Raw genomic sequence first — 115,343 nt, 5'->3', positions numbered from 1 at the left:
TTCGACTTCGATGTCCATCTTATCAGACAGGTATATGACACGATTGTTGTCTATGATTATGCTGCTGAAACAGCTGCGGGGAAGCTTTCCCACCATTGGGAATGTAACGAGGATCAAACAGAGTGGACATTTTTCCTAAAAAAAGGAGTCCTGTTTCACAACGGCAAGGAGCTCACCTCAGCAGACATCGATTACACATTTTCATTGCTTCTACAGCCGGATTTTAAACAATTCTGGCTTGTTGAGAATATTCGTCTCGTCGAGTGTTTGGACCCGTATACAGTCCGGTTCATTTTGCATAAACCGAATGCATTATTTTTGGCCTTCCTAAGCTTTCCAGCTCTCTCAATTATTCCTTCGGGGAGTGCAGGCTATATTGGAACTGGCCCTTTCATGGTTCATACCTTTGATAAAAACTACTGCGTCCTCAAGGCTAATCCCCATTATTATGAGGGTAGGCCATTCGTCGACCGTTTTGAAATTTTCAATGTACCAAAAGAATATGAGAAAGAATTACTGGAGGAGAAAAGCAGCATTTTTGTCAATACGGGCGAAGGCAATTATTTTGGCAGTTCATTAAAGGAACACATTGAAGGAATTTACGAAGGGAGCACCCTGTTTACCTTCAACCTAAGAAAAAAAACCGCCCCGCAGCAAAACATTCATTTCAGACAAGTTGTCAGCAAACTGATTGACCGAAAGAAATTAATTACGGAGCTTGGAGCGCCGAGGATGACTGCATCCTTTAGTTTTGAAATACAGCAATCGCTGAACACGACTTTTGAAACGGTGGCGGATGAGGAAATCAACACTTTGTTGCAGGCATCAGGTTATCTCGGGGAAACTCTTCATCTTTTCACCTACGACCGCCATCAGTCCGATGCCGAATGGATCAAACGTGAAGCGGCCCGGTACGGCATCCTGATGGAAGTAACGATTCTCGGCTGGAGCGAGATCCTGAATCAGGAACATATCGATCAAGCGGACTGCATTTTGTTTGAGGCTGTATGGGGCGAAAAGGAGTTGTCGAAAATCGAACTTTACCAATCAGGGTTTAGCTTTTTACGACAGCATCTCGACGAGGATACTGTGGAGTTTATTGATAGGACAATAGATGTCATCCTCTCGACAGCAAAGGCAAAGGACCGCTCGCGGCTTTTTGCAGAAATAGAGGCCCGGTTTATTGACGAAACTGCTGTCGTCTTTTTGGTCCATAAAAATTTGGCGTCGAGCTTCGACCCTTCCATTAAAGGTGTCCAGTTAAATGCCCATGGGCAGGTCGATTTTAAAAATATCTGGATTAAGCCGAAGTGCATGAAATAGTGAAAGAAGCAGAGTCGTCTGCTTCCTTCATTTTATTGCCTTTTTGTAATATTCGATAATTCTTCAACATACCTGGAGCTTTCTTCAAATTGCGGCATATGACCTGATTTTTCAAACCAGATTAATTCCTTGCTTGGCGCCTTTAATAGCTGGAAATATTCATGTGCTAGTGCATGTGGTGCAGAATAATCATGTTTTCCTAAGAAGAAATAGACAGGGATGTCGATGGAGGTAACGATTTCTTTTAAGTTGGTTTGAAGTAATTCTTGATGCAGGTGCTTTACGCTAAAAAATGAGCCTCGAAAGAACTTTAATTTATCAAGCAAACTATATTCCGGAGCTGAAAAAATCCCTTTAAATATTTCCGTTCCCTGGCTGTTGTACATTTTCCCGCCAAACTTAGCTAACCAGACCGAATACTTCCACAGCCCTTTACTAAAATTGTTAAATGGCGGTCTTCCGATTTGTTCTAACTCGTCTATTGCTTTTTGATTTCCTAGCTCCTTTGCCTTCTTCATCGTCCAATCGTAAGATGTAATAAGATTGTCTAACAAACCTACCACTTGGGCCGTTCCAATATAGGCATGAAAATATTCCGGGTATTTTTTCGCCATTAGCATCCCCAATATCGTCCCGAACGAATGACCGTGAAGATAAAACTTTTCTTGCGGTTTATTTAATTTATTCCTGACATATTGAATCACTTCTTCACCATCGGCATGTAATTGGGCCAGCGTCATATGCTCAGGCTTAACGTCCATGGAATAGGATTTTGCCGCTCCCCTTTGGTCCCAATTGACAATGGTGAAATGCTTTTCAAGCGGACCATTGAGCATATGGGAAAGATAGATTTCACTTTGGCCCGGTCCGCCATGAACCATGAGCAGAACCGGATTGTCCCGATTTTCTCCCCGAATCATAATCGACTGCTTTACCCCGCCAATCATTACTTTTTCCATAGTTACAATACTGTTTTCTCCAGTTATTTTTCTAGTTTTAGCTAATATATTCATTTTATTTCGCTCTCCTTTTATAGTTTAATTTGAATATCCAAATTTGGATATTCGTTTAAAAAAATTATATCAACTCAATTGCTTTTTCTAGTGTTTTTATATCGATATTCAAAATCTCTATGCTGCTTTCAAACGTTAATAACATCAGTGGATTGGACCCTTTCGACTCACTAGCAGCCTGTTTTCTTGCAACCCACTCGTCTCTAAGTTTGATGACATTCATGAGATTTTGTTTAAGAATCGAAATGGCCGTATTTTTATCGAGATGGTGAATCATGGACAACGCCAGCATAAAATCTGATTTCAAGGAATGGGGTTTCCCAGCCAGGTTTTCTTTTAACAGTTCAAAGTGCCGATCTTCTCCCTCCTTGGTGATTTTATAAATTACCCTTATCCTTGATCCCGTCCGTTCTTCTTTGAAAGGTTCAATTAATCCTTCTTTCTCCAATTTAGAGATGGAATAATAAATCGAACCGGATAACAGGTTTGCCCAGTCATCAATTTTGCTTTCCTGGATGATCGTCTGGATTTCATACCCATGCATCGGCTTTATTTTTAACAAGCCCAAAATAACCAATTCTGACATTAGATAACCTCCAATTTCGTATATCCAAATTTGGATATTTTTATTTTATGATTTTAACCAAATAATGTCAACTATTATTTATACATTTTTTTACTGAAAAGAATGGAGTATGCTATGAAGCAATATGACTATTCAGGCACTGTTTGGAAATAATAAGTTTGGATTTTAAATCACAACATAAGGAGCAGGATCAATATGGAATACCAAGCAGGAAATTCTACTGAGTCAGCGTTACACCATTATAAAGAAGGGTTAGGGTCCTTTACGAAAAAGATGCCTCATCTTGCCGAGAAATTTAATGCGTTCACTGAAGCTTGCTTTCAAGAAGGAGTTTTGTCCCAAAAGCAAAAGCAGTTAATTGCGTTAGGAATTAGCTTGTATTCTCAGGACGAATATTGCATCATCTATCACACAAAAGGCTGTTTGGATCAGGGGTGTTCCGAAGAGGAAATCCTGGAAACCGTTGGTGTAACCGCTGCGTTTGGCGGAGGGGCCGCCATGAGCCAGGGGGTCACTTTGGTTCAAGAATGCATGCATGAGTTAAATCAGCTTAAACAGTAATTTCTAATGGACACATGTGAACTATGCGGACGAACTGAGGTTGAAACCACTGTCCATCACTTGCTTCCAAAGGAAATGGGCGGGACCTTCGGGGCTACGGCCAACCTCTGCATCCCGTGTCACAAGCAAATTCATGCCCTGTATACGAATGAGGAAATTGCTGCAAGACTGACAACGATTAAAGACTTGCAGACGGATGATCAGCTTGCCCGTTTTATCAAATGGATCCGCAAGCAGCCTCCGACAAAACTAATGAAAATCAAAAAATCTAATGACCGGAAAGGCCGGAAAAGGTAAAAAAAAGAGGGATCACTCCCTCTAGATTGTCGAGAGAATGTATTTTTCTCGGCAATTCTTATATCAGCTTCTGAGACTCTGATACGTCATGGGCGGCAGTCTCATGTCGCGTTCGATAGGATTTTCCCCTCTGATGCGTCATGGAGATCAGTCCCATGACGCGGTCGACTAGATTTTTCCCTCTGATGCGTCATGGAGATCAGTCCCATGACACGGTCAACTGAATTTTCCCCTCTGACGCGTCATGGAGATCAGTCCCATGACGCGTTCAGCTGAATTTTCCCCTCTGTTGTGTCATGAAGATCAGTCCCATAACGCGTTCAGCTGAATTTTTCCCTCTGTTGCGTCATGGAGATCAGTCCCATGACGTGGTCAACTGAATTTTTCCCTCTGACGCGTCATGGAGATCAGTCCCATGACGCGGTCGACTGGATTTTCCCCTCTGATGCGTCATGGAGATCAGTCCCATGACGCGGTCGGCTGAATTTTTTCCTCTGACACGTCATGAGGCGGTCTTATGAAACATTTACAACTCATGACAGCTGTGTTTAGATACTTTCTTAATGTGTATAAACCCTATGATTTGTAGCAATTTTTAAAAATAGCCAAAAAAAAGCTACCGAATGTAATTCGGCAGCGCAAGAGGGATCACTCCCTCTTTTTTTGATGAATTAGAGCCGTTCTAAAAACGAACAAATCGTCAAGATGCCTTTATCAAAGTTCTCTAAATTAAAGTGTTCATTCGGAGCATGAAGGTTTTCATCCGGCAAACCGAAGCCCATTAACACAACTGGCGCATTCAACGCCTGGTTGAAATCAGATACAATCGGAATCGAGCCGCCTTCCCGTTTGTAAACTGGAGAACGTCCATATACTTCTTCATACGCTTCTGCCGCTTTTTGAATCATCGGGCTGTCTATTGGCGTCAAGAATGGATTACCAGTATCCTGAAGCGTCACTTCTAACTTACATCCTTTTGGCGCATGTTCTTCCAAGTGCTTCTTGATCAACTGCTGAATCTTTTCAGGATTTTGATTGTGCACGAGACGGCAGGTGATTTTGGCATGGGCTTCGTTTGGAATGACTGTTTTTGTCCCTTCGCCCTGGAATCCGCCCCATAAACCGTTAATTTCCAACGTTGGCCGAGAACTGATTTTTTCAGGATAAGGATAGTTGTTCTCTCCTCCTGTTAACTCAGTTAACCCTAGCTGTTTTTTTAATTTTTCTTCATCAAAGCCTAACGCTTTTATTTGTTCCTTTTCAAAATCTGTCAGTTCCTCAACATCATCGTAAAAATGAGCCACATTTACTTTTCCATTTTCATCATGCAAAGTGGAAAGCAGCTGTACTAAAAGGTGGTTGGCGTTCTGGACGCCACCGCCGAACATTCCGGAATGCAAATCAGAATTGGCTGTTTTAAGAGTAAATTCCAGTGCACACAGGCCTCTTAAAGAATAGGTAATGGCAGGAACTCCTCTGTCCCACATATCAGAATCGGAAATCACGACCACATCACAAGCCAGTTTTTCTTTATTCTCGGATAAGAACCCTGGTAAATGAGGGCTTCCGATTTCTTCTTCCCCTTCGATACAAAACTTGACGTTCACCGGCAGTTTTTCATTTAGTCCCAGCAATGTTTCTACTGCTTTGATATGTAAAAATGTTTGTCCTTTGTCGTCTGTCGCCCCTCTGGCGTAGATCTTTTCGTCGCGAATGGTTGGCTCAAACGGTGGGGTTTCCCATAAATGAACAGGGTCAACCGGTTGGACGTCATAATGCCCGTATACTAAAACAGTCGGGGCATTTTCCTGATGAAGCCAGTCGGCATAAATAATTGGATGGCCGTTTGTTTGGACGATTTCCACATGCTCCATGCCAATGCTTTCTAACTTATTGGCAATCCATGAAGCTGCCGTTTGAATATCCTGCTTATGCTCAGACAAGGAGCTGACGCTGGGAATTCGAAGTAACTCTTTTAATTCTTCGACATTTTGCTCATGATTTTTTGCTAAAATCTCAGATAATTGACTCATGTCCTCACCTTTTCTATTTTATTTTCTCTTTTATTTTATACAAAATCATGGAGAAAACCCAACAGCATGTTTTAATATCAAAACCATTTCTAATCAATAAATAATATTGTTATCTTTTTTTACTTGATATTCCACTTGAGCGCTAGTTATAATCCCTTGATCGATGAACAATCGAAAAATTAACCTTTTTTTCTGGTACACTTGTCTTCTATGATCTTTTTCTACTATTGTAAATCCCATATCTTTTAGAAGCTTTTGCGCTGTTGATATTTTTTGATTTGGTTTTATACTTAAGAGGTCATAGGTGGAATTGGTAATTTTAATGCTTTTGATATAGTGTTTGGTCTCAGAAAGCCGGGCAAATAAGCCCAATTTTTTATAATTCATATCTGGTCCACATCCCATACAATAGGATTCTTCCGGGTCCTCTTCCCCGAATAATTCAGTCACTTCTTTTTCTTTCATAAATAATTCCAATCCATTTACATTTATCTTTTTTGCTAGATAAAAATCATCAAATTGCTGGCCAACCACTCCAATTATAAACACAACTAATAATATGATCATGACATAGAGATTTCGCTTTCTCACATAACCACCACCAATTACCGATTTATATTTTTAGACGTTTTTATCAGACTTAATGTTACCTTGCGGCAAGGTACCTGTTTTACATCAGTCTGTATAAACTATGAAATAAATGACTATCCTGTAGGTATAAAGATAGATAGGTAGGGAGAGGAAATCTATGAGCGCGGAAGAATTATCAAAAGTGATGGCAGTAAAGCAAATGGATTTGGAAGAATGTGAACATGAGCTAAACAATCGGTACTATCCCTCAGTCGTCAGAATTGCCATGATGCGGTACATATCGGAGCTACGGCAGCAATTAGAGTTGTACAATAACGATGGTTTAAGCGCGGTTGAAAATGGATAATGTTGATTATAAAGGGCCCTCCTTAAATGTGAGAGCCCTTTTACATTGCAACATAAGATTAAGATTAAAACGGATTCGTCGCCAGCATGCTTGCAGTTTTCACATAAATACGTGGATGCAATTTTAATTGAGAAACGATGAATTCAGCAATGTCTTCCGGCTGCATGTATTTTTCATCATTGTTTTCAGCGATTAGATTTGTTTTTATCGCTAGTTCCGTCGCCACGGTGCTCGGGGTTAGGGCGGTGACCCGGATATTATTTCTTCTGACTTCCTGCGCCAATGATTCCGTTAAACCGATGACGCCAAATTTGGATGCACTATAGGCACTGGAGGTGGCAGCCCCGTTTAATCCATTTGTAGACGAAATATTAATAATGTCGCCGCGATTTTTTTCAATTAATTGCGGCAGAACCGCACGGGTTACATAATAGGTACCCATCAAGTTGACATCAATAATTCTCTTCCATTCTTGCGGATCCATTTCCAATAATTTAGCAAATCCTCCAATGCCGGCATTGTTAATCAGAATGTCGGCAGTTCCGATTGCTTCCGTCAGTTTTTTCACAGCTTGATCGACATCCTCTTGGGATGCAATATCCACTGCCGCATAAGCTACCTTTACCCCCAAACCTTCTACTTCGCTTGCCACTTTCTTTAAATCAGCCTCTGTTCTGGCAAGCAAACCGATGTTTACGCCTTCATTAGCTAACGCCAAGGCCGCTGCCTTGCCAATGCCTTTCCCAGCACCAGTGATAAACGCTACTTTTCCTTTTAATGATTGTGCCAATTTCAACAACTCCTTCCAAATCTCATTATATTATTTTGAGATAATGCTTCTAACGATATGCTCATGAAATTATAAATCGTTCATTTTCTTAGCTTTGGAAGGCCGTTGTTTTAGGCAGGCGCCAATGTAATTTCGAATAAATTGTGAAACATCTTGAGAAAGCAGGGAATCAAGATTTTATATAGTATACTATAGGAGAGTATAGTAAATAACAAAGAGGTGAATCCATACCATGAAGTTGAAACTCATTACAGCGCTATTGTTGGCTTCCAGTTTGCTGGCTGCATGCTCCGAAGATAGCTCTGACCAGACAACATCTGGAAATGAAACGAAGCCAGGTGATGTCAAGGAATTGGTTAGTGATTATAGTGTACGGAATTTAAAAGCCGAAAATGCTTCAATTACCTCGCAGCAGCTTATTGTAACGGATAAAGCAGGCAAAGAAACCATCTATGAGCTGCCGAAGGACGAATTTTTTGTATCGATTGCACCTTATGACAAACAAACCCATCCTTGAACGAATCATAGCTTGACAGGTTGTCAAGGAGAACTGGCAAATGAAGAGTTTGATATTTATATTGAAGATAATGATGGGAACGTGGTCGTAGACAAAACTGTTACATCACAAGCTAACGGATTTATCGATTTTTGGCTCCCACGTGACAAAACTTATCAGATTAAGATTACACATGATGATAAAAAAGCAGAATCAGAGATTTCTACTTTTAAAAATGACGCTACTTGTATCACGGATATACAGTTATTTTAGGAACTAAGTCATCCTGTTTTGTCTGTAGAACTGCTTCCTGCGGACATTTCAGCTGGGGTTTCATCCGTTTTGTCCGCAGAACTGCTTCCTGCGGACATTTTTGCTGCTTTTATTCCTGTTTTGTCCGCAGAACCCCTTCCTGCGGACATTTTCTCATCTTTTGCATCAATTTTGTCCGAAGATGGCACTTCTTCGGACATTTTCGCTTCAATGCTCGCCTGTTTTGTCCGAATTCCGCCCAAATTACCATTCCCAGTTTCCCCATGATAAAACTTCAACGCATCGCCAGGATTCATACAAATTAAATCTGTTTCATCAAGTATTCACACACTCTTCTGGAATTCACTCTGGCCGCGACATAAGGCGGTCGAACCCCTCTAGCTCCTTCGAGCGGAAGTCCAAGCCACAGCACCTTCTCGTCAAGCATCACAAACGGAAACGGCAAACACTCGTCCCGCCAAGCATCGGGGTTGCACCACTTCTTGTCTGAAATAACGGTTAATCTCACCCGCTCGCCTCTGTTCCGCAGCTGCTCCTGCCAAGCTTCAGGCAATTCGGTTTCCTCCGGCATGGAAATAACAATTGAAGACTTTGCCGATTGCAGGTCCTGAAATACCACATCCAATTTAAGCGCATGAATCCACTTTAATTTTAGGTGTTGGTTCACAATCCAGGAACCAATCTCTGCTGTGGTCACCTCTTGATTGTTCCTAACCTGATGACCAACGAGCTGCCTCAATGTTTTTTCTCGAAAAACTTGCTTCTCGATAAACTGTCTATCGCTGACATGAATGAACTTCCCTTTTGTCCTCGTAATCGCCACATTAATTAGACGTTCACTGTCCCTGCCGGTTAACAGCATGCCGGCGCGGGCTTGCGGGGAACTGTCAACCGTATCAAAAATCATCACATCCCGCTCGCTCCCCTGGAATCGGTGGACAGTGGCCGCAATAATATCCGCTGAACTGCACTCCTCGGCATAAATTTCCTCAAGCAGCAGCTCCATCAAATTCGCCTGAGCCCGATACGGCGTCACATACCCAATCGATTTCGCGCCGCCCAAGCAGGCTTCATGTATCAATTGAAACGACAGTAGCAGCTGCCATAGGTTGAATCTTGAATTGGTTGCTTTGTCATTCACACAATGCTGGCCGGTGAAACTTGTATCCACTAGCACCGCTGCATGATTTTTAAACGGTGCCTGGCTGACAATCACATTTCGGTTCTTGTAGACACTTTCGTGGTCTCCCACCAGTGAATGATAGATATACCGATTAGTGAAAGCGGAAATATCCGGGTGCATTCGCCGTTGTTCTTTTAATAAAAACAACTGGGGGTGCAGCTTCCCTTCATTCAGCAGGGCCGCCACTCCAGACTGATGGAACACATCCTCCTTCAGCCATTTGGTCACAAGCGCCTCGCGGCTGGAGGCAATTGGTGGCAATTGTTTGAAGTCCCCACAAATAATTACCCGTTTCCCTAACGAAGCAGCAAACGCCGCCTGCGGGACATAGGCCATACTGGCTTCATCGAGAATCACGATGTCATATTCTTGTTCAAAAATGGCGCTGTCACTGGCCGCCTTGGCCAACGTCGTCCCGACAATAAAGGACTCTCTTACTAATTGGACTTCTTTCTTGCGCACCCTTTCCAGCAACCTGGCAATCTGCTTTTCCAGCTCCAGTAGTTGGTCCGAATTCCGTTTGCTGAAGGAATGGGCCAAATCCTGCTTCAAGTTCCGCCGTTCTTCTACCAACCGCTCCCGGTCCCGGGCAAGGAGCGGGTCTTGTTTTTCAATCAGCAGACCTGAAGTAATTTCGGCATATCCTCCCAGACCCCCATTGTTCCCACCATAACGAAGTACATCCCCTTCCCGGAAACGGTTTTTCCTTTTTATAAAATCGGTCAGTTCCGTCATTAAGACATCCACAGCCTGGTTGCTGTGTGAGAGAATTAACACTTTTTTCTGCTGAAAATATTTGTTGGCGGCCGTTCTAGCCAAGGTGTATGTTTTCCCCGTGCCCGGCGGCCCCCAGACGAATGTGACCGGATTGTATTTCGAGCGCAACACCAATTCGTGGACATTACTCTTGATTTTTTCAACAGGATGCTTGGTTTCCATGGGAGGATTCATCAATCGCTTCACTCTCAGTCGCTTTTGCTTGTTCTTTTTGATTTCATCCAGGCGTTGTATTAATTGTTCCAGCAGTTCCCAGGGGTCATGCAGCAAATACGCATCCGGGATCAGGTCGCCCAAGCTTTGCTCCAAGGCAACAATGACGCCCTTACCTTCGGAGGAAAGCACTTTCCCGACGCTTGCCATCCTACCCCATTCCAATTTGACGGTGGAACCGACTGGGATTCGTAACGAAATGGCCGTGTCAAAGTAATAGCTGTACGGGCCCTCGTTTGATAACAACCTGCCATTTGTGACGATATAACGGCTTCCACCAAACTTTTTCAAATGCTGAATCTCTTGCTCCAGTGCTTGCTGCCACTCATTTATATAGGTTTTGGTAGTTGTCATTGGGTTCCCCTTATATCTACTTTATAAATAGGTGAAAATAGAAATTATCGATAATATGAATTGAACAATCATCCAGTAAATGCAAAAATTGATTTAAAAGATATCATAAAAGTGCCTTGGATTTTTCCAGGCATTTTTATTATGTTTTAAGCCTTAGTTTACCATTAAAAAATGAACAGGGGGAATGACAGAACCATGAAGCTTTATCAAAAAATCTTCAAAGAATATTGGAATCCCTATGTCGCCATTAGTATTGCCGGACTGGTAAGCGCCTTGTACTTTGGCATTACCGCTACGGTTTGGGCCGTTACCGGCGAATTCACCAGATTGGGAGGACATATGCTGGGCTGGTTCGGGGTCGATGTTTCCGATTGGGCCTATTTTCAGTTGGTCGGCCTTGAGGGAACGCCCGTCAGCAGAACGGACGGCTGGATTGTCATCGGCATGCTTGTTGGCGCACTGATTACAATTTTATTGAGCAACAGTTTCAAAATCCGTGTTCCCAAACAAAAACGTCGTTTGGTGCAGGGATTTGCTGGCGGCATTATTGCCGGATTCGGTGCCCGTCTTGCCCTTGGCTGTAATTTGGCCGCCTTTTTCACCGGCGTTCCGCAGTTCTCGTTTCATTCTTGGATCTTTATGGTGGCCACGGCGATTGGGACCTATTTTGGTGTGAAGGTCGTGAATACCAAATGGTGGCGGGGCAAACCGACTTTAATGAAAGGGTCGTTGAATCCTGTCGTGACCGAGCATGTGCAAAAAAGGAATATCCAGCCAATCCTCGGATTCGTTTTTGCCCTACTTTATCTTGGACTTATTCTTTACTTTTTCGCAGTAGGCAAAACGCTCCTGGCAGTCGCTTGTATCGCGGGGGCATTGTTCGGGATTTTGATTGAACGCGGACAAATCTGTTTTACCTCCGCTTTCCGCGATTTATGGATCAGCGGGCGTGCGGTCATGTCAAAGGCCATTGCTGTCGGAATGATGATTAGTGTCGTGATTACCTTTATCTACATTCAAAACGGCTCTGTCGCCCTTATTAAAGTGGCAGCTCCTAGCACGCTAATTGGCGGTCTATTATTCGGCTTCGGGATTGTATTGGCCGGCGGCTGTGAAACCGGGATGATGTACCGGGCCATGGAAGGTCAATTGCTATTCTGGGTGGTCGGTGCCGGCAATATCGTCGGAGCGACGTTCCTAGCATATGGGTGGGATCATCTCGGCATCTACCATGCCCTTACCGAAAATTGGCCGAAAGTGAACTTAATCGAACTATGGGGACCAACAGGAGCCCTTCTCGGTACGATGGCCATGCTCCTTGCTTGGTTTTTACTATCAAACTGGTGGGAAAAGCGATTCCGTTACGGGAAGGGAATCAAACTGGAAAAGAAACAACGCATTTCTCATGTTACAAAGGAGGCTTAAAATATGTCACAGGTGATTGATGTTAACTACACGTTGGACATTCGCGGTGAGCCTTGACCGTACCCAGTTATCTACGCGCTGGATGCGCTTAAAACAATGAAAATGGGAGAAGTCCTGCAAGTCATCGCCGACTGCCCGCAATCGTTTCGCAGTGTTCCGGAGGAAGCCGTCAAGCATGGCTATCAGCTGTTGACAGAACCGAAAAAGGTCGCACAGGATATCTATTTTTATATTAAAGTCGTAAAATAACTTCCGCTTAAACAAGGATGTCGATCTGACATCCTTTTTCCTTATCCTCAGATACAGGTGTGTTACAATCAGGTTAGAACTAATTTTAATGGATGCATACCGAAAAGGGAGGGCAAGATGTTTGAACATTGATATCGATGGGAAATTAAAAGAGTGGATAGAAGCGAAAGGCAATCAGTTAACGGTAAAAACGCTTGAAGTTAAGGCTTGCTGTGTTCCAGGGGTTCAAGAACTGGTTGCTGTGCCAGGAAAGCCAAAATCTTTAAACCATTATCAGGAATATGTCATTGATAATCTCTCAATCTATGTGCAAAATACGATTAGCTGCAAGGAAAAACTCACCCTAAGCTTATCTGGATTTAGCTTCCTAAAATCCATTTCCGCAAAACTTCAATAAGAATTTCATAACTTATAAAACAGACAGCACCCATTCAAGTGAATGGGTGCTGTTTGTTTTGTTTACGCTACTTCTTTTGCGGAATTTTCCACTAATACATTCTGAGGAATTTTCCATAGTTTTGTCCATTTCATAATGGAGGTAACCAGGATGACCACCCCAAGGATCAGCATGATAATCGATAGTACACCGTTTAGTACGTTGAAACCAGGGTTAGCTGAGTTGAAGTAAACGTTTTTCACCATCCAATAGCCTGCTGTCATGACTGTCACGAACAGGTAGGCAAGCGGAATGAGACATGTCAGCATGTACCAACGTTTTTCTGCGATTTTCAACACTACTGTTGCCCCAACAATTAACCCGATGGATGCCATCAACTGGTTGGATACACCGAACAGAGCCCAAACGGAACTGATATCACCGGAGAATAGAAGATATCCCCAGACGAAGCAGGCTAATGCACTGGCAAAAATATTCGCACCTAATGAATCCGTACGTTTTAATGGTTTAATAAAGTCGCCTAAGAAATCTTGAATAAGATAACGGGCAACCCGTGTTCCTGAGTCAATGGCCGTTAAGATAAACACAGCCTCAAATAGAATGACAAATTGATAGAAATAAGCAGCCAGTTTTGCGAAAAACGGAACGGCTGTAAAAATATAGGTCATCCCGACAGCTAATGTAACAGCGCCACCGGTTCTTCCCTCAAGATCCATTCCAACCTCTTTACTCAATTCATCTAAATGAACGGTTTCCATTCCCAATGTTGCATATTTCTCTGGTGAAGAGTTGATGGCAAAATAATCGCCAGGCTGCAACGATACAGCGGCAATCAATGCCATAATCGCTACTAAACATTCAACAAGCATAGCGCCAAAGGCAACACCTTTTATATCGCTCCAGCGGTTGACCATTTTTGGAGTCGTACCAGAACCAACGAAAGCATGGAATCCAGAAATCGCTCCACAAGCAATCGTAATCGAGATAAATGGCCATACAGGACCCGCCACAACTGGGCCGCCGCCATTAAGGAACTCTGTAAATGCCGGGAATTGCACATCTGGGTTAACAATGAATACCCCAATGATTAGTGCAGCAAATACGCCGATTTTCATAAATGTACTTAAGTAATCGCGCGGTGCCAGCAATAGCCAGACTGGCAAGGCTGCCGCAAAAAATGCATAAATTGGTAAAATAAGTGCTAATGTACTTTTTTCAAGCGTTAATAAATCTCCCAACCATGTACCTTGAAGATTGTGCCCAAAGAGGATGGCCAGCATGATTAAGGCAAAACCGACAATCGTTGCCAGTTTCAAGTTTCCAGTTTTCTTATGGTACAAACCGACTCCCATTGCAATTGGAATGGTGATTCCGACTGCAAATGTTCCCCATGGGTTTCGTTCAAGCGCCCCAAGGACAACCAATGACAACCCGGCCATGGTGATGGTGATAATAAATAACATCGCCAAGCCTGCACAAAATCCTGCAACAGGACCAAGTTCTTCCTTCGCCACTTCCGATAAAGACTTTCCATCCCGTCGCATTGATGCAAAAAGAACAACCATGTCGTGGACAGCCCCGCCAATAACCGCACCGACCAGAAGCCAGATCAATCCAGGCAAATAACCAAATTGCGCTGCCAGAATCGGACCGACCAGCGGGCCTGCTGCGGCAATTGCCGCAAAGTGGTGACCAAAAACAACCCACTTGTTCGTTGGGACATAATCCCGTCCATCATTTAATTTTTGAGCAGGAGTCTGCTTTGCATCATCAAGCTTCAAGACTTTTGCTGCCATAAAAGTTCCGTATAATCGATAAACAATTAGCAGGATACAAATAGAACCAATGACAATTGTAATCGCATTCATTATTATTTATTCCCCCTCCATTTTTGAAACTAAAGTTATTTTACAAAATGAAAGCGAATTATCTGTATTTTCATGATAAAACGCCAAAAAAGAGGGATAAATTGCAAAGTTCGACAAATGAATTACAAAATTGTCAAAAACCTAGAAGCTGTTTTAACTCCTTGACATAGGTCCGGCTGACAGGAACCTTGGAGCCGTCGTTCAACAACAAGTTATAGGTTGAGTTGAACCAAGGTTCAATTTCGATAATATGATCCAGGTTGACGATGAAACTGCGATGTACCCGGAAAAATTTAGCGCCTTGTAACTTTTTCTCCATAACGACCAAGGGGTCGGCTACTTTATAAGTCTGACTCAAGGTTACGATGTTGCACTTACCTTCAGTTGATTCTAAATAGACAATATCCGGAATCGCCAGTAAAACAATTCGCTCGTCTATCATGACAGGCAGCTTTCCATTCCTGTGATGGTTCAACGAGGATTGGACAGGAGCCTGCTTATTCCCCAGCTTTTGCATTTTCTTTATTTTTCCCAGTGATTTTTGAATCCGCTCCTCATCAAATGGTTTTAAAATATAATCGACTGCATTCAATTCAAATGCCTGTAGGGCATATTCGTCATAAGCCGTCGCAAAGACAATGGCCGGTGCTGGCTCAAGAGTTTCTAACTGTCTTGCTAAACTTAAGCCGTTGTCTTCAGCGAGTTCGATATCCAAGAAAACCAAATCGGGTTTTAACTCGCGGATAGCTGCAACAGCATCATCGATACAATCGCTCTCTCCTAAAATTTGCACTTGCTCGCTCCGGATTAACAGGTATTTTAGCTCATCTCTTGCTAATGGCTCATCATCCACTATATAGGCTTTCAACATTGACCTCGTAACCTCCTTTTCGATCAAGTGGAAGGGATATGGTGATCGTAGTCCCTTGATTGATTTTGCTTGTTAAGTTTAAATTGGCTTGGCCATTGTAAATGCCTTTTAAGCGTTCCGTTATATTAAAAATAGCTGTGCCATTTCCCTTTTTTGAATCGATCACTTGTTTACCAAGCACTGCCATCTGTTCTTCGGATATGCCTTTGCCATTATCAGCCACCATGATTTGCAGTTGATGGTCTTTCGTAAAGACCGTTATCGTGATTTTTCCTTCCGATTTACTGCGGGGAAACCCATAATGAATCGCATTTTCGACTAATGGCTGTAAAGTAAACGGTGGAATCGGAACTTTTTCAATACCAGGTTCTATTTTAAAATCAATGGTGAACTTGTTCGGGAAACGCGTCTGTACCAAGGAAAGATAGGCTTTGACATTCGCTATCTCTTTTTCCAGCGGAATGAGCATTTGCCTGGCCCCTTGGAGATTGCCGCGGAAAAAGGAGCTTAACTCCAATAATAGTTTACGAGCTTTATTGGCATCTGTCCGGCAGAGTGCTGAAATCGTGTTTAGGCTGTTAAATAGGAAGTGTGGATGAATCTGGGCATGCAATGCCTTAATTTCTGCATCCTTTAATAGCTTTGCCTGTCTCTCTGCCTCCACAAGCTCCAGCTGTGTCGAAAAGAGATTGGCCAGCCCTTCAGCTAATTCCTGCTGCACTTTATCCAGTTTTTCAGGCTTCGTATAGTACATTTTTAAGGTACCGAACGTTTCATTTTTTACTTTTAGCGGCAGTACAATCGCTGCCTCTAATGAACATTGAGGATGAAAGCAGGAGATTTCCTCCCTTGATCTTGCAATAGAAATCAGTCCTTCTTCGAGAACCTTTTTCGTCAAGCCCGTTTCAGGCTTACGCCCAGGGATATGATGATCAGAGGCCGCTCCGACATGGGATAAAACTTGATGGTTATCCGTGATGGATACAGCATCTGCATTTGTCAGCTTCAACATAATTTCTGAAATGCCCCTGCATGATTGTTCGTTTAGTCCCTGGCGAAAGAAAGGCAGGGTTTGATCAGCAATCAGAAAGGCCAGGTTCGTTTGATTAACACGTGCCCGCTCTTCATCACGTTTAATAATTTGAATTATAAATATGAACAGGAGTGTGCCCAAACCGTTGCCGAATATCATCGGGAGGCCAATAAGTTGAACGAGTTCCCAAGCATCGTTAAACGGTTTTGCCGCCACAAGAATAATCATCATCTGTACAGTCTCCAAGGCCATTCCCATTATGACCGCGAACGAGGAATTGATAGGCTTCCCCTTTTGTTTTCGCCGCTTTCCAAAGAATCCCGCTGCAATGCCAGCTAGAATAGTAGATAGTGAACATGCAATGGCGGTGAATCCCCCAAGTGTATAACGATGGATCCCAGCAAGCAAACCGGCCCCAATCCCGACCGCGGGTCCCCCCAGTAACCCACCAATCACGATCCCCATTACCCTTGTGTTGGCCAATGCGCTCTCGTTATGCATTTCGGTGGTCCAATCAGGTCTTGCGATGGTCTGATGCTGCACTTCAATTCCTGTATAATTACTGATAATGCCAAAGGCTCCAAACAGTAAAATAAGCATCATTTTTTCTTTTATGGTGTGCTCGTTTTGAATAACCTGGCGAAAAGAACGCATTTTTGATAGCAAAAAAGCGACAATGACAATAATTCCAACCTTTTCAAGCATTAATGGAGCTAAATTGAGCATGTTCCATCTCCTTTGCTGACAATAAACAATCAAGAAATTTCGACAAGATTTTTTACTTTCCTACTCTATTATAAAAAAAGATTGATTTTTCCGAAAGCCATATAAATTTCCAGGTTTAGTGGCGAGTGTTATTATAATTTAAAATGTTAACCTAGACGCATTTTAGTTAACTCTAGTTAGAATGGGAGAGAGATTATATGTACAAGCTGCGTGGCCATCACCTTTTTTGCCTGCTGGGGTATCGGGGAATGGGATATTCCGAGGAATACGTGAAAAATATGACACTACTGCACCAGACTTTAAGGGTAAACCCCGAAACGCTGATTGAGCTTGTGGATGGGCCCGATCAGTTGTGTGAGAAATTTCCCAACACGGGAAAATACCACTGCCAAGAGGAAAATATTTATATAAGGGATGCTGCGATTTTAGAAAAAATAGGGCTTAGAATCGGACAAATTCTAAGTTGGGCGGAAATTGAGTCGTGCATCAGAAATTCTGTTGTCCCTACCGATATCCAAACCGTTTGTGAAACCTGTTCGTGGCGTTCGTACGGAGTCTGCGAGGAAGGCATTCGAGAGATTCATGAAGGGAAGGGCCTGCGAAAGGTACAATAAGTCACTATAAGTCACAGCTAGAAGCCCACTAGCTGTGACTTATACGCGTAAAACACCAAATTGACCTTTGCAAGGAACGTATATATGATTTCACTCCCCCTCCTGGCTTAAGTCATCCTCTGTATTTAATGGACAGACCTTTCAAGAAATTCCTGGCGAATTTATCTCCGCACTCCTTATAATTCTTATGCCCTTCCCTCCTTAATAAGGCCCCTAGTTCTCCTTTTGTTACCGTGATTCCTGCTTTGTCGAATATATCGAGCATATCCTCAGTTGTTAATGATAGTGCTATTTTCACTTTCTTTAACAGGAGATTATTAACGTTTGCCCCATTCTTTAAGGGGGGTTCTGGCGTATCAGGCTGTCCAGGTTTTGGCTCTTGTTTCCCCCGTTTATAAACAATCAGCCCATTTAAAAATGAATTGAGCATGCTGTTATTGCATTTTATTTGAAAGTCATCTTCATCCTCTTCTGTTTTGGTGAGGATCTGGATTACTTCTGGCACGGTTACGTCCATCCCGCCAAGTTTAAATATTTCCGCCATTTCTTTATTTTTTATTTCCAGTGCATATCGCAATCGAATTAAAATATCGTTATTATCCATGAATAGACCTCCGACTTATAATCCTGTCCCTACAGGTTTTTCCAAAAATTAATGTGTTTTCACAATCAATTCTAACTATAGTTAAGCTCATTAAAATATGCAAATTTGTATCATTACCGGCTGCTTTGAAACCAAAATGGGCATTAATTCTTCCCCGCAGGAGACCTAATCCCGACCCATTCGACGGAATGAACATATAGATATAGGAAGGAATTCAAACAATAGAAAAGAGGAAAATATATGCCAAGCGGAATGCATCAGGTTGAGGTAAATGTGCCAATCAGTCGAGTTTGGAATTTTGTTCAAAATATGGATAACTGGGCTCCACTTATTCCGGGATATATTCAACACCGGAAATATACGAACCGCCAGTCCAGTTGGGATTTTTACAGCAAGATTGGCTTCATCAAGAAAAAGGTCAGTCTGATGATCACGATTAAGGAATGGGTACAACCGACAAAGGTTACGTTTACTTTAACAGGGACTAATGAAAAGCTTTCGGGCGGGGGCTATTTCATAGCAGAAGCCATCGATAAAAATAATACGAGAATAACAGGCTTTCTTGAAATGACGGGCGCCGGCGCCATGGGACCTATGGTTAATGCATTGCTAAAGTCGCAGCTTCCTAAAGTCATAGAACAAATGGTAACAGCCATCCCCGCTAAACTGGAGGAGCAAAATAGAAATATCCTATCTAAAGTGTAAACGTCAAAAATGGTCGGGACGCCTTTGTTTAAGCATCGGAGGGCCGGCCATTTTTGATTGTCCTACATACGAATTGGAACCGCTAAAATATAAAATTTATTATTCTAACGAATTTTTATTCTAAAAAAAAATAGGAGAAATATATCATAAATGAGGGCTTATTTTAAAAGGGGGGACACGCTTGAAAAACTTTTTAAGGGCGATACCGTTGTCATTGCAGCATTTGTTTGCCATGTTTGGTGCAACTGTGCTGGTGCCGGCACTAACCGGTCTTGATCCGGGAAGTGCGCTTATTGCCAGTGGTGTAGGAACCTTGATTTTCCATCTTATCACCCGTGGAAAAGTTCCTACGTATCTAGGATCATCCTTTGCCTTTATTGCTCCGCTCGCGTTATATGTAGGAGAGTTGAAATCACCAGGCCAAGCGGTTGCCGGTCTTATCAGTGTTTCCATTGTTTATGCCATTGTTTCTATTATCATTTCATTAGTCGGCTTTGAGAAAGTCCGGAAAGTTATTCCCCCCGTTGTCGTCGGGCCGGTTGTCAGTATCATCGGTCTTGCGCTGGCAACCACGGCGGTAACAAGCATGGCTTCGACCCATTGGGATGTCGCGATTGTCAGCCTGCTTGCCGCGATTATCGCAACGCTTGCAGGCACAAAGGTAATCCGCCTTTTGCCAATCATCATTGGTCTTGCAGTCGGATATGTGTACGCCGCCGTGCGAGGATTTGTTGATTTTGATACGATCGCCGCCGCACCAGCTATTGCTTTTCCGCATTTCATCATGCCGGAATTCACGTGGGTCGTCATCTTTGGAATGGCGCCGATTGCCCTGGTTACCATCATCGAAGACCTTGGACATATGTTTGTGTTAAATGAGATTACTGGAAAAGATGTGACCAAGGATCCTGGATTTTCAAGCATCCTTTGGGGGAATGGCTTTGCTACATTAATCTCTGGCTTTATCGGCGGACCTGCGCAAACCACTTATGCGGAAAACCTCGGGGTGCTGGCCATCACACGCCAGTTTTCTAGCAGGATTATTCAAGGCGCCGCTGTGATTGCGATTCTTCTCGGCTTGTTCGGCAAAGTTGGAGCGGCAATCCAATCCATTCCAGTGGCCGTCATGGGCGGCATCTGCATCCTATTGTTCGGCATGATCGCTGCAATGGGAATCCGCCACATGGTTGAAGAAAAAGTGAATTTGGCGAATATGAAAAATTTAGTCATCGTTGCCATCATCTTCATCATTGGAATTGGCTATGCCCATAGTGGCATCGCCTACGCCACCATTGCCGGATTGCTCATCTATTGGCTCGTCCCTGATTTTACAACAAAGAACGAAGGTTAAAATAATATGGCCATTCCACATCACTTGCTGCGGAATGGCCTTTTATTTATTAAACCACTCCCCTTTCCTTTCCATTTTGCTCTTCCTTAACCAAAATCACCCCTATCAAGCCAAGCATCGAGAACACAACCGGAATGATAAAGCCATAATAGTAACCATCCTCGATATTCCCTGGCGAAGCTTGAAAATAATCCAATACCCTCCCAAATATGCTTGGCAGCAGGACGGCACTAAGAAATCCGCCCGTATTGGCAAACCCGGAAGCAAGGCCTGATTCGGCGACCGGAAAAGACTGACGGACAGCAGCAAAGGTTAAGGCATTAGCCCCATAGGCAAGCCCTATAACAAAGAAAAGCAAGGTCAGCATTAAAACTGGCGGATTTCCTCTAAACAAAAGAAAGGCCGCCCAACTTAATACAATAATGACATGCACAACAATATAAGGCCGTTTTATCATATTCAGCCGGCTAGCAAGCCAGCCCGCCAGCGGAGCGCCGATTAACGCCCCAACCAGTCCAAGCAAAACAAGCTGGCCCGCTTCCGACCGTGTCATTCCATACATTGTCATCCCGTAAGGCACAGCCCACGAACCGATAAATCCTACGTACGTTCCAACAAGTCCAAAGTGACAAAGGAATAGCGCCCAGGCCTGCCGATTCGAAACGATTCTTCGCAGCATTCCCCATGTATTTTCACGCTGTGCTTTGTTTTTTACAAATACCGGTTGCTCCGTTTTTTTAACAAGGACAACATATAAAAGTATGCTGCACAAACATAATAAGAATCCCGTCGAAAAAAATGCCGCCCTCCAGCCAAGCAGCTCAATCCACGCTGCAAAAGGAACTGTCGCCACAAGAAAACCAAGGCTCCCGGTCATGGCGGTTATCCCGATTAAACGGCTGAATTCCTTCGCATTAAACCATTGGCCCAAAATTATCACCAAATTGACCCAGATCGTCGCATCTCCGATTCCCGTCAGGATTCTCGCAAAAAACAGGACGACTTCATACTCGCCGAGACTATAAATGATGGTCCCCGCCCCTGTAAGCAATGCCCCGATTATGAGGAAAAAATTAGGACCATACCGGTCTGCCAGAATCCCCATCGGAATTTGCAAGCCGGTGTAAACCAAAAATTGAATACTTGCCAGCAGCCCAATCGTTGTTGCGGTTACATGAAAATCACTCATAATTTGGTCCGTGATCAATCCCGGAGCCGTTCGCTGGCTTGACATGAGCAAATACGTAAAAAGTACAGTACTAAAAACAACCCATCGGAATTTGCTGGTTTGTTTGTCCATGGCTTTCGACTCCTGTTGTTTTTACTTATATATATGAAGCAGGAGACGGTTCTTAAGCTTCTCCATTTAAAAAGAAGCAGAGAACTGTCTCGTCAATTGTCAGAAGTTCGATTCCAACTAATGAAACACGGGCCCAGAGGTCAATAACAACACCCTTATCAAGGATGCGGTCAATTACTTCTGCAAGGCTTGAAGAATCAACACTTTTTTGAATTGAAGCCATCTAATTCCCTCCCTCCACTGCCGCCAAAAAGGGATTCCTACTATAAACTATTCCCAGTTCACTTTAGAGTGAAAAAATCTTCCCCTTCCAACAGCCACTATTCCATCGTATATAACGTTGGTACTACAATATATGGGAAATTACACGAATTTATTTGGACATGCCTTTTGCCATGGGGACAGTTGTAATGAATTTTTTCGTTATTTCACACGCTAAAAAACCTGCAGTACTGTTTCAAAGCGAACAAAATTTAATAATGGATGTCCAAGTGCTGTCTGCCATCATACTAATATAGTAACTTTACGAGGAAAGGGGGGAATGGATCATGGCTCATGACAAAAACTGCTCTTCCTGTATACCTCCTGAATGTTCAACACCAATTTTTACAGTAAGCATACCGGGTGGATTAGCTATTAGTCTATTTGGCATTCAAGCCGAAGTCGGCCCGATTTATATCGCTGTTTATGCTGGATGCACAGGATCAAATGATACCTGTACACCAGAGGCTGTCTCCTTCCCTGTTGGCACAAAACCAGATACTGGGAGCGAGAAAGGGGTCTTTAGTGATACCGCTTGTCAGTTTGAAATAAAATGTCTGCCTGAAAGACTCTGCAACAGTGACAACGGAGAACCAAAGCCGTCAGAGCCGCGGAAATGCTCAAAACATCCGAAGCCACTGAAACCGCCAAAATGCTCAAAACATGCGAAGCTATCGAAACCGTCAAAGTGCTCAAAACATGCGAAGCCACCGAAACCGCCAAAGTGCTCAAAACATCCGAAGCCACCGAAACCGCCAAAGTGTTCAAAACATCCGAAGCCGCCGAAACCGCCAAAGTGTTCAAAACACCCTAAGCCGACAAAGATCCCCAAACATCCAGGGCTTCCGAAACCGCCTAACGCCCCAAAACATACTAAATGACATTTTAATAGTCGGAGTAATCATTTTATTAGAAAAATTTTTAAGAACTTGTCCAATTACCCATACCCCCGTTCATTTGATGCATAAACATGTACTAGCTTAATAAAGAAAGGGGGTGTGACCAATGGCGATACCGACAAATTGTCAGACATGTACTCCTCCTGCAGGCTCGACACCAATCCTTACTGTGAGCATTCCAGGTGGACTAGCCATTAACTTATTGGGTATTCACGTGGATGTTTGCCCAGTCTGTGTCACTGTCTATACTGGCGGCACAGGTGCACTAACAGCCGAACAAACAGCTACGGCTAACGGCCTTCTCCAAGCCGTTCGTGGTTTAATTCCGAGCCTTCCGAGTGCTTAAAGGGAACAATAACAGAGTGTCCAGATTCTTTTTAAGGCCATGGGGTCAGTTTTCCCCATGGCTTTTTAAAAGGGCGTTCTGTACTCATTTAAATAAATTTTGGGCGCAACAAACGAACCCCGCCTCATCTGATATAATTTAACTGAATACATATTAGCGGGGTTTTCTATGGAACAATTAACCATGCTTCAACAAATCATTGACTATATTGACGACCATATAAAAGAGGAGATTGCGCCTGAGAGGCTGGCAAAGCTGGCTGGGTACTCCCCTTATCATTTTTATCGTCTTTTTCAAAAACACATTGGCTATACGCTGATGGATTATGTTTTAAAAAGAAAACTTCAATTTGCTTTGTACGAGTTGATTAACGGCAGGAAAATCGTAGATATTGCCATGGATTATGGCTTTGAAACCCATGCTGGGTTTACAAAGGCGTTCAAAAAATGCTTTGGAAGCCCGCCGAGCTTATATAAGCTTCACTGCCCCCATTCCTTGCCGCAAAAACCTGACCTAATGAGTCTCCGCCAGAAAAACCTCGGCGGCATCGTCATGCAGCCGAAGATTGTGACCCGGCCGGCCTTTTGGGTCGCGGGCAAAACCTTTGAGGGCTTTATTAAGAATGTTTCCTATACAAGGGATGTACCTGCCTATTGGAATCAACGGGGATTAACCGATGGGTCTGTGGAAGACATGTTGTATGAACAGCTTAAGCCCAGGAACCACGGGGAGTATTGCATCAACTTAAGCAGTACTGAAACCGATGGCAGCTTTAACTACTTATTTTCTGTGGAGTTTGACGAGGGCAAGGAGCTTCCCGATAGACTGATGAGTTTACAAATTCCTACAGCGACCTATGCAGTTTTTAAAACTCCATTAGGATCGGTCGAACAGTTTGTTCCCGCGATTAAAGGAACCTGGCAATATATTTTGGAGGATTGGCTCCCGCTCTCGTCTTATGAAGTCGATGAGACCGCCTTTGACTTTGAATATTACGATGAACACTGCCATTACTGGGAGCATGAAAAAATATATATGGAGATTCATATTCCAATAAGAGAAAAAGATAGAAAGTGACAGCTCACTTTCTATCTTTTTTCAACACCAAATAATATAAAAACAGAACCGGCGACAGCAACAATGCACTTACCACAAGAGCGGTTTTAACCATGAAATTCGCCGCTACAAGGCCAATTACCGGCCCGCCAGCAATTTGCCCGATGGCATCCACCTGCCCTTTGACCGAAAAAAAGGTCGCCCGCGTTTTAGAATCAACAATGAGTTTGTTCAGCCATACATCCATTAACGGATACATCGACTCCCTGCTTACTTGAATGATGATATAAAAGACAAGTAGGCTAGCGGTAAATGTAGTCAAGGCAAAGCCTAATAAAGAACCAATTATCAATACACTGCCGATAAACAAGGCAAAATAAATATACCTTTGTTGCTTGTAAATGGATCCCTTGCCAATGTAATGAAGTGCCGCAAATGACAGCAGCACGACAACGAATTTTATCGCTCCCATAAATAATACCAATTCGGAATCTGTGAACTCCGAGAAATTGGCAGCGTCAATGAAATGGGTGATCCATAGTCGGTCAAACCCTTCACTATATAGCCCGAACAATAAGGCAATCAGGAGAAGGATCCTCAAGATAAAACTCGTCCTTGAGTAACAAACGACTTTTTTAACATTATCCTTCATATGATGCCATCCTGAGACTCTTTCCTCTTTGCCGACAGGTTTAAAGTGTTCTTCTTTCATTAGGAAGATTAATAGGAATGCCAGCGCCACCATACAGACACCACCGATGATGATCGGCAAATTCACCATAAAATAGCCTGTTAACATACTAAATGGAATCGCAATGATTTTAGTGAAGTTGGCTGCTTTTGCCCCTCCTATAAAGGCTGCCGAGGCTCGTTCTTCGCCAATTTCATCGGCAATCCATGCCTGCGTGGCACCGCTGGTAAATGTGTAACCAAGTCCCCAAAGAATTTGCGAAAAAATAACAGCCATAAAAACGGGAAATAACCCCTCAATCAAAAAGCCTGCCCCTATCAAAAAATACCCGATAATAATCGAAAGTTTCCTGCTTTTTATGTCCGCAACCAATCCAGTCGGGATCTCAAACAAAAACACCGTCAGTTCCAAAACGGTCCCCACCAGCACAAGCTGCAAAGGGTCAAGCTTTACGACTTGAACATGGTAAAGCAAATTGACCGTAAATATAAACGTAAAAATAAATGCTGACAAACCACAAGTATAAATGTAGACCGTATAGGGATCCTTTGCCTGTAATAATTTCATCCTTCATCCACCTCTGCTTCATTATAAAGAGGGAGAGAGTTCATTTCTTTTCCAAATTTGCGATTTTTATTACTTTACAGCCCCTCGGTCCCCAAATAGAATAATTTTATTTTCTTTATATTATTATTCTAATTTAAATAGGAATTCCCTAATTATGGGTATTTTGGTACATTATTTGATATTATTCGCTTATATTCGACATGAAATCGCTATCATTTTATGAAAAAATAAAATTTATAAAATATTTTGATATTATACTAGACGAATGAAAAAAATTGTTTTAATATACTAACTATTAAATCACTTTTTACCTTTATATCCCGATAGTCCATTTCGGGTCATATTATCAGAAAATTGGAACAAATACAGAGGAGGATCTTAAGACATGAAAAAGAAATGGAGTAAAGTATTTATGGCATCGGCTTTAGCTGCCGGAATCCTTGCCGGCTGTGGCACAGGAAATCAAGGTGCCAGTGGCGGAGGCGGCAATTCAGATGTCTTTAAACTTGGAGTAAACATGGAGCTTTCCGGGAACGTTGCTTCCTACGGTGAATCCATGACAAAAGGAATTGAAATGGCCGTAGCGGAAATTAACAAAGCTGGCGGTGTTGATGGCAAGCAAATTGAAGTGATTAAAAATGACAATAAGTCGGAAGCAGCGGAAGCAACGAATGGAATTATTAAGCTGACAAGCCAAGACAAAGTAAATGCAGTCATTGGTGCAGCAACAAGCGGAAATACCGTAGCCCAGGCACAAATTGCAAATGACACGAAAACTGTTTTGATGGCTCCGGGGGGAACGAGCCCAACTGTAACAGTCGATGAAAAAGGAAAAGTAAGAGACTTTGTTTTCCGTACATCGTTCATTGATCCATTCCAAGGTACAGTGGCTGCCAACTTTGCCTTAGATAAATTAAAAGTAAAAGATGCAGCGATCTTTTCAGACAACTCGAGTGACTATGCAAAAGGATTAACCACTGCTTTCAAGGAAACATTTGAAAAAGCAGGCGGTAAAATCGTTGGAGAAGAGTCTTATGTAGCAAAGGATACAGACTTCCGTGCCACCTTGACTCGTATCAAGGCAAAGAATCCATCATTTATTTTCATTCCTGGCTACTATGAGGAAGTTGGCTTGATTGTTAAGCAGGCACGCGAACTAGGCATTACGGCTCCATTAATGGGCGCTGACGGCTGGGATTCGCCAAAATTAGTTGATTTAGCCGGTGCAGATGCATTAAATAACACCTACTTAATCAACCACTATTCTAATGAAGACCCGGATAAAAAGGTCCAGGATTTTGTGACTGCCTTCAAAGACAAGAATAAGGGTGAGGCACCTAACGCGTTCAACGCTCTTGGTTATGACACCGTTTATTTCTTGGCTGACGCCATTAAGCGTGCAGGAAGCACAGATTCCGTCAAAATTCAGGAAGAATTAGCTAAAACCAAAGATTTATCACTTGTTACCGGTGTATTATCACTGGATAAAAATCACCATCCAATCAAATCAGCCATCGTTTTAGAGTACAAGGATGGTAAGCAAGTGTTTAACACGAAAATTAATCCTTAATAAACAAACCAGTAAAATGGAAGGATTATCCCCTTCCATTTTGCTTTTTTAAAAAAGAAGGAGCGAGAGCGCATGGATTGGTTACAGCAACTCATAAACGGCATTTCACTTGGAAGCATCTATGCCTTAATCGCATTAGGATACACAATGGTGTACGGGATCATTAAATTGATCAACTTTGCACATGGTGATGTATTTATGGTAGGTGCCTTTATCGGTTTCTACGCGATTACGGGATGGGGATTGGGCTTCTTTCCGGCACTGATTATTTCAATGGCTTTTTGTGCCGTATTTGGAGTTTTAATTGAACGAATTGCCTATAAACGGCTTCGTAATGCTACGAGAATTGCCGCTTTGATTACAGCCATCGGAATGTCCCTACTGATTGAATACGGAATGATTTTTATTCGCGGGGCGCAGCCGGAAGCCTATCCTGATGACGTTGTACCAAACAAAGCCATTAGTTTGTTTGGTGTACAAATCAATAGCCAGTCATTATTTATCCTATTAACTTCTATCGTCTTAATGATTATTTTACAATTTATTGTTCACCGTACAAAAATGGGAAAAGCGATGCGCGCGGTATCCCTTGACATGGACGCAGCCCGTTTAATGGGAATTAACGTCGACAAAACGATTTCCTTCACCTTCGCCATCGGTTCGGCATTAGCAGGAGCCGCTGGGGTCGTGTTCGGGGTCTACTATACAAAAATTGAACCGTTGATGGGAGTCATCCCTGGGTTAAAAGCGTTTGTTGCAGCCGTATTAGGCGGCATCGGCAGTATTCCGGGCGCAATGGTTGGCGGAATTATCCTTGGGGTCGTCGAAGCGATTGTCAGCGCTGCAGGATTTTCATTATGGCGAGATGCAGCCGCCTTTATCATTTTGATTCTCATACTAATCTTAAAACCTTCAGGCATCTTTGGCAAAAATACAAAAGAGAAAGTTTAGGTGAAAAATAATGAAGAAATCAAAACCATTTTGGGCATTTGTGATTCTGGCGGCAGTTGTGTATGGAGTCGTCCAATTTTTCACCGTCTCAGGATTACTAAATATATACTATAGTAACTTGATCCTTACAATCTCGATTAATATTATTTTGGCGGTCAGTCTTCATTTGGTCATTGGCATCACCGGTCAATTCTCCATTGGCCATGCCGGGTTCTTGGCTGTTGGCGCTTATATTTCAGCGATTGCCACAATGAAATTTGAATTGCCATTTGTTCTGGCCATCGTGATTGGCGGAGTGGTTGCTGCTCTTGCAGGCCTCATTGTCGGGATTCCCACTTTAAGACTGCGAGGAGACTATTTGGCGATTGCCACCCTTGGTTTTGCCGAAATCATTCGGATTATGCTATTCAATATTGACTATGTTGGCGGAGCCGCGGGCATGCAGGTAACGCACTTTACCACTTGGACGACAACATTTGTTTGTTTATTTATTACAATACTAGTCATCTCAAACTTTACTAATTCCAGACATGGCCGGGCTTGTATTTCAATTAGAGAAAATGAAATTGCCGCTGATGCGATGGGGATTAATACCACTTTTTATAAAGTCGCCGCTTTTGCGATCGGGTCCTTTTTTGCAGGGGTTGCCGGAGCCTTATACTCCCATAACTTTTATATCATCCAGCCGGGGAATTTTGGTTTCTTAAAATCCTTTGATATCCTGATCTTTGTTGTGCTGGGTGGTCTTGGCAGCCTTTCTGGATCCGTCATTTCTGCGATTCTGTTAACCATCATTTCAGCGTTCTTACAGCAATATCCGGAAACACGGATGATTATCTATAGCTTAGTATTGGTGATTGTCATGCTTTACCGTCCTCAGGGCTTATTAGGCACACGGGAAATCACCGATTTATTCAAGTGGAAACCGGCGAAAGGAGGCCATTAAGATGGCATTACTTGAGGTAAAAAATGCCGGCATTCAGTTTGGCGGATTAAAGGCTGTTTCCGGCTTTAATATGGAACTGCGACAAGGCGAACTGGTCGGATTAATCGGGCCGAACGGTGCCGGAAAAACGACTAGTTTTAACTTGTTAACAGGCGTTTACGTACCGACGGAAGGTGAGATTATCTTTAACGGAAAGCGGCTGAACGGACTGCCTCCCTACAAGGTAACACAAAGCGGCATCAGCAGAACCTTTCAAAACATTCGTCTTTTCAGCGAATTATCTGTGTTGGACAATGTAAAGGTTGCCTATCATTCATTAGCGAAAAATTCGATTTTTAGCTCGATTTTCCGTCTGCCTTCCCACTTTTCCGAGGAAAAAAATATGGAGAACAAGGCGCTTGAGTTTTTAAAAATTTTTAACTTAGACGGTTTAAAAGATGAAAAGGCCAAAAATTTGCCCTACGGACAGCAGCGCAGATTGGAAATCGCCCGCGCATTAGCCGCCGGTCCGAAGCTGCTCTTGCTGGATGAACCTGCAGCCGGGATGAATCCCCAAGAGACCCACGAATTAATGGAACTGATTGCATTTATCCGGAAACAGTTTGATTTGACAATCCTGTTAATTGAACATGACATGAACTTGGTCATGGGGATCTGTGAACGAATTTATGTCCTTGACCACGGCCAGCTCATTGCAGCAGGAACCCCTGAGGAGATTCGCACGAATCCGAAGGTAATCGAAGCCTATTTAGGAGAGGAGGTTACGAGCGAGCATGCTTAAAGTCAATAATATTAATGTGTTTTATGGAAACATTCAGGCTCTCAAAGGAATTTCATTAGAGGTAAAAGAAGGCGAAATTGTTACCTTAATTGGCGCGAACGGAGCTGGAAAAAGTACGCTGCTCAAAACCTTATCCGGACTGCTTAAACCAAAATCGGGAACGATCGAATACTTAGGTGGAACAATTTCTGCATTGGCGCCGCAAGCCATTGTCAAGGCAGGGATTTCCCATGTGCCAGAAGGACGCCGTGTTTTTTCCAATATGTCTGTAGAGGAAAATTTGGAGCTAGGCGCCTATACTAGAAAGGATACCAGCGGGATTCGCAAAGATATGGAAAAGGTGTATGAACTGTTCCCACGATTGCTCGAACGCCGCAAGCAATTATCCGGCACGCTATCCGGCGGTGAGCAACAGATGCTGGCCATGGGACGCGCGATTATGGCCAAGCCAAAGCTGCTCCTGCTGGACGAGCCTTCCATGGGATTGGCACCGCTTATGGTTAAACAAATTTTTAACATTATCGAGCAGATCAATCAGACCGGAACGACCGTCCTGCTCGTTGAACAAAACGCCAATATGGCGCTATCCGTCGCCGACCGTGCCTACGTCATCGAAACCGGACGCATCGAAATCGCAGGCTCAGCGGCAGAACTTCAAGCAAGCGAAGACATCAAAAAAGCCTACCTAGGGGGATTATAAGTGCTAGGGAGCCATGGGGGATTTACTCCATGGCTTTTTTATTGAAATTCTAGCAAATCCAACGAGCAGCGTTTCATTTTCCCCAAATTTGCGGTTATCTTCAAAAAGAAAGACAGATTCACGAGGAATCTGCCCTTCTAAGCTATCAGACTATTATTTGTAAATCACAATCGAGCCAACTGATTTATCTTTGGCTTGTCCGTTTACACGAACTTTAAGTCCGAAGTTAGGTAGATTTCTGCCGGCATCTGGCATAAAGATATTGTTGAAAGACTTGCTATCTTCAAACAGGGACACACCTGGCTGGCTAGGAGCTGTTAACGTTTGGACACCAGGATAATCAACGTTTAATCCTGAAGTTGGATTTAATCCAAAGGCCGCATCCGCGATATGAAAACGAGTGCTAGCTTCAGCAGTCGTTCCATTGCTTAAGCTCCATTGCAAGTCATTGCCAAGGTGAGCATCGACTACACCAAGGAAACCGTCACCAGGGTGTACGCCTGTCCAGTTGTCGGTGAAGCTGTCATCCACATACCAAACAACAAGGCCGCCGTCATAGCTCATCAGCGATTGACCGCGTTTAATATTTGCTAAACCTTGGTCAACGCCCTTGTGATTACGCCATTCAAGCAGGTAATAGTGGTCGGTTAATTTATTTCCATCCATCTTTGTAAAACCGTTTAAAGCAAAGGCAGAGGGTTCCTTTTCAGCACCATCGTCGACTAATGTTTGTCCATCAGCCACCACCTTGATGTTGTCAGCAAAGAAGCCGATGTAAGAGCTGCCCCAGTCTGTTGCATAACGAAGGCGGAGCTTAATTTTTTGTCCTTTGTATTCTGATAAATCAAAGGATTGTGCTTGCCATCCGTTTGAATTTCCTGAGAAGCCAGGCATTGAATTTAATATGGTTGGATATCCTTCAGGAACAACGTCTGAGCGAGTATTGTTGTTGCCTAAGGATTTCCAAGTGGCGCCACTGTCAGTTGAAACTTGAACAAAAGCAAAATCCCATTGTGGTTCAATGTCATACCAAGCATCAAATGTTAATGTCGCAGAAGCTCTTCCTGTCAAATCAACATCAGTGACCATATTGGTATCCATTTCATCTTTTTGGCCGCCCCAGTATTCATAGGAACCAGTTGGCGTGTTTACTGGAGTTTTCTTTTGTGGCAAGTTTACCCGAACCGCTTGATTGTTTTTCCCAAGCGGAGAGTTTGCCTGGTCAAGCAGGAATTGTGTTCCCTTTGTTGACACTTCATCCCACTCTACGACAGTTGGGCTTGTCCATTTGCCGCCAAGAGTGGATTGGAAATATTGCTTTGCAAATGGAGAGAATCCAGTTGGCTCTGCACCAGGGATTTTTCCGGCCCAAGAACCGCTGGCCATAATGGACCAGTAGCCAACCGCTTCACCTGTACCGGTATATTGAGTATCGTATTCATCCGGCAGACCTAAGTCATGACCGTACTCATGTGCGAATACTCCAGTTGCCCCGTCTTCAGGCATAACCGTATAATCATAGAATCCAGGTAGCCCTTTCCCAAGACCGTCCGGGTCAAAGAACACTGCGGAACGGTGGGACCAAATCGCATTGTCACCAAGCGAGCCGCCGCCAGCTTCTTGTCCCATGCCAGAGTGAATAATTTGCAGGTGGTCAACTAAACCATCCGGCTCCCAGAAGTTTCCGTCTCCATCCAAATCATGCGGATCCTCTAAATCATAATCTTGCAAAGGAACGCCCGCCGCTATTGCAGCTACTAAAGTATCCTTTACTAATTGTTTTGAGCCGCCCGGATTGACGTTATCATGGCCTCCACCAGGTCTGTCACCGCCATAATATGCAGCAGTGCCAGGCACCTTTAACCAGCCATAGGCTTTACCTTCAATTGTATAAGTACCGCCCGACTGCTCTTCATAAAATTGCTTTTGAGAAACTTGTTCTTCGCCATTCGGGCCTTTGAATTCACCTTTATTTCCGAAAATCATCTTTTCATAGTGGTCAGTATTATAATCCTTATAATAGTTGTCAGTTTCACCAGGCTTGAGGTTATTGTGTTCGAAATCGGAGTATTCAACCATTAAGGTTAATAGTTTTCCCTTTTTCTGAATGCCAGGTGATGTACCTTCTTGTACAGGATCCGGATTCCCCTTCAACTGTCCATATTTGTTGCCTTTACCTTTTAATAGGCCATTATTGAAGTCCTTAAATTTCTTTTGCTTTTCCGATTCAGCCGCTTTAACCTTTGCCGCTAACGGATCGGATTCCTTTACTTTTCCTTGTTCCCCCTTTAATTCCAAGTACTTGCTTAAAGCCTTTTGCTTCTCGGCCGTGGTTGCATCCTTCGCGATGATACCGCGTTTAACGAGTGATTCTAGTAATTTGTCCTCATTTACGATAGCCAAATCTAGTGAACTATGAGACTGAGTGGCATAATTTGGGCTTTTATGGAGAGATTCCCCACTTGCCGTACTCGCATTGTTTGCTGGAAATCCAGAAAACAAAGTCCCAGCAATCACTGCAGTAGTTAGGCCTGTTTTTAAAAACTTCTTCAATATAACTCCCCCTTCATCATTCTATTTGCAAGATAAATAATATTCCGAAAAATTAAATTATACAATTTATTTTTTTCGATACACTTCGACAAAAAGCTGACAAAAACGAAAAGAAAGTAAGTAAATATTCCTAGTTTTTATACAAATAATGGAAAATATTAGTTTGTATATAGACAAATAGATATAGTATTTTGTAGAAATTTCACAGTAAAAAGTTTAATTTTCTATTTGCCAATATACAAACTTTGCTTTTTTTCCCGAGGCTGTTTCTAAAAAATACTCCCTTACCATATAACTTGCTCTGGGAAACAATTAATATAGTGTTACATCTACTAGCATTTCCTTTAAAATTGCAGCGTTCTTTTTATAAAATTCCTCTGACATATAGCCACCAAGTTGGAAGATCATGGTCCCGTCTGTCACCACACCGTTGAAATCAATCATTGACCCATCTTTATTAATTGATAAATAGGCGTCCTTGCCGGAATGAGTCGTTAATTTTTCGTAGGAAGACAGGTCAGGATTGGTTTCCTCCATAAAATAAGAAGCAAACACGGTGATTTCGGTATTATTGTCATGATAAAGAGAGCGACCGTCACCATTGGTTGGCTCTGGACCCAAAACCCAACCCTTCGGATATTTGACTGTATAACCAAATCTCTCATTATGATACGTTTCCCAATTTGTCTGGTTCTTCTTTTGTTCTTCTTTCGCTTGTACCTGTGTAGTCACAGCTGCTGTCGTTTTTTCTTCATTAGTGCCTTTTTGTTGTTTCTTTAGCCCATCATTTACCGCCAGCTCTAATTTATTCACTTCTTCTGAAAACCAAGCAAAAGCGGGTTCCTGCTTTAGGCTGCTAATCAATTTTTGTGCTTCGGCATAATTTTCATCCTTTATAAGAGCTTTAATTGTTTCTACTCTTTCCAGAATAGCTTGATTCCGCTCGTTGCCGGTTTTCGCTGTTTTGATAGATTCTTTTAACTTGCTTTTAATACTGTCAGGTAAAGACTGATCCTTAAGCAATTTATTGGCCTTCGTCATGGCCTCGTCCCAATTTTCCTTCTTGATTGCCTGTTCCACTTCCAATAATGCCTCTACAGTTTCATATGCTCGCTTTGCCGCTTTGTCTTTCGGATTCTCATCTAAGGCGGACTCGTAGAAGCCGATCGCTTTATTCAGATCACCCGATGCCAGCGCCTGTTTCCCTTGTTTCATTGCCTGATCATATGCATCATCCCCGCAGCCGGCTAAAACAAAAATCGTAAAAATAATTATCAATAATTTCTTCAACCTGTTCACCCCAAGTAGATAAAAGTCAAAGCTATTATAATATTTTCATAACTAATTTACTATATGATATCTTTGTCTCAATAAACGAAAATAAGGCAAGAGAATCATCCCTTGCCTCATTTTATTTCATAGAGCTTGCATTTATCGTATAAGCTTGTCTTCCCTATTTCTAGTAGCTTGGCCGCTTCCTGCTTATTGCCGTTCGCTACTGTCAACGCATGTTGGATTGCATGTTTTTCAGCCTGTGCCACCGTGTCCTTCAACGGTTTAACCATCATGGGGTCCGTTAATGGTCCATATGTTGGATAAATCGTTTGGTTAGAAGGATCGTCACTCTGGCGCCTGCCCTTTATATCAAGGTCACGTAAATACAACGGTAGGTGAGCTAAGCGGACCGTCTGGCCGTCGAGCACATTAATCGACCGCTCCAAGACATTCTCAAGTTCCCGGATATTGCCCGGCCAAGAATGCTGCATTAATCTTTCGGTTACTTCTGATGATAATTCAAGGCCGTTGCGGTAAAATCTCGCCTCCAATTTTTTTAGGAGCCGCTTTGCTACCGCAGAGATATCTTCCTTTCTGCTCCTCAATGGAGGAATATCGATTTTGATGACATTCAAACGATAATATAAATCCTGCCGAAATTCCCCTTTTTCCACCATTTTTTCCAAATTCCGGTGAGTGGCCGCGATGATCCTCACATCGACAGCAACAGATTTATGCCCCCCGACACGGACCACTTCTTTCTCCTGCAGCACCCGTAATAGCTTGCTTTGCATCGACAGGGGCATGTCCCCGATTTCATCCAGAAACAGCGTCCCGCCGCTTGCTAATTCAAACTGCCCTTTTTTTCCGCCTTTTTTCGCGCCGGTAAATGCCCCATCCTCATAGCCAAACAATTCGGATTCCAGCAGATGCTCAGGGATCGACGAACAGTTAATCGCCACAAAAGGAGCGGAAGCCCGAGGGCTAATGCGGTGAATCGCATGAGCAAACAATTCCTTCCCCGTGCCTGACTCCCCGATTAACAAAACCGATGAATCACCCCCGGACACCCGTTTTGCTAATGTTTTTGCCGCCAGAAAAACAGGACTGCTGCCAATTAGGTCCTCAAAGCCGTACTTACTCTGCAAATCCCGCTGCGCCTTTGCCTGATAATAGTTTAACTCTTCGACAAGGTTTTGAATTTTTGTTTTATACATCCGCCATTCCTCTGGATTGCGGAACATCACATTTCCCACGGCACCAACGGTCTTCCCGTTCTCTAATATCGGAAAGCGGTTGGCAATCATCTCACTGCCATTAATTTTTTGGGTGGATGCCAATTCCTTCTCCCCCGTTTTGGCAACAATATGCATTCGCGAGTTCTCAATCACATCCTGTACCGGCCTACCTATTGCCTCGTCTACTGTTGTACCAATAAACTCACAATATCCCTCGTTAATATAAAGAATAATCCCGCTTTCATCGACAATGACCACACGTTCGGCCAATAGATTAATAATTTGCTCGTGCCAGCTGCTTGGCACCCGCTCAAATGCAGGCATCATGTGGATCCCCCTTGTTCCTCGCTCAATATATACATTATAGCAAATACTGGTATTCTGCGAATATTGCAAAAAAGAGAATCCAGCTCGGATTCTCTTTTTCTAACAGACTTTTGATTATTGCGCCGTGTATCCGCCATCAAGAACCACTGCCTGACCGGTGATGCCTCTGCCTTTATCACTTGCCAAAAAGACAGCGTAGTCAGCGATTTCAGCCACGGATAACAAGCGTTTTTGCGGTACAAGTGGATAGATGACCTCATCTAGGACACTTTCCAGACTAACATTTCTTGTCTTGGCCAAGTCTGCCAGCTGGCCGCGGACTAACGGAGTGTCTACATAACCCGGGCATAGGGCGTTGACCGTAATCCCGTGAGGCGCACCCTCCAACGCAGCTACTTTTGTCAAGCCGATTACCCCGTGCTTTGCGCTATTGTAGGCCGCTTTACCAGCAAAACCGACAAGGCCGTTAATCGATGCCATATTAATGACCCGGCCAAAACCCTGATCCTTCATATAAGGGAATACCTGCTTAATCCCAATGAACGGGGCGGTCAGCATGACCTTAATCATCAGTTCAAATTTTTCTGTCGGGAACTCCTCTATTGGAGAGACATACTGCAACCCGGCATTATTGACTAAAATATCTATTGTTCCGAACTTGCCCCGTGCCAATTCCAGGCTATTCTTAAACGCCTCCTCATCGGTGACATCGCAGGGGGCAGAGATTGCTTCAAACCCCTGACTTTTTAGCTCCAGCGCCACTTGTTCGCTTTTTTCGGCATTTAAATCGGAGATGACAATATTGGCCCCTTCCAAGGCAAAGGCCATGGCGATTTCCAATCCTATTCCGCTTGCCGACCCTGTTACAAAGGCTGTTTTTCCTGCTAAAACTTTACTCATGGTTATGCCTCCTAATCTATTAAACGATTCCTAAGAATGTATAAAGTGCGATAATCACAAATACCGCCAAGGTTTTAATAACGGTAATTGCAAAAATATCACGGTACGATTGTTTATGGGTCAATCCTGTTACCGCCAGCAAGGTAATGACCGCCCCGTTGTGCGGAAGGGTGTCCATACCGCCGGATGCCATCGCTACCACGCGGTGCATAACTTCAGGCGGGATATTGGCGGCAGCAATCGCTTGGTTATATTTATCAGCCATCGCCCCCAAGGCAATCCCCATCCCACCGGACGCAGACCCTGTCATCCCCGCAAGTGTCGTCGTTGTAACGGCGCCGTTTACTAGCGGATTGGTGAACGTGGTTGAGATTCCATCACTGATTTTTGCAAATCCAGGCAGCGCGGCAATGACGCCGCCGAATCCGTACTCAGCACCAGTATTCATCGTAGCCAGCAGCGACCCGCCAATCGCAGTATTGACTCCCTCTTTAAAGCCGTTAAATACTCGTTTATAATCATAGGCAATCGATGTCACAATCCCGACAATCAGCGCCATCATGATCGCCCAGATGGCGGCAGAGGCGGCAACATCGACTTTGTAAGCATCCAGGCCGAGTGCGGCAAAATCAAAACCGTTCGGGTACCATTTTGGAATATTTGTAACAAACAGTTTATTTGTGACCCCGACCAAAACCAGCGGAACAAAGGCAAGAATTTGTCGTGCTAATGATTGCTGTGTCGTTAGGTCAGGCAGGGCCGGTTCATCATGAACAGGTTTTTCTTTTTCCACAGCAGCCGCTGTTTCTGTGCCAAACCCGTAATAGCCCTCACCGGCTTTTTCAGCCTTCTTCCTTCTTGCTTCCAGATAAAACAAGCCTGCTGATAGAACAACGATGGCGCCGATGATTCCAAGAATCGGGGCTGCGTAAATATCGGTCTTGAAAAAGGAAATCGGAATGACGTTCTGTATTTGCGGTGTTCCCGGCAGTGCATCCATCGTAAAAGTAAACGCACCGAGCGCAATGGTACCCGGAATCAGCCGCTTCGGGATATCCGCCTGCTTAAACATTTGAGCTGCAAATGGATATATGGCAAACACGGCAACGAATAAGCTGACGCCGCTGTATGTTAAGATGGCTCCAAGCAAGACGATTGTCAGAATCGCGCGTTTCGCACCAAGCCAACCCACAATCGTTTTAGCTATCGACTCAGCAATACCCGACATTTCAACTACCTTACCAAAAATAGCTCCCAATAAGAAAACGGCAAAATAAGATTTAATAAATCCGACCATTTTTTCCATGAACACACCTGAGAAAAATGGCAGTACGTGGTGTGGTGCTATTAACACCACCGCCAACAGGGCGCAGATTGGGGCAAACAAAATAACTGAATAACCGCGGTACGCCACAAACATTAATAACCCCAGTGCCAATAAAATGACCAATAATTCCATATAAATCCCCCTTGAACTAAAATCTATAAAGAGCAGCTTCCAAAGTAAACGTTTTCAAAAATAATAAAGCTGATCTTTACATTAATCTCTTATTGCAACTATTGTGCCAAATATTTTAGAAAATTTGAAATACTGTGATTTAAGGGGTTTCTACTTTTCTACATTTGTTAATAAGGAAAACAAGCTCAACTATTTTCCGAAAACCCGGAAGATATAGGTCCGCAAATTCGGAACTTTCCGGGTTTGCGGAACCATTTCTTAAATAACATTCTCGCCTACCCGAAAGGAGGCTTCTGTTTTTTCTGTGACTGTCTCCAGACTAACTCCCTCTTGGAGCTCATCTAGGACTAATCCTTCCTCCGTCAACCTGAATACCGCGAGCTCTGTAATAATCACATCGACTACCCCTTTTCCAGTCAACGGAAGCCTGCATTGCTTCAGGATTTTCGACGCACCGTTCTTTGCGGTATGCTCCATGGCGACAATCACCTTCTTCGCCCCTGTCACCAAATCCATCGCGCCCCCCATACCGGGCACCATTTTACCCGGAATCATCCAGTTGGCCAGATTCCCTTGTGCATCGACTTCAAGTCCGCCAAGAACGGTCACATCGACATGACCGCCGCGAATCAGTTCAAACGAAAACAAGCTGTCAAAGAAGGCGCCGCCTTCAATAATTCCGGCAGGCTGTCCCCCGGCATTTACGATATCAGGGTCAATTTCACCTTCTACTGGACCAAGTCCGACGTAGCCATTTTCCGATTGAAGGATGACACTTACATCCTCCGGAAGGTAGTTTGGCACCATGGTAGGCAAACCGATTCCCAGATTTACCACGTCACCGTCTTTCAATTCTTTTGCGACACGAGCAGCAATAATCTGTTTTGGATTCATTAGAGTGGCCTTCATCTTTAACAACCTCCTGCAACGACAATTTTGTCCACTAAAATCCCCGGTGTCATGACTTCATCCGGGTCAATTTCGCCGATTTCCACAAGGTGCTCTACCTGAACAATGACAGTGTCGGCGGCCAACGCCATTAACGGGTTAAAGTTTCGGGCCGAGCGATGGTAGACTAGATTTCCCGCTTTATCCGCTTTAAATGCTTTTAATAGCGCTACTTCACAGCGAAGCGGTTTTTCCAGCAAGTATTCGCGGCCATCGACAACAATCTTGTCCTTGCCTTCCTCGACAACGGTCCCTACCCCCGTTGGTGTCAGAACCCCGCCAAGTCCGGAACCGCCTGCCCTAATTCGCTCAGCAAGCGTCCCCTGCGGAACGAGCTCCACTTCCAGTTCGCCGGAGAGCATCTGCCGGCCGGTCTCCGGGTTTGTCCCTATATGGGAAGTGATTACTTTCTTTAGGCGTCTGTTTACCACGAGCGGCCCCACGCCAGTTTCTACGAAGGCCGTGTCATTAGCGATAAGCGTGAGATCTTTTAGTTTTGCTTCAAGGATAGCCGAGACTAGCTTTTCTGGGGTTCCTACTCCCATAAACCCTCCTGCCATAATCGTCATGCCATCATTTAGAATGGAAGGAACCTCTTCCATTGTCATCAGTTTATTCATGCTTCCTGCACCTCCTAAGATTCTATTAACCTAGGTATTTGCAAGTATCGTACCAACTGGTATCGCACGATAATCTTGTGGACAACATTCCGGTGAAACGGAAAATTCCTGAATGACGGAATTTCGCAAGATGAGATTCCGGATTGGCGGACAACCAAAACAAAAGAGGGTAACCTCTTTTAAGGCACCCTCGTCCATTATATTACCATTCAATTTGTATGTAATTCTTTCCACTTCTGCACCAAACGCTTCGGCGCCGCCCTTAGGTAGGCTTCTTGAATGAGGTCGGCCAATTCATCCCAAACTTCACCATTCGGATTTTGAATCGACACCCATCCGTGCTGTCCTATATACGGGGTCTTGAAAAAATACTCTTTCTGCAGCAATAATGCTTGGGTTTCGCGGTCCGACTTGAACGACAAGTTAAATCCCTTCTCGTTTTCCCCTGTAATAACAAAGGATTTTCCGTTGACCTTAAAAGTTTTGTGGCCAAAGCCGTCAATGATTTCAACGGCTTCAGGCAGTGCGAGACAAATCTTGCGGACATTTTCAAGCATGCCTGCCGTGTTTACTGAATTCATGCTTCTCACCTATTTCGCGTTTGCATCAGGCTGATGAATGCCGAATACATTTCCTTCGGGGTCAATATAGTATCCTTGCCACGCCATCCCAGGCAGGGCATATTTAGGCATAGCCACCTTGCCGCCGTTCTCAAGAATTTTCGCTTCCGTTACATCGTAATTTTCCACACCCATTGTGCAAGCATATCCGTTTAGAGCCTGGTTGGGTTCCGGCGCTGAACTTTGGCGCTGCATCAACGCCCCATTGATGCCCGGCTCATTTTCATCGCCAGTCACCGCCCCGAAATAAGGCATTCCAGCATACTCACTCCAGTCTTGAAACGACCACCCGAATACCTCGCCGTAAAATTTCTTTGCCCGCTCCATATCGCTTACATGAATTTCAAAGTGAATTAGTCTCCCCATGATTTCCTCCCATTTTTTCATTAATTTAGATTGTAAAAGTTTCCTTGTCTAACAACAGTTTAGACAAATAGAAAAGGACTGATACCAGGATCGGTCCTATAAAGCTTATTGGCGTAGCACAAGCACCAAAAATCGGCCTTCTAATGCTCCAATAACACCGATTGAGGACATTCCCCTCAATTTTCCAACCGAAACCGTCCTCTAAGAGTTCAGCAAAAGTAAAATTCCTGAAAAATACTATCTATATATTCGGTATCTGCCAATCAATTTCCTGCATCCCGATCTCCCTCAGGATGGCATTTGCCCGGGAGAAAGGTCTGCTTCCAAAAAATCCTCTGTTGGCTGAAAACGGGCTAGGGTGCGGCGATTTTAGAATGAAATGCCGGGATGAAGTAATCAATTGCTGTTTCTGCTGGGCAAAGTTCCCCCACAGGATAAACACAACTGGCGTCTCTCGTAGATTCAAGGTTTCAATCACTTTGTCGGTGAAGATTTCCCAACCGAGTCCTTTATGCGAGTTTGGGGTCGCAGCCCGGACAGTTAATACTGTGTTTAACAGCAATACTCCCTGCTTTGCCCACTCCACCAGGTAACCGTTGTTAGGAATATAGCAGCCCAAATCAGCCTTCAGTTCCTTATAAATATTTTGCAGAGATGGCGGAGTTGCAACGCCCGGTTTAACGGAAAAGCTCAATCCATGTGCCTGCCCCGGGCCATGATAGGGATCTTGTCCAATAATCATCACTTTCGTTTCGTTATATGGGGTAAGATGAAGAGCATTGAAAATGTCATATTGATCCGGAAAGACCACTTTAGATTGATATTCTTCTTTTAAAATTCCCCGTAGATGCTGATAATACGGTTTCTGAAATTCCCCTTGCAGCAAAGGGGCCCAGTCATTTTTTAAAATAGACATTATGTTGCCACGCTCATTTCCTAGGATGTTTATAAATTAATTATAAAGTTTTCATTTTGTTTTGTCTTTGAGTGGGAGTCACGATACGGACAGTTTCATCCGATGCCCTTAAAGTTTTATCTGTAAAAAGTACCGAAAAAATCCCCCGTTTATTTCCAAAAAAAAATTGTTGCTATTTGATTCAGTTACTGCTACTATAAAGTAGCGTTATTTTGGAAAGCTAATATATCTATTGGTTCTGAGTCTTTCCAAGCAGATAATTTTGACCACTTCCACTAGGGAGTTAAGGCCATACGGACAGCCGGGTCAAATGCCGATTGGCAACTTAGTTGCCCTATTGATTGAGTTAAAAGCTCAAATTTTATAAGTTGGTTACTTTACAACCAGTGCATATGCACACAACTTGTGAAACGGTCAATAAGAGTGGTAAAAGTAAATTATTTGCTATATAGACTCTGATCAAATTTGATATATTTGAATATTAATAGCTTTCTTCATAATGTCCAAATGACAATTATGGTTAAGGTATCACTGTGACTTTTTACGGGATACTTGTGCTATTTAATATGAGAATACTATCTTAAGCAAGTGTTGTGCGCGAATATGCGATTCACACTTGCTTTTTTTGTTGCAGAAAAAAATTATTTTAAGCGAGGGGATACCAAAATGGGTAAAGCACTTATTATCGGAGCCGGCGGCGTAGCATCAGTAGCAGTTCATAAATGCGTTCAAAACAGTGATGTATTTGAAGAGATTTGCATCGCAAGCCGTACGAAATCAAAATGTGATGATCTTAAAGCAAAATTAGAGGGCACAACCAAAACCAAGATTACCACTGCACAAGTAGACGCTGACAACGTGGATGAACTAATCGCGTTAATCAATGAAGTAAAGCCGGATATCGTCATGAACCTGGCATTGCCTTATCAAGATTTAACGATCATGGATGCATGTCTTGCTACGAAAACTCACTACATGGATACTGCTAACTACGAGCCTGAAGATACGGCGAAATTCGAGTACAAATGGCAGTGGGAATACAAAGAGCGCTTTGAAAAAGCCGGCATTACGGCGCTATTGGGCTCAGGCTTTGACCCAGGTGTAACTGGCGTATTCTCCGCTTATGCATTAAAACACTACTTTGATGAAATCGAATATATTGACATTCTTGACTGCAATGGCGGCGACCACGGCTATCCATTTGCAACTAACTTTAATCCAGAAATCAACATCCGTGAAGTTTCCGCTAACGGACGTTACTGGGAAAATGGCGAGTGGATTGAAACACAGCCAATGGAAATCAAGCGTACTTATAACTTCAAAGAAGTTGGCGAAAAGGATATGTACCTGCTTTACCATGAAGAGCTTGAATCCCTTGCAAAAAATATCCCTGGCCTGAAGCGTGCTCGTTTCTTCATGACATTCGGCCAAAGCTACCTAATGCACCTGAAAGCTCTTGAGAACGTAGGCATGACTTCTATCGAGCCAATCGAATTTGAAGGCAAGCAAATCATTCCGCTTCAATTCTTGAAAGCCGTATTGCCAGATCCAGCATCTCTTGGACCACGTACTGTTGGTAAAACCAACATCGGTTGTATCTTCAAAGGGAAAAAGGACGGCAAAGATAAGACTTATTACGTCTATAATGTTTGTGATCACCAAGAGTGCTATCGCGAAGTTGGCTCACAGGCTATCTCTTATACAACTGGCGTTCCTGCCATGATTGGGGCCGCAATGATCCTGACTGGCAAGTGGAACAAACCGGGCGTATTCAATATTGAAGAGTTTAATCCAGATCCATTCATGGAAGAGTTAAACAAATGGGGACTTCCATGGGTAGAAGACTTCAATCCTGTTCTTGTGGATGAACTGCCAGAAGAGTCAAAACAGCCGGAGCTTGTTCGCTAACATGCGGTTTGAAGAACTACCTACACCATGCTATGTAGTCGATGAAGGGCTTATTGAAAAAAACCTTAAAATCCTAAACGGCGTTATGGAGCGGACAGGAGCCAAGATTGTCTTGGCACAAAAGGCTTTTTCGATGACAACCATGTATCCCCTCATTGGTAAGTATTTAAGCGGAACGACTGCAAGTGGTTTATTTGAAGCACGGCTCGGCCACGAGGAAATGGGCAAAGAGAATCACGTCTTTGCCCCGGCCTACCGTGATGATGAAATCGATGAAATTATCTCGATTTGTGATCATATTATCTTTAACTCTTTTTCACAGTTGGAAAAATTTAAAGAAAAAGCGCTGCAAGGCGGCAGAAAAGTAGGCTTGCGCATTAATCCTGAATGCTCGACCCAAATTGGACATGCCATCTACGATCCATGTTCACCAGGTTCCCGATTTGGCGTCAAGGCAGGAGATTTCCGTCCTGACTTGCTTGACGGCGTATCAGGTCTGCATTTCCATACACTTTGCCAGCAGAACTCCGATGATTTAGAGACAACTCTAAATGCAGTTGAAGAACGGTTCGGAGAGTGGCTTCCACAAATGGAATGGATCAATTTCGGTGGCGGCCACCATATTACAAGAGAAGATTATGATATTCCAAGATTAGAAGCTTGCATTAAGAGAATGCAAGAAAAGTATGGACTGGAAGTATATCTTGAGCCAGGCGAAGCTGTTGCGCTTAATGCCGGCTACCTGATTACCTCCGTTCTTGACTTGCATCGGAACGGAATCGACATTGCGATTCTTGACACTTCGGCTACATGCCATATGCCGGATGTATTGGAAATGCCTTACCGCCCTCCTCTGTTTGGTTCAGGGGAAGCTGGCGAGAAGCCTTATACGTACCGCCTTGGCGGCCAGACCTGCCTGACAGGCGATGTCATCGGGGATTACTCATTTGATGAGCCGCTAAAGAGCGGAGACCGTTTGGTATTCGGCGACATGGCCATCTATACTATGGTAAAAAATACAACGTTTAACGGCATGCCGTTACCAGCCATTGCTGTTCGCGATAAAAATGGCGATTGTACGGTCGTACGTGAATTCGGCTATCAAGATTTTAAGATGAGATTAGCCTAAAAGGCATAGACGCTTCTTATTATAATCAATGTACTAGTAAGATCCAGCAGTTTAAAATGAACTGCTGGATTTTTTTTGAACGTTGAGTCCCTCTTGGTCCCCGTTTTTCCAGTTCATTTTAAGCATTTCATCTCCCTCGAAACCCAAAAATTCACTTCATTCTCCAATATAAGAATAAAATAAGCAATTTTACCAAAACTTTAAATGTATATACCATATTAAGGGGTCTAACTATGAGCCATTCCTCCGTTTCTAATAATGAAAATGTCCTGCCTACTGCCGAGGATGATGCCACGTTCGAGAACCGGGTTGCCTACATCAAGCGTGCGTTTGGCAATACCGAAGATTTAATGAGGGTTCCGCTCTCATTCAACAACAAACAAGGGGTCCTATTATATTTAGCCGTTATTTCCGATTTGGAGAAAATTCAGCGAAGCATTTTATTTCCTTTAATGAAATATCGGGATCTAGAAGTTGAACAAATTCCACTTACTGCTGAAGCAAAAAGCAAAATCATGCTTAAAGATTCGATTAACGCCTTGATTCAAGGTAATTCAATCGTTGTTCTTGGGTGCGAGGAGCTTTATTCATTTAATACCGTGAAGGAAAATACCCGCAGCTCGGTTGAACCCGATAGTGAAAAAACGGTGCGAGGTTCACACATCGGCTTTGTTGAAAACCTGTCAACCAACCTTGGCTTTATCAGACGGGGGATTGAAAGTAGACACCTAAGGATTCATTATGAGCGGATTGGCCAATACACAAATAACCAGATTGCGATTGTGTATATAGATGGAATCGCCAGCCCGGTACTCGTAAGGAAACTGAAGGAGCGAATTTCTACCCTGTCCATCGACATGACGTTTAGCCCCGGGTATTTGGAGGAGTTACTGGAGGATGTGCCATATTCCCCATTTCCTCATTTGCTTTATACTGAGAGGCCGGACAGGGCGATTGCCCAGCTTATTGAGGGTAGAATCGTAGTAATGGCGGAAGGAAGCTCGGATGTGCTTGTTCTGCCTGTCTCGTTTTTTTCCTTTTTTCAAACAACGGACGACTATAACAGCCGAATCATTACCGGTTCCTTTTTTCGTTTCCTGCGGCTAATTAGCTTTATTATTTCTTTATTGCTGCCCAGCTTATATATTGCTGTTATCGGTTTTCATTTTGAGATTATCCCGAAGGAAATTTTAGTACTAGTAAAAAACTCTGTCGAGAACATCCCGTTTCCGCCGCTAATCGAAGCGATGATTATGGCATTTACCATCGAGCTGATCCGGGAAGCTGGAATTCGTCTGCCAACGCCGATTGGGCAAACAATTGGTATTGTCGGTGGTCTGATTATCGGGGATGCGATTGTGTCAGCAGGCTTGGTGTCCAATATTATGGTTATCGTGATCGCATTGACAGCCATCTCTTCCTTTACGATTGCTTCTTATGAAATGAGCAATACCGTGCGAATTTTAAACTATCCCATCATGCTTTCTGCCGCTACCTTCGGGTTTGTCGGAATCATTTTTTCTTTAATGTTTATCGTTGGCCACCTTTGCAAGCTGGAATCATTGGGTACTCCATACTTTACGCCACTTGCTCCGTTTAATTTCAAAGGAATGAAGGATGCCATCATCCGCTTTCCAATTTGGCTGTTAAAGGATCGGCCGCGAGAATTACATGTAAAAAATAAACGGCGACTCTATCGTCCAAGAAGATGGCAAAACAATGAAAACTGAAACTCAAATAACTAAACTTCAGATGTTTACCTTTTTAATTCAAACGCAAATCGGGGTAGCCTTTCTGTCACTCCCCCATGAGATTCACAACTATGCCAAAGGGGATAGCTGGTTGTCTCTCTTGCTTACGGGGGTATTTATGGAGCTGTTTGTTATTTTTTATATCCTTTTAGCGAACCGGTTTCCCAAACAGCATTTATTCACCATCCTCGAAACTGTGCTGGGTAAGATCGTTGGCCGCTGTTTGACGCTTATTTATGCAGGCTACTTTTTATTAACTGGGACAACGATTCTCGTTTTATTTGTCTCGATATTAAAGAAATGGATGCTCATCTATACTCCTTATTGGGTCATCCTGTTATTGATGGTTTCTATTGGGATCTACATTGCCACTGAAAATTTGCGGGTGATTGCCAGGTTTTATTTTATAGCTACCATTGTTATTTTAGCGTTTATCGTCGTTGCCCCCATCGCATTTAAAGATGGAAATCTACATTATATTATGCCTGTGGGAGATTCCGGACTAATGAACATTATCAATGGGGCCACACATGCCACGTTGGCATGGCAGGGAATGGAGCTCTTCCTTCTCATCGCCCCGTTTGTCATTTCGACGGGCCGGGAAAAGATGAAAGTTTTTACTTTGGCAAACGTATTTATCACGCTTTTTTACGCATTCATTACCTTTACCTGCCTCTTTTTCTTCAGCGGGAATGAACTGGTGTTATTGCCTCAGCCTGTTCTTTATCTGTTAAAGTCGTTTTCTTTTACCATTATTGAACGGCCCGACTTGGTGCTCATTTCCTTCTGGATCATTCTTGTCGGGACTTCGTTCATCAGCTACCTTTACGGCGCTTCCATGGCCGGTGCTTCTCTTTTTAAAAAATGGCCACGCCGGTCCTATGTTTATTTATCGGCTATTACATGTTTTGTGGCAGCCTTATTTTTTAATAGTGTACAGGAAATCACGAAATTGACAAAGTACGCCACCTATACAGGTTTGATCTTCTTGATGGTCATTCCTGCAGCCCTGCTGTTCATATCCTTTCTATTTCGGAAAAAGCAAAGGGGGGAAATCGATGTGGAAAACTAGCATGCGGTTTGTCTTATTCATCTCCCTATCTGTTTTATTATGCGGTTGCTGGGACCAGCGACTGTTAAAGGAACAAAAATTAATCTTGCTGCTTGGATATGATTTGAATTCAAAGGGGGAAATCGTCACCAGTGCAGCCTACCCAATCAGCAAAGGAAAAAGTGGAACGTCCAATGCGCCGGCAGCTCCGAAAAGTACGATTCTCTCTACCACCGGTGAAACGGCAATGGATTCGCTGCTGCATGCCGACCTTAGAATCTCCGAGAGAATTGACATTTCCAAAGCCCATGTTATCCTATTCGGTGAAAAAGCCGCAAGAAAGGGAATTTACCCGGAACTCGATCATATTTACCGAAATCCCAAAGGCGCTTTAAGTTCGAAGGTTGCCATCATTGAAGGACAGGCCATCGATGCGGTCAGCATTAATCAGGAGGAGGCTGATTTAAACGCTCAATATTATGATGAATTTTTAAAAAGCGGTATAGCGACCGGCTTTTACACGAACTATAATGTCCAATCCGTCCGCCCGCTACTATTACATTACACAAAAGACCCCCTGCTGCCGCTTTTGAAACTGGATCGAAAGCACAAGCGTGCCGTTTCGGCCGGAATGGCGTTATTCAATAATGGAAAAATGACTGGAAAACTATCGATTCCGGAATCAAAAATGTACATGGTGCTCAGCGGAGAGCAAAAACAAAAGATTTCTTTTTTTGTAAAATCCAGTCACCAAATCGGGAAGGACCGAAAAAATGATGTAGTCGTAGAAATTCTAGGCGGCAGCCAAAAGACCACCGTTCGAGCGAAAAACAAGTCTGTATCTGCCCGCATTTCCGCTAAACTTCAGTATCGTGTCACCGAGTATCCAAAGGATAAATTAACGGATCCGCAAGTAATGAGCAAATTAACTCATGAAATCAAAACTGGGTTGACGAAGACAGCCGAATCGATGATCGCCCAATTGCAGATGGCCAATTGTGATGGCCTTGGGCTTGAGGAGGAATTAAGGGTCCATCACAACAAGCTTTGGAAAGATAAATATAGGAACATCAACCTGAAGGAGGTCCCAATAAAGGCCGACCTTCAATTCGAGTTGGTCAATTCCGGAATAATCAATTAAAGGCATAGGAAACAGGGGAAAAGGTGCATGTCGCTTTAATCCCCTGCTAATATGGGTGGTGCCTTGCACCCCCTCACTTCTCGAAAAGCCATTAAATCACTAAAACTATGAACGAATAATTATAACGTCCCTGCCGTTCCTCCATCAATATTCATCGCTGTTCCGGTTATATAGGATGCGGCATCTGAAACAAGGAATGTAATCACTTTGGCAGCCTCATCTGTATTGCCGATGCGGCCGAGTGGAATCCCGCGTTCCATTTTGGAGAACTCCTCCCAAGTTATTTCTGGAGCCTGCCGTTTCCACATCTTTTCGATTTGTTCGCTGCGAATCAGGCCGATACAGACGGCGTTGACGCGAATATTGTCCTTACCAAGGTCTTTACTCATTGCCTTTGTCAGGGCCAGTCCGGCAGCGCGGCTTACTGATGTTGGCATTGACGAAGCAGGTGGTGTCTTTCCACTGATTGCAGTCAAATTCACAATCGCACCGCCCCCTGCCTGTCGCATATATGGTACGGCATAACGGGAACAATGAATCGCACCAAATAGTTTTAAATCCAAATCCCGCTGCCAAAGTTCGGTTTCCACTTTTTCAAAGTGATCGGCTTGGAATGAACCGGCGTTGTTGATCAGAATATCCAGTCGGCCGTACTTTTCCACTGTTAATTCGACCACTCGTTTGCAACCTTCTTCTTTCGAGACATCCGCGATTATGTAAAAAACCTCTTTACCTGTTTTTTCAAAAATATAGGCCGCCGCCTCCTTTAAGCGATCCTCATTTCTCGCACAAATGGTAACTTCGGCACCTTCTTTGACTAAATGAAGCGCGGTTTCTAAACCAATCCCTTTGCTTGAGCCAGTAATAATGGCAACTTTTCCTTGTAAACCTAATTCCATAATAATCCCCTTTCGATGTATGTCCATGTTTTTCCTTTAATTACTATTATCATACTTTCAAAATATTTTAACAAGTTGTCTGCCTCTGCATGTCCCACCACTTTTGTCGAACTTTGAGAGATATATCTGCCATCATTTCCGCATACATATATAATCCATTACATTTTTACCAGGGAGGGGGACTTTTCACATGGACTTCTGCATTTCTTGCGGGACAGAATTATCAATTATGGAAAGGAACAGAGCCGAATGCTGGGAGTGCAGGGACACAAAAACAACTGAAGCCTATTCCGAAGAGGATGGTTAGCTACGATACTCCCAAAATTGTTGTTATTCTATGCTTGAATCGATTTCTTAAGAGAAGAGACACCAAACATGTTTTGGTGTCTTTTTCTATTGTATATATAGGACTCGGTCTAATTCTTCGCCTTAAAATTTGAGTCAAAAGGACCGGTCTTGCGTTCTAATTTATATGCTATGATAACAAAATATAGTCTAATTGGATGGAGTCGATGTCAGTGAGTCCCATGCCAACTTTGAAAAAGAAGCGTCGTCTTTCTTGGCTAAAAAATAGGGATACCTTTACCGTTCTACCAATGATTGTTGGTATGCTGTTTTTCGTGTTGACGTTTATTTTTTGGGGCATTTCCAAGCTGATTGAAGAAAATTTCATTTTGTCGGAAATCTTTGGTGCCTTCAGTGCCGCCAGTATGTGCCTCTGCTTTTCGCTAATATTTTTCGGATTAATGATTGGGACGAAAAACTGGTTTGGTAGGATTGCATCCTTTCTTGCAACAGCTGTCATTTTTACTGCCGGCTATTCCTTTGTAGATACCTCAATCCTGCTATTTAAGGATAAGACGGCTTTTGAATTGAAACAGTTTGAAAAATTGATCGCCGTTCCGACACATGTAGAGTATGATGACTCTGATGTTGGACCGGAATATGTAATGGAACTGCAATTTAACGACCTCACCATCGACGTCTATAATCAGGACATAACAAGGGTATATTACATAGAAAATCTCGCCGGAAAACCATTAGAAGTCCACTACCTCCCGAACAGCCGCTTCGCGGTAAGCGTGAAAAAACACCAAGAAAATTAGCTGCTGTTAGGTTTGTCCTCACTAAGAAAAAGGAAAGCTCTTTTTCCGAGCTTTCCTTTTTGAACAGCTTTATAATTCTTCCCCATTTGTCCCAATCACATTTTTATACCAATAGAACGATTTCTTGCGGCTCCGCTCCAATGTGCCGCTACCATCATCGTGCTTGTCGACATAAATGAAACCATAGCGTTTGGACATTTCTCCAGTGGAAGCACTGACTAAATCGATGCAGCCCCATGGAGTGTAGCCCATTAATTCAACACCGTCTTCAATCGCCTCGGCCATTTGTTCGATGTGGTCGCGCAAGTATTGAATCCGGTAATCGTCATTAATCGAACCATCCGCCTCGACAACATCCTTCGCTCCTAAACCGTTCTCGATAATGAATAACGGTTTGCGGTATCTGTCATAGAGCTCGTTCAGGGAAACCCTTAACCCGATTGGGTCAATCTCCCAGCCCCACTCACTTGCTTTTAGGAATGGGTTTTTCACGCCGCCGATAATATTGCCTGCGCCTTGCTCTTCTGGAGATTTCACCTTCTTGTCCGTACGGGACATATAGTAGCTGAAGCTGATAAAATCAACTGGATACTGTTTGAGCAATTCCAAATCACCAGGCTGGATTTCAAGGTTGATATTATGTTCTTTAAAATAACGCTTAATGAATGCCGGATATTCCCCTCTGACCTGAACATCGCCGCAGAAGTTGTTGAAGAAGCGGCTTTCCTGCAGCGCATTCATGACGTTTTCAGGGTTGCTGTCATAGGAATACGTAGGCGCATAAATCAGCATGCAGCCGATTTGGGCTTCCGGAATGATTTCATGGCATGCTTTCACCGCCAAGGCGCTAGCCACAAATTGATGGTGATAAGCCTGGAAAGTAGGCTGGTACTTGTCTTCTTCCTTTTGAATCGCAAAGCCGAGGCCCATAATCGGCATGTGTAACCCGGAATTGATTTCGTTAAAAGTTAACCAGTACCTAACCTTATCCTTATAGCGAGTTAAAATTGTTCTTGCATAGCGCTCAAAGAAAGTCACAACCTCACGACTTCTCCAGCCGCCGTAATTTTTCACAAGGTAAACTGGCATCTCGTAGTGAGAGATGGTCACAAGCGGCTCAATGCCATACTTGTGCAATTCATCAAGTACGCGGTCATAAAAGGCTAATCCTTCTTCATTTGGCTCCAGTTCATCCCCATTCGGGAAAATTCTCGTCCAGGCGATGGACAAACGAAACGTTTTAAAGCCCATTTCTGCAAACAAGGCGATATCTTCTTTATAACGGTGATAGAAATCGATCGCCTCATGGTTTGGATAAGTATATTTGTCTTCGTGAATTTCAAAATCAAATCCAGGTGTTGCCAGGATTTTCAGGCGCTCCTTACCTCCAGGCAAAACATCTGCAATATTTAGTCCTTTATTGCCTTCATGAAAGCCACCTTCCAATTGGTTTGCAGCCGTAGCTCCGCCCCACAAAAATCCTTCTGGAAATCGCTTGGTGTTTTGAGTCATTTCCTAGTTCCTCCTTTTGAGTAAGCCATGGGGACGGTTCTCTAGGATTCTAAAGATCCAGAAGGCCGTCCTTTTGGTTTTTATTCAAGGTTTTCCCCGTTAGATGCAATGACCTGCTTGTACCAGCCGAAGCTTTTCTTTTTCAAGCGCTTCAACGAGCCGCTGCCTTCGTTATCCCTGTCGACATAGATGTAGCCGTAACGCTTTTTCATTTCGCCGGTTGAGGCGCTGACGAGGTCAATCGGGCCCCAGCTTGTGTAGCCAAGAATTTCGACGCCGTCCTGGATTGCTTCGCCCATCTCGGCGATATGCTTTCTCAGGTACTCGATGCGGTAATCGTCATTAATCTGCCCGTCCGGTGTCACTTCATCAACTGCACCCAATCCATTTTCGACAACGAATAATGGCTTTTGGTAGCGATCGTACAACTGGTTGCATGTATAGCGGAAGCCTTTCGCATCGATTGGCCAGCCCCATTCAGATTTTTCCAAGTATGGATTTTCGACCGAGGCAAACACATTGTTCTTTGAAATGTTGCTTGAAATTTCAGGGTCGGTACTGGTAGCCCGACTTCCATAATAGCTAAAGCCGATATAATCAACTGTGCCAGTTTTTAAAAGTTCTTCGTCCCCGGCTTCCATTTCAATCGTAATATTATTTTCTTTAAAGAACCGTTTTGCATAGCCTGGGTATTGGCCACGTGACTGAACATCAATCAAGAAGAACGACTCGCGATCTTTTTCCATCGCTGCATAGACATCATCCGGATTGCAGGTATAAGGATAGGTAGCACCGCCTGCGAGCATACAGCCAATCATCGCATCCGGAATGATTTCATGGCACGCTTTTACCGCCAATGCACTGGCAACCAACTGATGGTGCGCTGCCTGGTATTGAATTTGCAGCTTGTTTTCTCCTTCTTTAAAAACAAGTCCGGCCCCAACAAACGGCAAATGCAGCAGCATATTAATCTCGTTAAACGTCATCCAGTATTTCACTTTGTCTTTGTAACGCTTAAAGAGCGTCACAGCATATTTTTCGAATAATTCCACGAGCTTACGGTTTCTCCAGCTGCCATACTCTTTCACCAGGTGAACTGGCACGTCAAAGTGGGCAATTGTCACAACCGGCTCAATCCCGTATTTTAAACACTCATCAAATACATCATCATAAAACTTTAACCCGGCCTCATTCGGCTCGGTTTCATCACCGTTTGGAAAAATCCGGGCCCAAGATATCGAAAGGCGAAAGGCTTTAAAGCCCATCTCAGCAAACAGCGCGATATCCTCTTTATAACGATGGTAAAAATCGATTGATTCGTGGGATGGATAAAATTCACCGGCAATCGGTTCAAAGGAATCAAGCTTTCCCACTAATACATCAAAGCGTCTTTTGCCAGTTGGCATCAGGTCAACTGTTGTCAGTCCCTTGCCGCCTTCTAAATAACCGCCTTCCGCTTGGTTGGCGGCAATCGCGCCACCCCATAGGAAGCCTTCAGGAAATTTCGTCATGTTCAAAACTCCTCACTATAAAAGGGAAAGTGGCACCTTCCCTTCTTTTATTGTTTGGTGGTACCCGGTTACTGTCGGATAACCAACCTTTACTGTCGGATGGCACTCAGTAACTGGCTCATGCCAACCTTTTACTGTCGAATAACACTAATTTACTGTCGTTTAGCACAATTTTTCTGATTAAACGGCCACAGAATTTGATTTCGCCTTAACCTCTAGTAAGATGTCACCAACTTTGACTGCGTTCTCACATCCTGGAACAATTTCGTACTGCGTATGGTTCGTCACAACAACTGGTGTTGTCACAGGATAACCGGCAGCCTTAATTCCGGCAATATTAAACTCGATCAACAACTGGCCTTTTTCAACGCGGACGCCTTGAGTAGTATGGGCTGAAAAATGCTTACCTTCCAATTGAACGGTATCCATGCCGATATGAATCAAAATTTCAGCACCGTCATCCGTAGTAATCCCGATTGCATGGTTTGTTGGGAACAATGCAGAAACAGTACCGGAAACAGGTGAGAATAATTTACCCTCAGATGGCTCAATTGCTACGCCTTTGCCAAGCGCTCCAGATGCAAATGCAGCATCTTTAATTTCAGCTAACGGCTTCACTTCGCCATTAAATGGGCTTGCAATGACTTCTTTTTTGCCAGTAGCTCCAGCAGGATTTTGATCAGCTTTCTTTTTTTCTGGAGCTGATGGTTCCGTTGTTGTTTCTTTTCCTAATCCAAATAAATACGTGAGAACAAAACCAAGAATGAACGCTACAATAACGGCGATGACAGCCCCCCATAGTCCCATTGTAATTCCTTCTTTAGGGCTTATGAAGTTCGGGAAACCAAAAATACCTAGTCCGCCCAAAATGTAATTCTTCGAATTGAAGATGGCAGCAATCGCTCCACCGACAGCAGCGGCAATACAGCTAATGATGAACGGCTTTTTCTTAGGAAGCGTTATACCGTAAATCGCCGGTTCCGTAACACCGAAAAGACCGGAAATGAATGCTGGAATACTTAGTGATTTAAGCTTCTTGTCTTTTGTCTTTAACCAAACGCCAAGTACAGCCCCTGTTTGGGCAAAGGATGCGGCAAAAATTATGGCCAGGATTGGATCTTCACCCATTACCATCATATTATTAATCGCAATCGGTACAAGGCCCCAGTGAAGGCCGAAAATAACAAATACTTGCCATAAAGCACCAAGGAAAAGACCTGCGATGACAGGGCTTAGATTAATCAACCAAAGCGTTACTTGTCCTATAAGCTGACCTGCCCATGTGGCAATTGGTCCAATGACAATGAATGTTAATGGAACAACAACAAGTAATGTAAAGAATGGCACCAAGAATGTTTTGACTACATCAGGAATGACTTTTGCAAGCCATTTTTCAACTTTTGCACCAACATAGGCGGCAAGAATAATCGGAATAACCGAAGATGCATAACTCATTAAAATAACTGGAATTCCCAAGAATGTAATATGAACCGGGGATTGGAACATGGTCCCTTCAAACAAGGTGTACAATGGATCGCCCTGAGTTAAACCTGAAAGCGTCGGATACACCAATGCGGCACCAATGGCCATCCCGATAAACTGATTTCCTTTGAACTTCTTGCTGGCTGTGAAACCAAGGAAGATCGGGAAGAAGTAGAACAACGCATCACCAACCGCGTTTAAGATTTGGTATGTTCCTGATTTATCAGATAGCCAGCCAAGTGCCAAGAACAATGCGTTAAAGCCTTTAATCATACCAGAAGCGGCCAATACACCCAGAACAGGAGTGAAAATACCGGAAATGATATCGATAAATTTGTTAAACGCTCCTTGGTTTTTGCCATCCTCTTCCTCTTCGTCAACTGCCCCCTGAGCCTGGAAGCCGCCAACCGTTGTAACAGCCTTATACACATCAGGTACATGGTTGCCGATTACAACCTGATACTGGCCGCCGCTCTTCATAACGGTAACGACGCCATCCATATTTTTCAAAACCTCTGTATTGGCCTTGCCTTCATCTTTTAGCTTGAAGCGCAAGCGTGTGATACAGTGAACAACACTGTTAACGTTTTCTTTTCCGCCGACATTTTGAATGATGTCTTTGGCTAATTGCTCGTATTTCATTTTTTCCCCTACTTTCTTAAATTTTTTCAATAAAAAAACCTGAGCTAATCCATATAACACCATTAAAATAGTGTCAAACGGATTAGATCAGGTTATGCCCACTTAAGGTAACATTCCTTCAATTCGCTACTGAAAAACAAAAAAACCTAAACTGCGCGCCAAAGTATGATGACGGTTGCAATTTAGGTTTTGCCTGCATAATCAGTAACAATCCTAATAAAAAGGGTTGATATGAAGTTTATATTTATAATTTAGCATACGCTTTCATCGGTGTCAACCGTTCATTCGACAAATTTCGAGATATTCAGATTACTTTAGTTTATGCCGGTTGGTTACCCTATGGATATGAACTGTTAAATAGATTTCTTCATCCCTTGTCAGATTACAATGAAATTGATTGTCTAAATAGGTGGCAATTTTTTCCGTACATGCATAAGCTTCCGAATATTTTTGCTTAATCTGCTCATAGAAAAACTGGTCGACCGTTTCCTCCAATTTCTCTTTGCGGATAAATCGGATTGCGAAGAAACGCAGATGAGTCAGGAACCGTTCATAATTAATCGAGCTCTCATCCAATTCCATTTTAAAATGGTATTTGACAATGTTAAGAATCGTATTGACCATTTCGGTGATTTGAATGGCAGCGGCCATATTCTCTCCGGAGAGCTGGCTGTTGACCAAATGCAGGGCGATCGCTGCGGCTTCGTCTTCTGTCAGGCGAATTCCGGTTTCTTGTTCAATAATGTCGATGGCCTTAATGGCAACTTGATATTCCGGCTTATAATATTTGCGGATTTCCCATACAAGCGGATTTTTCAAATGAATTCCCTGTTTATGCCGGGTGATGGCAAAGCTGATGTGATCCGTTAACGCCACATATAAGTATTCATCCAATTTATAAGGCAGCTGGGACTGGGCATAGTCTAGGATTTTCGACGAAATGTTTAAATACACCTCAGATGTATCCTTCAATAATTTGGCAAGCTTTTCGGAAATTCCCTGGTTCTCCAAGAAAAAGGTCTTTTCTATTTTAGACGGGTCGACCGACTCGCCGACCTTTTTTTGAAAAGCCAAACCTCGGCCCATGACGACAATTTCTTGTTTTGATTCATTTCTCGACACGACCACATTGTTGTTTAAAATCTTTTCTATTTTCATTTCCACTCGCCCTTGATTGAATTATTTGAAAAGTGTTGATAAAAATATAAAAAACCCAAATTTGAAAAAAGAATAACACTTCTGTCATTCTACCACAAACTTAGGTTTTGCCTGCCGAACAGTAACAATCCATATTTAAAATGAAAACGTTTCTAAGTCTGTTTTTAACATAGGGGTATGAGCATGTCAAGGAAAAGTAATTGGATGGTTTTCTGCTTCAGTTAGAAAGTCAATTGGACAGTTCCCTTATTTTCTCAATCCAGTCCTTGAAGCTTCCGTATTCGTCAGGATTAAATCCGAAGTGCTCCTTAATCAGGCGAATGGACTCGCTTTCTTTATTGTGAAACACCCCATCGGCATAGATTAACTGCAGGAGTTCTGCCAGGACGATATTTTGGGAGCGTTCTGTTTGGAAAACTTTTAATATATCTTCGATTGCGAGACCTTTCGTTTTATAATCCTCTATCCCCATTTCTTTCCTATATTTAGCAAGAATGGTGTTTTCAAATATCGATCGATTTCCATCAATCGATGCCATTAGCACAGCCAACTCCAAAAATGCCAGTTTTTCCTCTTCCCTAAGTTCTTCTAGGAACATGATCAATCTCCCCTTATCATCTTGTACACTTATATACGAAAAAAAGCTGATTAAGATTCAACATGAATGTAGTATATAAACATTATAGTTTGCAACTGTTGGACGGTGTCAATACACCAAACCATAGGGGATCATTCTCCTAGTCCCTATTTCCTAAATTTGTATGTCGAGAACCTTCCCTGTGGTCTTGTATTTTTTCAGAATTTAGCGTAGTCTGAATATTATATTAATATTGGGAGATGAGGTTTGGTGATGAAACAAGATATTGCCTTTATTGAGAGAGAAGTATTAAAGTCTAAACCTGATTCCACTGCACTTGGTTTCGGGAGGTATTTCACTGATTATATGTTTGAAATGGATTACCATGCCGACCTCGGCTGGCATGACCCGCGGATTGTTCCTTATCAGCCATTGACACTTGATCCGGCTGCAATGGTTTTCCACTATGGACAGGCTATCTTTGAAGGACTGAAGGCATATAAGGCACCGGATGGATCGGTTCAGCTGTTTCGGCCAGAAAAAAATATGAAGCGTTTGAACGGTTCATGTGATCGGCTTTGTATTCCGCAAATCGATGAGGATTTCCTCCTAATGGCCCTTAAACAATTAATTACAGTGGAAAAGGATTGGATTCCGGAGGGTGAAGGGACTTCCCTCTACATTCGCCCGTTTATTTTTTCCACTGAGCCCTACCTTGGGGTTCGGCCTGCACGCGAATATAAATTGTTAATCATTCTTTCACCCTCAGGCGCTTATTATGGCGACCAATTAAGCCCTGTTAAGATCCATGTCGAAGAACAATACGTCCGGGCTGTGATTGGAGGCGTCGGCCATGTAAAGACTGCCGGAAATTATGCCGCAAGCTTGAAAGCCCAAGAAGCAGCGGAGGCAAATGGGTACGCACAAATTCTTTGGCTTGATGCGAAAGACAATAAATATGTTGAAGAAGTCGGCAGCATGAATATTTTCTTCAAAATAAATGGCGAAGTGGTCACCCCGAAATTGAATGGCAGCATTTTGCCTGGGGTGACGCGTGATTCGGTTATCGAGTTAATACGGCATTGGGAACTTCCTGTCCGTGAAGCCAGAATCTCTATTGAAGGAATTTTCAAGGCACATGAACGCGGGGAACTTGAGGAAGTGTTTGGTGCCGGCACAGCAGCTGTCATCTCGCCAGTTGGGCAATTAACCTGGAACGGCAAGACCATTACCGTTAATGATCAAAAAATCGGACAACTGTCAAAACGTATATATGATGCGATTACAGACATCCAGTACGGGAAACTGGAAGATCCGTTTGGATGGACAGTCAAAGTTGCTGCTGTTGAAGTTTAACGTTTCTGCTAAAAAGTGCCTGACTTCCGTTGATTCTACAGCGAAGGTCAGGCACTTTGTGCTAGCTATATTTTTTAAAAATAAGTGAGGCATTATGGCCGCCAAATCCCAATGAGTTTGATAGGACCACATTGATTTCTTTCACCCTTGCTTTGTTTGGGACATAGTCCAAATCAAGCTGTTCATCAGGTGTTTCGTAATTAATCGTCGGCGGGATGATCCCCTCCTTGATGGCCAATAGCGAAAAGATCGCCTCAATTGCCCCGGTAGCCCCAAGCAAATGTCCTGTCATCGATTTCGTTGAACTGATGGCCAACTGGTAGGCATGCTCCTTGAAAACCTCTTTGATGGCGAGCGTTTCATACAAATCATTATAAAAAGTCGACGTTCCATGTGCATTGATATAGTCAACCTGTTCCGGTGAAATTCCGGCATCTGCCAATGCCTGCTTCATCGCTCGCTGGGCCCCTTCTCCTTCCGGTGCTGGGGTCGTGATATGATGAGCATCCCCTGTCGCCCCATACCCAATCAGTTCTCCATAGATACGAGCGCCCCGTGCCAACGCATGTTCCAACTCTTCTAAAATCACGATTCCCGCACCTTCACCGATTACGAAGCCATCGCGATTTTTATCAAAAGGCCTGCTTGCGTTGTGATGATCGGGATTTTTCGAAAGGGCAGTCATATTGGAAAACCCGGCAACAGTCATGGCGGTAATCGTGGCTTCGGTACCGCCGGAGATCATCAGGTCTGCATCCCCATTTTGAATCACCCGGAAGGCATCACCAATCGAATTTGCCCCAGAAGCACATGCGGTAACCGAGCAATTGTTTATCGCTTTTGCCCCCAATTCGATCGAAACCTGTCCTGCGGCCATGTCGGGAATAAACATCGGAATGGTAAATGGATTGACCCGTCTTTGCCCTTTTTCAATAAACTTTCGGTGCTGCTCCTCGAACTCGCCTAATCCGCCAATCCCGGAGCCAATCCAAACACCTGCCCGCTCGGCGGGAATATCGACACCGATTTCAATGCCTGCATCTTTTACGGCCATCTTGCTTGCGGCCACTGCAAATTGGCTGTAACGGCCGATCCTTCTTGCTTCCTTTTTATCCATAAATTCTTCTGGTGAAAACCCTTTTACTTCCGCTGCAATTTTGACATCGACTTTGTCTGTATCAAAGATGGTGGCAGGCCCGATTCCGGACACCCCGTTTTTAACATTTTCCCATGTTGTCAAAACATCATTGCCTAACGGTGTCACTGCCCCAAGCCCGGTAATCACGACTCTTTTTTTCATTTCCAATCCCTCTCCATTTCCTATACTCTTGCCGATTCCATTGGATTCATTGTAAGGTGTATGGTGTTAAACCGCAAATAATCAAGCATTTGGTTTCAGCATCAGTTGTCCATTTTCTCCGATTTCATGGACGGTTCCGATGCATCAAAACGGGAAAATGAAAGAGACATCGTTCTAGATTGGCCCTGCTTCATCCACCAACGGGATTGTAACAGAAAAGCAGCTTCCTTCTTGAATTTTGCTCAGGACAGTTATGGTTCCTTGGTGGTTCTCAATAATTTCTTTTGCAATGGCCAGTCCGAGCCCCGAGCCGTTATGCGGTTTTCCTCTGGTACCGCTTTTATAAAAGCGATTGAATATAAGGCTAAGTTCGTCCTCCTTAATCCCTGCTCCGTTATCCCTTACCCTTATCGTAATTTGCTCTGCCTTCTCCTCGGCCAGCTCCAAAGCAATTTTACCTTCAGTCCCCACAAAACGCTGGGCATTTTTTAATAGATTCACCACTACCTGCTCCATTCGCGTCGAATCAATCCTTACAAATCGCACCTCAGACTTTGGGAGCGGCAAGTCAACAAACGTAAAGGAAATTCCCTGATCCTCCATATCATATCTATATTTTTCAAATAGTCTGTAGATAAATTCCCTGATATTTACTAAATGGAATTCAAATTTGATTTGATTATTCTCCATTTCGGCGATATCGTGAAGGTCGTGCAACATCCTGGAAAAATAAACACTTTGGTCGTAGATTAACTGCATATATTTTGGGTCCGGTGGAATAACGCCGTCCATCATCCCTTTCGAATAGGAACGAATATTGGTTAACGGTGCCGCAATTTCATGCGAAATGTTACGAATCCATTTGTTCTTTGATTGTTGGACCTCATGCAGCCTTTGATTCGCTATATTCAACTCCTGGTTCATTTGCTCAAGCTCCACTGTCCGGTCCCGTACCTGCTGCTCAAGCGATGCATTTAACAATGACAATTGGTGTGACAGCTGTTCCGTACGGGTAAAGGATGTAGAATATCTTTTAGATAGAATAATAGCCTGCGTAAATAGAAAGAAACATAGCCCAACAGACGATAATTCAGTCGTATCAATCAGTTTGTTAAAAAACAAAGTATCATTCACTACAGTCACAAATAGAATGAAAATGGCTGGGGTATTTAACAGGGCTCCTTCCCGTTTTCGTCGTGCCGCCTTCAAATAAACGTAAATGTTATATATCACTGCAAGAATAAGCAGCACCTGCAACAGGACCATTGTTCTCGTATAAATAATTGCCGGGGTTACAATGATAAACAAGCTATAGCAGCCAAATACAATGGTCATTAGGTTTTTCACCCGGCTATTCATTTCCTCCGGGAACTGTGTACCGGTAAATAATCCAATAAACAAAACCCCAAATGTCGCACCAAGGTACTCCAGTTTTGTGCCCAGCTCCCAATCCAAAAAGGCTAACCAATAGGAGGAAAGCTCCTCCTCCAGCAAGGTAGCACGAAGCGCAACAACGATACAGACAATGGCAAAATAGAGGAAAGAGAGCTCTTTTTTTCGAAATAGAAATAAAACAATATGGGACAATCCCATAACAAACAAACTAACAACAATAATAGCTCGGTAAATGAGCTTCTGCTCTCTGTGCTCCAAGATCGGCTCCAGTTCCCCGATTAGAATTTGGTCATCAAATCCACCTCTCCGCTGATGAAAATTAGATACCTGAACAATAACCTCAATCGGGTTGGAATCCGCCAAAAATGTAACCACTCGCGGATTATTATCTGGAACCATGGCCGCCCTGCTTGTGCCGACAATTCCGTCCTTCGATTTCTCTTCTCCATTAATCCATAATCGATTAGCGGATGCGACACTTGGCATATAGATGGCTTTCACCGTTCCAAACTCTAATTCCGGAAGGATGATTTGTAAACGATAGGTTGCGTAACCGAAGCGCGGCAACTCCTTACCCGCCATTTTTGTGCCAGACCATGTATGCGGTACATCTACAAACTGCTGATATGCCGGAGGACGATTCTGGCGGAAATCATTGGGCGTATAGAGCTGGCGCCAATAAAACTCCCATTCCCCATCCAGATTGATAATATTTTCTTTTGAAAGCTCGGAAACCTTTATCACTCCGTTATAAGCGGCGTGATGTGTGTCTACTGATACTAAAGGGATTGTTAAAAAAACACTAATGATGACGAAAATTATGAATAAAGCAGGTAATTTCCACTTCATCAAAAACACCCTTTTCCAAAAAACTCCATCCTACCTCAATAGTACCATGGTTCGACACTGCTGGTCACTGCATTTTGGATAGTATTGGAAGACTATGCGACCATTGTGCTATATTTTAGATAGGATGAGAGATTTGTTTTTGAAGGAGGGATGTCCTATGAGACCTTTGACTATTTTAATTGTCGAAGATGATTGTTCGACTAATGAAATTTTGCGTCTTTATCTTGAGCGTGAAGGATTTTCCGTGTACTCTTCTACAAATGCGGCAGATGGTTTAAAACTAATGGAAGAAGTAACTCCTACTATTGTTTTGCTTGATCTAAAGCTGCCGGATAAAAGCGGATTTGACCTTGCCCGCAAGTATCGGGAACGCTCAGATGGCATTCTGATCTTTATTACCGGTGAAAAAACCAAAACCTCGATCCTTCAAGGGTTTGAAATTGGCTGTGATGACTATATCACCAAGCCGTTCGATCCCCCAGAGGTGGTTGCTAGAATCAAGGCCAACCTTAGAAGAATGCCCTCCCAACCTTCAAATATCTTGACTCTCGGTAATCTTACCATCAACTTTTCTGATAAAACCGTCTACAAAAATGGAAAACTTCTCGAGCTTTTCACCAAAGAAAAACGGCTGCTTTTCTATTTAGCCCGGCATCCCAATCAAATTTTTAGTGCCGAGCAGTTATATGAGCTGTTATGGGGATACAGTTCCGATGCAGACTTAAAAACAGTGCTTGTCAATTTAAGCACACTCCGGAAAAAGATTGAGGATGACCCAAAAAGTCCACAATATATTCAAACGGTAAGGGGCTTCGGCTATAAATTTTGCTGTCCGGCGCCTTTTTCTAAGCTATTAAAATAACTTTTTTGATAAATAAAAATCTTCCATTTTTTAACCTATTTTTAACCTATTTGCTATATCGTAGAAGTAGTACATTCGTAGTAGTAAATGTTGGAAGGCTGAAAAAATGGAAGGAGTGGCTGTTCCATGCTAGATCAGGAATGGATTGAGCTCATTATGGAAGCAAAACAATTGGGCCTGACAGTTGAAGAAATTAAAGAGTTTTTAGAGCAAAATTCAAACAGGGAAAGCCAGGTGTTGACAAAGTAACACTGTATGGGGAGTGCCCCTTTCGTGCCCGACTCGTGCAGCGCCCATTGACAGCACTTTCATCCTGTTGTATCTTTTAAAGGTAAATATTGTTTTTCTGTAAAAGGAGTATGTTATATGTTAGGTGTCGTTCTTAACTAATCCAATCAATTGGATAGATTCATTCCCATCAGGCCTTTTCGTTTTTTAAAATAAGACGATGAAGGTTTATTTGACGATGGTTTGGGAATGAGGTTAAGAACAATGGCAGACATAGGCATACATTCTTTCTTCCAATGCTGCTGTGTACATTTTTTGTAGACAGTTTTTATTTTGGATTAATTTAGGTATGGACATGGGCGGTAGTCGACTCCCCCATGTATGAAAGCCGCAATGACATTGTTCATTGCGGCTATTTTTATTTTTTAGGAGGAATTCAAGTTGAATCAGCATACATTTGACACATTGGACTTTAATCAAATCAAGAACACCATCGCCCAATACGCGTTGACGAAGGAAGGCAAGACCAAAATCGGGTGCCTGACACCTTCTTCCAATAAACGGCAAATCGAAGCATGGCTGGATGAAGGATCGGAAGCAGTCGAGATTTTGAAAAAGAGCGCCAGCGTTCCGGTTCACGGGTTGGACGGAATGGAGCAGCTACTGGGGAATCTGAATAAAGGGGCCGTGTTAAAGGCCGATTTATTCATGAAGCTTTATGATTTCTTGGAATGCTGCGGCAAGATGCGCCGGTATATGAAGGATAAGGAATATATTGCACCAAGGGTGACAGCATATATCGATGCAATCGATGAACTGCCCGGTCTGGCCAGTGAAATCATCCGGTGCATCCGCAATGGCCGAGTCGACGACTACGCAAGCAAAGAATTATTAAAAATCAGAAAACAAATCACGATTCAGGAGGAACGGTTAAAGGAAAAAACGCTCCAACTGGTACGCTCCAACAAGTATAAGGCGTATCTGCAGGAAACTGTTGTGAGCCAACGGAACGGGCGCTATGTGATTCCGATTAAAAAAGAGTACCGGACAAAAATAAAAGGAACCGTGCTTGACTCCTCTGCCTCTGGTGCCACCTTGTTTATTGAGCCGGAAGAAATTGCGATTTTTCAAGATCAATTAACCTGGCTGCTGGCCGACGAAGAAATCGAAGAGCAAAAGGTGTTGAGCTACCTGACCGGCTTGGTCGAGGAACAGGAACACCAGCTCCGCCTGGCTGTTGAAACCATGGTCCATTATGACTTTTTATTCGCCAAGGCCAAGTATAGCCGAGCAATCAACGGAACCAATGTCGGTATTGATGAATCCGGCGAAATTCAATTGATCGAAGCACGTCACCCGCTTTTGGGAGAAAAAGCAGTCCCGCTATCGGTTCGGTTGACCGGGGGGCAGCGGGCACTGGTGATTACCGGGCCGAACACCGGGGGTAAAACGGTGACGATTAAAACAGTCGGATTGCTAACGTTGATGGTGCAATGCGGCTTGCATATTCCGGCCGCAAAGGAGAGTAGGATCAGTATCTTTGAACGGATCCTCGTCGATATCGGCGATGGGCAAAGCATTGCCGACAATCTGAGTACGTTTAGCTCAAGGATCGTCAATATTATTGAAATTTTAAAAGAAACCAACCCCCGGACCCTGGTACTGCTGGATGAACTCGGTTCTGGCACGGACCCAGGTGAAGGAATGGGTTTGGCAACCTCCATCCTCGAGATGCTGTATGAAAAAGGCGCCATCATTTTTGCAACAACCCATTACAGCGAGATCAAAGAATTTGCCGAGATACATGAAGGATTTATTAACGGCTCGATGGAATTTGATTTGACCACTTTAAGCCCTACTTACCGGTTAATTATTGGCCGCGGTGGCGAGAGCCAAGCGTTTGCTATCGCCTTAAAACTGGGCATGCATCCAAAAATCATTGAACGGGCCCACGCCATTACCTATAAAGAAGAGAAAGAGTATCAAATCGAGGCAATGGACGCCTGGAAGCGGCGTGACTTGGAAAAGCAAATCATCGTCAATAAGTACAAAGACAAACCGAAGGCCGTGAAGACAGAAATGAAGGTAACGCACTACCGCCAAGGAGATAACGTAAAAATCTCGCCTAGCGGTGAGTTTGGCATTGTTTATACGGGGCCGGACCAGCTTGGCAACTATGTTGTCCAGATAAAAGGCGAGAAGCAGACGGTCAACCATAAACGAATCAACCTTTACATTGCTTCCAGCGAACTTTATCCGGAAGACTATGATTTTGACATTATTTTTGAAACGAAAGAAAATCGCAAGAAAAGCAAAATTCTCTCAAAACGACATGACGAAAACATCACGATTGAACATGATTGAAACAAAGGGACGGTTTGCTCTTCAATAGAAGCAGCGAACCGTCCCCTGTTTCATTGAACCGTAAACGGAAGGATCCATTCTCCTTCGACCCCATCTGTACGCTTGATGATGAACCGATAGTCACCGGCTCCGTCAAGCGGCGGAAAAAGGATATCCCCCGTTCCTGCCTTAGTAAATCCGCTTGTTCTAAAACCGCTGGAAAGGAATGGATAACGAGTGCCGTCTAAGGCTTTTTCAAGGTACATTTCCAAATTTTCTTGTGCGACGGATTTTTTATATTGTGCTGTATAATCTAACTTTGTTGAACTTGGGGTCAATGTTACCTTGTTAAGCTTTATTACTACTTCCTCATTGGATACAGTGGCTCCTGGATGAATCGTTTTCTCGGCATCCCGCCATTCCTGCACCCATTCCATTGTCCAAGGCCCTGTCTTATTTGTTGAAAAATCGGCCTTGTCACTTGTCCAATTCAATGCCCCTATTTCTAACTGGAACCGGACGCCAAGAGTACGTAACCAGCCCGGGACAGCAGAGAATTCAATATTTCCCTTATAAGTATTAGTATCCAAACTCACGCTATAGGACTTGTCACGGGATATACCAAATTGATCGACTAATCTTATATTCTCCGGCATCCAGCTTCCTTTCTCTGCATAAGGCTTTACCTCCGGAGGATATAGTTGAAAAAATACAACGGTGCGGTTGCTGTCGGCATAGGTTCCGAGGATGTCGATACGGAACCGGTCAACCGTTGCTGTCAGCTGCCGCGTCTGAATATTCCCTTTTTCCGCCTCCCGCAGCAGGCCGACATCCTGTTCGGATATAAGATGGTCTGCAAATGGGATGGACTGAACTGCCGCATAGGCAAATGCCTGCCACCTTGGAATGGTATAGAAGCTTAACTTCAGCATGCCAAACACGAATACTAGTGCTGCTGCAGTGAGGAACATTCTTTTTACCGGTTGATGCCAAGATTTTGTTTTTGTGTGCGCCCTAACACTTGTGGCTGGCATGGCATCGCCTTCTGCCATGGCTTGTTCCGCCATTTTAGCGAAATCAGGATAATGGCTGATCTCTTTTTGAAAATAGTTTCTTAGCCTGGCATCCATTTCTATTTCAATTGGGTCACTTCCTGTCCCAAATTTGGCAGGGTCATGATTCATGATTTGTCCGCTCCTTCCCGTAGTGATTTTTGTATTCCTTAGGCAGTTGTTTCCGTATCGATTTAAGGGTCCGGTGAATTCGCGATTTAATCGTTCCTTCCCGCATCCCTGTGATTTCGGCAATCTGCCGAAAAGTTAAATCTGTACAATAGTGCATCGCAAGCAGATGACGGTCGTTCTCTGAAACCGTTTGGAGAAGCCAATCAATTTCCTCACGGTCATTTACCTTCTCATAGGGCGTATGCATATCCAAACTCTTCCAACTTACATCTTGCACCGTTTCTCGGTTAGCGTTTTTTCTTTTATCAAGAAAGACATGCCACAATACACGGAAAAACCAGCCTTTTAAGTTCATGCGGGCATCTTTACCTGATTTCCAGGTTCGCAAAAACGCTTCCTGGACAATATCTTCTGCTTCGCTCCTATTCCCTGCCCAATACATCGCTAAGCGAAACGCTTCGGGGCCGACATCCTCACAAAATCTTGTGAAATCCACCGGGCTTTCAATGTTATATTCGTTATCGTTAGCACCCAAGCAGCAACCACATCCCCTCGGTATCTTTCTATAGAGTACGACCTTAATAATTGTAAAATCGTTGCATGAATTTGAAAAAATGATTAAAGAAGCCAGCATCCGATATCTACAATTTTTCAAAGATATCTACAAATTTTTGATGGATATCTACAATTATTCAAATATATCTACAATTTTTTAAATATATCTACAAAGTTCACAATTTAGACAAACCAGTCATACCTAGGTACTATAGAATCTCCTTCTCAAAAAAACTCCTGGTACCTTTTTCTTACTTTTCCAATCCAAACTTTCCCAATGGGTTGACGTTTTGCTATAATAATAGCAGACCCACCTCACCTTTGATAATTCTCCTCAGATAAAAGGTCGTTTTACTGTTTTCATCCAATTTAAAAGGAGGCCCTTCTATGTACCAAATCAAAGGAAAAGAACTGATATTCGTTTATACAGGACCCGATGGCTCCGGAAGAAAAACGATTGCGAAAATGGTCGCAACCGCGTTTGACATGGAAACTGTCCTCTCCTACACTACACGTTCCCCTAGGCATTATGAACAAGATGGCGAAGACTATCACTTTGTCACAGAAGAAACCTTCAAGCAGATGCAAGCACAGCAAGAATTTATCGAAAGCGTTGAAATCGACGGCATCCATTATGGCATTCGTGAACAGGATATCGTTGATGCCTTTAAAAACCATCAACTCGTTTATTTAACATTGAATCCCGAAGGCGCCGAAAAATTGAAACAAATGTACGGTAATCATGTCGTACGGATTTTTGTATATGCTGATCGCGACACGGTCATTGAAAGGCAAAAAATTCGGCAGGACAGCGATGAAGTTATCGAGAGGCATATGAGCCACTATGACGAAACAATGGGCTATAAAAACAACTGTGAACACGCATTTGAAAATTTTGATTCCCCGCAGGTTTCTTACCAAGTAAGCGAATTAATTGAATCCTATTTGGACCGAAACCTCACTGTTACCGATTATTAAATCCAGTAAAAATACAAACAGGCACCATCCAGCTAGTGGATGATGCCTGTTATCCTGTTGGCTGCTTTATTTTTTCCATGATGGTTGAAAAATAATTTCTAACCATTCCGATTGTGTTTCTTTTCTGAATAGAGGTTTGATGAATGCTGGGATTCTCCAGCCGTCCTGCCATTTCTCCTTCGAATACGCCAGAAGCTTCGTCGATAAGTTCGGAGGAAAAAATTCGCTCACCATCCATAATGTTGCGAATCGAGCTTGCTAACTCCTCGCTTGGACTGTCTTTTAATAAATAGCCCCTGACATCTGCCTTTACTGCCCGCTCAAAATAGCCTTTCCTTGCAAAGGTTGTCAAAATAATGACCTTGCATCCAACCGACATTAAAGCTTCCGCCGCTTCAAGTCCGCTCTTTTCAGGCATCTCCATATCCATGATGCAAACATCCGGTTGTAGCCGACGCACAAGCGCTATAGCCTCTTCTCCATTGCTGGCCTGCCCTACCACTTTCAAATCATCTTCCAGATTAAGCAGGGACTCAATTGCCCCTAACAGCATTTCTTGTTCCTCTGCAATGACAATTGTAATCATTGATGTTCTCTCCTTATCTGGCAGATGTACTTAGCAGAGACTCCCCCATTAAGGAGAGTCTACCTTAAATGGTGTTGTTTATAGTTCAGGTTTTACTTGGGTTGAAACACTGCTTTTTGCTAAGCCTTTCACTTCCTTGAAACTTACAAAATTCTTATTTTCCTCATCCCATAGACGGAAACGCAATGATTTTAAGCTTGTTGCAAGTGTTATAGTTGGTACATTTTTTAAAGGAAGCGTGTTATTGTGCGCATCTTCAAGTTTATAGTTTGGCACCCTTGGGCTTAGATGGTGCACATGATGAAAGCCAATATTTCCTGTGACCCATTGCAAAACTTTTGGAAGTTTATAGAAGGAGCTTCCTTCCACAGCAGCTTTGACATATTCCCAATTTTTGTCTTCTTCGAAATAAGAATCTTCAAACGTGTGCTGCACGTAAAACAACCAAATGCCTGCTGCCCCTGCAATCATGAAGATAGAACCGTGAATCAACAGAACCGACTGCCAACCAATTGTCCAGCATAGTAATCCTATGAAAGCAACGATTAAAATATTCGTTAAATAGGTATTGTTACGTTCCTTTTGTTTGGCACCTTTATGGTTAAATCTGTTTTTAAGCAGGAATTGATAAATTGGCCCCAAGCCAAACATAACGAAAGGATTGCGGTAAAAACGATAAGCTAATCGTAGTTTTAACGGTGCAGCCAAATATTCATCCACGGTAAGGGTCCAAATGTCCCCTGTCCCCCGCTTATCCAAGTTTCCGCTTGTCGCATGGTGGATGGCATGGTCATGCCCCCATTGCTCAAATGGGAATAACGTTAAAACACCCGTAAATGTTCCAACAATTCGATTGGCGCGGCGGCTTTTGAAAAAGGAATAATGGGTACAGTCGTGAAAAATAATGAATACCCTTACTAAAAAGCCGGCAGCCATCACGATTGGAACTAATGCTAACAAATAGGAAACGGATAGGCTTATATAGGCAAGGTACCATAGGATAAAAAATGGTCCGATTGTGTTGATCATTTGCCAAACACTTTCTTTTGCCGTTGCCTTTTCAAAAGGGGCAACTTGTTTTCTCAAATTTTTCGTATTTTCTACTGTCATATAATCAAATTCCCTTCTCGTAGTGTCGTTAACATCATTATGAACGAAGAAAATCTATATTGTTAGTAGCAGGTGTCATGTGCTGGGCATGATAAATGTCATATATGCAAATACACCAATCGGAAGAAACCGCAATAGAGCCGCGGCAGGGGGGGACATACTGTGGGCTGCCCCCTTTTATGTTATAATTTAAAAAGTTTTTCAGCTTGGGAGGTTCTTCGAGTGGAGTTGCAAAAAGAGTATGCTCAACCGAAATCGTTATATATTTATTTGCTTGTTGCCGGGATTGTCCTAATGGCGTTTAATCTACGCCCGACGATTACCTCGTTGGGGCCGCTTATCGGCATGATTCAGAAGGATGTCGGGCTGGCGCACTGGAGCGCAGGTTTGTTGATGAGCCTGCCGTTAATTGTGTTTGCTATTATGTCACCGCTTGTGCCGAAAATCGCCGGGCGGATCTCTAATGAGCTGACATTGCTTGCAGGATTGGTCATTCTGCTCGCAGGAATCGGGATTCGCTCCGTCCCGCTGACACTTTTCCTGTTCTCCGGCACCATTTTAATTGGCGTCGGGATAGCGATTGGAAATGTGCTGCTGCCGGCCATCTGCAAAGATAAATTCCCGCAAAAGTTCGGGCTGATGACAAGTGTGTATTCGACCTCGATGGGGTTGATTGCCTCATTGGCGTCAGGGGTCAGCGTTCCATTGGCCGTCGGCATGAACTTGGGCTGGCAGGGATCGTTGCTTATTTGGGGAATTCCGGCCCTGGCAGCTATTTTTGTCTGGGCTGCCCTTGTAAAAAGAATTCAAGGAAATCGGAAAGAAATTAACAGAACTCAGTCTGGTTCCACCGGGGTGTGGCGCTCGCCGCTTGCCTGGCAGGTGGCAGCCTTTATGGGGTTTCAGTCGTTTTTATTTTACGTGACGATTTCATGGCTCCCGGAAATTTTGCATAGCCATGGCATGAGCATGGAGAAAGCAGGCTGGATGCTTTCTATTACGCAGCTAATCGGGCTGCCGGCGAGCTTCTTCATCCCTGTCATTGCAGGACGGTTTCGTTCACAAGTATGGATTGCTTTTACGCTAAGCTTGTGCTCGCTTGTCGGTTATACAGCTTTATGGTTAGGCTCGTCCCCTGTCATTTTATATGGAAGCATTCTTTTCATCGGGATTACCCTCGGTGGCAGTTTTCCTTTGGCATTAAGCTACATTGGACTTCGAGCCAGAAATGCTGGCCAAGCCGCTGAGTTATCAGGGATGGCCCAATCCACCGGCTACATTTTGGCGGCGGTCGGACCTTCATTGATAGGCATTTTATATGATGCCACCCATTTATGGACCATGCCGTTGATTACCTTGATTCTCATCTCCATTCTGGTCATGTTCTTTAGTATGTTATCTGGGCGCAACAGGTTTGTATAAATTTTTCAGGCACCAACCACAAAAGTGGAAGGTGCCTTTAATTAGATTACTTTTTGACGTATTCTGATGCAAATCCCGTCTCTAATAAGGAAATAGAGTCATTCCAAATATTGTCTTTGTCAGACTTTAAGACGACGGCAATGAATCTGCTCCCGTTCCGTTCGGCAGATGATACCAGGCAGTAGCCAGCTTCGTTGGTAAACCCGGTCTTGATGCCGTTGGCTCCTTCAAAGTAAAATGGGCCATTGTCATCAAGCAGCTGATTTCGATTTTGGTATGTAATCCTTTCATCGGAAAAAATCTTGCTGCTGACAATCTCTTTAAAAGCGGGATTCACCATGGCCGCTTTTGCAATCAAGCCCAAATCATGGGCCGTCGAATAGTGGTTTGGATGATGCAATCCATTTGGATTCATAAAATGAGAATCCTCCGCGCCCAGTCTTTTCGCCCGCTCATTCATCATGTCAACAAAATAATCCAGCGCCTCTTCTTCCGAAAGACGGCCTCCCTTTGTTTTTGCCGTATAGATGGCGATGGTTCGGGCCGCGTCATTCCCGGAAGGCAGCATTAACCCAGCCAATAATTCCCTTAGGGTGAGGACCTGTCCTTCCCGCAGCCATGCCGTGCTTTCACCGGGTGTTTTTACCCGAACCTCTTTGCCAACTGTAATCTGCTGATCCAGATTGCCATTTTCAATTGCCAGTAACGCGGTCAAAATTTTCGTCGTGCTTGCCGGAAACAACCGCTTATGTTTGTTCTTTTCATAAAGGACCTTACCGGAGTCCATTTCAAGCAATAGACCCGCCTCTCCTCTAATGAATATGCTTCGGTTATCTGTTTGCTGCAGCTTCACATCATCCGGCTCTGTTTGCTTCAGTTTCAGTTCATTAGGCTGTGTTTGCTGCAGCTGCTGGTTATCCGGCGGTGCTAGCATGCCTTGCAGCCCCAGAACTAACATAACGCAGACAATTAATCCTATAATTATCGTTTTTATTTTTTTCATAAAAAGCACTCCCAGAAATAATGTCTTACCCAAATATAGCCATTATTTCTAAAGAGAACTGAAACTAAACCTAAAGAAAACCTAAAGATTACTTAAGCAGTCTTTAATGTCTTGGCAAACGCACCTGAAAAACCGTCTCCCGTTCATTGCTTGTGACGGTCATGTCTCCGTTGTGCATCTCCACAATCCCTTTGGCTATCGCCAGCCCGAGTCCGGTGCCGCCGGTCACTTCTGACCGTGACTGCTCGATGCGGTACATTCTTTCAAAAATGAATGGCAGCGCTTGGGCAGGAATCGGTTCCCCGTAATTGGCCACCTTCACAATAGCTTGATTCTCGTTAGCCTCGACAAATAGGTCGATTTTTTTACCATCACGGCCATACTTTATTCCATTCGAGATTAGGTTTTCGAACACCCGCATCAATTTATCCGGATCCGCCTCGAGCATGATTTCCTGTTCGGGAGCATGCAGTTCCATCTCCATCGCTGCTGCTTTTAGTTCGGGAATAAATTGCGCTGAAAGCTGGCGCAGCAGTTCCGTTAAACTAAAGCGAACAGGTTGGAGCACCGCTTCCCGGTTATTGATCTTGGTAAATTCGAATAAATCATTGACCATGAGATTCAGCCGTTTTGCTTTTTCATGGGCAATATCGACATAATAGCGAAGTTCCACTTCGTCCTGGTACTGGTCCTCCTCGATTAACCGCAAATAGCCGATAATCGAGGTCAAAGGGGTCCGCAAATCGTGCGAAACATTGGTCACCAGTTCGTTTTTCGAACGGATGGCCCGCTTTTCCTCTTCAATTAACGCCTCCAGCTGCCCCTTCACCTGATTCAGATTTTGGGCAACTTCCGTTAATCCCCCCCGTCTTTTAACCGGAAGTTCAAGATCAAACTGCCCTTCTGCCAATTTTTCAATCGATTGACTGATCAGTTTAAAGTATGCAATCTGGTTTACCATCCAAAAGGCAAAGAATAGAAGTGTTAGTATTGCCGTTCCGATAAAGAATAGATTCCAAAATCCATAGGTTGCATAGGTTTGGGTAATGAAATAATTCAGTTCCGATGGGAACTTGACATTGAAATAGGCCACCTTGGCGAGGTACCCGAGCAAGGCAGTGGACGCCGCGGCGCTCAGGACACAGATAACGACAACGACAAGCAGCCTGACAAATGGAGAAGCCGATTTTTTAGCCATCAATTTTATATCCCACTCCCCAAATGGTCTTGATCAGCTTGTAGCCAAGTTCTTTTTCCAGCTTCTCACGCAAATTGCTAATATGGACCATGACTGTATTGTTAGCTTGAAAATAACGTTCCTTCCAAACTTGCTCAAAAATCTCCTCGCTGCTAAAAACCCGCCCATGGTGGGAAGCCATTAGAAAGAGGATGTCAAACTCTTTTGCCGTTAAGGAAATGGTCTCCCCGTTTACCGTTACTTTATGGAACGTCTTGTTCACTACAAGGTTCCCGAGCCGTATCACCTCATCTTCACGCTGCTCTTCTTGATAAAGATAGGCCCGGCGTATCAACGTTTTCACACGGGCCACCAATTCCAGCGGATTAAATGGTTTGGTCAAATAATCATCGGCTCCGCTCATCAATCCGGTGATTTTATCGATATCCTCCGATTTGGCGCTGATCATCAAAATCGGGACGTGATTCCTGGCCCGAACTCTCCGGCACACTTCCAACCCATCCAGTTTCGGCATCATCACGTCCAATATCATCAGGTCAATTTTTTCCCGGTCAACAATTGCCAAGGCCTCCTCTCCATTAAAAGCCTTGGAAACCCTAAAACTTTCATTTTGCAAATAAATTGCAATCAACTGCACAATCTCTCTATCATCATCGACTATTAAAATATGTCTCATTTTCTAGTCTCCCTGGGGAATTTTTTGGAATAATCACCACAAGTATAGCAGTTATGTAGGGGGTGATGCACTTATTGGAAGTTTGCCCAAAAAATGGCTTGAATTTCACAAGGTATAACTTTAATCTATTAAAAGTAAAGGGGGAATTTATCATGATCAGAAAACTGACAGAGCGCGACCATGAGCAGGTGCTTGCTTTTTTAAGCGAAGAACCTTCTATCAATCTTTTTATCATCGGAGACATCGAGGCGTTCGGATACTCCTCGGAGTTTCAGGAGCTTTGGGGGCAATTTGACGAACAGAACTCAATTAAGGCCGTGCTTTTAAGATACCATCAATCGTTCATTCCCTATGCAAAAGAGGAATTCGATTTAACCGGGTTTGTTTCCATCATGAAACAATTCAACCAACCAATTCTCCTATCCGGGAAGTCCGATATTGTGGAAAAATTTGAAGCTTCTGGGGAACTGCAACTTGGTCCGAAACAAGTAACCTACTTTGCCGAGTGCCGCTCTGATGAAAACCTGGGCACCAATGAAGCTGAAATTAACCAGGCAACTCTTGAGGATGTAGACAGAATCATCGAGCTTCGCCAAACTATTGAGGAATTCCATATTCGCAGCGATGCCCGCGCCATGCTGCAGCAGGCGATGGAATCCAAGACTGGCAGAACCTATTATACTGAGGACCAAGATGTAATGACAGCTTGTGTCTCGACGACTGCGGAAAATTCCATCTCGGCAATGATTGTCGGCGTCTGCACTCACAAAGAATATCGCCGTCAGGGCCTGGCGACAGCCATTATGCAAAAACTGTTCAAAGTTGTCCTCGACGAAGGGAAAACGCTTTGCCTGTTTTACGATAACCCGGAGGCGGGACGCATTTATAAGCGGTTAGGCTTTAAGGATATCGGCATGTGGACGATGTATCGATAGGATCCAAGATTTCCCTTTGTTAGGATACTTTCAAGCACGGATGGTCCGGCCTTTTGCATAAAATAGGCTAAAGACAAATATGCTTAAATAAGTATCCTAGTAAAGGGGTTGTATACAGATGGCTATCTTTAACAAAATCGCATTATTCTTTGTCGTTTTGTATTCATTTTTCATCATTGCAAACACCTATTTAGGGGAATCAGAACGGGTACAATCCAATGTGATTTATTTCTTGATGAACGGATTTGCTTATATTGTCACAGCGTTTGAGCTGGAGCGGGAAAAGCAAGTTCCTGAGAAAGCTTAAAGTTGACCCCACTTCATGATTTTCAGACGAGGTGGGGTTTGATTTTTTATTGGAACTGCCAGTAGCCGTTCAGCATTTCTAAAAATTGAGTTTGCCTTGTTTCGGATAACGCAATCAGAAAAGGTGTTTCGCCTTTTTGTTTGAGTACGTCAGCTACTGGGCCATCCCCAAGCGGGCTGCAAAACAGCAGTTCTGTTCCCTGCAGGGTTAATTTTTTACATCCGGCATTCAGGTTATGGTCGTTGAATTCCTCGGTCGGGTTAAGATTGAGGAGTTTACCCCAGATTGCTGTAGTTTTTTCGAGATCATGAACAGCAAAACCTACACTTTCAAATTTGGGCTGCTCGTTAAGCAGACCCTGCTCCTGAAATTCCGCCAAGCGTTCCTCATCGGATTTTTCCCATTGGATAAAAAACGGCAGCTTCTGCCCCTGAGAGTCGAGTTCCGGAAATAACAGCGACCATCTGATTGTTTGCCCATCGGTGCGGACCCGCTCTCCGGGAATGGGGCCGTAAACAGTCAAACCTTTCTGTTTCAGCCTTTCCGCCAATTCCTCCATTCTGTCTGTGCGAATCGCAATGGTCGCTGGGCCCTCGCCGTTTTCTTTGGGGAGCCGCTCTACGATGTGGGTTATGAGGCGGTTCTCGTGGTGAGTTTCCGCCAGTTTCAGGTCTTGTATTCCCAAAAACTCGAGATAGCTTAACCCAAAATAGCTCAGTGTATTATATGTACCCCACGTTTCATGCCTGCCGCCCGGGATTACACGTATTCCCAACTGTTCAAGCGGGGCGATGGCATCCTCCGGCTTCTTGGCAAACCAAACCAAATGATCGAATGAAAATTGCATATGAGACACCTCATCCTATGTTCGTTTCTATTACTCATTTTACTACGCAAAAAATTGGAAATCACCTCCATTGATTGCCTCTCCCAAATTCTGTGTTATAATAATCCCCGGCATAAGTTAACGAAAAAAACTATTAAACTTAATGCGGGTGGGAGAGGGACACACAAGAAAGTGTGATTAAAAATGAAGGGAGTTTTCAAACTTAAGCAGCATGGTACGAATTTGAAAAAGGAGGTTGTCGCGGGATTAACGGCGTTTTTTTCAATCGTCTATATTATTGCCGTTAACGGGAGTATCCTCCAGGATGCGGGAATTCCGCTTGAAGCCGGAATTATCGCAACCGTCCTTGCCTCGCTGGTTGGCTGTTTCTTAGTGGCGTTTATCGCCAACGCGCCATTGATTATCGTTCCAGGGATGGGCATAAACGCCTTGTTCACCTATACGATTGTCGGTTCAATGGGGTTAAACTATATGGAGGCACTCGGAGCCGTTATTATTTCCGGCATCCTGTTCGTGATTGTTGCCTTTACGAAATTATCAACCATCTTATCAAGGGCAATTCCAACTTCGTTAAAAGAATCGATTTCCGTCGGGATTGGCCTATTCATCGCCTTCATCGGCTTGCAAAAAAGCGGGATCATCGTGGGGAACCCGACGAACTTCGTCGCGCTCGGCAATTTGGCATCGCCCGTTGTTCTTGCTTCATTGATCAACCTGGTCATCACGTTGTTTTTATTTTTAAAAAAGGTGCCAGGGAATTTCTTAATTAGCATCATCCTTGGGACAATTGTTTCCTACTTTTTCGGTCTGGTTCGATTTTCGGGAATCGATAGCGGCTTGGTTTCCTTCACGGAATACAAAGATGTCTTCCTCAGTGTCGATTTTGGAAAAATTGCCACCATTCCGTTCTGGACAGCGGCCTTTTCATTAGTGTTAGTGCTTGTTTTTGAAAATATCGGCCTTTTGCATTCGCAGGTGGACGGTATGCTCAAGGCACCGGAAAAGAACGGGAAGTCGCTTAAAGCTGTCTCTATATCAACGATTGTCTGCGGCCTGTTCGGCACAAGTCCGTCGGTTTCTACGGTGGAAACCGCGGCAGGAATTACGGCAGGCGGAAGAACAGGGTTAACCTCGGTGGTAACAGGATTGCTATTCCTGGCATCACTATTCTTCATGCCATTAATCAAAATGGTACCTGCAACAGCCATTGCGCCAATCCTAATTATTATCGGCGGGCTGATGCTGACCAATATCGTCAATATCGATTTCACCGATTTTACCGAGGCATTTCCAGCATTTTTGGTGATTATTATGATTCCGCTAACCTACAGCATCGTTGATGGAATCGCGTTCGGATTTATCGCTTACCCACTGGTAAAGCTGTTTACCAACAAAAAACAACAGCTTTCCCTATCAATCTATATTATATCGTTCCTGTTCCTGACCAATTTCTTGCTGCATTCGGTTGGGTAAGGATTACCCTAGAAACCGAAGATACACGACCGTGTATCTTCGGCTTTTTCATTTTCCAGTTCGTGTCATTTTTCCTAGGCGTGCAGCACCATTTTCTTAGATAAAACTTTTCTAAACATAGGCGTTTTATCACTATCCTAAAAATACCATAAGTAATAATGTTTACTATATAAGGTGATTTTTTGAAATAAAATTTCACCCCTAGCTAAAAAGGAGGAGGTATACTAGTTTACTATTCTAAAAGCCAAAAAGATTGAGGAGGAGAACGATGAGGAAACGTTGGAAAAAGAAAATTTTGCCCGCGATGCTGGCATTCATCCTTGCAGGCAGCACCCTTTCACCAAGTCTTACATCCGCACTGGGCACCTTTGATTTACATTCCGCAATTGTCCAAACACCTATTAATCAGTACAAGGCAGAACTTGCCAACGGCGTCACCGAAAAACATTATAGTTTCGAAGGAAAAGATGGAAAAAAGCTTGAGAGTTTTGTGGTAGAGGTCGATGTACATAATCCAAACATCTCCATTGAAGCAGGGACACCTAATGACGGCCCTACCTTTGGCCTCCAGCCCGTTAGACAGCAGGCGTCAGCAGCAGACAGCGAAAATCATAGAGTAGTAGCCGCCGTCAATGCAGATTTTTATAATATGGCGACCGGCGAGCCAAACGGGATCGTGTATAAAGATGGGTATGCTGTGAAGCCTAATGCCCCGTCCTCGTGGAACTTTTTCGGGATTAAAAAGTCCGGAGAAGCCGTTATCGGTAACAATGCTGATTATGCTGCAGTGAAGGATCAACTTCAAGAGGCGCTCGGCGGCAATGCCATTCTCGTAAAAAATGGCCAAATCTATCAAACTCCTCAAACCGGTGCCGACATGGAGCCGCGGACAGCAGTTGGGATAAAAGCTGACGGAGATGTGTTCTTTGCCGTCATTGATGGCAGGCAGGAGCTGTATTCCATAGGGATTTCCATGCCGGATTTGGCCCAATTGATGATTGATTTAGGGGCGGTAAGCGCCTTGAACCTGGATGGCGGCGGTTCTTCCACCTTTTTAACCCGTGAACTTGGCGGCGATGCGCTTCAGTTGGATAATTCTCCATCAGACCGCGCTGAAAGAAGTGTCGCTAACTCATGGCTGGTGGTGACGAAGGAGCCTTCGGACCATATTTTCCACTCCGCCCACATCGAGCCTTACGACCAATCCTTTACCCCGGGATCGACAGTTCAGTTTAGCGCTAAGGGCAGGGACAAATCACTGGCATCCGCACCGCTCCCTAGCTCTGGTTTAACCTGGGAATTATCAGATCCTTCTTTTGGCTCGATAAATGAAAATGGAACGTTTACCTCAGGCGACAAAACTGGCCAGTTCCATGTACTGCTGAAATACCAAGGCCAAGAAGTGGGGAAATCCATTATCGAAATCGAAAAGCCCAATGAATTATATTTTTCTTCAAAAGAACTGACTGTAGCCAGAAACAGCGAACAGCCTTTAGGTCTAATCGCAAAATTTCAAAAACGAACGTTGAAATGGGGCTTACATGATATAGAGTTTGATATCCCTGAGGGAATGGGAACAATCGATGAGAACGGTGTGCTGCACACAGGCGACCAAAATGTTTCCGGTACGATTACCGCCCGCTTAAAGGATTCAAATTTGACGGCTCAAATTAAAGTTTCTGTAGGGATGCTGCCGAAGGTGATATTCGATTTTGAAGACGGGCTTGGCAGTTGGAAAACCTCCACGGCTGGCCGCGGCGAAAAAGGGACAGTCGGTCTCTCCACCTATCCGGCGCCTGTTCGGTTCGGTGACCAATCACTAAAGCTTGATTTCGATTTAACAGGTGCCCAAACCGGAACCACACTTGGTGTTTACGCCGGCCCTGGAATGAACACCCCAATTGAAGGAGAGCCGACTGGCATTGGCATGTGGGTGTATGCACCGCCGGAATCCCAGGGCTACTGGCTGCGAATGCTGATAGTCGATGGAAACAATAAAAATCAAACGATTAATTTAACCACGGAACAGCCCGGCATCGATTGGACTGGCTGGAAATATGTCGAAGCCGAAATACCGTCATCCTTCACAGGTCCATATCAACTGTCTGGGACACAAACCATCCGCCTAATGTCAACAAAGTCGGGAATCACCGGCCCGATGACCAAAGGGACCCTTTTTGTCGATAACATAAGGGCCGTATACGGAGAAAAGGTCGACGATTTATATGCTCCGGTGATTGACTCGATTAATGTGGAAGGCAAAGGATTCACGACAAATGCCATCAACCTTCGGGCCGACGTCAAAGAATATGAAGACGATCCATTCAAAACAGGAATTGACTGGGGAAAAATACGGATTTTAATCGATGGGGTCGATTTTTCAAAAGCAGCCGGCCACTTCTCCTATGATATGGATGGCTATGTCTCATTAAGCGGACTAAAGTTTGCCGATGGTACCCACAAGGTAACGCTGCTAGTACCTGACAAGTTTGGCAATCAGGCGATTAAAACGGCTTACTTTACCGTCAATACCGGGTCTGCCAAAATTGAGCTGACACCGGTACAGGAAAAAGCCTATCTAGGCGACGTGTTTGAAGTTGCCGTGAAAGCAACTAAACCGGCGGAAATTTCGGGGTCACAGCTGAAACTCCAGATTGATAAGGAGTTCCCGGTCAAAGGTGTTCATTTTTCCGAAAGCTTTAAGGACAGCACTTCCAGTTATGATTCTGGCACTGGTATCCTGAACCTCAATCTTGTAAATAGCGGGGCAGGCAGTGATGCAGTCGAAGCGGCCGTGATTCAAATCGGCATTTCGGATTCGACATCAGAGGGCAGCAAATTAACCTACGAAGTGACCGAGGCGAATTTAGCCTTTAAAGAGCCAAAGGATGCCAGCTTCGTCACCAGCTATTCGATGAAACCGGCAGAAATCGCAGTGTCTGGAGCGTTCACCGTTACGGCAGAACCGATTTTGCTAGGAAAGCCGGCGATGATAGCGGTAAAGGATGCCAGCGGAGAAATGGCCAAGTATGTGGAAGTATTTGCGGCCATTGAAGGTGTGAAGGACCCTGTTTCGCTCGGAAAAACCAATGGTGACGGAGTTCTGAAGGTTGATGCAATCACGGACGAAGTGAAGAAAATCGCTTTATATGCCGTGAAGGATGGAAAATATTCGTTCAAAGTCAACACGCAAACCTACCCGCCTTTCGCCGGTAAGACAGAACTTAAAAATGTGATTGCGACAGCTGTGGGCGACCCTTATAAATCCAAAGGCTTTTCCTGGATGTCGAGTCCGTTAGCAGATGGTAAATCGGCCGTCATCCAATACGCCCGCAAAAAGGATTATGATAAGGACGGAGAGAAGGCACTGAAGACAGAGACTGGCTCTTCCAGTGACCAAGTCTTCTCTGGGGAGCAGGACATCAAGAAAAACGGAATTGTTCGGGTAAATGAAGTGACCTTAACGAAGCTGCAACAAGGCACCACCTACGTTTACCGCGTCGGTGACGGCAAGAACTGGACCGACCTGCAGGAATTTAACACTTTAAAAAGAAAGCAAAGCTTTGAGTTTGCTGTTTTGGGAGATACCCAGTCCCCATCTGATTTAAGTTTATTGGATAAAATACTGGGAGATTTAAACAACAATGATTTGGCGTTCATGATCCATGTCGGCGACTTGATTGATGATGCTTCCAAGTTTAAACAATGGGATGACGCGTTAAGTACGCTTAGCACCTATGATAGAATCCGCTCTACCGATCTGGTCGCGACGTTAGGCAACCATGAATATATGGGAGACGCCAATGCGCAAGCTGCGAAGGCGATTTTCAACTCACCTGGGAATGGCCCGGATCTTGACAAGGGCGGCACATATTCTGTTGATTACAATAATATACACATCAGTGTGTTAGGGTTTACGAGCGACAATAAGGTTTTTGAGCAGCAGCTCGAATGGCTGAAGCAGGATGTGAAGCAGTCCGATAAGCCTTGGAAAATCCTTGTTACCCATAAGCCGCCATATTTTACGAATCCGTTTGGCGGAAATGAGATTATGAAGGAAAAATTGGTGCCTGTTGTCGATGAGCTGGGGATAGACATTGTGTTCTCCGGTCATGATCATTCATACGGCAGAACGAAAAAGCTGAAAAATGGCGTCGACGACCCGAACGGTACGGTGTATATCGTTTCCGGGACAACGGGTCTGAAACACTATGATGCTGTGGCCGATGAGAAGTTTGAATATGTCAATATGGACAACATCGCTGTTTCTCTAAGGGCCAAGGTCGACAAAGACCAGATCACCATTAAGACAGTCACCTCTGAGGGTGAGGTCATTGATGAGTTTACGGTCGTAAACGAGGATTATGACTTGGATGGGGCTGAATAATTTAATATGAATTGAAGAAAGCAGGATGCCTTTCACATGGGCATCCTGCTTTCTTTGTGTTATTGCGGGATTTCTTTATTAAGAATTCGTTGTTGTGAGTTCGCCTCTCTTGATCATTTTTTTGATGATCCGGATTTGTCCGCGATGGTTCAGTTCGTCCTCAAACACATGGAACCATTTAAAGAAGTTATTTGCCGGCTTGTTCCACCAAAACGGTGTTCGCTCATATAACCATTCGTCCGGCAGGGTTTTGAATTTTTCCAAGGTTGCAGTACGGACATCAGCCAATTCTTTCAGATAAAATTCAAGCGGGTAGCCTTTAAATGTCTCGCGGCCCCGTGTTCCCAAATCAAGTCCCGGCAGCAGCGGTTCCAATTCTTCCTCAGAAGGGTCGCGATTTTCAAACGTTACAATCTGGTACACCCGTTCAACAGCGGCAAAATGCGCGAGCAGCATCCCTATTGAATTGGCCTCCTCATCAAACAGATAATCCAATTCCTCTATCGTCAAGTTCTTTACCTCGCCAAGCGTCGTAAACCGCGCATAATCCATCATCGATACCAGCTTGCCAAACTCCGGTCCAAACCCTTCTCTTCGATCGACTACCATTAACAAGTCCATATTGAATTCCAACCTTAATCCCCCCTAGTTTATTAGTACAACAGATTCCTCCCTAACGAGCCGCTAGTCTAAATTCATAGCAGGTTGCTCCCTCCACCTGCTTGAAGCCTTCCTTGATGTATAAAGCTTGGGCACGATCATTTTCTCCGTTTACCGATAGAATCGTTCTCTTGTACGCCTTTTCCTTTGCAACATGCAGCGCGGCCCTTAGCAGGAGGCGTCCCAATCCCTTGCCTTGATACTCAGGAACGATGGCTAGCGGCCCGATATTCATAATGGGGGCATTCTCGTATTCATCTGCCTCCACCCTCACCACGCCAACCGGTTTTTTCCCGTGGAACAAGATTTTCATACCCCCCTCTATGTCATCAAAGTCTGCTGCCATTTTGGCAATCATCTCCGGTGTAACCGGTGTTTCACTTCCCTTCAGGTTGGCGAATCCGGCATTGCGCACTTCGCACCAAGTTTCTTCATCTTGCCCAGGCTGAAAATCTCTAATTTGATAACCATCCGGCAGGTTGAATTCAGGTACGTCCCATTCCTCCCTAACCATCACGAATGCATATCTTTCTACGGAAAAATTCAACTGCTCGATTGCTTCCGATAACGGCTGATTCGCAAATGGGACAAAAATAAATACCTTTTCCAGCCCGGAGGTATGCCTTAAAATAGCCTCGAAAAGAATTTTATAGTGGATTTGGTCATTGGCTTCGGAATGGAAAATTCGAAACCTCGTCCGCTTTCCCTTTCTTTGATACTCGTCGATAATCAGCGATGCGGCGGCGACAATCTCCCCTTGATGGCCAGTGATGACATAGGTAGGATTGTCGGCGTTTGGTTCAAATGTTTCCAAATCCTCGTCGTATAAAAAAGAATCATCAACCTCCAAGCGATGTTTTTTGCAATACTCAACAAAATCAACTACTCTATTACGCTTTAACGCTTCAACAGTCATTATCTTCTTCCCCCTCTGAACTCTTACCCCTAATTTTCTTAAGGTTGCAAAACCCTCCTGAAACTGGAGGGCTTACATTTCTAAATTAAATACTGCTGATATTTTTCAAAATCATATTGGTTGCATTCGATGGTTAGCTTGGTCCCGTCGCTTTCAAAGCTAGTCGCCAGGACATTGGCGTTTTCATTGAGGTAGGTCACCAGACGCCCATCGTCAAATGGAATCAGCATTTCGCAGTGAATTTGATTTTTAAAAATTTGTGCGCTGATCAGTTCAATCAGTTCCTCCATACCGAAACCGTTTTTTGCAGAAAGATAAACCTTGTTTCCCTCCACCTTCGGATATTCCGTATCCGCCAAGTCCACCTTATTGAAGGCATAAATAATTGGGATATTCTTAATGCCAATCTCCTGTAGCGTCTTATTCGTTACTTCTGCCAGCTTTTGATGCTGCGGACTCGAGTAATCGACGACATGAATGAGCAAATCAGCCGTGGCCGCTTCTTCCAGTGTCGAACGAAATGCTTTGACAAGATGATGCGGCAGTTTATCAACAAACCCAACCGTGTCCGAAAGCAAGAACGGGGGATGGTTCGGCAGCTTTATTTTTCTCACTGAGGTATCTAAGGTGGCAAATAGCATATCTTTTTCAAAAACCTGTTTGGCTGCTGGAGCTTGGTGTGAACGGCGTAACATCGCATTCATGATGGTTGATTTGCCGGCATTCGTGTAGCCCACGAGCGAAACAAGCGGCACGCCGCTCTTCTTGCGCTGGCTGCGCCGGGTTTCGCGCTGCGCGATGAGGGTTTCCAATTCCTTGTTCAGCGCCGCGATTTTCGCTTCGATTTTTCGGCGGTCGAGCTCTAATTTCGTTTCACCGGCACCCCTATTTTTTAATCCCACTCCTCCGCCTTGGCGGCCCAACGAATCCCGGCTGCCGACGATGCGAGGAAGCATGTATTTCAGGTGCGCAACTTCGACTTGAAGCTGGGCCTCTCTTGTTTTGGCGCGCTGGGCAAAAATGTCCAAAATTAGCTGGGTCCGGTCAATGACAGTCCTGTCAAGTGCTTCCTCCAAATTGCGGATTTGCGAGGCTGACAGTTCATCGTTAAAGATGACTAGCTCGGCCTCAGTGTGTTTTAATAGCTGAATGATTTCTTCGATTTTTCCGGTGCCGATGTAATGAGTTTTATTAAAGCGATTTAAATTTTGCGTGATTTCTCCGGCCACTTCAATGTCACAGGCGGCCGCGAGGTTCTCCAGCTCCTTCATGGAGTACTGGAAATCCGTTTGGTGATTGGTGTTGACCCCGATAATAAGTGCTTTTTGTTTATGTCTCATAGCCTGATTCCTCCGTTTCCTTTTTGAAAAATAAAAAAACACAGGGCAATCCGCCTGTGGCAAAGTAAAGGGAAAGGAGCATCACGAAAAACCTCCATTGTGGAATGGAGTTGATTCGGGCTGGGATCTTCGGCTCAAGATGGAGAATGGCGTTCCCGCCGAATCCATTTCGAGCACTTGTTTTTAAAGACAACAAAAAAGAGGGTCGCTTGGGCCCCTCTTTATTTCACATATGTTAAATAAAGGTTTCCTCATTTAGGCAGACCAATCCCATTTACTCTGCAGCCAGGCAGAGTCTCGAACGTTATTCAGTTAACGGTTCAAATTTAGGAATCGCAATCTGCAAAAATACACCAGGAAAACCTCCGTTTCACTCTAATTACTATCATCATAGCATTACAGTAATTGGAAATCAACGAAATGTTTGTAATGTTTCGAATTTGGACACTACTGTCCGAGTTGGCAAGTCCCCCTAAGATACTATATTATGGTAGAAGTTACATCACCTATGGAAGTACATAGATTGGAGGACTTTAAAGAATGAATATAGCGACTATCGGAACAGGTTTCATTGTCGATACTTTTCTTTCAGCTTTGAGTAAGGTTGATGGCGCCCAATGCGTGGCCATGTATTCCCGCAAACAGGAAACCGCCACACCGTTAGCGGAAAAATACGAAATAGGCAAAATCTATACAGATTTGGAAGAGATGTTTGCTGACCCAGAGGTCCAATTCATTTATGTAGCTTCCCCTAACAGCCTGCATTATGAACATGCCTACCGGGCACTTGAGCATGGGAAACATGTCATTTGTGAAAAACCTTTTACGTCAACCGTAGAGGAATTGGACAGCCTGACCCAATTGGCAAAACAAAAAGAATTAATGTTGTTTGAAGCGATTACGACGATTCACCTGCCAAACTACCAATTAATCAAGGAAAATATCGCTAAGCTTGGGCAGATTAAATTTATTCAGTGTAATTATAGTCAATACTCAAGCAGATACAATGCCCTGCTTGCAGGTGAAACGCCGAATATATTTAACCCTAAATTTTCCGGCGGCGCCCTTGTGGACATCAACATCTATAACCTGCATTTTGTGATGAATATGTTTGGGACTCCTGAATCGATCCATTACACTGCTAATAAACACTCTAACGGCATCGATACTTCAGGGGTATTGGTGTTGAAATACCCTGGCTTTATCGCTGAGTGCGTCGGTTGCAAGGATACAAACAGCATGAACTTTGCCTTGATTCAAGGTGAAAATGGATATATTCATGCGGACGGGGCAAATGGCTGCGGGAACGTGACACTGCATGCAGAAGGAACCGAGGTTTCCTTAAATCTGCAAACGACTGACAATAGACTTTATTACGAGCTAGTGGCCTTCAAGGAAATTCATCAAAACCAGGACTTCAACCGCTGCTACCAACTGTTAGACTACAGCCGTTCCGTAGTAGAAATGCTTGTAGAAGCAAGAAAAGATGCTGGCATCGTATTCGCGGCAGATCAAAAGAAATAACAACTTCAACGGACGACCAAGGAATCCACATATAAAGAATAAAGAGCCGACAACAAAATCGGCTCTTTCCCTTTATCAGGACCACAACATTCAATGTCCACCCCACGCGGACAATTGTCCACGTCTGGTGCCTGACACCATTTCCCTTTTATTTCCTATTCCACAACCGGTACAAATATTTTTTCATATTGGTAGTCGCCCTCTACCTCGTTGATTTTGAGGACGGCGGCGTTTTCAATAGGTTTGAAGTCTAACAGGTCTTCTACTGGCGTGTTCATGAGGAAGGCGAGCAGCATGTGCATGAAGGCGGCGTGGGTGACAACGACGATATTTTCGTAGCGCTCTTGCTTCTTCAGTCGATCGACAACGGTGTTCATGAACATCGTGGCCCTTAGATACACGTCAGCGAGTGATTCCCCGTTTTGAAAACGAAAGTAGAATTGGCCAGCGGCCTTATATTCTTTCTTCGCCTCGGGTGTGCGATTGTTAAAGTCATAAAGGTTGCCCAGCTCCCATTCCCTGATCAGCGGGTTTTCGAAAAATGGCACTTGCTCCGGGAGCAGGGCGCGAATGGCCGCAGCCGTTTGCTTCGTCCGCAAATAAGGTGAACTATATAGTACCGTTTTTTCATTTAACAATGGTTTCATAAATTCAGCTGTAATGGCGGCTTGTTTGAAGCCTAGTTCGGTCAAGCTATGCTGCGAATCATGGGTATGCGCCATTACCGTCCTGTCGACATTGTGCTGTGATTCCCCATGACGGATTACATAAAGATTCAACTACTTCCACCCCTTGTTGTTTTTTTCTGAATATTTAATATTTTAACTATAATTCAAAACCTAAAAAAAAGCCAAGCAAAAGACACCCCCATTTCTGGAAGTGCCTCTTTATAAAACGATCAGTCGACCATTGGCTCAAAATTTCCTTCTTTGCGTTTTTTTCTTTTTCGATCGGCGGCCAGAATTTTAATAGATAAATAGATGCCAGACCCGGTCAGGAACATCATCGCCACAGCAGTAAGGTCAATAAGCCACTTGACATCGGTTGTCCCAATTCTTCCTTCGTGAAGGCCGCGGATTATACTCATCATAGAACCCTGCCCGAAGCCTTCACCACGCGGTCCGCTTGCAAAAGCTCCATCCCCTCCAAATCCTCGACGGCCTTGAAATTGCCCGTCTGCAGTTCGTCCCTGAGATTGATCTCCAATTTGTCCCTGGGATTTTCTGCCCATCTGCCCTTGAGCTTGCTCTGCTGTCTGCCCGGAGTCCCCAGGCATCCCCTGTCCGACTTGGCCTTGCATCATTTGCCCTTGCTGGAAGTTCCCTCTGCCGCCTTCCATCTGTGTTTGCCCAATCAGCCATGGCTCATTCATTAACAGCCCGGTCAGCGACTCCATAAATATTAGTACCGAAGCGATCAAACCAATCCATAAGTGTGCTTGTCTCATTCTTTTCATGAAAACTCTCCCTTCAAATCATCGATCGATGTTCTTATTATGAAGGGAGTTCCTTAAGATTTTCTTAAAATGACCGAAGGGACTCAAGGAGAATTAACGGCTTCTGGCTTTGCGAAAATTATCAAAGGCTTCGATGATGATAGAAACAGCAACACCTGCGATAATAATCAGCCACAGCCATTCAAAAAAGGAAGAAGGTGTGTCTATCGAGTGGGAGAAAGATGAGATGAAGGCCGGATTAAACAAATGCGGATCACTTGCCATAACAAGAAAAATACCGGCACCGATTACATGAATGATCGTATTGGCAGCCGCCAGTTTCACTGTCCATTGACCCGCCCTCCATTTATAAACCACTAGACCAGTTTCCATTGCGATTAGCAACAAGACCGCTGGCCAATAGGACAATAATACGTCTTGATTAAATAACGGCATGACAAACTTCAGCCCGCCGCCTTCTATTGACTGGTACCTTCCCAAGAGATGATCGGCATTGAAATAAACAATCGTCCATAACAAGGTCCAACCCAAGCCGAAAACTGCTTCCCCTTTTAAAATTGTCCACTTACTAGGAGATATTTCGACTTTCTCCAAATCATCCGGCGACCATGGAGCCTTGTCGGTAGGCAACGGTTGCCCACTTTTTGAAAAATCAACTCTGTCTATCACAGCAAAGACTACAGTAAACCAAAACAAAACGTACATCAGCACCATGACGACATTAGCAATGATAGTTCCAAACATTTTAATCACGAAGTACAATACCGCTTCCTCACCCGTAAACCCCAAGATACCAATGACCGAATGAACGATAATCGTCACCAGAACTGCCCAAGGCACCGTCTTTTTTAAGGTTCGAATATAGACGTCATAAACTTTGGGTCCAATCAAATACATTGGGGCATCGCGATAACTGGCGGCAAGCACGGCGGGGTCGCCAAGTTTAACAAGCGCAGCTTTCACCTCATCTTCTGTAAATTGTTCTGGCAGCATATCTTCAATTGTCGACCGCAGTTCCCGGGCGATATCTTCGCGGGATTTCTCGGGAAGCCTTCTGGTCACTTCATACACATAAGCCTCAATCAGCTTCATGGTTATCCTCTCCTTTTAATAAGGTTGTCAGCTCAAGCGTCATCTTGTGCCATTCCTGTTTCAGCTCCTGATAAACCTCCATGCCATAGTCCGATAAAACGTAATATTTTCGCGGCCGGCTTTCGGTTGTATCCCAGCTGCTCGTCACGAGTCCTTGTTTTTCCAAGCGGCGCAACAGCGGATATAGCGTGCTTTGCTCAATGGCCACACCGGCTTCTTCCAGGCGCTGTACCAGCGAATAGCCGTATTGTGGGGTGCTTAACTGGCTTAAAACAGCAAGCGTGAGCGTCCCTCTTCTCAGCTCCGTCATGAACGACTCCAACAAAGAACTCATCCAACCTTCACCTCTTTTCGATACTGTATGAGATACAGTAATAGATTTCATCTATCATTACTCCATACATATTATTTAAAAATCTAAAAAATGCTTGGGCAGAAATAAAAAAACACCTGGATTTTATAAAATCCAAGCGTTAGCCCTTTTGCGTCTTAGGAAAAGTTATTTCAATCGTAGTGCCTTTTCCGAACGTACTGTTCACTTTTATTTTTCCATGGTGTTTGTCAATAATCCATTTGGCGATGGACAAACCAAGTCCGGTTCCTTCCGCGGCAGTCCGAGCTTTGTCGCTTTGGAAAAAGCGATCAAAGATCCTCGGAATGTCCTGTTCCGGAATGCCAATCCCGTTATCTTTTACCAAAAGGCTGATGGAAGAATGGCTTTGGCGGCAAGAAAGCCTGATCTCTCCGCCCTCATTCGTATACTTCAGGGCATTGTCCAATAGGATCACGATTAGTTGATGAATCCGTTCTTTATCACCGCAAAACTTGATAGGCACAGGGGCATCCAATCCAATCTCCTTGCCTTGATATAACGCGATATCCTCAAACTGCAGCAAAATTTCTTTTATCTGCTCATCCAATTGAAACTCCTGTTTCTTCATTTCAAGCTGATTGGAATCCGACCGCGCCAGCGTCAATAAATTCGTGACTAGCTTCGATAGCCTCCTTGATTCCTTGGATATTGTCGAAACGTCGTGAATCTTATCTTGAACGGTGGCGGTTGGGTTCCGGAACAGCAATTCCGTTTTTGCCTGAATGACCGCAAGCGGTGTCCGCAATTCGTGCGATGCATCGGAGACAAACTCCTGCTGTTTATCCCAGGCATTTTTGATCGGAATGAGGGCCCTGCCAGCAAGGAAATAACCGGAAGCAACTGCACAGATGACTCCGATGCCGCAGCCAACCAGCATGATGATTAACAGCCTTTCCAATAATTCGTGCTCCGAATTCACATTTCGAATGAATTGAACCGTTATGGTCCCAGCGTCCGATTTCACATCAAAAGCGACATACCGATAAGAGAACCCGGCTACTCTAGCATCCTGCAGCGAATTTAATGTTTTCGGCCGAATCCGCTCTACATCATTTTGAAACAGTTCAAACTCGCGGCCTTGCTCCGCAAGCAGTTCACCGTCATGCCAGAATAAGGTCATAATTCTTGGGTCTCGCTTCATAAATTTCGGGCCAGGCAGATTACGGTTGCTATCAAACTCCGCAGGCTGACCATTAAGACGCTCCACCGATTCCAACAGCGAACGGTTCACATCTTTGTACAGTTTACTTTCCGTATAAAAATAAACGATGCTCCCAAGAATGCTGATGAGCACAATAAAAACTAACGAATTTAACAGGGTGAGCCTGATATGGGTTTGCCGAAACATGGTCTGCTCCTATTCCTCGTTCAGCATATAGCCGACGCCGCGAATGGTTTTGATGTCGTTATTATAGCCGTACGGATCCAATTTTTTTCGGAGGTGGTGCATAAACACCTCGACAATGGCGATGGTTGTGTCGGAATCAAAGCCCCAAACCCGGTCGTAAATCTGCTCTTTAGTTACAATCGCACCCTTGTTTTGAATCAGATATTCCAGCAGCTCGTATTGTTTTGCTGTCAGTTTGGTTGAGTTGCCATCGATGAGAACATCACGTTCCCTTCCCAGCAATTCAATTCCACGATATTTAATCGTCTGATTGGTCGTCAAGCTCCCGCTTCTCCTTAGCAGCGCCCGGATCCGTGCCTTTAACTCGGCTGCCTGAAACGGCTTGACTAAATAATCGTCACCGCCGCTGTCCAATCCCTTTACCCGGTCCTCCAATGAATCTCTGGCGGTCAGAAACAAGACAGGAATTTTTAGGCCTTCTTTGCGAATCGTCTGCAGCACCTCAAAACCGTCAATTTCCGGAATCATCACATCAAGGACAATCGCATCATGGATATTTTGCATCGCCAAAAATAATGCATCCTCACCATTAGATGCCTGGTCAACCTCGAATTCATCGGATAATAGCTGAACGATTGATTCCAACAGGAGGAGATTGTCTTCTACCACTAGTAATCGCATATTTATGCTCCTCAAAAAAATTTTTCTACCCATCATTATATAGGAAGCAGAGCGGCTGCAACAGAAGCGGGCCCGCCGGTTTCATAGACTATTCATATCTAAGTGCTTGAATCGGGTTCAGTTTGGACGCTTTATTGGCCGGGAATACCCCAAATACCACACCGACGGCCAATGAGAACAAGAAGGCCCCCAACATTACGGATGAGGTAAACGAAACCGTTAAACTCAACGTCGATGATAAAATTTTCCCCAGACCAACCCCAGTCAGGATGCCAATCAATCCGCCGACGCCGCTTAACACCACCGCTTCAATTAAAAATTGCAGCAGGACGTCACGCCGTTTCGCGCCAATCGCTTTGCGAATACCGATTTCCTTCGTCCGCTCCGATACGGAAACGAGCATGATATTCATAATTCCAATTCCGCCGACCAGCAAGGAAATGCTGGCGATGCCTCCCAACATCATCGTCATTGTATCCGATACTGAGCTCATCGTATCCATAATATCCTGCTGATTTGTGACGCTATATGAGTCCGCCTTGTTCGGATAGAGACTGGCCATTGCCAACTTAACTTCGTTCATAACCAGGTCCATTTGTTTCTCGCTTTTTCCTTGCAGATAGACCTGGTTAATGGTCGTGCTTTTAACGAGGCGCTGCCCTGTGCTTAATGGCACAATGACCACATTGTCGCCGCTTTGCCCCATCGAACTGCCCTTGGACGCCAACACCCCGACTACTTTAAACGATGTTCCCTCAATTTGGAGATACCGGCCGACCGGGTTGTCTGTTCCAAAAAAAGTCGAAGCTGTATCAGAACCAATCACGGCAATTTTTTGCCGATACTCGTTGTCAAGGTCCGTCACGAACCGACCCGCCTTCACCTTTGTATCACGAACCGTCGAGTACGCGGTATTCGTCCCGGTTAAGGTAACCTGTGAAGTGGTTCTGTCCTTTTTCACATTCACACGGCCAGAAACGACTGGTGAAATCGCCTTAACCCCATCCAGGTCGTCAAGCTCACTGATTTTTTCCTCCGTTAACGATAAATCCGTCCCAAACGTATTGATCGTTAGCAGGTTGGTGCCGAGCTGATTGATTTGGCTGGTGACATTTTGCGCCGACCCTTGGGCAATGGACACCAGTACGATGACGGAGGAAACCCCGATGATCATCCCGAGCATTGTCAGCGCCGAGCGCAGTTTGTTTCCTTTGATGCTGCGCAGCGCCATTTTAATAGATTGCCATACTCTCAAGGAGTTCACCTCCGTTTTCAAATAGCTGTCCATCCTGAATGCTGACCATCCGTTTCGTCTGTCTGGCAATCGCCAAATCATGTGTAATTAAGACGATCGTATGGCCAAGTTCATTTAATTCCTTCATTAATTGCAATATTTCCTTGCTCGTTTTGCTATCAAGCGCCCCGGTCGGCTCATCAGCAAGGAGAATTGTCGGATTCCCTGCGATTGCCCGTGCGATTGCAACCCTTTGCTGCTGACCACCGGAAAGCTGGGTTGGCAAGTGACTAGCACGATCGTGCAGGCCGACTTTTTTCAAACTTGCCAAAGACCGTTCCCGCCGCTCTTTTGCGGAAACCCCTGCATATAACAATGGAAGCTCAACATTTTCTAGTGCCGTCAATTTTGTCAGCAAGTTAAAGTTTTGAAAAATAAACCCGATTTTCTGGTTGCGGATCATCGCCAATTGATTATCGTTCATTTTGCCAATATTCTTGCCATCAAGCAGGTATTTTCCCGATTGCGGCCGGTCGAGGCAACCAATCATATTCATCAATGTCGACTTCCCCGAACCGGAAGGGCCGATAATCGCCAAAAATTCACCTTTTTCAATTTCGATCGATACATTATTTAAGGCATGAACTGTTTCGCCGCCAAGCTTATAAGTTTTCACCAGATTACTGATTTGAATGATCGGCGTCTTCATTAGTTTCCGCTCCTTCCGCCGGATGGGCCGCCGACTCCCCTCATGCCGCCCATGTTACCCATACTAGGAGCCCCAAAACCGCCCTGCATCATACCTCTCTGATTCGTAGTGGAACTGTCTGCAGCCAACTGCGGCAATTGAATAACGTCACCCTCCGAAACTCCTTCGGTTATTTCCACATAATCCTCATTGGCAAGACCCGTTTTCACTGTTTTTTGCTCGGTGCTAGATGTTTGGCCATCTGAACTTGAACTTTGGACGATTACATATTTATCGCCATTTGCCGTATGAATACCATCAAGCGGTACATACAAAGCATCTTCCTTGCTGGCGGTTAGGATACTTGCCTCTGTGCTCATACCGACTTTTAGGTTGTCAATTTTGTCAAAGTGAATTGTTACATCAAAGGTTGATACGCCGTTGGATGAGGCCCCTTCCATTGCAACTGTCGTTACTGTTCCGGTGAACGTTTGGTCAGGTACCGCATTGACTGTTATGCTGACGGATTGTCCAATTTGAATCTTGTTGATGTCCAGTTCATCTACCTGAACGACGGTTTGCAAATCTTTATAGTTTGTTAAGTGGGCAACAACCTGTCCGGTTGTAACCCGGTCGTCTGCTGCCACGGATAGGGTTGTAATCACCCCGTCAGCAGGAGCTATGACCGGATCACTGCCATCTGTATAGGTGATGAGCTCGTCGCCTGCTTTTACTTCTTCCCCTGCTTCCACCAATACCTCGTCAATTGTCTTATTATTTTCCTCTGACTTAATATCAACGCTCGTCACCGGCTGTACCGTTCCCGACCCGCTGATTTTTACCTCCAATTTCCCTTTTTGCACCGTTGCCATACGGGCTGGTGCGGTAGCCGCTTCCGATGTGCTGGTTTTCGAGTTGTACCACTGATAGCCGACATACCCGGCAATTACAATACTTACTACTATCAAAATCCATTTTTTCATTCTGGCTTACTCCTTTTCTATCCCGGCATTCCACTACCCGGACATGCTTTATTTTTGGAATAAGCCTATTATTATCGTTGTTCCTTAACTTTTCCTTAAAGGTAAAAAGCTTTATTTTGAAGTTTGAGTGCAGTGGCATATAGACTTTTTCTACGTGACCACTTTACTCGAATCTTAACCAAAATGGGCACATTGAGCCCTTCTACGTGACCACTCTACACAAAATTCAACCTTGACGGGCACGTAGAACCCTTCTACGTGACCACTTCACTCAAATTTAAACCTAAACGGGCACGTAGAACCCTTCTATGTGACCACTTTACCCAAAATTCAACCTTGAAGGGCACGTAGAACCCTTCTACGTGACCACTTTACCCAAAATTCAACCTAAACGGGCACGTAGAATCCTTCTACGTGACCACTTTACCCAAAATTCAACCTAAACGGGCACGTAGAATCCTTCTACGTGACTACTTTACCTAAAATTCAACCTTGAAGGGCACGTAGACCCACCCAGCGCAAAAAAAGATACCGCCTGCTTCGACGGTACCTTAGTAAATTAGCTATTTAAATACCCGTTCACGCCTCGTCCGTGAAAAACATTGAACTTGTCCGGACACCGCTCATCGTAACTCTTCTGACATCATAATTCTGCCAATATCCCATTTATATAAATCGAACTTGGCTTTCCCCAGAAAAGAAATACTTTCATCTTCTGGATTTGGGAAAAATCGTAGAGTAAACACTTCTTCCCCGTCGTTTATAAAAACCTCCAAAGAAGAATGGTCCATAAAGACTTGCAGCTTGGACATAGCCGCCAAATGACAAGTTCTAATTTCCGGCTCCGACGTTTTAAAATTCCGTCTTTCCAAGCTGACTTCCTGCTTGTCCGCATCAAAGCACAACACCGCTTCATTACGAAACGAAATCGCAAAGGTCCCTTCCTTCACCTGAATCGAGTCGAGAAGCAGTTCAACAGATGCCCCGCGTACACCATCAAACTTAACGACTGGCCCATCTACCTTCGCCTTCTCAACCACAACTTGATTTTCCCTTAGCTCTTCCATCTCCACAACTGGTTTTTGAAAAATCTTTCCGTCATAAAGTCTCAATTCTCTTGGAAGTGTCAAGGCATGAACCCAATGATTCGCAATCGTCGGCTGAAACTGTTCAGCATCGTCTGTCATGCCCATCCAGCCATAAAGAATCCTTCTGCCCCTATCATCCACAAACGTTTGCGGAGCATAGAAATCAAAGCCACGGTCTAACTCAACAAAGTCACCATGCAGGGACGTTCCATTTTCGTAATTTAACTCGCCAATAAAATACCCCGATTGAAACAAATTATGATAAGAATGCCCCATAGGCTGAAGCCCTTGCGGCGATACCAGCAATACGTCCTTCCCGTCTACGTGAAACAAATCCGGGCATTCCCACATGTAACCAAACTCGCCGAGGCCATTCATACCAGAGCCAGCAATCGTGCCCACTTCCTCCCAATTGTACAAATCCTTCGAAGTAAATAGGGCGGCAACACCTTTCTCATCCAAAGTCTGTGCACCAACAACCATATACCAACGGTCAGCATGCTTCCAAACCTTCGGGTCGCGAAAATGCGCCGTATAACCTTCCGGCAGCTTGAGAACCGGCCCTTTTTTTTCAAAATGAATGCCATCCGAGGAAACAGCCAGACACTGATACGTTTCGCGAGTCCCATCGCCATTCTTTACATTCCCTGTATAGAAAAGATAAAGCTGGCCATCCGCCTCTACAGCACTTCCGGAGTAGCATCCGTTCTTTTCATACCACTCGCTTGGAGCAAGCGCGATTGGCTCTTCCTGCCAACGGACCAAGTCCTTCGAACTGTAGTGCCCCCAAAATTTTGCTCCATGTGCCGTTTCAAACGGGTTCCACTGATAAAACACATGGTAAACACCCTTATATTGAATTAACCCATTGGGATCATTTAATAAGCCGACCGGAGGCATCAGATGATAATTCAATCGGTACGGGTCGTTCTCGACCTTGTCCTTATACTTAGCGACTTGATGATAAGCCTGCTGCATAAGTAGACCTTCTTTTGCTGTCATAACCATCCTCCTTTAAAAAGAAAAGGCAAGTATCATGCTTGCCTTCTTTCGCTCGTGCTATTGTTCCATTTCCTTCTGTACCTTATCTGAAAAACCAAACATCCAAGTAAGAACGAATGCAACTCCAATTGCGACCAGGTTGACCAAAATATATTCCAGAATTTGGCCATTTAGATAAAGCAGGGTTCCCGGAATAACAGTAACGGCCATCCCAGTTGCCTTAAGGCCAAGTATCGAGGCCAAGAATCCGCCTGCGGCACCGCCGATTAACGCCATGATAAATGGTTTGCCGTATCGAAGATTTACCCCGAAAATAGCTGGTTCGGTAATGCCCAAGAAAGCTGATAACGAAGATGGCAGCGCCAGCGCCTTTAATTTTATTGATTTTGTTTTTAATCCTACCGCAAGAGCGGCACCGCCCTGAGCCGCTACCGCACAGGTAACAATGGCGTTATACGGGTTGTAATGATATTGGGCCAAAAGCTGAATTTCAAGCATGTTGAAAATATGGTGGACACCTGTAATAACGATCAACTGGTTAAGACCACCGATCAACAGGCCGCTGATGCCGAATGGCCATGACAGAACCGATGTTGCCGCCGATAAAATGCCTTGCTCGACAATATGAAAGACTGGTCCAACCACTAATAACGATAAACCAATCATCACAAGTAGTGTAAGAAACGGCGTAACGATTAAATCAAGTGCTTCCGGAACACGTTTACGAATCGAACGTTCCAATTTCGCCCCGATGATTCCGGCGATAAACGCTGGCAGAACAGAGCCTTGATAGCCGACAACCGGAATCCAGCCAAAGAATTTAAGCGGTTCGACATCACCGCCGGCAACGCCCCACGCGTTAGGCAGTGATGGGCTGACAAGCATCAAACCAAGCACCAACCCGATAATTGGTGTTCCGCCGAAGACCCGGAATGTCGACCAGGCCACAAGTGCCGGCAGGAAGATAAACGCCGTGTCGGTCAGGATTTGAGTGAATAATAGGAAGTTTTGTGATACGTCATCCGGCTTCATGCCGAATATAGCGAGGACCTGCTCCTGCATGGCGAGACCGCGAAGCCCCATAAATAGACCGGTCGCTACCAGCACCGGAATAATCGGTACAAATACATCACCAAAGGTGCGGATGGCTCGCTGAAATCTCGTGCCGCTTTTTACAGCCTCATTTTTCTGATCGGTTGCTGACTTGGTCTCCAGTCCCAACCCCGAAACTTCTTCATAAATTTTATTAACGGTACCGGTCCCAAAGATAATCTGGTATTGCCCGGAGTTAAAGAATGCACCTTTAACTTTATTAATGTTCTCAATCTGTTCCTGGTTGATTTTTTCCTTGTCATTTACCATAATCCGCAGTCTTGTGGCACAATGGGCGACGGATTGAATGTTTTCTTTGCCGCCGACTGCTTCAATCACTTGCTCTGCGATTTTGCGATTTTCAGACATTTTCTTTCCCCCCATGTATTTGTGGAATCGATTACACATTTCCTCAAAAAAAATCAATTAGTCCTAGTCTGTTGCCGATGGCTAATTATATTCAAGTGGAATCGATTTCATGTTTATTAAAAATTTGGAACGATTCGTGTGGAATCGATTCCCTAAATAACAAAAAATAAGTGTAATCGATGAATCTCACACTGTGGAATCGATTACACACTGATTATATACTAGCTCGTTCAAGAAGTCTATAATTTATTGTTCTAATTTCTTCGTGGTACATTTCTCCATCGATTTGTTCCAGTAATAACGCCGCTGCTTCACGCCCCGCATCCTCCATTGAAAAATCAATCGTTGTTAAGGATGGAGTAATGTACCTCGATAGCTCGGAAGCACCCATTCCGGCGATGGCAATATCCTCAGGTATTGAAAAGCCAAACTGCTGGATAAACTGCATCGCGCCAATGGCCAGCCGGTCGGTAACGGCTGCAACCGCTGTTGGCCGGTTATCCGAGTTTTCGATCATCGACTTCATCGATTCATAGCCGGATTCCGAGTTGAAGACGCCTTTTTGCACCCAGCTGTCTTCCACTGGTAATCCCGCTTCCTTCATTGCATCGTAGTAGCCGTTTTTCCGCAGGTACCCGACAGCCCGGTCACTTTCATCCACTCCAATAAATGCAATCCGCTTATGCCCTTTTCTAATCAGGAGCTGTACCATATCCTTTGCTGCTTGATAATCATCAAATACGACATTGGCCAGGCCTGAGATATATTGGCCGACGGTGACAAACGGGATTTTTAGCTGATAAATTTCTTCTATTAAAGACCTGTTTACATTTGTTGCGGAAAGAATGATGCCGTCAACATGGCGGCTTTTCAACAGCTTCAGGTATTCTATTTCTTTTTCGGGTTTTAGATTTGTATTGGCAAGCAGAATTTGATAGCCGCTCTTGGCCAATATTTCATCGATTCCTTTCACAAGCCTGCTGGAAGTTTCCGTGCTGATTTTCGGCAGGATGACCCCGATGACCTTTGTCTTTTTTGTCCTAAGCGACTTGGCATTTTCACTCGGTATATAGCCGGTCTCTTCAATCACCTTTAATACTCTTCTTTTGGCTTCCTCACTAACGTAACCCGAATTATTTAATACTCTGGATACCGTCGTCCGCGAGACACTGGCCCGTTCGGCAATTTCCTTAATCGTAAGCATGAATCCCCCCCCTTTTACAGCGAAATGTTCTATCATTATTTTACACAAATAATGTCAAAAGGAAATGCTTCTTGGATTTTTTGAAAAATAAAGACCCTTCCGCGCCGCGAAAGAGTCCCTTAAGCACTTACTGTAAATGTGGTCTTGCCTTTTTAATGAGAACAAGTGAGACAAGAAAGATGATGGCCAAATAGCCTTCAATGACCCACATATTTGTGAAGTATCCTGTTTGCGCAAATACCAATGGAAAATCAATGGCCGCATGAATTAACAGAGCGTAAATCACATAAGAAAATTTCTTTTTCACCACACCGATTAATACCCATAAACTGAAGGCAATTTGCAGGAATGCCGCAAAGAATCGTTCCACAGCACTCAATAAATAAAATGATATCCCCTTGTTTAAGATTGTATCCTTAATCGCTGCTACCTGATCGGCGGGTATTTGAGCCCCCAATGTCGACTCAAATGTGCCCGAATTGATCAAGACCGCATACGCAATATTTGTACCCATCATCAACAGCATCAGGAGAACTGCTTCGATGCCGCCCCAGCCGATTCCAAAAGAGATTCCGCCTTTGTAGTCATGGTACTTTTTCAATAGCCAAGCGAATAACAAAAATCGGCCAATTTCTTCAAATGTTCCTGCAGCCAACCCTCCGTATAATCCCCAGAGTACAGGATGATCGGCGTAGTTTGGAAAGGCTGTGATAACACCGAGGTGCAACACTTTTTCCAACACCTGTGTAATCACAACAAATCCAATTGCACCTATGATGACCGGCTTTGCCGCAACCCCTGTTCTTTTTCGATAAAACAAAATCAACCCCGCAAATAAAGCAAATGAAAACACAATCGGAAATACCATTGAAATAATTGTTCCAGTACTGACCATACTCTTTCTCCCCCTTAATTTTACCCTTTGTTTTAATTATTATCATTCTCAAGAATGATAATATTATAATTATTGATATTCGTCAATACATTTTTAATAATTTTTTTTAACAAAAATTACACCCTTGTCTCTGAATAAGGATACCGGTTTCTTAGCAAACTACTTGGTAAAAAAGAGATGATGATACGATGTTGCCTATTGCAATCAGGATTGCTTTTTTTGTTGGTTCTTGGCTTTCGGTTTTTTTCCTTCCTAATAAAAAGAAGTTGTTCGTTAAGTATCTTCCTGTTTCTTTGTTTTCCGCTCTAACGGTGATGTGCGAGATTTTCTTCTTTACGACACATCGATTGTGGAAGGTAAAAGGCGGTCAAAAAAATATGACCCATACTGCGTTCCTTTTGCTATTTGGGCCTTACCTTGTGATGAATATATGGGTTTTTTATTTATCAAAAGGGAAATTTCTTTTATATGCATTTATCAATATCGCAGCGGATTTGATTTATGCCTTTCCGGTCATCGCTTTATTTAAGAAATTCAATGTGTTTCACATTAAAGTGAAATCAAGTTATTTTTTCCTGTTACTTTTAGCAGATGCATGTTTAAATTTCGGCTTCCAAAAGGCCTTTGAAAAAATATACCCACAACCTGATATGGACTTGCCAAAAGGAAGGTGAGTCCTATTTTAAAAAGCAAAAAACAAGACTTGATCCACGCCAAGTCTTGTTTTTTTAATTATGAGGCAAGAGAACCGCCCTCTTGCCTTGGAATTTTCCCATCCATTTAAGCAATGTTGGAAACAAATACGCAATCATGAAAAATCACTGCATAGAATAGTAGCATTCTTTTATTTACCTGAATCTTTTGTCCTATTCCATGCCTCTTTCTGTTTCCATTTGATTTCGAGAAGGGAGCTTATTAGATGAGGAAAATTTGGTTATTGGGGTTTGGTTTTTTCAGTATCAGTATTGGCTGGTCCTTATACAACGGTTTTGTTCCCTTCTTTTTGAATGATTATCTCGAAAGCACGGCGTTGATAGGGTTTCTGATGACGATTGATAATTATTTCGCCTTATTTCTGCAGCCTTATATCGGGCACCGCAGCGACCGTACCGAAACACGCTTTGGCCGGCGCATGCCTTATCTGCTGATTGGGATCCCGTTGGCTGCTTCATTTATCGCACTTATTCCCTTTCATACCAGCCTAATCACGCTTATTATTTTTATGGTCGGAATGAATTTGTCAATGGCGGTTTTCCGTTCCCCTACCATCGCCTTAATGCCCGATATTACACCTGAGCCGATGCGAACCAAGGCGAACGGGGTGATAAACTTTATGGGCGGACTGGGTGCCATCTTGGCGTTTAGTGCAGGTGCCTATCTATTTAATATTGATGAATCGCTTCCGTTTTTGTTGGTTGCAGCCATTTTTCTTGTGGCTTTAATGGTTATTTTTAAAAATATTAAAGAAAACCGCGATGCGCTCCCACAAACTTTTTCCACTACCGAAAAACTCGACTATAAAAAGGAATTGAACACAGCAACTATTTTCCTATTGGCTGCCATCTTCTTTTGGTTCGTCGCCATCCAAGGAATGGAGGCGTTGTTTACATTATATGGGGTGAAAGAACTCGGCATGTCCAAAAGCGCCTCTGCCTTTTCTTTGGCATTTTTTTCACTAAGCTTTGTTCTGTCCTCGATTCCAAGCGGGCTGCTAGGGGCAAAATACGGCGAGAAAAAAGTGATTCTGTTGGGAATTTGCGGCCTTGTTTTAGTGTTTTTCCTACTTAATTGGGTGAAATCCGTTATTGTGTTACGGTTTTTTCTTGTGGTTGGCGGCATGTTTTGGGCCTGCATCAATATCAATGCCTACCCGTTTATAGTAGCTGCCGGAAGTGAAAACAGGATTGGAACGCGGACTGGGTTGTACTATTTGGTTTCCTCGCTGGCTGCGATTGTTTCACCGCCTGTTTTGGGGTTGTTCATTGACCTTTGGGGATTTGGAATCTTATTTTTTGCAGCAGCAGTAAGTATGCTGTTTGCATTAAGTTGTATTCTTAAAGTAAAAACTCCGGCTGCTTCTGAGGGATAACTTTTTTCCGTTCGGATTATAAGTGTCATACCAACGAATATTATCAACTATTAGGAGCAGGTGTTAATTTTCTCACTTCATCATTGCGGCTTTATTGATACAATGACAGGGTATCCTTAAAAATAATGATGAAATGGGGTTTTTGCTTGAATTTCCCACAATTGAAAATAGGTCACATGTTACCCAAATTTCCTATCATGCAAGGCGGCATGGGAGTAGGAATTTCTTTAAGCGGGCTGGCATCCGCAGTTGCCAACGCCGGCGGAATCGGAATCATCTCAGGAACCGGAATTACAGTTGACGAGATGAGAACTCATATTCGGAAGGCCAGAAAAAGCATAGAAGGTGCAGGCTATATCGGGGTTAATGTTCTCTTTGCCATGAGTGACTTTGCTGAAAAAATGAAGGCAGCCATTGAAGAAAAAGTTGATTTCATTATCTCAGGGGCGGGAATTTCAAGGGACATGTATGCTTGGGGCAAAGAAGCCGGCATACCTGTCATCTCTATTGTGTCCACGGCAAGGCTGGCGAAAATGTCGGAGCGTCTTGGGGCATCCGCCGTTGTCGTCGAAGGCCATGAAGCCGGCGGACACCTTGGAACGGATCGGCCCTTATTCGATATTTTACCGGAGGTAGTCGAAGCAGTGAAGATTCCCGTAATTGCTGCCGGCGGGATCATGACCGGAGAAGATCTGGCCCGTGCCCTGAAGATGGGAGCGTCCGGCGTGCAAATGGGGACACGATTCGTTGCCAGCGAGGAATGCGATGCGCCGTTATCCTTTAAAGAAAAATATGTTCATGCCCGTCAGGAAGACATAGTTATGGTAAAAACGACGGTTGGGCTTCAGGGCCGTGCGATCAAAAACCATTTTACCGACCTGATTTTGGATGAAAAAAAGGTGAGAATAAAGAAGTGCATCGATTGCCTGAAAAATTGCTCTTATCGGTTTTGCACGATGGATTCTCTGGTTACCTCAATGAATGGAGATTGTGAAAACGGCCTTGTTTTTGCAGGAGCACGTGTCCATGAAATTAACGAAATCCTCCCGGTTAAAACGATCATCAACAACATCATGAGGGAATATGAAACTTGCATTTAATGATAGAAGGTACCGACTTTAGAGCATATTAGTGCTTATAAGTCAGGTGCCTTTTTTACTTATTAAATTGGACCCATATATATAACGAATATTTCTGCTATAAAATAATAGATTTATACTAAAACAAAAGGGGTGTTGCTCATGAAAATAACCCGGCTTGGTCATGCCATGTATCTGTTTCAAAGCAATGAAGGCAAAAACTATTTAATCGATCCCTTTTTTGATTTAAATCCTGGTTTCCCGCCACATTTGGATACGGCTGATTTCTATCAAACTATTGACTGTGTGTTTTTAACCCATGGACATTTCGACCATACAAGCGGACTTTCCAAGCTCGTCGTTCATAAACCGGACGTCCTGATTGTGGCCCAGTATGAATTGGCATTAATCCTACTTCAAAAAGGCATGAAAAACGTGCTTCCGATTAATACTGGTGGCTCTGTTTCGCTCAGTGACGCTACGGTGACAATGGTACAGGCAAAACACACCTCTTCTTATGGGGAAACCGAAGGACCTCCTGTTTATGCCGGTGAGGCTGCAGGCTATATTTTTGATTTCCATAATGATTACACCGTTTATCATTCAGGCGATACCGCATTGATGTCAGATATGAAGCTGATTCAAGACGTTTATGAGCCTGAAATCGCCATCCTTTCCGCATCAGGGCATTTTACGATGGGCCCGAGGGAAGCTGCATATGCCGTTAAACATTTATTAAAGGTAAGATATGTCATCCCGAGCCACACCTTTCCATCAAACGAAACCGCCACTTCGCCCGAATCCCTGACCCTGCTGCTGCAGACCTTTCCTGTCATTGTGAATATGATTGATAAAGACAAAGAGTTTAAAGAACTATTAAATGACTATCCAAATACAAATGTCGTCACACTTGGCTATGGCGAACAAAGAGAATTTGACAAGCGCTTGTGAATGAGGAAATCCCCTAAAATAAACTAAGTACTAAGAAACAGAGGACGATTTTGTGCTTCAAAAGCACAGAGTTGTCCCCTGTTTCTTTTTTGCTAAAAGTAAAATAAATTACTTTTCAGAGTAATAATAAATTGCTTTTTAGAGTAAAATAAATTACCATATAAATCAAAGGGGTGGAAATTTTGGAAAATTTAAGATTAAATGTATCTTTGCTGCGCAGAAGGGTACCGAACCTGACTAGTGCGGCAAAATCGGTTGGCTTGCGTCCGGCTACCGTTTCCAATTTATGTACCGGGAAAATCCCGATCGGACGCGCGGAGGTTCGCACCTTGGTTACGCTGGCATCTTTGGCCCAATGCAGTTTGGATGAATTGATATTACGAGGGGAGTCGGTGGAAATGATTGAAACCAAAATAAAAACGTTGGATTTGTTTGCGCCAATCGCCAAAGGCGGGACAGTCGGATTGGTGGCACGGCCTGGAATGGGACAGCTTGTCGTTCTTGGCGAGTTATATTACCGGCTTAAGAAAGAAGGTTACTCTATTATTTTGCTGCAGCCGGAAGGGAATCATCCGGAAATCAATGACATTACCGAACATGTCGATGTGGTTGTCGATTCGATTGAAAAAGCTTATGAACAAACACTTGCCTTAGGAAAAAATACCGATGTTATTTTTACCGCAGATCGCTCTCATGTACTTACTGGGGAAATATTTCAACTCCAAGATAAGCTTCACGATGCTGACATCCAATCTGTAACAACATTTCTCCTCGATTTAAAAGGGGCGGCTGTTGATGAAGACCTTCCTTATGGTCCACTGGAAACAGTATTTCAATTTGATATGGATCTCGCTGCGCGCCATAAATTCCCTGCTGTCAACCCGATTTACTCTACATCTTCGGTATTAGAGGGAGCACACCTGGACCAAAATCATCTATTCATTCAACAACGTGCCCAAAAACTGCTGCGCCGCTATCGAGAGCTGCGTTCTTTGGTCACTGTCAGGGGGCTGGATGGAATTCCTTCCGCTGAACTGGAGACCTATAACCGTGGTGAACGGTTAGAGGCCTATCTGACCCAGCCATTCTATGTCGCAGAAGAGTACACCGGACTAAAGGGTGAATCTGTTGACCTTAAAGACACGCTAAATGATGTCCGAAAAATCCTTGACGGCGGAACAGATGCCGAAGAATTAAAGTTCCTCACATTTATTGGAAAACTATAAAAAGAGCCTAAAAGGGTACTGGCGGATAATCGCAGTACCTTTTTCAATTGAGAATATATATATTAATTGAAAATCAATGCTCTTCTATCAAAATTAATTTTTTATTGTAAAAAAGCTGCCTGCGGCCAACGCTGGCTCATCTAAATGATAGCGTTTACATTATTATACAGAAAGTCACTGGAAAATTTTAAGGTTATAATTCTTGACAATATGGTTAAATATATATAATAATATGTATTGTATTAGAATTATTTTAAATAACTAATTATTAAAACCAAATAATTAGTTGTTATATAAACATAATTTAGGAGGAAGATTTAACATGTCTTTAATCGGAAAAGAAGTACAACCATTCTTAGCGCAAGCTTACCAAAACGGTGATTTCAAATCAGTAAGTGAAGAAACTTTCAAAGGTCAATGGAACGTTCTTTGCTTCTATCCAGCAGACTTTACATTCGTTTGCCCTACTGAGCTTGAAGACCTGCAAAACCAATATGCAACTCTAAAAGAGCTTGGCGTAGAAGTTTATTCTTGTTCAACTGATACTCATTTTACACATAAAGCATGGCATGATCACTCACCTGCCATCAGCAAAATTGAATACACAATGATTGGCGACCCTTCACACAAAATTTCTACTTTATTCGATGTTTTAGATGACGAAGGTCTTGCTCAACGCGCCACTTTCATCATTGATCCAGACGGCGTTGTACAAGCTATGGAAATCAACGCAGACGGCATCGGCCGTGACGCAAGCACACTTGTTAACAAAATCAAAGCAGCACAATATGTTCGCAACAATCCAGGCGAAGTTTGCCCGGCTAAATGGCAAGAAGGCGGCGAAACACTTAAGCCAAGCCTTGACCTTGTAGGCAAAATTTAAGGAGCAGGATAAAAATGGTATTAGATGCAGATATAAAAGCACAATTAGCTCAGTATCTTCAGCTAATGGAAGGCGACGTGCTTCTGAAAGTCAGTGCAGGATCTGACAAGGTGTCAGAGGACATGCTTGCTCTCGTTGATGAGCTAACAGCAATGTCGTCTAAAATTAAAGCAGAAAAAACAACATTGGAAAGAACACCAAGTTTTAGTGTCAACCGACCTGGCGAGGAAAACGGCGTTACTTTTGCCGGCGTCCCGCTTGGTCATGAATTTACTTCATTAGTGTTGGCGCTTTTACAGGTGAGCGGCAGAGCTCCTAAGGTTGATCAAAAGGTCATTGACCAAGTGAAAAACCTCAAGGGCGAGTTTCACTTTGAAACGTATGTCAGCTTAACTTGTCATAACTGCCCCGATGTTGTCCAGGCACTAAACGTGATGAGTGTTCTCAATCCTGGCATTACACATACCATGATTGACGGTGCGGCGTATAAAGCAGAAGTCGAAAGCAAGAATATCATGGCTGTGCCAACCGTATTCCTTAACGGGGAATCTTTCGGCGGCGGCCGGATGTCGCTCGAAGAAATTCTTGCCAAGATGGGCAGCACGGCTGATGCATCAGAGTTTGATGGTAAAGATCCGTTTGATGTACTGGTTGTCGGCGGCGGCCCTGCGGGTGCAAGTGCAGCAGTATATGCAGCACGTAAAGGCATTCGTACCGGTATTGTTGCCGAGCGCTTTGGCGGACAGATCATGGATACTCTTGGCATCGAGAACTTCATCGGTACAAAATATACCGAAGGCCCTAAGCTTGCAGCCAGTCTTGAAGAGCATGTAAAAGAATACAACGTCGATATCATGAATTTACAGCGCGCCAAGCGTATAGAAAAGAACGACTACATCGAGGTTGAACTGGAGAACGGCGCTGTTCTGAAAAGTAAAACCGTGATCCTGTCAACTGGTGCCCGCTGGCGTAATGTAAACGTTCCTGGCGAAGCGGAGTTCAAGAACAAAGGCGTGGCTTACTGCCCTCACTGTGATGGTCCGTTATTTGAAGGAAAAGACGTTGCTGTTATTGGCGGCGGAAATTCCGGGATTGAAGCGGCCATTGACCTTGCAGGTATCGTAAAACATGTAACAGTAATTGAGTTTGCTCCGGAACTGAAGGCAGACTCTGTACTCCAGGATCGACTATACAGTCTTCCAAACGTAACAGTAATCAAGAACGCGCAAACAAAGGAAATTACCGGTACTGACAAAGTGAACGGTCTTACCTATATTGATCGTGGAACTGGCAAAGAACATCACGTTGAATTGCAAGGTGTGTTTGTTCAAATTGGCCTTGTGCCAAATACCGATTGGCTCGATGACACATTCGAGAAAACCCGCATGGGCGAACTTGTTGTCGACAAGCATGGCGCAACCAGCGTCCCAGGTGTATTTGCAGCAGGTGACTGTACTGACAGTGCCTATAAGCAAATTATCATCTCAATGGGATCTGGTGCGACCGCATCACTTGGTGCATTCGATTATATCATCCGAAACGATTGGTCGAACGTTGATTCAGCTAGTAAGCATAAGGAAGCCGTTCATCAATAAATCGTAAAAGGGAATTGGACTCGTCCAATTCCCTTTTTATATTGAAGCCCTACAGCACCTTCCCTATTACTATCTGGAAAATCAGTCCGACTGTGACGACCCTTAGGATTGGCCTCACAAATTTCGGCTGCAGTTTTTCGGCGATGCGGACGCCGATTTGCGCTCCTGTCAGGGAGCCGAGCAGCAAAGCCAGCGTCAGCGGCCAGATGATTTTTCCGGTAGCGATGTAGGTAATGGCGGCGCCAAAGCAGCTTGAAAAAGTGGCTAGACGGACCAATCCAACTGCCTTGATATAGGCGATATTCAGAAAACCGAATAAATACAACATTAATGTCCCCTGCCCTGGACCAAACAGGCCGTCATACATCCCGATGCCATAAAGACCGGGCACACTGATTTTGTTTGGCTTCAATGGCTCCTGCCCAGTAAAATTCCCCTTCTTATGAAACGATGTGATGAAAGCAAAGAATAATAAAATAATAGCGATGATAGACATATTTTCTGCAGATATTTTTGAAGCAATAAAACCGCCGCTTGCCCCGCCGCCAAGGCTGACAGGGATGATCCACCATGCTTCCTTTAGCGAGATTTCCTTCCTTCTATAAAGATGATAGAAGCTGGAAAATGAACTGATTGTATTTGATACTTTATTCGCACCAATAGCGGAGTGAACCGGAAAACCTAGAATCAGCATTGCCGGGAGACTTATTAGTCCGCCTCCTCCTGCAAGTGTTCCGAGCGTTGTCGCACAAATCCCAATAATAAAAAGAGTAATATATTCCATGTTTTGCACCCCCTTGTTCCTTCTTTTACAGTATATTCCTTTACTAATGATAAATAAATTTCGCCCTTTTTATGAAAAACGATAAGGAAATCTTATCAAAAAACCTGCTGTAGCTTTATGAATAATTAAAATATACTTAATGGACTTTAGTAAATTTTATATACTGGAACTTCCCAGTTTCCCAGGCATATAGTGTTCTAGATAAACCGCCCAAGGAGGAACTTACATGAGAGACTATCCGATGTATCCATACTATGGCAAAGAAACAAAATGCGACGAACAGCTGTTATCGTTTCCGCCCCAGCATCAGGATCAACAGCCTGGATTAGAATACTTAATGAATCCTAGGCCTATTTCGGATAATCCAAATTATAAAGGGAGTGGGAAGCTGCAGGGCAAAGTTGCCATTATAACAGGCGGCGATAGCGGGATTGGCCGCGCGGTTGCCTACGCCTTTGCCAAGGAAGGAGCAGATATCGCTATTGCCTATTTGTATGAGGAACTGGATGCCGAGGAGACTAAGGCAAGAGTGGAGGAAATCGGCAGCCGCTGCTTGGCCATACCTGCTGACCTGCGCTTTAAGGAAAATTGCCAGAAGGTGATTGATCAAACGGTACAGACATTTGGAAAACTGGATATTCTCGTCAATAATTGTGCGGTGCAGTACCCACAGGACCGGTTGACCGATATTTCAGAACAGCAGTTGATTCATACCTTTGCGACAAATATTTTTTCATATTTCTTTATGACACAGGCGGCCATGCCCCACTTAGAAGCGGGAAGTTCGATTATAAATACCTCCTCCATTACCGCCTATCGTGGCCAAAAAACGTTAATCGATTACTCAGCGACCAAAGGTGCCATCGTTTCCTTTACGCGTTCATTATCTCAATCAATCGTTGAACAGGGCATCCGCGTCAACGCAGTAGCCCCGGGACCCATTTGGACTCCGCTCATTCCAGCATCCTTTTCCGCCGAGAGTGTCACAACCTTTGGTACCAACGTACCGATGAAACGAGCCGGCCAGCCCTTCGAACTCGCCCCCGCCTACGTCTACCTCGCCAGCGACGACTCCAGATACGTCACCGGCCAAAACCTCCACGTCAACGGCGGCGGCTTTATCACCTCGTAGCAGAAACGGGACAGCTAGGGTGCGCGCAAATGAGCTCGGGACGAATCAATAAAAAAACGGTGTCCACCACTGGCGGACAAATGTCCACGCATGGTGCCTGACACCATTTCTCACTTTAACACTTTTCTTAATTTAGGTTTTTGTCCTGTTGTTATATTTGAATTTTGAATTGTTGTTCCTTTGTACCGTCTCTTGTAAATGCACGTTCAATGTATTGGGTTTCGGTATTGGTCATTAACAAGATAGTTGAGCTTCTTGTTCCGTATCCGTAGTGTTCACTGCTGATAAATAGTGGTGACAGCATTCGCTCCATCTCCAATGAAACCCCCGTTTTCGGGAGCTGTTCATCTGGAGCAGGGTCAGATGTTTGAAGTAGCGTGAATAGCTCGTCTAACAAACCTTCCTGATTGCCATTCATGAGTTTCGATAATCGTTCCTTGCCTTTAATCACCTTTGGCCAGTCAGTATTTAATAAATGATTGCTGACACCATATATCCCCGGTTCAAGTTTTTGAAGCTCCCCTCCAATATTGGAGAAATAGTAGAGTTCATCTAAGTCCCCCGCCAGCAGATTATAGCCCGGGTACTGCTCCTTGTTTTCCATCAGCTTCCCTATATACTCTTTCGTATTTCCTTCATATAGAAGCGCATTTGCCACTAATTCGCCTCGGGAACGCTTTCCGTCGGCCACCTCCTGTGGATTACGATAATTCGTTAGGGCGGCAAATCGGCCATTGCGAGTGATTCCCATCCACGTGCCCATTTTTTCAAGATCACGCCCGGCAAGTATATCAGGATGGTCTTCCCAGTAATGGGCCGGAGCCGTCGGCCTTTTGTAAAACTCATCTCGGTTCGCTGCCACAATCAATTTATAATCAGGATGTACCTTATAAGCAAACAGAATTAAACACATCGCCATCACAGCCTTTTGAAAAATTTACCTTCTTATATTTTATCCCGCCAGCTCTATGAATTACTATGATAATGCTCAGACTAATCAAACGTTTAAGTAGTTTACGTTTAGGTTCAATCAAACGTTTGATTAGTCTAGTCTATTAAAAAAAGCGAAGGAAACCTCCTCTCCAGAGATTCACTTCGCTTTTCCCCTTATTCTGCTAATGGCAATTTAATCTCTACCAGGGTTCCTTCGTTTTCTTTACTGTGATAGGTGATACTGCCTTGGTGCTGCTTGATAATTTTATGGCAAATCATGATGCCGAGTCCTGTTCCCTTTTCTTTTAAACTGTAAAACGGCTCTCCCAAACGCGGCAACAGCTCTTCCGGGATGCCGCAGCCATGGTCCCGGACAGACACAACGCACTCTCCCGGAGCGCCATTTCGAAGCTGGACATCGATTTCCCCACCTTCAGGCATTGCCTCCATGGCATTTTTGAAAATATTCAAGAACACTTGTCTCAACTGATTTTTTTCGCATGTTATAAAAAATGGAGACTTTTCCGAAACCATTTGAAACTGTATCCCGTTCAGCAACGCTTGCGGGGACAACAGCTCTATTGTATTTTCAATCAACTCCCGCAAATCAGCACCGACCAGTTTGACAGCCTGCGGTTTGCCCAACGTGAGCATTTCGCCCGTAATGGTTTCAATCCGATTCAACTCCCCCAGGAGCAATTCACTAAACTCAAAATTGCTATTGGTTGACTTGTAAAGCTGAATAAATCCTTTAATCGTTGTCAACGGATTACGGATTTCGTGGGCAATCCCCGCCGCCAGTTCACCGACGATTGATAGTTTTTCAGATTGTAAAAGTATTTCCTCTGATTTTTTCCGTTCTGAAATATCGCGGCTAATTATGACGATATGCTCTACAGCGTGATTTTCCCCCTCAACAGGCACACAACGGGACTCAAATTCAATCCAGCGGCCACCCTTTTGCAGGAAACGAAATTCCATCGATTGTGATTCTTTCGATTGGAACATGCCCTGAATGGTATTTTTGAACGTCCCGATATCGTCAGGGTGAATAAACTTGCATAAATCCGCACCCTCTAATTCGGATAGGTCGTACCCCAAAACAAGCTGGTGTGAAGGGGAAAAGTAGCTGATGGAATGTTGCTTATCCATTACCTTAATCAGGTCGGAAGTATTTTCAGCAATTAGGCGATACTTAGATTCGCTCTCTTCCACCATTTTATACGTTTCTAGCAGTCTATCATTCAATCGATACAGCTTTAGATATGACTCGATTAGTAAAACTCCAAGGACAACTGCCAACATAACAAACAGTATGTATTGTAAATGAAACAGCGGCTTGTCTGGAAAAACCTTAAAAATGATTGGAACATCAATGACGTAGACAACTAAATAAATCAAAAATAAGGCCACAGTTTTTTTTACAGCATTGAGCCTGGTTGTCAAAAAATGTACGACCAAAAAACCTGCAATGATGACAAACCAGCCGATTACAGGTGTTAACCAGTGACCGCCCGCTAAAAGTCGTGCGGCCATTGAAAAAGCAGCTGTAATAAGGCCGCCCACCGGGCCTAAATAAGCAAAACTGAGAATGACTGCAGCGTAGCGCAAATCGTACACATACCCTTCACGTTCGAAGGATAACGCTACAAGGACGGCAGTGATGATTCCCGCATAGATTCCTCCAATTATCCGATAGTGTTTAATCGGCTTAAAAGTAATGAAGGATCGGAGTACTAACGGTGTACTGGCAAATAAGGAAAAAAGCGAGAGGTTAACAACATAATCCAGCAGATTCAACGGACCCCACATCCATTATCTAGTATATTTTCTATCATATATCAGATAATCTTTTATTGGAATACATTCCTTTATCTAACATTTAAGTTTATTTGCGGAATCTCAATGATAAATGTACTGCCTTTTCCAAGAACGCTTTCCACGCTGATCGTTTAGTAGAGTTTGGTGAAAACTTGGTGAAAGGCTTTATTTTTTTAAAAAGAAAAAACCCTGCCGTGAGTACGGCAGAGTTTGAAAATATCGATGGTTATTTGCGGGTTTCGACGGTTTGTTTGCTCTTTTATCGATTTATTTGCGGACGTCGCTGTTTTTTTGCGATATTACGTATTTTCTTTGCGCCTACCGTGCCAACAGGCTAAGAACCGTATCCAAAACGACATTTACCCCTTTTCCGCAGTCCTCCCAGGACGTGAGTTCTTCCTCGCAGTGGCTTTTTCCATTCACACTTGGAACGAACAGCATCGCGGTTGGAACATAGTTAGCGATGAACTGGGCGTCATGACCGGCTCCGCTGACCATTCGTTTATGGGAATATCCCAGCGTCTGTGCGGAATGTTCCAGTAGATTGCACAGATCCGGCTCGAACCAGACCGTATCACGATCCCACAATTTAGTTACCTTGATCTCACAGCCTTCGTTTTCGGTAAAGTTCTGCAACCCTTGAACGAAGTCCTTGAAGGTGTTGACGATTTCCATGTCTTTGTGGCGTGCCTCAAGTGTAAAGACGAATTTATTAGGAATGACTGTATGAATACTTGGATACACATTGACCCTGCCGATGGTGAAAACTAGCTCCGGATCAAGGTTACTGAGGTGATTGCGGATTTCGTTGATGAGATTGTTTGCGGCAAATAGGGCATCCTTGCGCATTGTCATTGGGGTCGTCCCGGCATGATCGGATTCGCCCGTGACTTCAATTTCAAAGCAGGCCATGCCGACCACACATTCAACCACTCCAATGGTCAGCTTTTCCGATTCGAGGATCGGTCCTTGCTCGATGTGTAGTTCGAGGAAAGCTGATGCTTCCTTGATGCGGTTATCTGAACTTCCTTCGTAGCCGATTGCCTTAAGTGCTTCACCGAAGGTTATTCCAGAATCATCCTTCTTTTGTAGCATGGCCGCTCTATCGAATTTCCCTGAGAGGACGCCGGAGGCCATCATTGAAGGCTCAAACCTTGCCCCTTCTTCATTGGTAAAATTCACAACGGTAATCGGATATTTCGGCTTGATGTTTTGGTCGACAAGCGTTCTTACGACTTCCAACCCGGTTACGACACCGAGAACGCCATCGAAGCGGCCGCCTTTTTTTACCGAATCCAGATGGGAACCAATTAAAATCGGCGGTTTATTCTCCGTGCCTTCCAGGGTGGCGTACATGCAGCCCATATCATCGACCGTGACCGTCATCCCTAACTCCTCACAGCAGGAGCGGAAATAATCGCGCACCCGACGGTCCTCATCTGATAACGATAGCCGGGTGACGCCATTGTTTTCCGTGCGGCCAAAGTCGGCGATTCGCTCCAACTCCTGCTTCAGTCGTTCCCCGTTAATCTCGATCTTTTGCTTTTGCATGTTTTAAACCTCCTTTGTTTGTTAGCGTTTTCAACGCAAATAACTATAATGCCCTTTTAAAAATATTCAGTTAATCTTAATTATATCTCCCATGTAGAAGATGTCATTAGACAAAACATCATAAAATTCATAGAAATTGTTTTATAGTTTGTATGATTAGCGCTGTTAAGGATTGAAAAATTTATTACGTGACCGGCTTGCCAGTATTTTAGCTTTCGGACATGTAGACCCTCTCTACGTGACCAATTCATTTATTTTTTCATGCTATTGGGCACGTAGGGCCTCTCTACGTGACCAACTCATCTATTTTTTCATGCTTTCGGGCACGTAGGGCCTCTCTACGTGACCAACTCATCTATTTTTTCATGCTTTCGGGCACGTAGAACCTCTCTACGTGACCAATTCATTTATTTTTTCATGCTTCCGGTAACGTAGGACCTCCCTACGAGTCAAGTCCATTCTTTTGTGTAAAAGTGTCAATAATGTTTTTCAACCAATTAATAAATTTATTAATAAATGGTGTT

At 43.9% G+C, this 115,343-nt stretch carries 103 protein-coding genes and 1 pseudogene (1 of these 104 cut by a window edge); 44 read left to right on the top strand and 60 right to left on the bottom strand.

The window, feature by feature from the left end:
* Positions 1-1,323, top strand: partial view of an ABC transporter substrate-binding protein gene (locus tag AR334_RS24680; RefSeq protein WP_066320201.1) — the 3' portion only. It extends 441 nt beyond the left edge of the window; only the last 1,323 of its 1,764 coding nucleotides appear in the window; its start codon lies off the left edge, out of view; its stop codon occupies positions 1,321-1,323.
* A gap of 32 nt (positions 1,324-1,355) precedes the next feature.
* On the opposite strand, the gene AR334_RS24675 is transcribed toward AR334_RS24680, so the two are convergent.
* Together AR334_RS24675 and AR334_RS24670 are read right to left on the bottom strand one after the other, a co-directional pair.
* The gene (locus AR334_RS24675) at positions 1,356-2,336 is read right to left on the bottom strand and encodes an alpha/beta fold hydrolase (RefSeq protein WP_066320198.1); all 981 of its coding nucleotides are present in this window, start codon (positions 2,334-2,336) and stop codon (positions 1,356-1,358) included.
* 64 nt (positions 2,337-2,400) lie between these two features.
* Positions 2,401-2,922 (bottom strand): PadR family transcriptional regulator, encoded by a 522-nt coding sequence (locus AR334_RS24670; protein ID WP_066320197.1) that lies wholly within the window; start codon positions 2,920-2,922, stop codon positions 2,401-2,403.
* Between the two features lie 195 nt (positions 2,923-3,117).
* On the opposite strand from AR334_RS24670, the gene AR334_RS24665 reads away from it, so the two are divergent.
* Positions 3,118-3,483 (top strand): carboxymuconolactone decarboxylase family protein, encoded by a 366-nt coding sequence (locus AR334_RS24665; RefSeq protein WP_066320195.1) that lies wholly within the window; start codon positions 3,118-3,120, stop codon positions 3,481-3,483.
* 6 nt (positions 3,484-3,489) lie between these two features.
* Positions 3,490-3,780: a restriction endonuclease gene (locus AR334_RS24660; protein WP_066320186.1), complete on the top strand. Its 291-nt coding sequence runs from the start codon at positions 3,490-3,492 to the stop codon at positions 3,778-3,780.
* 671 nt (positions 3,781-4,451) lie between these two features.
* Here the strand turns inward: AR334_RS24660 and AR334_RS24655 are convergent.
* Together AR334_RS24655 and AR334_RS24650 are read right to left on the bottom strand one after the other, a co-directional pair.
* Positions 4,452-5,813: a dipeptidase gene (locus tag AR334_RS24655; protein ID WP_066320183.1), complete on the bottom strand. Its 1,362-nt coding sequence runs from the start codon at positions 5,811-5,813 to the stop codon at positions 4,452-4,454.
* A gap of 93 nt (positions 5,814-5,906) precedes the next feature.
* Positions 5,907-6,404: a hypothetical protein gene (locus tag AR334_RS24650; protein ID WP_066320180.1), complete on the bottom strand. Its 498-nt coding sequence runs from the start codon at positions 6,402-6,404 to the stop codon at positions 5,907-5,909.
* Between the two features lie 157 nt (positions 6,405-6,561).
* Here AR334_RS24650 and AR334_RS24645 point away from each other — a divergent pair, with 157 nt between their 5' ends.
* Positions 6,562-6,750 (top strand): hypothetical protein, encoded by a 189-nt coding sequence (locus tag AR334_RS24645; protein ID WP_066320176.1) that lies wholly within the window; start codon positions 6,562-6,564, stop codon positions 6,748-6,750.
* A 64-nt stretch (positions 6,751-6,814) separates the two neighbouring features.
* On the opposite strand, the gene AR334_RS24640 is transcribed toward AR334_RS24645, so the two are convergent.
* Positions 6,815-7,540 (bottom strand): 3-ketoacyl-ACP reductase, encoded by a 726-nt coding sequence (locus AR334_RS24640; protein ID WP_066320174.1) that lies wholly within the window; start codon positions 7,538-7,540, stop codon positions 6,815-6,817.
* A gap of 232 nt (positions 7,541-7,772) precedes the next feature.
* Between AR334_RS24640 and AR334_RS30075 the strand changes: the two genes are divergently transcribed.
* Positions 7,773-8,309 (top strand): CueP family metal-binding protein, encoded by a 537-nt coding sequence (locus AR334_RS30075; RefSeq protein ID WP_172799298.1) that lies wholly within the window; start codon positions 7,773-7,775, stop codon positions 8,307-8,309.
* Between the two features lie 8 nt (positions 8,310-8,317).
* Here AR334_RS30075 and AR334_RS24625 read toward each other — a convergent pair whose 3' ends face one another.
* Both AR334_RS24625 and AR334_RS24620 read right to left on the bottom strand, forming a co-directional pair.
* The gene (locus AR334_RS24625; protein WP_066320157.1) at positions 8,318-8,605 is read right to left on the bottom strand and encodes a hypothetical protein; all 288 of its coding nucleotides are present in this window, start codon (positions 8,603-8,605) and stop codon (positions 8,318-8,320) included.
* 5 nt (positions 8,606-8,610) lie between these two features.
* Complete coding sequence (locus AR334_RS24620) at positions 8,611-10,836, bottom strand: AAA domain-containing protein (protein ID WP_066320152.1); 2,226 nt, start codon at positions 10,834-10,836, stop codon at positions 8,611-8,613.
* A gap of 195 nt (positions 10,837-11,031) precedes the next feature.
* On the opposite strand from AR334_RS24620, the gene yedE reads away from it, so the two are divergent.
* From yedE to AR334_RS24610, 3 genes are all read left to right on the top strand, one after another.
* Positions 11,032-12,261, top strand: coding sequence for a selenium metabolism membrane protein YedE/FdhT (gene yedE, locus AR334_RS24615; protein ID WP_066320149.1), 1,230 nt, complete (start codon positions 11,032-11,034; stop codon positions 12,259-12,261).
* Between the two features lie 69 nt (positions 12,262-12,330).
* Positions 12,331-12,510 (top strand): sulfurtransferase TusA family protein, encoded by a 180-nt coding sequence (locus tag AR334_RS29160; protein ID WP_301337181.1) that lies wholly within the window; start codon positions 12,331-12,333, stop codon positions 12,508-12,510.
* Positions 12,511-12,631: 121 nt separating this feature from the next.
* A complete protein-coding gene (locus AR334_RS24610; RefSeq protein WP_066320146.1) occupies positions 12,632-12,907 on the top strand; it encodes a CC/Se motif family (seleno)protein in 276 nt (91 codons plus the stop codon).
* Between the two features lie 62 nt (positions 12,908-12,969).
* On the opposite strand, the gene AR334_RS24605 is transcribed toward AR334_RS24610, so the two are convergent.
* From AR334_RS24605 to AR334_RS24595, 3 genes are all read right to left on the bottom strand, one after another.
* On the bottom strand, positions 12,970-14,775 hold the full coding sequence (locus AR334_RS24605) for a carbon starvation protein A (protein WP_066320144.1): 1,806 nt from the start codon (positions 14,773-14,775) through the stop codon (positions 12,970-12,972).
* 133 nt (positions 14,776-14,908) lie between these two features.
* On the bottom strand, positions 14,909-15,646 hold the full coding sequence (locus tag AR334_RS24600; protein ID WP_066320141.1) for a LytTR family DNA-binding domain-containing protein: 738 nt from the start codon (positions 15,644-15,646) through the stop codon (positions 14,909-14,911).
* Positions 15,621-17,405, bottom strand: coding sequence for a sensor histidine kinase (locus AR334_RS24595; protein WP_066320131.1), 1,785 nt, complete (start codon positions 17,403-17,405; stop codon positions 15,621-15,623). The genes AR334_RS24600 and AR334_RS24595 overlap by 26 nt, the downstream gene beginning before the upstream one ends.
* Before the next feature lie 197 nt (positions 17,406-17,602).
* Here AR334_RS24595 and AR334_RS24590 point away from each other — a divergent pair, with 197 nt between their 5' ends.
* Positions 17,603-18,019, top strand: coding sequence for a DUF1284 domain-containing protein (locus AR334_RS24590; protein WP_066320126.1), 417 nt, complete (start codon positions 17,603-17,605; stop codon positions 18,017-18,019).
* A gap of 112 nt (positions 18,020-18,131) precedes the next feature.
* Here AR334_RS24590 and AR334_RS24585 read toward each other — a convergent pair whose 3' ends face one another.
* The gene (locus tag AR334_RS24585) at positions 18,132-18,623 is read right to left on the bottom strand and encodes a DUF1456 family protein (protein WP_066320124.1); all 492 of its coding nucleotides are present in this window, start codon (positions 18,621-18,623) and stop codon (positions 18,132-18,134) included.
* A gap of 240 nt (positions 18,624-18,863) precedes the next feature.
* Here AR334_RS24585 and AR334_RS24580 point away from each other — a divergent pair, with 240 nt between their 5' ends.
* Together AR334_RS24580 and AR334_RS24575 are read left to right on the top strand one after the other, a co-directional pair.
* A complete protein-coding gene (locus AR334_RS24580) occupies positions 18,864-19,328 on the top strand; it encodes a CoxG family protein (protein ID WP_066320121.1) in 465 nt (154 codons plus the stop codon).
* A 181-nt stretch (positions 19,329-19,509) separates the two neighbouring features.
* Positions 19,510-20,679 carry a solute carrier family 23 protein gene (locus AR334_RS24575; RefSeq protein WP_082693098.1) on the top strand — a complete coding sequence of 390 codons (1,170 nt, stop codon included), beginning with the start codon at positions 19,510-19,512 and terminating at the stop codon, positions 20,677-20,679.
* Positions 20,680-20,728: 49 nt separating this feature from the next.
* On the opposite strand, the gene AR334_RS24570 is transcribed toward AR334_RS24575, so the two are convergent.
* The gene (locus tag AR334_RS24570) at positions 20,729-21,979 is read right to left on the bottom strand and encodes a nitrate/nitrite transporter (RefSeq protein WP_066320117.1); all 1,251 of its coding nucleotides are present in this window, start codon (positions 21,977-21,979) and stop codon (positions 20,729-20,731) included.
* Positions 21,980-22,058: 79 nt separating this feature from the next.
* Positions 22,059-22,202: pseudogene (gene gvpJ, locus AR334_RS29155) on the bottom strand (gas vesicle protein GvpJ); the annotation flags it as partial.
* A gap of 654 nt (positions 22,203-22,856) precedes the next feature.
* On the opposite strand from gvpJ, the gene AR334_RS30070 reads away from it, so the two are divergent.
* From AR334_RS30070 to AR334_RS24555, 3 genes are all read left to right on the top strand, one after another.
* Positions 22,857-23,054 (top strand): hypothetical protein, encoded by a 198-nt coding sequence (locus AR334_RS30070; protein WP_066320114.1) that lies wholly within the window; start codon positions 22,857-22,859, stop codon positions 23,052-23,054.
* Positions 23,055-23,245: 191 nt separating this feature from the next.
* Positions 23,246-23,485 carry a hypothetical protein gene (locus AR334_RS24560; protein ID WP_066320100.1) on the top strand — a complete coding sequence of 80 codons (240 nt, stop codon included), beginning with the start codon at positions 23,246-23,248 and terminating at the stop codon, positions 23,483-23,485.
* Positions 23,486-23,653: 168 nt separating this feature from the next.
* Complete coding sequence (locus tag AR334_RS24555) at positions 23,654-24,562, top strand: AraC family transcriptional regulator (protein WP_253701359.1); 909 nt, start codon at positions 23,654-23,656, stop codon at positions 24,560-24,562.
* A 4-nt stretch (positions 24,563-24,566) separates the two neighbouring features.
* Here AR334_RS24555 and AR334_RS24550 read toward each other — a convergent pair whose 3' ends face one another.
* The gene (locus AR334_RS24550; protein WP_066320096.1) at positions 24,567-25,799 is read right to left on the bottom strand and encodes an MFS transporter; all 1,233 of its coding nucleotides are present in this window, start codon (positions 25,797-25,799) and stop codon (positions 24,567-24,569) included.
* A 385-nt stretch (positions 25,800-26,184) separates the two neighbouring features.
* Between AR334_RS24550 and AR334_RS24545 the strand changes: the two genes are divergently transcribed.
* The 5 genes from AR334_RS24545 to AR334_RS24525 all read left to right on the top strand — a co-directional run bounded on the left by AR334_RS24545 (position 26,185) and on the right by AR334_RS24525 (position 30,747).
* A complete protein-coding gene (locus tag AR334_RS24545; protein ID WP_066320092.1) occupies positions 26,185-27,369 on the top strand; it encodes an ABC transporter substrate-binding protein in 1,185 nt (394 codons plus the stop codon).
* A 72-nt stretch (positions 27,370-27,441) separates the two neighbouring features.
* Positions 27,442-28,320: a branched-chain amino acid ABC transporter permease gene (locus AR334_RS24540; RefSeq protein WP_066320089.1), complete on the top strand. Its 879-nt coding sequence runs from the start codon at positions 27,442-27,444 to the stop codon at positions 28,318-28,320.
* 10 nt (positions 28,321-28,330) lie between these two features.
* Positions 28,331-29,266, top strand: a complete 936-nt coding sequence (locus AR334_RS24535; RefSeq protein WP_066320087.1) for a branched-chain amino acid ABC transporter permease — start codon at positions 28,331-28,333, stop codon at positions 29,264-29,266.
* 1 nt (position 29,267) lies between these two features.
* Positions 29,268-30,047, top strand: coding sequence for an ABC transporter ATP-binding protein (locus tag AR334_RS24530; protein ID WP_066320085.1), 780 nt, complete (start codon positions 29,268-29,270; stop codon positions 30,045-30,047).
* Positions 30,040-30,747, top strand: a complete 708-nt coding sequence (locus AR334_RS24525) for an ABC transporter ATP-binding protein (RefSeq protein WP_066320083.1) — start codon at positions 30,040-30,042, stop codon at positions 30,745-30,747. Before AR334_RS24530 ends, AR334_RS24525 begins: the two co-directional genes overlap by 8 nt.
* A 153-nt stretch (positions 30,748-30,900) precedes the next feature.
* Here the strand turns inward: AR334_RS24525 and AR334_RS24520 are convergent, their stop codons facing one another.
* From AR334_RS24520 to AR334_RS24475, 10 genes are all read right to left on the bottom strand, one after another.
* Positions 30,901-33,300 (bottom strand): immune inhibitor A domain-containing protein, encoded by a 2,400-nt coding sequence (locus AR334_RS24520; protein ID WP_066320079.1) that lies wholly within the window; start codon positions 33,298-33,300, stop codon positions 30,901-30,903.
* A 312-nt stretch (positions 33,301-33,612) separates the two neighbouring features.
* Positions 33,613-34,590, bottom strand: a complete 978-nt coding sequence (locus tag AR334_RS24515; RefSeq protein WP_066320074.1) for a hypothetical protein — start codon at positions 34,588-34,590, stop codon at positions 33,613-33,615.
* Between the two features lie 116 nt (positions 34,591-34,706).
* Complete coding sequence (locus AR334_RS24510; protein ID WP_066320070.1) at positions 34,707-36,140, bottom strand: sigma-54-dependent Fis family transcriptional regulator; 1,434 nt, start codon at positions 36,138-36,140, stop codon at positions 34,707-34,709.
* A gap of 114 nt (positions 36,141-36,254) precedes the next feature.
* Complete coding sequence (locus tag AR334_RS24505; RefSeq protein ID WP_066320067.1) at positions 36,255-37,040, bottom strand: 3-hydroxybutyrate dehydrogenase; 786 nt, start codon at positions 37,038-37,040, stop codon at positions 36,255-36,257.
* Positions 37,041-37,059: 19 nt separating this feature from the next.
* Positions 37,060-38,499 (bottom strand): GntP family permease, encoded by a 1,440-nt coding sequence (locus tag AR334_RS24500; protein WP_066320064.1) that lies wholly within the window; start codon positions 38,497-38,499, stop codon positions 37,060-37,062.
* Positions 38,500-38,757: 258 nt separating this feature from the next.
* Positions 38,758-39,408, bottom strand: a complete 651-nt coding sequence (locus AR334_RS24495; RefSeq protein ID WP_301337180.1) for a 3-oxoacid CoA-transferase subunit B — start codon at positions 39,406-39,408, stop codon at positions 38,758-38,760.
* A 2-nt stretch (positions 39,409-39,410) separates the two neighbouring features.
* Positions 39,411-40,067: an acetate CoA-transferase subunit alpha gene (atoD, locus tag AR334_RS24490; RefSeq protein WP_066320060.1), complete on the bottom strand. Its 657-nt coding sequence runs from the start codon at positions 40,065-40,067 to the stop codon at positions 39,411-39,413.
* 209 nt (positions 40,068-40,276) lie between these two features.
* Entirely contained in the window at positions 40,277-40,648 is a 372-nt protein-coding gene (locus AR334_RS24485; RefSeq protein WP_066320056.1) for an MmcQ/YjbR family DNA-binding protein, read from the bottom strand.
* A gap of 9 nt (positions 40,649-40,657) precedes the next feature.
* On the bottom strand, positions 40,658-41,053 hold the full coding sequence (locus AR334_RS24480; protein WP_066320049.1) for a VOC family protein: 396 nt from the start codon (positions 41,051-41,053) through the stop codon (positions 40,658-40,660).
* Between the two features lie 241 nt (positions 41,054-41,294).
* The gene (locus tag AR334_RS24475) at positions 41,295-41,969 is read right to left on the bottom strand and encodes a uracil-DNA glycosylase (RefSeq protein WP_066320046.1); all 675 of its coding nucleotides are present in this window, start codon (positions 41,967-41,969) and stop codon (positions 41,295-41,297) included.
* Positions 41,970-42,635: 666 nt separating this feature from the next.
* Here AR334_RS24475 and AR334_RS24470 point away from each other — a divergent pair.
* The 5 genes from AR334_RS24470 (at position 42,636) to AR334_RS24450 (ending at position 48,949) form a co-directional block, all read left to right on the top strand.
* Positions 42,636-43,877: a saccharopine dehydrogenase family protein gene (locus AR334_RS24470; protein ID WP_066320043.1), complete on the top strand. Its 1,242-nt coding sequence runs from the start codon at positions 42,636-42,638 to the stop codon at positions 43,875-43,877.
* A gap of 1 nt (position 43,878) precedes the next feature.
* Complete coding sequence (gene nspC / locus AR334_RS24465; protein WP_066320039.1) at positions 43,879-45,006, top strand: carboxynorspermidine decarboxylase; 1,128 nt, start codon at positions 43,879-43,881, stop codon at positions 45,004-45,006.
* Positions 45,007-45,239: 233 nt separating this feature from the next.
* Positions 45,240-46,736 (top strand): spore germination protein, encoded by a 1,497-nt coding sequence (locus AR334_RS24460; protein WP_066320031.1) that lies wholly within the window; start codon positions 45,240-45,242, stop codon positions 46,734-46,736.
* Positions 46,726-47,829, top strand: coding sequence for a GerAB/ArcD/ProY family transporter (locus AR334_RS24455; RefSeq protein WP_066320028.1), 1,104 nt, complete (start codon positions 46,726-46,728; stop codon positions 47,827-47,829). Before AR334_RS24460 ends, AR334_RS24455 begins: the two co-directional genes overlap by 11 nt.
* Positions 47,816-48,949, top strand: a complete 1,134-nt coding sequence (locus AR334_RS24450; protein ID WP_066320025.1) for a Ger(x)C family spore germination protein — start codon at positions 47,816-47,818, stop codon at positions 48,947-48,949. The genes AR334_RS24455 and AR334_RS24450 overlap by 14 nt, the downstream gene beginning before the upstream one ends.
* Before the next feature lie 119 nt (positions 48,950-49,068).
* Here the strand turns inward: AR334_RS24450 and AR334_RS24445 are convergent, their stop codons facing one another.
* Positions 49,069-49,848: an SDR family NAD(P)-dependent oxidoreductase gene (locus AR334_RS24445; RefSeq protein ID WP_066320019.1), complete on the bottom strand. Its 780-nt coding sequence runs from the start codon at positions 49,846-49,848 to the stop codon at positions 49,069-49,071.
* 518 nt (positions 49,849-50,366) lie between these two features.
* Here AR334_RS24445 and AR334_RS24440 point away from each other — a divergent pair.
* Positions 50,367-50,954, top strand: coding sequence for a hypothetical protein (locus AR334_RS24440; RefSeq protein ID WP_066320016.1), 588 nt, complete (start codon positions 50,367-50,369; stop codon positions 50,952-50,954).
* Between the two features lie 69 nt (positions 50,955-51,023).
* On the opposite strand, the gene AR334_RS24435 is transcribed toward AR334_RS24440, so the two are convergent.
* The 5 genes from AR334_RS24435 to AR334_RS24415 all read right to left on the bottom strand — a co-directional run bounded on the left by AR334_RS24435 (position 51,024) and on the right by AR334_RS24415 (position 57,857).
* Positions 51,024-52,466: a glycoside hydrolase family 1 protein gene (locus tag AR334_RS24435; protein WP_066320013.1), complete on the bottom strand. Its 1,443-nt coding sequence runs from the start codon at positions 52,464-52,466 to the stop codon at positions 51,024-51,026.
* A gap of 80 nt (positions 52,467-52,546) precedes the next feature.
* Positions 52,547-53,983: a 6-phospho-beta-glucosidase gene (gene ascB / locus AR334_RS24430; RefSeq protein WP_066320011.1), complete on the bottom strand. Its 1,437-nt coding sequence runs from the start codon at positions 53,981-53,983 to the stop codon at positions 52,547-52,549.
* 174 nt (positions 53,984-54,157) lie between these two features.
* Positions 54,158-56,101, bottom strand: a complete 1,944-nt coding sequence (locus AR334_RS24425; RefSeq protein ID WP_066320317.1) for a beta-glucoside-specific PTS transporter subunit IIABC — start codon at positions 56,099-56,101, stop codon at positions 54,158-54,160.
* 309 nt (positions 56,102-56,410) lie between these two features.
* Positions 56,411-57,259: a BglG family transcription antiterminator LicT gene (gene licT / locus AR334_RS24420; RefSeq protein WP_066320009.1), complete on the bottom strand. Its 849-nt coding sequence runs from the start codon at positions 57,257-57,259 to the stop codon at positions 56,411-56,413.
* A 229-nt stretch (positions 57,260-57,488) separates the two neighbouring features.
* A complete protein-coding gene (locus AR334_RS24415; protein ID WP_066320006.1) occupies positions 57,489-57,857 on the bottom strand; it encodes a hypothetical protein in 369 nt (122 codons plus the stop codon).
* 252 nt (positions 57,858-58,109) lie between these two features.
* Between AR334_RS24415 and AR334_RS24410 the strand changes: the two genes are divergently transcribed.
* Entirely contained in the window at positions 58,110-59,192 is a 1,083-nt protein-coding gene (locus AR334_RS24410; RefSeq protein ID WP_066320004.1) for a branched-chain amino acid aminotransferase, read from the top strand.
* A 61-nt stretch (positions 59,193-59,253) separates the two neighbouring features.
* On the opposite strand, the gene fabF is transcribed toward AR334_RS24410, so the two are convergent.
* Together fabF and AR334_RS24400 are read right to left on the bottom strand one after the other, a co-directional pair.
* Positions 59,254-60,492, bottom strand: coding sequence for a beta-ketoacyl-ACP synthase II (gene fabF, locus AR334_RS24405; RefSeq protein ID WP_066320002.1), 1,239 nt, complete (start codon positions 60,490-60,492; stop codon positions 59,254-59,256).
* Positions 60,493-60,666: 174 nt separating this feature from the next.
* Entirely contained in the window at positions 60,667-62,736 is a 2,070-nt protein-coding gene (locus tag AR334_RS24400) for a sensor histidine kinase (RefSeq protein WP_066319999.1), read from the bottom strand.
* Between the two features lie 157 nt (positions 62,737-62,893).
* Between AR334_RS24400 and AR334_RS24395 the strand changes: the two genes are divergently transcribed.
* The 3 genes from AR334_RS24395 (at position 62,894) to AR334_RS24390 (ending at position 66,190) form a co-directional block, all read left to right on the top strand.
* Entirely contained in the window at positions 62,894-63,598 is a 705-nt protein-coding gene (locus tag AR334_RS24395) for a response regulator transcription factor (RefSeq protein WP_066319996.1), read from the top strand.
* 126 nt (positions 63,599-63,724) lie between these two features.
* Entirely contained in the window at positions 63,725-63,847 is a 123-nt protein-coding gene (locus tag AR334_RS29150) for an anti-repressor SinI family protein (protein ID WP_082693096.1), read from the top strand.
* Positions 63,848-64,267: 420 nt separating this feature from the next.
* Positions 64,268-66,190, top strand: a complete 1,923-nt coding sequence (locus AR334_RS24390; RefSeq protein ID WP_066319993.1) for an endonuclease MutS2 — start codon at positions 64,268-64,270, stop codon at positions 66,188-66,190.
* 50 nt (positions 66,191-66,240) lie between these two features.
* Here the strand turns inward: AR334_RS24390 and AR334_RS24385 are convergent, their stop codons facing one another.
* A complete protein-coding gene (locus AR334_RS24385) occupies positions 66,241-67,353 on the bottom strand; it encodes a DUF4179 domain-containing protein (RefSeq protein ID WP_066319990.1) in 1,113 nt (370 codons plus the stop codon).
* Positions 67,343-67,888, bottom strand: coding sequence for an RNA polymerase sigma factor (locus tag AR334_RS24380; RefSeq protein ID WP_066319988.1), 546 nt, complete (start codon positions 67,886-67,888; stop codon positions 67,343-67,345). The genes AR334_RS24385 and AR334_RS24380 overlap by 11 nt, the downstream gene beginning before the upstream one ends.
* Positions 67,889-68,295: 407 nt before the next feature.
* Between AR334_RS24380 and AR334_RS24375 the strand changes: the two genes are divergently transcribed.
* Entirely contained in the window at positions 68,296-68,886 is a 591-nt protein-coding gene (locus AR334_RS24375) for a guanylate kinase (RefSeq protein ID WP_066319987.1), read from the top strand.
* Positions 68,887-68,935: 49 nt separating this feature from the next.
* Here AR334_RS24375 and AR334_RS24370 read toward each other — a convergent pair whose 3' ends face one another.
* Positions 68,936-69,472, bottom strand: a complete 537-nt coding sequence (locus AR334_RS24370) for a response regulator transcription factor (RefSeq protein WP_066319985.1) — start codon at positions 69,470-69,472, stop codon at positions 68,936-68,938.
* Between the two features lie 78 nt (positions 69,473-69,550).
* Entirely contained in the window at positions 69,551-70,582 is a 1,032-nt protein-coding gene (locus AR334_RS24365) for a fatty acid desaturase (protein WP_066319983.1), read from the bottom strand.
* Between the two features lie 222 nt (positions 70,583-70,804).
* On the opposite strand from AR334_RS24365, the gene AR334_RS24360 reads away from it, so the two are divergent.
* The gene (locus AR334_RS24360; protein WP_066319980.1) at positions 70,805-72,004 is read left to right on the top strand and encodes an MFS transporter; all 1,200 of its coding nucleotides are present in this window, start codon (positions 70,805-70,807) and stop codon (positions 72,002-72,004) included.
* A 46-nt stretch (positions 72,005-72,050) separates the two neighbouring features.
* Here the strand turns inward: AR334_RS24360 and AR334_RS24355 are convergent, their stop codons facing one another.
* The 3 genes from AR334_RS24355 to AR334_RS24345 form a co-directional block, all read right to left on the bottom strand.
* Complete coding sequence (locus AR334_RS24355; RefSeq protein WP_066319977.1) at positions 72,051-73,007, bottom strand: D-alanyl-D-alanine carboxypeptidase family protein; 957 nt, start codon at positions 73,005-73,007, stop codon at positions 72,051-72,053.
* Between the two features lie 103 nt (positions 73,008-73,110).
* Positions 73,111-74,205 carry a cell wall metabolism sensor histidine kinase WalK gene (locus AR334_RS24350; protein ID WP_156431386.1) on the bottom strand — a complete coding sequence of 365 codons (1,095 nt, stop codon included), beginning with the start codon at positions 74,203-74,205 and terminating at the stop codon, positions 73,111-73,113.
* Complete coding sequence (locus AR334_RS24345; RefSeq protein ID WP_066319972.1) at positions 74,198-74,881, bottom strand: response regulator transcription factor; 684 nt, start codon at positions 74,879-74,881, stop codon at positions 74,198-74,200. The genes AR334_RS24350 and AR334_RS24345 overlap by 8 nt, the downstream gene beginning before the upstream one ends.
* Positions 74,882-75,033: 152 nt before the next feature.
* Between AR334_RS24345 and AR334_RS24340 the strand changes: the two genes are divergently transcribed.
* Together AR334_RS24340 and AR334_RS24335 are read left to right on the top strand one after the other, a co-directional pair.
* Positions 75,034-75,816 (top strand): GNAT family N-acetyltransferase, encoded by a 783-nt coding sequence (locus AR334_RS24340; RefSeq protein ID WP_066320307.1) that lies wholly within the window; start codon positions 75,034-75,036, stop codon positions 75,814-75,816.
* Positions 75,817-75,934: 118 nt separating this feature from the next.
* Positions 75,935-76,123: a hypothetical protein gene (locus AR334_RS24335; RefSeq protein ID WP_066319968.1), complete on the top strand. Its 189-nt coding sequence runs from the start codon at positions 75,935-75,937 to the stop codon at positions 76,121-76,123.
* Positions 76,124-76,169: 46 nt separating this feature from the next.
* On the opposite strand, the gene AR334_RS24330 is transcribed toward AR334_RS24335, so the two are convergent.
* Complete coding sequence (locus tag AR334_RS24330) at positions 76,170-76,970, bottom strand: VOC family protein (protein ID WP_066319963.1); 801 nt, start codon at positions 76,968-76,970, stop codon at positions 76,170-76,172.
* A gap of 183 nt (positions 76,971-77,153) precedes the next feature.
* On the opposite strand from AR334_RS24330, the gene AR334_RS24325 reads away from it, so the two are divergent.
* The gene (locus AR334_RS24325; RefSeq protein ID WP_066319952.1) at positions 77,154-78,443 is read left to right on the top strand and encodes an NCS2 family permease; all 1,290 of its coding nucleotides are present in this window, start codon (positions 77,154-77,156) and stop codon (positions 78,441-78,443) included.
* A gap of 268 nt (positions 78,444-78,711) precedes the next feature.
* Entirely contained in the window at positions 78,712-82,830 is a 4,119-nt protein-coding gene (locus tag AR334_RS24320; RefSeq protein ID WP_066319944.1) for a phosphodiester glycosidase family protein, read from the top strand.
* Between the two features lie 78 nt (positions 82,831-82,908).
* Here AR334_RS24320 and AR334_RS24315 read toward each other — a convergent pair whose 3' ends face one another.
* The 3 genes from AR334_RS24315 to hflX form a co-directional block, all read right to left on the bottom strand.
* Positions 82,909-83,445 (bottom strand): DinB family protein, encoded by a 537-nt coding sequence (locus tag AR334_RS24315; RefSeq protein ID WP_156431392.1) that lies wholly within the window; start codon positions 83,443-83,445, stop codon positions 82,909-82,911.
* Positions 83,446-83,503: 58 nt separating this feature from the next.
* The gene (locus AR334_RS24310; protein ID WP_066319941.1) at positions 83,504-84,406 is read right to left on the bottom strand and encodes a GNAT family N-acetyltransferase; all 903 of its coding nucleotides are present in this window, start codon (positions 84,404-84,406) and stop codon (positions 83,504-83,506) included.
* Positions 84,407-84,486: 80 nt separating this feature from the next.
* Positions 84,487-85,746 carry a GTPase HflX gene (hflX, locus tag AR334_RS24305; RefSeq protein WP_066319936.1) on the bottom strand — a complete coding sequence of 420 codons (1,260 nt, stop codon included), beginning with the start codon at positions 85,744-85,746 and terminating at the stop codon, positions 84,487-84,489.
* 540 nt (positions 85,747-86,286) lie between these two features.
* On the opposite strand from hflX, the gene AR334_RS24300 reads away from it, so the two are divergent.
* Positions 86,287-87,270 carry a Gfo/Idh/MocA family protein gene (locus tag AR334_RS24300; RefSeq protein ID WP_066319931.1) on the top strand — a complete coding sequence of 328 codons (984 nt, stop codon included), beginning with the start codon at positions 86,287-86,289 and terminating at the stop codon, positions 87,268-87,270.
* A gap of 155 nt (positions 87,271-87,425) precedes the next feature.
* Here the strand turns inward: AR334_RS24300 and AR334_RS24295 are convergent, their stop codons facing one another.
* The 13 genes from AR334_RS24295 to AR334_RS24235 all read right to left on the bottom strand — a co-directional run bounded on the left by AR334_RS24295 (position 87,426) and on the right by AR334_RS24235 (position 100,775).
* On the bottom strand, positions 87,426-88,049 hold the full coding sequence (locus tag AR334_RS24295) for a histidine phosphatase family protein (RefSeq protein ID WP_066319928.1): 624 nt from the start codon (positions 88,047-88,049) through the stop codon (positions 87,426-87,428).
* Between the two features lie 119 nt (positions 88,050-88,168).
* Positions 88,169-88,726: a PepSY-associated TM helix domain-containing protein gene (locus tag AR334_RS24290; RefSeq protein WP_066319919.1), complete on the bottom strand. Its 558-nt coding sequence runs from the start codon at positions 88,724-88,726 to the stop codon at positions 88,169-88,171.
* 93 nt (positions 88,727-88,819) lie between these two features.
* The gene (locus AR334_RS24285) at positions 88,820-89,818 is read right to left on the bottom strand and encodes a hypothetical protein (RefSeq protein ID WP_066319913.1); all 999 of its coding nucleotides are present in this window, start codon (positions 89,816-89,818) and stop codon (positions 88,820-88,822) included.
* Complete coding sequence (locus AR334_RS24280) at positions 89,805-90,152, bottom strand: PadR family transcriptional regulator (RefSeq protein WP_066320298.1); 348 nt, start codon at positions 90,150-90,152, stop codon at positions 89,805-89,807. The genes AR334_RS24285 and AR334_RS24280 overlap by 14 nt, the downstream gene beginning before the upstream one ends.
* Before the next feature lie 139 nt (positions 90,153-90,291).
* Positions 90,292-91,539: a cell wall metabolism sensor histidine kinase WalK gene (locus AR334_RS24275; protein WP_066319905.1), complete on the bottom strand. Its 1,248-nt coding sequence runs from the start codon at positions 91,537-91,539 to the stop codon at positions 90,292-90,294.
* Positions 91,540-91,548: 9 nt separating this feature from the next.
* Positions 91,549-92,220 carry a response regulator transcription factor gene (locus tag AR334_RS24270; protein WP_066319902.1) on the bottom strand — a complete coding sequence of 224 codons (672 nt, stop codon included), beginning with the start codon at positions 92,218-92,220 and terminating at the stop codon, positions 91,549-91,551.
* A gap of 88 nt (positions 92,221-92,308) precedes the next feature.
* Positions 92,309-93,484: an ABC transporter permease gene (locus AR334_RS24265; RefSeq protein ID WP_367576375.1), complete on the bottom strand. Its 1,176-nt coding sequence runs from the start codon at positions 93,482-93,484 to the stop codon at positions 92,309-92,311.
* Positions 93,453-94,163: an ABC transporter ATP-binding protein gene (locus AR334_RS24260; protein ID WP_066319899.1), complete on the bottom strand. Its 711-nt coding sequence runs from the start codon at positions 94,161-94,163 to the stop codon at positions 93,453-93,455. The genes AR334_RS24265 and AR334_RS24260 overlap by 32 nt, the downstream gene beginning before the upstream one ends.
* Complete coding sequence (locus tag AR334_RS24255) at positions 94,163-95,125, bottom strand: efflux RND transporter periplasmic adaptor subunit (RefSeq protein WP_066319886.1); 963 nt, start codon at positions 95,123-95,125, stop codon at positions 94,163-94,165. The genes AR334_RS24260 and AR334_RS24255 overlap by 1 nt, the downstream gene beginning before the upstream one ends.
* A 623-nt stretch (positions 95,126-95,748) precedes the next feature.
* Positions 95,749-97,215, bottom strand: coding sequence for a sucrose-6-phosphate hydrolase (locus AR334_RS24250; protein WP_082693093.1), 1,467 nt, complete (start codon positions 97,213-97,215; stop codon positions 95,749-95,751).
* Positions 97,216-97,272: 57 nt separating this feature from the next.
* A complete protein-coding gene (locus AR334_RS24245) occupies positions 97,273-98,676 on the bottom strand; it encodes a sucrose-specific PTS transporter subunit IIBC (protein WP_066319876.1) in 1,404 nt (467 codons plus the stop codon).
* Positions 98,677-98,890: 214 nt separating this feature from the next.
* Positions 98,891-99,880 carry a LacI family DNA-binding transcriptional regulator gene (locus AR334_RS24240; protein WP_066319874.1) on the bottom strand — a complete coding sequence of 330 codons (990 nt, stop codon included), beginning with the start codon at positions 99,878-99,880 and terminating at the stop codon, positions 98,891-98,893.
* Positions 99,881-100,007: 127 nt separating this feature from the next.
* Positions 100,008-100,775: a YhfC family intramembrane metalloprotease gene (locus AR334_RS24235; protein WP_066319864.1), complete on the bottom strand. Its 768-nt coding sequence runs from the start codon at positions 100,773-100,775 to the stop codon at positions 100,008-100,010.
* Between the two features lie 919 nt (positions 100,776-101,694).
* Here AR334_RS24235 and AR334_RS24225 point away from each other — a divergent pair.
* From AR334_RS24225 to ahpF, 6 genes are all read left to right on the top strand, one after another.
* Positions 101,695-102,864, top strand: coding sequence for an SLC45 family MFS transporter (locus tag AR334_RS24225; protein ID WP_066319855.1), 1,170 nt, complete (start codon positions 101,695-101,697; stop codon positions 102,862-102,864).
* A gap of 128 nt (positions 102,865-102,992) precedes the next feature.
* Positions 102,993-103,964, top strand: a complete 972-nt coding sequence (locus tag AR334_RS24220) for a nitronate monooxygenase family protein (RefSeq protein ID WP_172799299.1) — start codon at positions 102,993-102,995, stop codon at positions 103,962-103,964.
* A 141-nt stretch (positions 103,965-104,105) separates the two neighbouring features.
* Positions 104,106-104,894 carry a metal-dependent hydrolase gene (locus tag AR334_RS24215; protein ID WP_066319842.1) on the top strand — a complete coding sequence of 263 codons (789 nt, stop codon included), beginning with the start codon at positions 104,106-104,108 and terminating at the stop codon, positions 104,892-104,894.
* Positions 104,895-105,076: 182 nt separating this feature from the next.
* Positions 105,077-106,120, top strand: a complete 1,044-nt coding sequence (locus AR334_RS24210; protein WP_066319840.1) for an ATP synthase subunit B — start codon at positions 105,077-105,079, stop codon at positions 106,118-106,120.
* A 322-nt stretch (positions 106,121-106,442) separates the two neighbouring features.
* Positions 106,443-107,003: an alkyl hydroperoxide reductase subunit C gene (gene ahpC / locus AR334_RS24205; RefSeq protein ID WP_066319833.1), complete on the top strand. Its 561-nt coding sequence runs from the start codon at positions 106,443-106,445 to the stop codon at positions 107,001-107,003.
* A 14-nt stretch (positions 107,004-107,017) separates the two neighbouring features.
* Positions 107,018-108,598, top strand: a complete 1,581-nt coding sequence (ahpF, locus tag AR334_RS24200; RefSeq protein ID WP_066319830.1) for an alkyl hydroperoxide reductase subunit F — start codon at positions 107,018-107,020, stop codon at positions 108,596-108,598.
* 49 nt (positions 108,599-108,647) lie between these two features.
* On the opposite strand, the gene AR334_RS24195 is transcribed toward ahpF, so the two are convergent.
* On the bottom strand, positions 108,648-109,382 hold the full coding sequence (locus AR334_RS24195) for a sulfite exporter TauE/SafE family protein (protein WP_066319825.1): 735 nt from the start codon (positions 109,380-109,382) through the stop codon (positions 108,648-108,650).
* Between the two features lie 226 nt (positions 109,383-109,608).
* On the opposite strand from AR334_RS24195, the gene AR334_RS24190 reads away from it, so the two are divergent.
* On the top strand, positions 109,609-110,514 hold the full coding sequence (locus AR334_RS24190; protein ID WP_066319823.1) for an SDR family oxidoreductase: 906 nt from the start codon (positions 109,609-109,611) through the stop codon (positions 110,512-110,514).
* Between the two features lie 151 nt (positions 110,515-110,665).
* Here AR334_RS24190 and AR334_RS24185 read toward each other — a convergent pair whose 3' ends face one another.
* Both AR334_RS24185 and AR334_RS24180 read right to left on the bottom strand, forming a co-directional pair.
* Positions 110,666-111,433, bottom strand: coding sequence for an NRDE family protein (locus tag AR334_RS24185; RefSeq protein WP_367576374.1), 768 nt, complete (start codon positions 111,431-111,433; stop codon positions 110,666-110,668).
* A 188-nt stretch (positions 111,434-111,621) separates the two neighbouring features.
* On the bottom strand, positions 111,622-113,247 hold the full coding sequence (locus AR334_RS24180; RefSeq protein ID WP_066319810.1) for an ATP-binding protein: 1,626 nt from the start codon (positions 113,245-113,247) through the stop codon (positions 111,622-111,624).
* 176 nt (positions 113,248-113,423) lie between these two features.
* On the opposite strand from AR334_RS24180, the gene AR334_RS29715 reads away from it, so the two are divergent.
* The gene (locus AR334_RS29715; RefSeq protein WP_156431384.1) at positions 113,424-113,606 is read left to right on the top strand and encodes a hypothetical protein; all 183 of its coding nucleotides are present in this window, start codon (positions 113,424-113,426) and stop codon (positions 113,604-113,606) included.
* Here the strand turns inward: AR334_RS29715 and AR334_RS24175 are convergent.
* The gene (locus tag AR334_RS24175; protein WP_066319808.1) at positions 113,587-114,819 is read right to left on the bottom strand and encodes a Zn-dependent hydrolase; all 1,233 of its coding nucleotides are present in this window, start codon (positions 114,817-114,819) and stop codon (positions 113,587-113,589) included. The genes AR334_RS29715 and AR334_RS24175 overlap by 20 nt on opposite strands.
* Positions 114,820-115,343: the final 524 nt, after the last annotated feature.

The sequence above is a fragment of the Bacillus sp. FJAT-29814 genome (genome assembly GCF_001510715.1).
Taxonomy (GTDB): Bacteria; Bacillota; Bacilli; order Bacillales; family Cytobacillaceae; genus Neobacillus.
Note: the sequence above shows the minus strand (reverse complement) of the source record. Positions and strands in the feature narration are given on the sequence as shown.

What these genes read in the sequence shown, in the direction of transcription:
- AR334_RS24675 (WP_066320198.1), bottom strand. Translation starts at nt 2,336, where the DNA reads ATGAATATATTAGCTAAAACTAGAAAAATAACTGGAGAAAACAGTATT.
- AR334_RS24670 (WP_066320197.1), bottom strand. Translation starts at nt 2,922, where the DNA reads ATGTCAGAATTGGTTATTTTGGGCTTGTTAAAAATAAAGCCGATGCAT.
- AR334_RS24665 (WP_066320195.1), top strand. Translation starts at nt 3,118, where the DNA reads ATGGAATACCAAGCAGGAAATTCTACTGAGTCAGCGTTACACCATTAT.
- AR334_RS24660 (WP_066320186.1), top strand. Translation starts at nt 3,490, where the DNA reads ATGGACACATGTGAACTATGCGGACGAACTGAGGTTGAAACCACTGTC.
- AR334_RS24655 (WP_066320183.1), bottom strand. Translation starts at nt 5,813, where the DNA reads ATGAGTCAATTATCTGAGATTTTAGCAAAAAATCATGAGCAAAATGTC.
- AR334_RS24645 (WP_066320176.1), top strand. Translation starts at nt 6,562, where the DNA reads ATGAGCGCGGAAGAATTATCAAAAGTGATGGCAGTAAAGCAAATGGAT.
- AR334_RS24625 (WP_066320157.1), bottom strand. Translation starts at nt 8,605, where the DNA reads ATGAATCCTGGCGATGCGTTGAAGTTTTATCATGGGGAAACTGGGAAT.
- AR334_RS24620 (WP_066320152.1), bottom strand. Translation starts at nt 10,836, where the DNA reads ATGACAACTACCAAAACCTATATAAATGAGTGGCAGCAAGCACTGGAG.
- yedE (WP_066320149.1), top strand. Translation starts at nt 11,032, where the DNA reads ATGAAGCTTTATCAAAAAATCTTCAAAGAATATTGGAATCCCTATGTC.
- AR334_RS24605 (WP_066320144.1), bottom strand. Translation starts at nt 14,775, where the DNA reads ATGAATGCGATTACAATTGTCATTGGTTCTATTTGTATCCTGCTAATT.
- AR334_RS24600 (WP_066320141.1), bottom strand. Translation starts at nt 15,646, where the DNA reads ATGTTGAAAGCCTATATAGTGGATGATGAGCCATTAGCAAGAGATGAG.
- AR334_RS24595 (WP_066320131.1), bottom strand. Translation starts at nt 17,405, where the DNA reads ATGCTCAATTTAGCTCCATTAATGCTTGAAAAGGTTGGAATTATTGTC.
- AR334_RS24590 (WP_066320126.1), top strand. Translation starts at nt 17,603, where the DNA reads ATGTACAAGCTGCGTGGCCATCACCTTTTTTGCCTGCTGGGGTATCGG.
- AR334_RS24585 (WP_066320124.1), bottom strand. Translation starts at nt 18,623, where the DNA reads ATGGATAATAACGATATTTTAATTCGATTGCGATATGCACTGGAAATA.
- AR334_RS24580 (WP_066320121.1), top strand. Translation starts at nt 18,864, where the DNA reads ATGCCAAGCGGAATGCATCAGGTTGAGGTAAATGTGCCAATCAGTCGA.
- AR334_RS24570 (WP_066320117.1), bottom strand. Translation starts at nt 21,979, where the DNA reads ATGGACAAACAAACCAGCAAATTCCGATGGGTTGTTTTTAGTACTGTA.
- AR334_RS30070 (WP_066320114.1), top strand. Translation starts at nt 22,857, where the DNA reads ATGCTCAAAACATCCGAAGCCACTGAAACCGCCAAAATGCTCAAAACA.
- AR334_RS24560 (WP_066320100.1), top strand. Translation starts at nt 23,246, where the DNA reads ATGGCGATACCGACAAATTGTCAGACATGTACTCCTCCTGCAGGCTCG.
- AR334_RS24555 (WP_253701359.1), top strand. Translation starts at nt 23,654, where the DNA reads ATGGAACAATTAACCATGCTTCAACAAATCATTGACTATATTGACGAC.
- AR334_RS24550 (WP_066320096.1), bottom strand. Translation starts at nt 25,799, where the DNA reads ATGAAATTATTACAGGCAAAGGATCCCTATACGGTCTACATTTATACT.
- AR334_RS24545 (WP_066320092.1), top strand. Translation starts at nt 26,185, where the DNA reads ATGAAAAAGAAATGGAGTAAAGTATTTATGGCATCGGCTTTAGCTGCC.
- AR334_RS24540 (WP_066320089.1), top strand. Translation starts at nt 27,442, where the DNA reads ATGGATTGGTTACAGCAACTCATAAACGGCATTTCACTTGGAAGCATC.
- AR334_RS24535 (WP_066320087.1), top strand. Translation starts at nt 28,331, where the DNA reads ATGAAGAAATCAAAACCATTTTGGGCATTTGTGATTCTGGCGGCAGTT.
- AR334_RS24530 (WP_066320085.1), top strand. Translation starts at nt 29,268, where the DNA reads ATGGCATTACTTGAGGTAAAAAATGCCGGCATTCAGTTTGGCGGATTA.
- AR334_RS24525 (WP_066320083.1), top strand. Translation starts at nt 30,040, where the DNA reads ATGCTTAAAGTCAATAATATTAATGTGTTTTATGGAAACATTCAGGCT.
- AR334_RS24510 (WP_066320070.1), bottom strand. Translation starts at nt 36,140, where the DNA reads ATGATGCCTGCATTTGAGCGGGTGCCAAGCAGCTGGCACGAGCAAATT.
- AR334_RS24505 (WP_066320067.1), bottom strand. Translation starts at nt 37,040, where the DNA reads ATGAGTAAAGTTTTAGCAGGAAAAACAGCCTTTGTAACAGGGTCGGCA.
- AR334_RS24500 (WP_066320064.1), bottom strand. Translation starts at nt 38,499, where the DNA reads ATGGAATTATTGGTCATTTTATTGGCACTGGGGTTATTAATGTTTGTG.
- AR334_RS24495 (WP_301337180.1), bottom strand. Translation starts at nt 39,408, where the DNA reads ATGAAGGCCACTCTAATGAATCCAAAACAGATTATTGCTGCTCGTGTC.
- atoD (WP_066320060.1), bottom strand. Translation starts at nt 40,067, where the DNA reads ATGAATAAACTGATGACAATGGAAGAGGTTCCTTCCATTCTAAATGAT.
- AR334_RS24485 (WP_066320056.1), bottom strand. Translation starts at nt 40,648, where the DNA reads ATGAATTCAGTAAACACGGCAGGCATGCTTGAAAATGTCCGCAAGATT.
- AR334_RS24480 (WP_066320049.1), bottom strand. Translation starts at nt 41,053, where the DNA reads ATGGGGAGACTAATTCACTTTGAAATTCATGTAAGCGATATGGAGCGG.
- AR334_RS24475 (WP_066320046.1), bottom strand. Translation starts at nt 41,969, where the DNA reads ATGTCTATTTTAAAAAATGACTGGGCCCCTTTGCTGCAAGGGGAATTT.
- AR334_RS24470 (WP_066320043.1), top strand. Translation starts at nt 42,636, where the DNA reads ATGGGTAAAGCACTTATTATCGGAGCCGGCGGCGTAGCATCAGTAGCA.
- nspC (WP_066320039.1), top strand. Translation starts at nt 43,879, where the DNA reads ATGCGGTTTGAAGAACTACCTACACCATGCTATGTAGTCGATGAAGGG.
- AR334_RS24460 (WP_066320031.1), top strand. Translation starts at nt 45,240, where the DNA reads ATGAGCCATTCCTCCGTTTCTAATAATGAAAATGTCCTGCCTACTGCC.
- AR334_RS24455 (WP_066320028.1), top strand. Translation starts at nt 46,726, where the DNA reads ATGAAAACTGAAACTCAAATAACTAAACTTCAGATGTTTACCTTTTTA.
- AR334_RS24450 (WP_066320025.1), top strand. Translation starts at nt 47,816, where the DNA reads ATGTGGAAAACTAGCATGCGGTTTGTCTTATTCATCTCCCTATCTGTT.
- AR334_RS24445 (WP_066320019.1), bottom strand. Translation starts at nt 49,848, where the DNA reads ATGGAATTAGGTTTACAAGGAAAAGTTGCCATTATTACTGGCTCAAGC.
- AR334_RS24435 (WP_066320013.1), bottom strand. Translation starts at nt 52,466, where the DNA reads ATGACTCAAAACACCAAGCGATTTCCAGAAGGATTTTTGTGGGGCGGA.
- AR334_RS24425 (WP_066320317.1), bottom strand. Translation starts at nt 56,101, where the DNA reads ATGAAATACGAGCAATTAGCCAAAGACATCATTCAAAATGTCGGCGGA.
- licT (WP_066320009.1), bottom strand. Translation starts at nt 57,259, where the DNA reads ATGAAAATAGAAAAGATTTTAAACAACAATGTGGTCGTGTCGAGAAAT.
- AR334_RS24415 (WP_066320006.1), bottom strand. Translation starts at nt 57,857, where the DNA reads ATGTTCCTAGAAGAACTTAGGGAAGAGGAAAAACTGGCATTTTTGGAG.
- AR334_RS24410 (WP_066320004.1), top strand. Translation starts at nt 58,110, where the DNA reads ATGAAACAAGATATTGCCTTTATTGAGAGAGAAGTATTAAAGTCTAAA.
- fabF (WP_066320002.1), bottom strand. Translation starts at nt 60,492, where the DNA reads ATGAAAAAAAGAGTCGTGATTACCGGGCTTGGGGCAGTGACACCGTTA.
- AR334_RS24400 (WP_066319999.1), bottom strand. Translation starts at nt 62,736, where the DNA reads ATGAAGTGGAAATTACCTGCTTTATTCATAATTTTCGTCATCATTAGT.
- AR334_RS24395 (WP_066319996.1), top strand. Translation starts at nt 62,894, where the DNA reads ATGAGACCTTTGACTATTTTAATTGTCGAAGATGATTGTTCGACTAAT.
- AR334_RS29150 (WP_082693096.1), top strand. Translation starts at nt 63,725, where the DNA reads ATGCTAGATCAGGAATGGATTGAGCTCATTATGGAAGCAAAACAATTG.
- AR334_RS24385 (WP_066319990.1), bottom strand. Translation starts at nt 67,353, where the DNA reads ATGAATCATGACCCTGCCAAATTTGGGACAGGAAGTGACCCAATTGAA.
- AR334_RS24375 (WP_066319987.1), top strand. Translation starts at nt 68,296, where the DNA reads ATGTACCAAATCAAAGGAAAAGAACTGATATTCGTTTATACAGGACCC.
- AR334_RS24370 (WP_066319985.1), bottom strand. Translation starts at nt 69,472, where the DNA reads ATGATTACAATTGTCATTGCAGAGGAACAAGAAATGCTGTTAGGGGCA.
- AR334_RS24365 (WP_066319983.1), bottom strand. Translation starts at nt 70,582, where the DNA reads ATGACAGTAGAAAATACGAAAAATTTGAGAAAACAAGTTGCCCCTTTT.
- AR334_RS24355 (WP_066319977.1), bottom strand. Translation starts at nt 73,007, where the DNA reads ATGAAAAAAATAAAAACGATAATTATAGGATTAATTGTCTGCGTTATG.
- AR334_RS24350 (WP_156431386.1), bottom strand. Translation starts at nt 74,205, where the DNA reads ATGGCTAAAAAATCGGCTTCTCCATTTGTCAGGCTGCTTGTCGTTGTC.
- AR334_RS24345 (WP_066319972.1), bottom strand. Translation starts at nt 74,881, where the DNA reads ATGAGACATATTTTAATAGTCGATGATGATAGAGAGATTGTGCAGTTG.
- AR334_RS24340 (WP_066320307.1), top strand. Translation starts at nt 75,034, where the DNA reads ATGATCAGAAAACTGACAGAGCGCGACCATGAGCAGGTGCTTGCTTTT.
- AR334_RS24335 (WP_066319968.1), top strand. Translation starts at nt 75,935, where the DNA reads ATGGCTATCTTTAACAAAATCGCATTATTCTTTGTCGTTTTGTATTCA.
- AR334_RS24330 (WP_066319963.1), bottom strand. Translation starts at nt 76,970, where the DNA reads ATGCAATTTTCATTCGATCATTTGGTTTGGTTTGCCAAGAAGCCGGAG.
- AR334_RS24325 (WP_066319952.1), top strand. Translation starts at nt 77,154, where the DNA reads ATGAAGGGAGTTTTCAAACTTAAGCAGCATGGTACGAATTTGAAAAAG.
- AR334_RS24320 (WP_066319944.1), top strand. Translation starts at nt 78,712, where the DNA reads ATGAGGAAACGTTGGAAAAAGAAAATTTTGCCCGCGATGCTGGCATTC.
- AR334_RS24310 (WP_066319941.1), bottom strand. Translation starts at nt 84,406, where the DNA reads ATGACTGTTGAAGCGTTAAAGCGTAATAGAGTAGTTGATTTTGTTGAG.
- hflX (WP_066319936.1), bottom strand. Translation starts at nt 85,746, where the DNA reads ATGAGACATAAACAAAAAGCACTTATTATCGGGGTCAACACCAATCAC.
- AR334_RS24300 (WP_066319931.1), top strand. Translation starts at nt 86,287, where the DNA reads ATGAATATAGCGACTATCGGAACAGGTTTCATTGTCGATACTTTTCTT.
- AR334_RS24290 (WP_066319919.1), bottom strand. Translation starts at nt 88,726, where the DNA reads ATGAAAAGAATGAGACAAGCACACTTATGGATTGGTTTGATCGCTTCG.
- AR334_RS24285 (WP_066319913.1), bottom strand. Translation starts at nt 89,818, where the DNA reads ATGAAGCTGATTGAGGCTTATGTGTATGAAGTGACCAGAAGGCTTCCC.
- AR334_RS24280 (WP_066320298.1), bottom strand. Translation starts at nt 90,152, where the DNA reads ATGAGTTCTTTGTTGGAGTCGTTCATGACGGAGCTGAGAAGAGGGACG.
- AR334_RS24275 (WP_066319905.1), bottom strand. Translation starts at nt 91,539, where the DNA reads ATGTTTCGGCAAACCCATATCAGGCTCACCCTGTTAAATTCGTTAGTT.
- AR334_RS24270 (WP_066319902.1), bottom strand. Translation starts at nt 92,220, where the DNA reads ATGCGATTACTAGTGGTAGAAGACAATCTCCTCCTGTTGGAATCAATC.
- AR334_RS24260 (WP_066319899.1), bottom strand. Translation starts at nt 94,163, where the DNA reads ATGAAGACGCCGATCATTCAAATCAGTAATCTGGTGAAAACTTATAAG.
- AR334_RS24255 (WP_066319886.1), bottom strand. Translation starts at nt 95,125, where the DNA reads ATGAAAAAATGGATTTTGATAGTAGTAAGTATTGTAATTGCCGGGTAT.
- AR334_RS24250 (WP_082693093.1), bottom strand. Translation starts at nt 97,215, where the DNA reads ATGACAGCAAAAGAAGGTCTACTTATGCAGCAGGCTTATCATCAAGTC.
- AR334_RS24245 (WP_066319876.1), bottom strand. Translation starts at nt 98,676, where the DNA reads ATGTCTGAAAATCGCAAAATCGCAGAGCAAGTGATTGAAGCAGTCGGC.
- AR334_RS24240 (WP_066319874.1), bottom strand. Translation starts at nt 99,880, where the DNA reads ATGCTTACGATTAAGGAAATTGCCGAACGGGCCAGTGTCTCGCGGACG.
- AR334_RS24235 (WP_066319864.1), bottom strand. Translation starts at nt 100,775, where the DNA reads ATGGTCAGTACTGGAACAATTATTTCAATGGTATTTCCGATTGTGTTT.
- AR334_RS24225 (WP_066319855.1), top strand. Translation starts at nt 101,695, where the DNA reads ATGAGGAAAATTTGGTTATTGGGGTTTGGTTTTTTCAGTATCAGTATT.
- AR334_RS24220 (WP_172799299.1), top strand. Translation starts at nt 102,993, where the DNA reads ATGAAATGGGGTTTTTGCTTGAATTTCCCACAATTGAAAATAGGTCAC.
- AR334_RS24215 (WP_066319842.1), top strand. Translation starts at nt 104,106, where the DNA reads ATGAAAATAACCCGGCTTGGTCATGCCATGTATCTGTTTCAAAGCAAT.
- ahpC (WP_066319833.1), top strand. Translation starts at nt 106,443, where the DNA reads ATGTCTTTAATCGGAAAAGAAGTACAACCATTCTTAGCGCAAGCTTAC.
- ahpF (WP_066319830.1), top strand. Translation starts at nt 107,018, where the DNA reads ATGGTATTAGATGCAGATATAAAAGCACAATTAGCTCAGTATCTTCAG.
- AR334_RS24195 (WP_066319825.1), bottom strand. Translation starts at nt 109,382, where the DNA reads ATGGAATATATTACTCTTTTTATTATTGGGATTTGTGCGACAACGCTC.
- AR334_RS24190 (WP_066319823.1), top strand. Translation starts at nt 109,609, where the DNA reads ATGAGAGACTATCCGATGTATCCATACTATGGCAAAGAAACAAAATGC.
- AR334_RS24185 (WP_367576374.1), bottom strand. Translation starts at nt 111,433, where the DNA reads ATGGCGATGTGTTTAATTCTGTTTGCTTATAAGGTACATCCTGATTAT.
- AR334_RS24175 (WP_066319808.1), bottom strand. Translation starts at nt 114,819, where the DNA reads ATGCAAAAGCAAAAGATCGAGATTAACGGGGAACGACTGAAGCAGGAG.